The 106,851-nt window shown below is 44.9% G+C and carries 86 protein-coding genes, 2 tRNA genes, 1 pseudogene and 1 riboswitch; of the genes and pseudogenes, 50 read left to right on the forward strand and 39 right to left on the reverse strand.

The genetic code is table 11. The features are described 5' to 3' along the window. Positions 1–447 precede the first annotated feature (447 nt). The 9 genes from QUA57_RS07975 to QUA57_RS08015 all read left to right on the forward strand — a co-directional run bounded on the left by QUA57_RS07975 (position 448) and on the right by QUA57_RS08015 (position 11,803). Positions 448–1,482 (forward strand): DUF2207 domain-containing protein, encoded by a 1,035-nt coding sequence (locus tag QUA57_RS07975; protein ID WP_333060205.1) that lies wholly within the window; start codon positions 448–450, stop codon positions 1,480–1,482. Positions 1,483–1,915: 433 nt separating this feature from the next. Continuing rightward, entirely contained in the window at positions 1,916–3,886 is a 1,971-nt protein-coding gene (locus QUA57_RS07980) for an SPFH domain-containing protein (RefSeq protein ID WP_333060206.1), read from the forward strand. 216 nt (positions 3,887–4,102) lie between these two features. Beyond that, positions 4,103–4,849, forward strand: a complete 747-nt coding sequence (locus QUA57_RS07985) for a leucine-rich repeat domain-containing protein (RefSeq protein WP_333060207.1) — start codon at positions 4,103–4,105, stop codon at positions 4,847–4,849. 35 nt (positions 4,850–4,884) lie between these two features. Continuing rightward, positions 4,885–6,918 carry a leucine-rich repeat domain-containing protein gene (locus QUA57_RS07990; protein WP_333060208.1) on the forward strand — a complete coding sequence of 678 codons (2,034 nt, stop codon included), beginning with the start codon at positions 4,885–4,887 and terminating at the stop codon, positions 6,916–6,918. A 342-nt stretch (positions 6,919–7,260) separates the two neighbouring features. Then, a complete protein-coding gene (locus QUA57_RS07995) occupies positions 7,261–7,713 on the forward strand; it encodes a hypothetical protein (RefSeq protein ID WP_333060209.1) in 453 nt (150 codons plus the stop codon). Further along, the gene (locus QUA57_RS08000; protein ID WP_333060273.1) at positions 7,714–8,703 is read left to right on the forward strand and encodes an ABC transporter substrate-binding protein; all 990 of its coding nucleotides are present in this window, start codon (positions 7,714–7,716) and stop codon (positions 8,701–8,703) included. 409 nt (positions 8,704–9,112) lie between these two features. Next, positions 9,113–9,257, forward strand: a riboswitch (cobalamin riboswitch). Between the two features lie 161 nt (positions 9,258–9,418). Next, a complete protein-coding gene (locus QUA57_RS08005; protein WP_333060210.1) occupies positions 9,419–9,859 on the forward strand; it encodes a hypothetical protein in 441 nt (146 codons plus the stop codon). A 19-nt stretch (positions 9,860–9,878) separates the two neighbouring features. After that, positions 9,879–10,745 carry a methyltransferase domain-containing protein gene (locus QUA57_RS08010; protein ID WP_333041170.1) on the forward strand — a complete coding sequence of 289 codons (867 nt, stop codon included), beginning with the start codon at positions 9,879–9,881 and terminating at the stop codon, positions 10,743–10,745. Between the two features lie 209 nt (positions 10,746–10,954). Next, positions 10,955–11,803, forward strand: coding sequence for an ABC transporter ATP-binding protein (locus QUA57_RS08015; protein ID WP_333060211.1), 849 nt, complete (start codon positions 10,955–10,957; stop codon positions 11,801–11,803). A 156-nt stretch (positions 11,804–11,959) separates the two neighbouring features. On the opposite strand, the gene QUA57_RS08020 is transcribed toward QUA57_RS08015, so the two are convergent. Continuing rightward, positions 11,960–12,661, reverse strand: coding sequence for a diacylglycerol/polyprenol kinase family protein (locus QUA57_RS08020; protein ID WP_445304463.1), 702 nt, complete (start codon positions 12,659–12,661; stop codon positions 11,960–11,962). A 175-nt stretch (positions 12,662–12,836) separates the two neighbouring features. Between QUA57_RS08020 and QUA57_RS08025 the strand changes: the two genes are divergently transcribed. Genes QUA57_RS08025 through QUA57_RS08040 form a run of 4 tightly spaced genes read left to right on the forward strand, consistent with a single transcriptional unit; the run spans position 12,837 to position 14,251 of the window. Further along, positions 12,837–13,028: a hypothetical protein gene (locus tag QUA57_RS08025; RefSeq protein ID WP_333041173.1), complete on the forward strand. Its 192-nt coding sequence runs from the start codon at positions 12,837–12,839 to the stop codon at positions 13,026–13,028. Further along, complete coding sequence (locus QUA57_RS08030; RefSeq protein ID WP_333060212.1) at positions 13,021–13,365, forward strand: type II toxin-antitoxin system PemK/MazF family toxin; 345 nt, start codon at positions 13,021–13,023, stop codon at positions 13,363–13,365. Before QUA57_RS08025 ends, QUA57_RS08030 begins: the two co-directional genes overlap by 8 nt. 35 nt (positions 13,366–13,400) lie before the next feature. Next, positions 13,401–13,691 (forward strand): antibiotic biosynthesis monooxygenase, encoded by a 291-nt coding sequence (locus QUA57_RS08035; protein WP_333060213.1) that lies wholly within the window; start codon positions 13,401–13,403, stop codon positions 13,689–13,691. Between the two features lie 23 nt (positions 13,692–13,714). Next, the gene (locus QUA57_RS08040) at positions 13,715–14,251 is read left to right on the forward strand and encodes a DinB family protein (RefSeq protein WP_333251030.1); all 537 of its coding nucleotides are present in this window, start codon (positions 13,715–13,717) and stop codon (positions 14,249–14,251) included. Positions 14,252–14,481: 230 nt separating this feature from the next. Here the strand turns inward: QUA57_RS08040 and QUA57_RS08045 are convergent, their stop codons facing one another. Both QUA57_RS08045 and QUA57_RS08050 read right to left on the reverse strand, forming a co-directional pair. Then, positions 14,482–15,438, reverse strand: a complete 957-nt coding sequence (locus QUA57_RS08045) for a glycosyltransferase (RefSeq protein WP_333060275.1) — start codon at positions 15,436–15,438, stop codon at positions 14,482–14,484. A 186-nt stretch (positions 15,439–15,624) separates the two neighbouring features. Further along, on the reverse strand, positions 15,625–16,095 hold the full coding sequence (locus tag QUA57_RS08050; RefSeq protein WP_333060215.1) for a tetratricopeptide repeat protein: 471 nt from the start codon (positions 16,093–16,095) through the stop codon (positions 15,625–15,627). A 76-nt stretch (positions 16,096–16,171) separates the two neighbouring features. On the opposite strand from QUA57_RS08050, the gene QUA57_RS08055 reads away from it, so the two are divergent. Together QUA57_RS08055 and QUA57_RS08060 are read left to right on the forward strand one after the other, a co-directional pair. Continuing rightward, complete coding sequence (locus QUA57_RS08055) at positions 16,172–17,515, forward strand: glycosyltransferase family 4 protein (protein ID WP_333060216.1); 1,344 nt, start codon at positions 16,172–16,174, stop codon at positions 17,513–17,515. Positions 17,516–17,549: 34 nt separating this feature from the next. Continuing rightward, positions 17,550–19,472: a hypothetical protein gene (locus QUA57_RS08060; RefSeq protein ID WP_333060217.1), complete on the forward strand. Its 1,923-nt coding sequence runs from the start codon at positions 17,550–17,552 to the stop codon at positions 19,470–19,472. Positions 19,473–19,776: 304 nt separating this feature from the next. Here the strand turns inward: QUA57_RS08060 and QUA57_RS08065 are convergent, their stop codons facing one another. Together QUA57_RS08065 and upp are read right to left on the reverse strand one after the other, a co-directional pair. After that, positions 19,777–19,923 carry a hypothetical protein gene (locus tag QUA57_RS08065; RefSeq protein ID WP_332946242.1) on the reverse strand — a complete coding sequence of 49 codons (147 nt, stop codon included), beginning with the start codon at positions 19,921–19,923 and terminating at the stop codon, positions 19,777–19,779. Between the two features lie 319 nt (positions 19,924–20,242). Further along, complete coding sequence (gene upp, locus QUA57_RS08070; protein ID WP_333060218.1) at positions 20,243–20,878, reverse strand: uracil phosphoribosyltransferase; 636 nt, start codon at positions 20,876–20,878, stop codon at positions 20,243–20,245. A gap of 609 nt (positions 20,879–21,487) precedes the next feature. Here upp and QUA57_RS08075 point away from each other — a divergent pair. Beyond that, the gene (locus tag QUA57_RS08075; RefSeq protein ID WP_333060219.1) at positions 21,488–22,060 is read left to right on the forward strand and encodes a DUF4360 domain-containing protein; all 573 of its coding nucleotides are present in this window, start codon (positions 21,488–21,490) and stop codon (positions 22,058–22,060) included. A gap of 239 nt (positions 22,061–22,299) precedes the next feature. Here QUA57_RS08075 and QUA57_RS08080 read toward each other — a convergent pair whose 3' ends face one another. From QUA57_RS08080 to QUA57_RS08090, 3 genes are all read right to left on the reverse strand, one after another. Next, a complete protein-coding gene (locus QUA57_RS08080) occupies positions 22,300–23,547 on the reverse strand; it encodes a URC4/urg3 family protein (protein WP_333060220.1) in 1,248 nt (415 codons plus the stop codon). Further along, positions 23,544–24,626, reverse strand: coding sequence for an adenylate/guanylate cyclase domain-containing protein (locus QUA57_RS08085; RefSeq protein ID WP_333060221.1), 1,083 nt, complete (start codon positions 24,624–24,626; stop codon positions 23,544–23,546). The genes QUA57_RS08080 and QUA57_RS08085 overlap by 4 nt, the downstream gene beginning before the upstream one ends. Positions 24,627–24,715: 89 nt before the next feature. Then, positions 24,716–25,963, reverse strand: coding sequence for a GTP cyclohydrolase II (locus QUA57_RS08090; protein ID WP_333060222.1), 1,248 nt, complete (start codon positions 25,961–25,963; stop codon positions 24,716–24,718). 412 nt (positions 25,964–26,375) lie between these two features. Here QUA57_RS08090 and QUA57_RS08095 point away from each other — a divergent pair, with 412 nt between their 5' ends. Further along, a complete protein-coding gene (locus QUA57_RS08095) occupies positions 26,376–27,710 on the forward strand; it encodes a cytosine deaminase (protein ID WP_333060223.1) in 1,335 nt (444 codons plus the stop codon). Between the two features lie 366 nt (positions 27,711–28,076). After that, a complete protein-coding gene (gene queC / locus QUA57_RS08100; protein WP_333060224.1) occupies positions 28,077–28,751 on the forward strand; it encodes a 7-cyano-7-deazaguanine synthase QueC in 675 nt (224 codons plus the stop codon). Between the two features lie 140 nt (positions 28,752–28,891). On the opposite strand, the gene QUA57_RS08105 is transcribed toward queC, so the two are convergent. After that, on the reverse strand, positions 28,892–30,322 hold the full coding sequence (locus QUA57_RS08105; protein ID WP_333251034.1) for a hemolysin family protein: 1,431 nt from the start codon (positions 30,320–30,322) through the stop codon (positions 28,892–28,894). Between the two features lie 116 nt (positions 30,323–30,438). Next, complete coding sequence (locus tag QUA57_RS08110) at positions 30,439–31,128, reverse strand: hypothetical protein (RefSeq protein ID WP_333060226.1); 690 nt, start codon at positions 31,126–31,128, stop codon at positions 30,439–30,441. 188 nt (positions 31,129–31,316) lie between these two features. Here QUA57_RS08110 and QUA57_RS08115 point away from each other — a divergent pair. Further along, positions 31,317–31,389 (forward strand) — tRNA-Ile (locus QUA57_RS08115). Between the two features lie 284 nt (positions 31,390–31,673). On the opposite strand, the gene pyrR is transcribed toward QUA57_RS08115, so the two are convergent. The 4 genes from pyrR to QUA57_RS08135 form a co-directional block, all read right to left on the reverse strand. Next, positions 31,674–32,207: a bifunctional pyr operon transcriptional regulator/uracil phosphoribosyltransferase PyrR gene (gene pyrR, locus QUA57_RS08120; RefSeq protein ID WP_333060227.1), complete on the reverse strand. Its 534-nt coding sequence runs from the start codon at positions 32,205–32,207 to the stop codon at positions 31,674–31,676. 259 nt (positions 32,208–32,466) lie between these two features. Then, positions 32,467–33,546: an adenosylcobinamide-phosphate synthase CbiB gene (cbiB, locus tag QUA57_RS08125; RefSeq protein ID WP_333060276.1), complete on the reverse strand. Its 1,080-nt coding sequence runs from the start codon at positions 33,544–33,546 to the stop codon at positions 32,467–32,469. A 108-nt stretch (positions 33,547–33,654) separates the two neighbouring features. Beyond that, entirely contained in the window at positions 33,655–34,056 is a 402-nt protein-coding gene (locus QUA57_RS08130) for a GFA family protein (protein ID WP_333041192.1), read from the reverse strand. A gap of 37 nt (positions 34,057–34,093) precedes the next feature. Beyond that, a complete protein-coding gene (locus tag QUA57_RS08135; protein ID WP_333041193.1) occupies positions 34,094–34,537 on the reverse strand; it encodes an Rrf2 family transcriptional regulator in 444 nt (147 codons plus the stop codon). Positions 34,538–34,802: 265 nt separating this feature from the next. Between QUA57_RS08135 and QUA57_RS08140 the strand changes: the two genes are divergently transcribed. The 3 genes from QUA57_RS08140 to QUA57_RS08150 all read left to right on the forward strand — a co-directional run bounded on the left by QUA57_RS08140 (position 34,803) and on the right by QUA57_RS08150 (position 39,514). Next, positions 34,803–35,192 (forward strand): AbrB family transcriptional regulator, encoded by a 390-nt coding sequence (locus QUA57_RS08140; RefSeq protein WP_333060228.1) that lies wholly within the window; start codon positions 34,803–34,805, stop codon positions 35,190–35,192. A 108-nt stretch (positions 35,193–35,300) separates the two neighbouring features. Then, positions 35,301–35,534: a hypothetical protein gene (locus QUA57_RS08145; protein WP_333060229.1), complete on the forward strand. Its 234-nt coding sequence runs from the start codon at positions 35,301–35,303 to the stop codon at positions 35,532–35,534. A gap of 314 nt (positions 35,535–35,848) precedes the next feature. Further along, entirely contained in the window at positions 35,849–39,514 is a 3,666-nt protein-coding gene (locus QUA57_RS08150) for a PAS domain S-box protein (RefSeq protein WP_333060230.1), read from the forward strand. Positions 39,515–40,116: 602 nt separating this feature from the next. Here the strand turns inward: QUA57_RS08150 and QUA57_RS08155 are convergent. After that, positions 40,117–41,220: a site-2 protease family protein gene (locus QUA57_RS08155; RefSeq protein WP_333041196.1), complete on the reverse strand. Its 1,104-nt coding sequence runs from the start codon at positions 41,218–41,220 to the stop codon at positions 40,117–40,119. Between the two features lie 515 nt (positions 41,221–41,735). Between QUA57_RS08155 and QUA57_RS08160 the strand changes: the two genes are divergently transcribed. Further along, positions 41,736–42,809 (forward strand): DUF3616 domain-containing protein, encoded by a 1,074-nt coding sequence (locus tag QUA57_RS08160; protein ID WP_333060231.1) that lies wholly within the window; start codon positions 41,736–41,738, stop codon positions 42,807–42,809. A gap of 80 nt (positions 42,810–42,889) precedes the next feature. Here the strand turns inward: QUA57_RS08160 and QUA57_RS08165 are convergent, their stop codons facing one another. Continuing rightward, on the reverse strand, positions 42,890–44,527 hold the full coding sequence (locus tag QUA57_RS08165) for an AAA family ATPase (protein WP_333060232.1): 1,638 nt from the start codon (positions 44,525–44,527) through the stop codon (positions 42,890–42,892). A gap of 192 nt (positions 44,528–44,719) precedes the next feature. After that, positions 44,720–45,004 (reverse strand): DUF2470 domain-containing protein, encoded by a 285-nt coding sequence (locus QUA57_RS08170; protein ID WP_333251037.1) that lies wholly within the window; start codon positions 45,002–45,004, stop codon positions 44,720–44,722. 195 nt (positions 45,005–45,199) lie between these two features. Here QUA57_RS08170 and QUA57_RS08175 point away from each other — a divergent pair, with 195 nt between their 5' ends. The 3 genes from QUA57_RS08175 (at position 45,200) to QUA57_RS08185 (ending at position 47,580) form a co-directional block, all read left to right on the forward strand. Further along, positions 45,200–45,616 (forward strand): transcriptional regulator, encoded by a 417-nt coding sequence (locus QUA57_RS08175; RefSeq protein WP_333060234.1) that lies wholly within the window; start codon positions 45,200–45,202, stop codon positions 45,614–45,616. 208 nt (positions 45,617–45,824) lie between these two features. Then, on the forward strand, positions 45,825–47,279 hold the full coding sequence (locus QUA57_RS08180; protein ID WP_333060235.1) for a serine/threonine-protein kinase: 1,455 nt from the start codon (positions 45,825–45,827) through the stop codon (positions 47,277–47,279). A 91-nt stretch (positions 47,280–47,370) separates the two neighbouring features. Next, positions 47,371–47,580 (forward strand): type II toxin-antitoxin system HicB family antitoxin, encoded by a 210-nt coding sequence (locus QUA57_RS08185; RefSeq protein ID WP_333060236.1) that lies wholly within the window; start codon positions 47,371–47,373, stop codon positions 47,578–47,580. Between the two features lie 101 nt (positions 47,581–47,681). On the opposite strand, the gene QUA57_RS08190 is transcribed toward QUA57_RS08185, so the two are convergent. Continuing rightward, positions 47,682–48,017 carry a type II toxin-antitoxin system PemK/MazF family toxin gene (locus QUA57_RS08190; protein ID WP_333060237.1) on the reverse strand — a complete coding sequence of 112 codons (336 nt, stop codon included), beginning with the start codon at positions 48,015–48,017 and terminating at the stop codon, positions 47,682–47,684. Positions 48,018–48,019: 2 nt separating this feature from the next. Next, entirely contained in the window at positions 48,020–48,238 is a 219-nt protein-coding gene (locus tag QUA57_RS08195; protein WP_190734845.1) for a hypothetical protein, read from the reverse strand. Between the two features lie 120 nt (positions 48,239–48,358). On the opposite strand from QUA57_RS08195, the gene QUA57_RS08200 reads away from it, so the two are divergent. After that, complete coding sequence (locus QUA57_RS08200) at positions 48,359–48,646, forward strand: DUF433 domain-containing protein (protein ID WP_333060238.1); 288 nt, start codon at positions 48,359–48,361, stop codon at positions 48,644–48,646. Positions 48,647–48,713: 67 nt separating this feature from the next. Here QUA57_RS08200 and QUA57_RS08205 read toward each other — a convergent pair whose 3' ends face one another. The 6 genes from QUA57_RS08205 to QUA57_RS08230 all read right to left on the reverse strand — a co-directional run bounded on the left by QUA57_RS08205 (position 48,714) and on the right by QUA57_RS08230 (position 59,871). Beyond that, on the reverse strand, positions 48,714–50,876 hold the full coding sequence (locus QUA57_RS08205) for a flotillin family protein (RefSeq protein WP_333060239.1): 2,163 nt from the start codon (positions 50,874–50,876) through the stop codon (positions 48,714–48,716). Positions 50,877–51,018: 142 nt separating this feature from the next. Next, complete coding sequence (locus QUA57_RS08210) at positions 51,019–51,648, reverse strand: response regulator transcription factor (RefSeq protein ID WP_333060277.1); 630 nt, start codon at positions 51,646–51,648, stop codon at positions 51,019–51,021. Positions 51,649–51,731: 83 nt separating this feature from the next. After that, entirely contained in the window at positions 51,732–52,763 is a 1,032-nt protein-coding gene (locus QUA57_RS08215) for a response regulator (RefSeq protein WP_333060240.1), read from the reverse strand. Beyond that, positions 52,760–59,197, reverse strand: a complete 6,438-nt coding sequence (locus tag QUA57_RS08220; protein ID WP_333060241.1) for an AAA family ATPase — start codon at positions 59,195–59,197, stop codon at positions 52,760–52,762. Before QUA57_RS08220 ends, QUA57_RS08215 begins: the two co-directional genes overlap by 4 nt. A gap of 96 nt (positions 59,198–59,293) precedes the next feature. After that, complete coding sequence (locus QUA57_RS08225; protein WP_333060242.1) at positions 59,294–59,470, reverse strand: hypothetical protein; 177 nt, start codon at positions 59,468–59,470, stop codon at positions 59,294–59,296. A gap of 11 nt (positions 59,471–59,481) precedes the next feature. Then, a complete protein-coding gene (locus tag QUA57_RS08230; protein WP_333060243.1) occupies positions 59,482–59,871 on the reverse strand; it encodes a CVNH domain-containing protein in 390 nt (129 codons plus the stop codon). Positions 59,872–60,336: 465 nt separating this feature from the next. Here QUA57_RS08230 and QUA57_RS08235 point away from each other — a divergent pair, with 465 nt between their 5' ends. The 3 genes from QUA57_RS08235 to QUA57_RS08245 all read left to right on the forward strand — a co-directional run bounded on the left by QUA57_RS08235 (position 60,337) and on the right by QUA57_RS08245 (position 61,245). Further along, on the forward strand, positions 60,337–60,564 hold the full coding sequence (locus tag QUA57_RS08235) for a hypothetical protein (protein ID WP_333060244.1): 228 nt from the start codon (positions 60,337–60,339) through the stop codon (positions 60,562–60,564). Between the two features lie 76 nt (positions 60,565–60,640). Beyond that, positions 60,641–60,859, forward strand: a complete 219-nt coding sequence (locus QUA57_RS08240) for a hypothetical protein (protein ID WP_333060245.1) — start codon at positions 60,641–60,643, stop codon at positions 60,857–60,859. A gap of 245 nt (positions 60,860–61,104) precedes the next feature. Then, complete coding sequence (locus QUA57_RS08245) at positions 61,105–61,245, forward strand: hypothetical protein (RefSeq protein WP_333060246.1); 141 nt, start codon at positions 61,105–61,107, stop codon at positions 61,243–61,245. 166 nt (positions 61,246–61,411) lie between these two features. Here the strand turns inward: QUA57_RS08245 and QUA57_RS08250 are convergent, their stop codons facing one another. The 4 genes from QUA57_RS08250 to QUA57_RS08265 all read right to left on the reverse strand — a co-directional run bounded on the left by QUA57_RS08250 (position 61,412) and on the right by QUA57_RS08265 (position 70,045). Then, the gene (locus tag QUA57_RS08250; RefSeq protein ID WP_333060247.1) at positions 61,412–64,369 is read right to left on the reverse strand and encodes an NHLP bacteriocin export ABC transporter permease/ATPase subunit; all 2,958 of its coding nucleotides are present in this window, start codon (positions 64,367–64,369) and stop codon (positions 61,412–61,414) included. Between the two features lie 293 nt (positions 64,370–64,662). Then, positions 64,663–66,873 (reverse strand): NHLP family bacteriocin export ABC transporter peptidase/permease/ATPase subunit, encoded by a 2,211-nt coding sequence (locus QUA57_RS08255; RefSeq protein WP_333060248.1) that lies wholly within the window; start codon positions 66,871–66,873, stop codon positions 64,663–64,665. Positions 66,874–67,096: 223 nt separating this feature from the next. Beyond that, positions 67,097–68,884 (reverse strand): NHLP bacteriocin system secretion protein, encoded by a 1,788-nt coding sequence (locus QUA57_RS08260; protein ID WP_333060249.1) that lies wholly within the window; start codon positions 68,882–68,884, stop codon positions 67,097–67,099. Positions 68,885–69,895: 1,011 nt separating this feature from the next. Next, complete coding sequence (locus QUA57_RS08265) at positions 69,896–70,045, reverse strand: isochorismate synthase (RefSeq protein ID WP_333060250.1); 150 nt, start codon at positions 70,043–70,045, stop codon at positions 69,896–69,898. Between the two features lie 134 nt (positions 70,046–70,179). Between QUA57_RS08265 and QUA57_RS08270 the strand changes: the two genes are divergently transcribed. The 10 genes from QUA57_RS08270 (at position 70,180) to QUA57_RS08315 (ending at position 79,828) form a co-directional block, all read left to right on the forward strand. After that, positions 70,180–70,335 carry a hypothetical protein gene (locus QUA57_RS08270; protein WP_333060251.1) on the forward strand — a complete coding sequence of 52 codons (156 nt, stop codon included), beginning with the start codon at positions 70,180–70,182 and terminating at the stop codon, positions 70,333–70,335. 211 nt (positions 70,336–70,546) lie between these two features. Then, positions 70,547–71,950 (forward strand): nicotinate phosphoribosyltransferase, encoded by a 1,404-nt coding sequence (locus tag QUA57_RS08275; protein WP_333060252.1) that lies wholly within the window; start codon positions 70,547–70,549, stop codon positions 71,948–71,950. Between the two features lie 118 nt (positions 71,951–72,068). Next, positions 72,069–72,668 (forward strand): nicotinate-nucleotide adenylyltransferase, encoded by a 600-nt coding sequence (locus QUA57_RS08280; RefSeq protein ID WP_333060253.1) that lies wholly within the window; start codon positions 72,069–72,071, stop codon positions 72,666–72,668. After that, positions 72,629–73,378, forward strand: a complete 750-nt coding sequence (locus tag QUA57_RS08285; protein WP_333060254.1) for an NrtR DNA-binding winged helix domain-containing protein — start codon at positions 72,629–72,631, stop codon at positions 73,376–73,378. Before QUA57_RS08280 ends, QUA57_RS08285 begins: the two co-directional genes overlap by 40 nt. Positions 73,379–73,448: 70 nt before the next feature. Beyond that, the gene (locus QUA57_RS08290; protein ID WP_333060255.1) at positions 73,449–73,742 is read left to right on the forward strand and encodes an isochorismate lyase; all 294 of its coding nucleotides are present in this window, start codon (positions 73,449–73,451) and stop codon (positions 73,740–73,742) included. A gap of 87 nt (positions 73,743–73,829) precedes the next feature. Beyond that, positions 73,830–75,566, forward strand: a complete 1,737-nt coding sequence (locus tag QUA57_RS08295) for an NAD+ synthase (RefSeq protein ID WP_333060256.1) — start codon at positions 73,830–73,832, stop codon at positions 75,564–75,566. A gap of 19 nt (positions 75,567–75,585) precedes the next feature. Continuing rightward, positions 75,586–76,515 (forward strand): DUF192 domain-containing protein, encoded by a 930-nt coding sequence (locus QUA57_RS08300; protein ID WP_333060257.1) that lies wholly within the window; start codon positions 75,586–75,588, stop codon positions 76,513–76,515. Positions 76,516–76,558: 43 nt separating this feature from the next. Next, positions 76,559–76,891 (forward strand): CRISPR-associated ring nuclease Crn3/Csx3, encoded by a 333-nt coding sequence (gene crn3, locus QUA57_RS08305; protein WP_333040230.1) that lies wholly within the window; start codon positions 76,559–76,561, stop codon positions 76,889–76,891. Between the two features lie 372 nt (positions 76,892–77,263). Beyond that, on the forward strand, positions 77,264–78,943 hold the full coding sequence (locus QUA57_RS08310; protein ID WP_333060258.1) for a calcium-binding protein: 1,680 nt from the start codon (positions 77,264–77,266) through the stop codon (positions 78,941–78,943). Positions 78,944–79,198: 255 nt separating this feature from the next. Continuing rightward, positions 79,199–79,828: a hypothetical protein gene (locus QUA57_RS08315; RefSeq protein ID WP_333060259.1), complete on the forward strand. Its 630-nt coding sequence runs from the start codon at positions 79,199–79,201 to the stop codon at positions 79,826–79,828. A gap of 232 nt (positions 79,829–80,060) precedes the next feature. Here the strand turns inward: QUA57_RS08315 and ureC are convergent, their stop codons facing one another. The 5 genes from ureC to QUA57_RS08340 form a co-directional block, all read right to left on the reverse strand. Further along, complete coding sequence (ureC, locus tag QUA57_RS08320) at positions 80,061–81,797, reverse strand: urease subunit alpha (RefSeq protein ID WP_333060260.1); 1,737 nt, start codon at positions 81,795–81,797, stop codon at positions 80,061–80,063. A 177-nt stretch (positions 81,798–81,974) separates the two neighbouring features. Continuing rightward, positions 81,975–83,102, reverse strand: coding sequence for a glycosyltransferase family 61 protein (locus QUA57_RS08325; protein ID WP_333060261.1), 1,128 nt, complete (start codon positions 83,100–83,102; stop codon positions 81,975–81,977). A gap of 331 nt (positions 83,103–83,433) precedes the next feature. Next, a complete protein-coding gene (locus tag QUA57_RS08330) occupies positions 83,434–83,751 on the reverse strand; it encodes an urease subunit beta (protein WP_333060262.1) in 318 nt (105 codons plus the stop codon). 33 nt (positions 83,752–83,784) lie between these two features. After that, the gene (ureA, locus tag QUA57_RS08335) at positions 83,785–84,087 is read right to left on the reverse strand and encodes an urease subunit gamma (RefSeq protein WP_015179363.1); all 303 of its coding nucleotides are present in this window, start codon (positions 84,085–84,087) and stop codon (positions 83,785–83,787) included. A 162-nt stretch (positions 84,088–84,249) separates the two neighbouring features. Next, a complete protein-coding gene (locus QUA57_RS08340; protein ID WP_333060263.1) occupies positions 84,250–85,125 on the reverse strand; it encodes an urease accessory protein UreD in 876 nt (291 codons plus the stop codon). Positions 85,126–85,415: 290 nt separating this feature from the next. Between QUA57_RS08340 and QUA57_RS08345 the strand changes: the two genes are divergently transcribed. After that, the gene (locus QUA57_RS08345; protein ID WP_333060264.1) at positions 85,416–88,130 is read left to right on the forward strand and encodes a DNA methyltransferase; all 2,715 of its coding nucleotides are present in this window, start codon (positions 85,416–85,418) and stop codon (positions 88,128–88,130) included. A 236-nt stretch (positions 88,131–88,366) separates the two neighbouring features. Next, entirely contained in the window at positions 88,367–90,142 is a 1,776-nt protein-coding gene (locus QUA57_RS08350; RefSeq protein ID WP_333060265.1) for an ATP-binding protein, read from the forward strand. A gap of 244 nt (positions 90,143–90,386) precedes the next feature. On the opposite strand, the gene QUA57_RS08355 is transcribed toward QUA57_RS08350, so the two are convergent. Beyond that, positions 90,387–90,471, reverse strand: a tRNA-Leu gene (locus QUA57_RS08355). A gap of 198 nt (positions 90,472–90,669) precedes the next feature. On the opposite strand from QUA57_RS08355, the gene ndhL reads away from it, so the two are divergent. From ndhL to QUA57_RS08380, 5 genes are all read left to right on the forward strand, one after another. Then, on the forward strand, positions 90,670–90,885 hold the full coding sequence (ndhL, locus tag QUA57_RS08360; RefSeq protein ID WP_193972727.1) for an NAD(P)H-quinone oxidoreductase subunit L: 216 nt from the start codon (positions 90,670–90,672) through the stop codon (positions 90,883–90,885). Next, the gene (locus QUA57_RS08365) at positions 90,886–91,191 is read left to right on the forward strand and encodes a DUF3007 family protein (RefSeq protein ID WP_333060266.1); all 306 of its coding nucleotides are present in this window, start codon (positions 90,886–90,888) and stop codon (positions 91,189–91,191) included. Between the two features lie 302 nt (positions 91,192–91,493). Continuing rightward, on the forward strand, positions 91,494–92,291 hold the full coding sequence (gene trpA, locus QUA57_RS08370) for a tryptophan synthase subunit alpha (RefSeq protein ID WP_333040195.1): 798 nt from the start codon (positions 91,494–91,496) through the stop codon (positions 92,289–92,291). Between the two features lie 498 nt (positions 92,292–92,789). Then, a complete protein-coding gene (locus QUA57_RS08375) occupies positions 92,790–93,437 on the forward strand; it encodes a DUF6658 family protein (protein ID WP_333040193.1) in 648 nt (215 codons plus the stop codon). Between the two features lie 1,296 nt (positions 93,438–94,733). Further along, complete coding sequence (locus tag QUA57_RS08380) at positions 94,734–97,145, forward strand: ATP-binding protein (protein WP_333060278.1); 2,412 nt, start codon at positions 94,734–94,736, stop codon at positions 97,143–97,145. Positions 97,146–97,420: 275 nt separating this feature from the next. Here QUA57_RS08380 and QUA57_RS08385 read toward each other — a convergent pair whose 3' ends face one another. From QUA57_RS08385 to QUA57_RS08395, 3 genes are all read right to left on the reverse strand, one after another. Next, complete coding sequence (locus tag QUA57_RS08385) at positions 97,421–98,752, reverse strand: serine/threonine-protein kinase (protein WP_333060267.1); 1,332 nt, start codon at positions 98,750–98,752, stop codon at positions 97,421–97,423. A gap of 154 nt (positions 98,753–98,906) precedes the next feature. Further along, positions 98,907–99,902: a pentapeptide repeat-containing protein gene (locus QUA57_RS08390; protein ID WP_333060268.1), complete on the reverse strand. Its 996-nt coding sequence runs from the start codon at positions 99,900–99,902 to the stop codon at positions 98,907–98,909. 183 nt (positions 99,903–100,085) lie between these two features. Next, the gene (locus tag QUA57_RS08395) at positions 100,086–101,780 is read right to left on the reverse strand and encodes a hypothetical protein (protein ID WP_333060269.1); all 1,695 of its coding nucleotides are present in this window, start codon (positions 101,778–101,780) and stop codon (positions 100,086–100,088) included. 70 nt (positions 101,781–101,850) lie between these two features. On the opposite strand from QUA57_RS08395, the gene QUA57_RS08400 reads away from it, so the two are divergent. Continuing rightward, positions 101,851–103,350 (forward strand): NAD(P)/FAD-dependent oxidoreductase, encoded by a 1,500-nt coding sequence (locus QUA57_RS08400; RefSeq protein WP_333060270.1) that lies wholly within the window; start codon positions 101,851–101,853, stop codon positions 103,348–103,350. Between the two features lie 370 nt (positions 103,351–103,720). Here the strand turns inward: QUA57_RS08400 and QUA57_RS08405 are convergent, their stop codons facing one another. Beyond that, on the reverse strand, positions 103,721–104,731 hold the full coding sequence (locus tag QUA57_RS08405) for a leucine-rich repeat domain-containing protein (protein WP_333060271.1): 1,011 nt from the start codon (positions 104,729–104,731) through the stop codon (positions 103,721–103,723). Positions 104,732–104,909: 178 nt separating this feature from the next. On the opposite strand from QUA57_RS08405, the gene QUA57_RS08410 reads away from it, so the two are divergent. Both QUA57_RS08410 and QUA57_RS08415 read left to right on the forward strand, forming a co-directional pair. After that, entirely contained in the window at positions 104,910–105,368 is a 459-nt protein-coding gene (locus QUA57_RS08410) for an ABA4-like family protein (RefSeq protein ID WP_333060272.1), read from the forward strand. 361 nt (positions 105,369–105,729) lie between these two features. Further along, positions 105,730–106,851: pseudogene (locus QUA57_RS08415) on the forward strand (IS5 family transposase); the annotation flags it as partial.

Here is a 106,851-nt window from a genome sequence, read left to right on the forward strand (position 1 = left end):
AGAGGTACTGGAATAATAATGAATCCTCCTGTATTTATTGTTTTAAGCACTGCATAGCTCTTAACTGAACCGTATTGTGATATAACCCACAGTTAGCACACGGCACTGCCGTGTCCCTACAATTAATCGGGCGATGGTTACATCTTTCGCGGGGATGAGCGATGATTTTGAGGTAGGGAAACGGCACTGCCGTGTCCTCCGACAATTAATCGGGTGATGGTTAGATGCGAGGGGAGCGATCGATTATTTTGGGGTAGGGAAACGGCACTGCCGCGTCCTCCGTTACTATTTAGGAGTACGGGTTTCAACCCCTGCCGGACTAAAACAATGACTTTTATGAACTAAAACAATGACTTTTATGAACTAAAGTAATGACTTTTATGAATTGACCTTACAAGAAATCTATTGAATGATTGTAATCAAGAGATTTCTAGTAGGAATTATATTATGAACAAAGGTCAGTTCAAAAAAATACTTTGTTTCTTAATGACCTCCTTGACCGTCTTTCTGGTCACAGTCACTCAGGCAGGCGCCCAACAACTACCGTTTTACTGGGATAACATCAACGTCACAATCGACGTTCAGACCAACGGAGATATGTTAGTTACGGAAAAGCAAAAATATGTGTTCACAGCCGACTACAACACTGAACGATATCGCTACATTCCTTTAGGTAAGGTAGATGAAATTAAAGATGTCACCGTTCAAGAAAATAATCAAATAATTCCGAGTAGCACGGGGATTGAAAACAATGAACTTTGGATTCGTTGGCAACATCAATTAAAAGCGCCAGAATCACATACTTTTGTCATCAAATATCGCGTGGTAGGCGGATTGCAGGTAGATGGTGAGAATACTCTAGTTTATTGGAAAGCCATTGCAGCGGGTCGCAAAGCTCCCATTAAGACGGGAAAAGTTACGGTCCAATTACCAGAAGCTTTGTCAGGGAAAGTTCTCTCGTTTACGAATTTTGGTACAGCCGCAGTTCCGCGTCAAGTAGATCCTAAAACATTTGAGTTTGTGGCAACTCAGCCTATTCAACCCCAACAAGAATTAGAAGTGCAAATTGCATTTCCCCAGCAAATTCTGAATATACCTCAACCTGGTTGGCAACAAACTGGAAACCCATCTCAAACTTCTGCGGGAGAAGAAGGCTTTTACATAAACCCCGCAACCCTTTTTTTTCTAATGTTGTTCGGACTTTTTCCAGCTTTAGGAATTATCACATCCATTGCAAATCGACGCTGCCCTGAGTGTACAAAGTTCAATCTCAAACGAACTTATAAAGTTTTGATTCCTGCAACTACTAGCCGTTCAGGAAAGCAGCAAGTTACCCATCACTGCGGAAGTTGCTCTTACCATCGCGAGTACGAAGAAGTAATTCCAGTCATTAGCCATAACAGTGGCGGTGGTGGCGGTGGCGGTGGCGGTGGCGGCGGTGGCGGCGGTGGCGGTGGCGGTGGTGGCGGTGGCGGTGGTTAATATCAACGGGAGTTACGCATCACAACCAAAGAAACCGGGTTTTTACCGAATCTGTGGGCTGTAAAGAAGTATTGTCGCAAAAAACCCGGTTTCTGAGCACCCGTTGATATATTGATCTTACCCAAATTCAGGACACGGCAGTGCCGTTTCCCTACAAATAATCGGGCGGTGGTTACATTTTTTATGAATTGCTCATGATTATTTTAGGGTAGGGAAACGGCATTGCGGAGTCCTCTTTTCAACATTTGGTAAAACTTTTATTGCCTCATTTTGGGGTACAACCGATCGCACTTCATGCACAATCATATTCCAAATATGACTTTTATGAATATAATTAATGACTTTAATGAATTGACTTCAACAGAAATTTATTTAATACTGATTGTAGTTAACAACTTTTCAGTACATTTGAGCTTAAAACAGGTTAAAAACTATGACTAAATCACGTTGGCTTCGCAAACTTTTACCATTAGCAGTATCTTTCGCAACTGCGATCGCAGCAGCAGGCGGTTTTGCCCCGCCAACTTCCGCTCAAAACAATCCGCCGCCGCAAGCCCAGGAAGTTCAACCAGCCCAAGCAGAAGGATTTAGCATTCCGATTTGGATCTATCCCGTAGGAGCCATGTTCCTAGTTTTCATCTTTATACCCAAGATTGGCTGGACTTTGGGATTAATTGCGATCGGCGAACGAGAAGTGGGAATTGTTGTCAAGAAATTCTCCCGCAAAAATTTGCCATCCAGTAGATTGATTGCTCTCGATGGCGAAGGAGGTTTGCAAGCAGATACCCTTCCTCCCGGCTGGCATTTTGGTTATTTTCCCTGGCAATATAGCATTCGCAAAGAACCAGTTGTGGTTGTCCCTCAAGATGAAATTGGTTTAATTATTGCCAACGACGGAGCCACCATTCCTCCCGATCGCATTTTAGGCAAAGTCGTCGATTGCGACAATTTCCAAAATGCCCGCAAATTCCTCACCGACGGTGGAGAAAAAGGACGGCAACTAGCAATTATTACAACTGGTACTTATCGGATCAATACGGCCGTATTTGAAGTCATTACTTCAGCTAATGCCACTGCAAAGGGTATGCAGCCGTCGGAATTTCAACTATACAAACTTGCTCCAGATCGCGTGGGAATTGCGAACGTGCTAGACGGGATTCCGATTGATGAAGGTGAAATTGCCGGACCGATAATTCCCGGTCACGACAATTTCCAAAAAGCTCAATCTTTCATCAAAGGTGGCGGGCGCAGGGGCTTGCAAGAACAGGTGATTTTATCCGGTTCTTGGAACCTCAATCCCTGGTTTGTGCAAGTAGAACAGGTAAAAATGACGGAAGTGCCGATCGGCTATGTAGGGGTAGTAATTTCCTATGTGGGAAAATCGCACCAAGATGTAAGCGGCGCCGCTTTTACCCACGGCAATCTCGTCAACAAAGGCGATAAAGGTGTGTGGGTAGAACCGCTTTACCCAGGCAAACATCCCATCAATACAAAAGTGATGAAAGTAGAACTTGTTCCCACTACCGATGTTGTTTTAAACTTCACATCGCGGTTCAGCGGAGAACACGGCTACGACTCCAAGTTAAGTGCTTTGAAATTGCTTTCTTTTGACGGATTCACCTTTGAGTTAGAAGTTTTTCAGATCATTCATGTCGGTACTTTGGATGCACCGAGAGTCATTTCGCGCCAAGGTTCGATGCAAAATCTAATCGACCAAGTGCTGCGTCCAATTGTGGGCAATTATTTTCGCAATTCTTCTCAAGAATATACAATACTCGATTTTCTAATTGCCCGCAGCGAACGCCAAGCAGAGGCGGCAGAACACGTTCGTCAAGCCCTGCGGGCCTATGATGTGCAGGCTGTTGACACGCTGATCGGTTTGATTTCGCCGCCAGAAGAGTTAATGCAAACATTGACCGATCGCAAAATTGCTCAGGAACAAGAAAAAACTTACGAAGTGCAGCGCATTTCAGAGTCGCAACGTCAAGAATTGGTGCGTGCAACTGCGATCGCAAACATTCAAAATCAGGTGGTGGCGGCAGAACAAGGGGTGAAAATTGCCCAACTGAGTGCAACTGCTGCGATCGAACACGCTAGTGGTGAAGCAGAAGGGATTCGGCTGATGGGACAAGCAAAAGCGGATGCTTATCAAGTTGGTGTCAACGCTTTGGGTACGCAGAGTTACACGCTGTTGCAACTGATGCAAGCTGTCTCAGATGGTAGCGTTCGCGTCGTTCCCGATGTCACAGTAAATGGTAACGGCGGTAGTGGGGGTTTGCTGGACGGTTTGATGGCAATGTTGCTGCGGAATGAAACCAGTAAGAATGGAGAAAATGGAGCACATTCACCTGTAATTAATGTCAAGAAATCTAAGTCTGTAGTTGTGGAAAATGGGGTCAAATAACCAGTAGTAAATGTGCATTCGGTGAAGTCGCCGGAGTCTCCTAATCATTCACCAGTTGCTCAATCTGTGGCTGTTGCGGAGATTGATATCGATTCGGCATTTGGTGAATTGTTAGATATTTGAGTGGATGTGTGCAGTTTGTAGAGAGGACGATCGTCCTCTCTGAAAGCTTTTCGTCTAAAAATTTACTTTTCAGAGAATTAGAGGTGCAAGATTATGAAGTTTCTAGTTGGAGACAAAGAGATGAATTTACCCAAGTCGATCGCAATTACTTGTTTTACTCTCCTAGCATTATCTGGAAATGGGTTATCTGCGCTCGCGGCACAAACGCAACCCGCAAACAAAAAATTTGGTGATTGGTGTCGCACAAAAGCTTCTTTAAGTCCAGAAGCTAGACATACTGTTGAGGTGATGTTGAAGGAAGCAGGGACTACTGAGTGCAATGCAGCTAATCAGAAACTTTCGAGTCTCACGCAACTCACCCTCGACAACAAGAAAATCAGCGATATTACACCGCTAAAATCCTTGACTAACCTGACTATGCTTGGTCTCAATAATAATCAAATCAGCGATCTCAAACCCTTGCAATCCTTGACTAACTTGATTGCGCTCAGTCTCGGAAAGAATAAAATCAGTGACATTAAACCCTTGGGCTCCTTGACTAAGCTGATTTCGCTTGCTCTGACCAATAATAAAATCAGCGACATCACACCGCTAAAATCCTTGACAAACCTGCATCAGCTCTTCCTCAATGGTAATCAAATCAGCAACATTACACCCTTGCAATCCTTGACTAAACTGAGTGTACTCTACATCAGTAGCAATAAAATCAGTAACACAAAACCCTTGCAGTCTTTGACTCAACTGACGAATATCTTTCTGGGCGACAATCCGATCGCTCCGGAAACTTGCCCTGTCAAGCCAGAGTCTATCTGTAATTGGCAAGAAGTATTGGTGTTCTAAAATTTTACATTTCCGAAAATGACGAGTACAAAATTATGACGTTTATAGTTGGAGACAAACACATGAATTTACCAAGGTTGATCGTGGTAGTTGCTTTTAGTGCGATCGGTCTAGGATCATGTGGAAATAGACTTTCGGTTTTAGCAGCAGAAACGCAAAGCGCAAACAAAACATTTGGTGATTGGTGTCGCGAAAAAGCTTCTTTGAGTCCGGAAGCTAAACATACTGTTGAAGTGTTGTTGAAGGAGGCTGAGACTACTGAGTGCGATGCAGCTAGTCAAAAAATTTCGAGTCTCACGGAACTCGAACTCAGGAACAAAGAAATCAGCGATATCAAACCATTGCAATCCTTGACTAAACTGACTTGGCTCGAACTCAGCGGTAATCAAATCAGCGACCTCAAACCGCTAGAATCCTTGACTAACCTGTCTATTCTCGAACTCCAATATAATCAAATCAGCGACATCAAGCCATTACAATTTTTGACTAAATTGAATACTCTCTTACTCAGCGGTAATCAAATCAGTGACATTCAAGCCTTGCAATCTTTGACTCAACTGAATACTCTCTTCCTCAGCAACAATAAAATCAGCGACATCAAACCCTTGCAATCTTTGACGAACCTGGTGGACAATCTCTCCCTCAGCAACAATCAAATCATTGACATTCAACCCTTGCAATCTTTGACTCAACTGATTGATCTCTCCCTCAGCAACAATCAAATCATTGACATTCAACCCTTGCAATCTTTGACTAACCTGTATAATCTCTCCCTTAGCGATAATCAAATCAGCGACATCCAACCCTTGCAATCTTTGACTAAACTGTCTGGAGTCGTCCTTGAAAACAATCAAATCCGCGATATAAAACCCTTGCAATCTTTGACTAGACTGACTTTGCTCAATCTCAACAACAATCAAATCCGCGATATAAAACCCTTGCAATCTTTGACTGAACTGACTAATGTGTACCTCAAAAATAATCAGATTAGCGATATCAAACCGTTGCAATTTTTAACTAACTTGACTCAGATAAAGCTGCACGGAAATGCGGTTGCCGTTATAGAATTATCTAGAAATAGACCTTCTTCATCAGTCACTCAGAAACAATCAGAATACACTGGACAAACATTTGGTGATTGGTGTCGCGAAAAAGCAAATTTGAGCGCTGAAGCTAAACATACTGTTGAAGTTTTGTTGGAAAAAGCTGAAACTACTGAGTGCGATGCAGCTAATCAGAAACTTTCGAGTCTAATGGAACTAGACCTCAACAGTAATGAAATCACTGACATCAAACCCTTGCAATCCTTAACTAACCTGACTAAACTTTTAGTCCACAAAAATCAAATCAGCGATATAAAACCCTTGCAATCATTGACTAATCTGACTCATCTCGGTCTCAGCGATAATCAAATCAGTGATATCAAACCATTGCAATCTTTAACCAAGCTGACTAATCTCGGCCTCTACAACAATAGGGTCGGCGATATCCAACCATTGCAATCTTTGACGAACCTCACTGAACTCGGTCTTGAAAACAATCAAATCAGCGACATCCAACCATTGCAATCCTTAACTAACCTGACTATGCTCGGTCTCATAAACAATGAAATCAGCGATATAAAACCCTTAGAATCCTTGACTAACTTAACTACTCTAAACCTCCACGTCAATGAAATTACTGACATCAAACCATTGCAATCCTTGACTAACCTGACTGTTCTCGGACTCAGCGACAATAAAATAGGCGATCTCAAACCTTTAGAATCTTTGACTAAACTTGAATGGCTCGAACTCCAAAACAATCAAATTAGCGACATCAAACCGCTAGAATCTTTGACCAACCTGACTAATCTAATCCTTAAAAACAATAAAATAAACGACATTAAACCCTTGCAATCCTTGACTAAGCTTGTGTGGCTCGAACTTAATGACAATAAAATCAGCGATATCAAACCCTTACAATCCTTGACTAACCTGATGTTATTTCACATTGGTGGAAATCCGATTTATCCCAAAATTTGCCCGATCAATCCAGAGTCTACCTGCGATTGGGCACACTGGAATTAAATGCTCAAACTTTACACTTCGGAAAACTAGAGACACAAGATGATGACATTTACAGTTGGACACAAATACATAAATTCACCAAAGTCGATCGCAATTACTTGTTCTACGATCCTAGCATTATCTGGAAATGCACTGTCTGCGATCGCACCATAAACGCGATCAAAAAACAGTCAATTCTGCTGAAACCATTGTGGAGCAAGCATCCTACCTGCCTAAAAAAATATGACTTTTATGAACATAATTAGTGAATTTAATGAATTGACTTTAACAGAACTCTCTTGAATACTGATTGTAGTTAACAGCTTTTCTGTAGACTCTGTATAAATTATATAAGGAGAAAACATGATGTCCCAACATAACAATAACAGCAAAAGTCCGAGACCTACATTTTTTATTATTACTTTCGGATTAATTGCGTTTGGTGCGTACAAGTTCCTTCCCAGTTTATTCGCATCCAAAAGTTCACATATATCTACTTCTATTTCTACTTCTACACCTACATCGTGTGCCAGTCCATCAGGTGCGATTCCGTCGGGTGCGATCGCAAATCGCATCAGTTTAGGAAATCAAATATTGGTAGCCTCCCAAACAACAGCAGCAAAACAAGCAGGAGTTCAAGCTTTTGCTGAGGCAAATTACCAAGCTGCCGCCGAATCTTTTGAGAAATCGCTGCAACAAAATCGTAACGACCCGGAAACCATTATTTATTTGAATAATTCCAAAGCAAGCAATGGTTCTTACTTGAAAATTGCTGTCAGCGTCCCCATTGGTAGCAACCCCAATGTCGCCCAATAAATCCTTCGAGGTGTCGCCCAAGCTCAGGATGAAATCAATAGTAGCGGTGGCATCAACGGCGCCAAACTGCAAGTAGAAATTGTCAACGATGACAACAGTCCAGAAGTGGTGAGAGAAGTTGCAAAGACCTTGGCACAAGATCAGAATATACTAGCAGTAATTGGACACAATGCTAGCAACGCATCTCTCGAAGCTGCTCCGATATATCAGCAAGAAAAACTGGTAATGGTGACACCGACGAGCTTTGCCAATAATCTCTCAGGATTTGGCAGCTACATCTTTCGGACAGTACCCAATATTAGCGTAATGGCAGCTCCCTTAGCAGAATATGTAGTTAAAACAGAACGCCAAACTAATATTGCAGTTTGTTATGACTCGCAAGCACCCGATAACATATCATTTAAAGATGAATTTGTTGCCTCTCTTACTGCTGCTGGTGGCAAATTAGTTGCCACTGTTTGCGACTTTTCACTCCCTTCTTTTAATGCGGAAAATGCCCTCGCCGATGCTGTCAGCAAAGGTGCACAAGGATTGATGGTAGCACCTCACGTCGATCGCATTGACCGTGCGATTTCTCTGGCTCGCAGCAATCGAGGCAAATTGCCACTCTACGGCAGCACTACGCTCTACACCTTTCAAACTTTAAAAGATGGGCAAAAAGACGTTGACGGGCTTGTTTTGCCCGTTCCCTGGCATCCTGAAACTAATCCCGGTAGTCGTTTCCCAGAAAATGCCCGCCAGCGTTGGGGAGGCATTGTAAATTGGCGAACAGCAACGAGTTTTGACGCGACTCAAGCTGTGATCGCTGGCTTGCGGCAAAGCAATACGCGGGAAGGGTTTCCACAAGCACTCAGAAATCCGAATTTCTCGGTAGCAGGATCGAGCGAGGATGTGAAGTTTTTGCCCACGGGCGATCGGGCTGGTAAGCCGATTTTAGTGCAAGTTAAACAAGGAGGAAGCACTGGCTATAACTTTGTGCCGCTGCGGTAAGTTTGTTAAGTGCGATCGGGCAGGGTGCCCACTTCACAATCAAATTCACTCTTTTTGGAACAGGCATCTTGCCTGTTTTTTAGCATGAATAAAATCAAACTTTATGTTTAATTAACATGATTTTTAAGAGAAAATGAAATGAGGAAATTAAAGAAGAGCGTTGTATACGATCGCGCCCGTTGAAACCACAAACTACACGGCGGAGAAATATCTATAAGCTGAAGTAAATTCTCAGGATCGGCAGGAATTTCTCAATGGAAAAATTGTTCGGATGAGTGGCGACACACCGAATCACAATATAGACTTGAAAAGGAAGTCTTGGGCCGGCAGGATGCCTAACCCCTACTCCCCACAATAATTGTTGCAGATGTCCGATCGCTTTTTTGTCAAATATCCCCAATAGTGGTAATATCCCCGTATATCGATCGGCTCTGATGGAGAACAGCCATCAGACGCAAGGGGGAAAGTTCGGTGCGAATCCGGCGCTGTCCCGCAACTGTAATGAGATCGTTGGATCTCTGAGTCAGGATGCCCGCCGATTAGTTTACCTGTTGTTTTTCATCTGCGAGGTATGGATGATGGTGAGTTTATTATTTTTTTAATTATTAGATTGGGCTTTTTTAACCGCAGATATCAGCAGAGAAACACAGATGAAAGCTGATGTAATTCGCTCGGGGTTCTGAAGCGTATTTTATTTTAATGGAAATCAAAACAAATGCGAATCGAAGATAGTGTTTGGCAGGGTAGTTTTGGCTACTGGCAAAACTTGTTTATTCACCAGAATATTTTGCCGATCGGACATACTGCTTGGAATGGCTTTTTGAATCTAGGACGGGGCTTGGTTGCTTGCAAAATCAATACTCCCATTAACGGCTATGTGAATTGGAGCGTAGATATTATCAAGTACGATCTGCAATTTATTTCCGACTTGGAGGCAACCGTTTATTTGCAACAACTAGAAATAGAGGAAAACACTGTTTCAAATTTGCTCCAAATCATTGCTGGCTACGAACCAAAGGAAGCAATTATATTTTTGTCGATCGCCAACTGTCAGATTGATATCAATTTATTGCAAAACTTGGCAATTTCTCCTGTTGAGTGCTATGAACAAGTATGCAAGCGCTGGGAAGAATTTCAACTCTGCCCGAAATCCTAAAACTTACTAAATTTTCCTAATGTCGCAGCCAAAATCCATCGAAATTTCCAAAGTAACTCGCTACCAAAATGCAGCGCTTAATTACTATTTGGGCCTGACAGATTCGCCCTACCTTCACTACGGCTATTGGGAAACCCTACCTGTGCCCGCTGACGAACTAACGATCGCGCGATTGCGCCTGGCTCAGCAAGCTTATACTGTAAAACTGTTGGATGCGATCCCCAAAGGCACTCATACGATACTGGATGTGGGCTGCGGGATTGGCGGAAATGCGGCTTATTTGCTCGATCGAGGTTTTGCAGTGGAAGGGCTCGCACCCGATCCGTTTCAACAGCAGCGCTTTCTTAAGTGTACGGGCGATCGGGCAATCTTCCACCTCACGAGGTTTGAAGACTTCAAAGCAACCCATTTCTACGATCTTATTCTCTTTAGCGAAAGTAGCCAGTATATGTCGGCTGTTGATATTGCTAACGGTGCCGCCAAAATCCTCAATCAGGGTGGCTACGTGTTGCTGGCCGATATGCTGCGCTCTGATGCTAATTATAAAGAGGGAATGTTCTCTAATTGTCATGTTGTTACGGAACTTCATGCAGCATTAAAGCAGGCTGGATTCACTTTAGTAAAAAGTGAGGATATTTCCGCCCATATTTTGCCGACTATCGATTTGTATGTCGATACTTTCCGCCGATATGGACTGAATACGATGATCTATGTTGCAGATTTAATTGCGATAACAGTTCCGCCAGTCCACAAATTCCTGCGCTGGATATTTCGCCGCTGGTTCAAGAAGTTGGTGGTTGAAGGATTGGAAGCGGGCAAACTTTTTGAGCAACATCTCTGTTATGAAATGCAACTTTGGCAGTTGTCAAAATCAGATCGAGGCTGACACAAATATAGCAATCCTAAATCATTTGTGAATTTCTTACTCCCTCCCCTTGATAAGGGGAGGGTTGGGGTGGGGTAAAAAGTTTACGACTGCTGCAAGGATTGCTATACAATGGAAATCGGTAATCGGTAATTGGAGGCATAGCCTCCGGGTATTTCTTCCCAGGCAGAGCCGGGGAACAAGGCTATAAAAAATAAAAAATAACGAATATGTCTGAATGGATTCTCGAATTCGCTGGCACTTCCTACTCCTATCCCTGCGGTTCGCGAGTGGCAATTCAGGGTTTAAATCTCAAAGTCCCCGCTGGGAAACGGTGCGGGCTGATCGGTCAAAATGGCTGTGGCAAAACTACCTTTTTTCTGTTAGCAAATGGCTTATATCAACCGCAACAGGGAATTATTAGCTGGCAAGGTGAACCCTTTCGCTACGATCGCAAATCTTTGATGCAACTGCGCCAACAAATCGGACTCGTCTTTCAAAATCCCGAACATCAATTAGTAGCTTCGACGGTAGAAGAAGATATTTCCTATGGATTGTACAATTTAGGCTTAAGAGAATCCGAAATTGCTCAACAGGTGCAGCAAGCGATCGAGCAATTCGATCTAAGCGAACTCGCCCGCGAACCAATTCACAATCTCAGTTTGGGGCAGAAAAAGCGGGTTTCCATCGCCGATATCATGGTTCTCAAGCCCAAACTGCTGCTGTTAGATGAACCTACCGCTTATCTCGATCCGCGTCACACCCGACAACTGATCGGTTTACTTCAACAAATTCACACCGCCGGAACCACCATCCTTTTAGCAAGTCACGACCTCGATTTCATCTACCGCTGGGCTGATTGGGTATTTGTAATGGATCGAGGAAAATTGATTTTAGAAGGAACACCGGAAACCGTTTTTGCTCAGCGGGATGTCTTGGAACAATTGCAGCTTGGCGTACCGCTGGCGATCGAGCTTATGGAGCACATCAGGGCGATGTTTCCAACAGACGATCGCTCAAAAATCCCCGCTTTCGAGCAATGGCAACAACAAATTTTACAAGCACGTCGGCTGCTTTAACGAGACTTAGACAATTGATAATTGGCGTTGCTGATTGACGGGATGAATCACCTGTGATCGGAAGTTACAAAACTCACCCGACTTCGTTTATAGCAATTGGGAAATCTTCAATTCATACCTGTATCCAGCAACGCCCCCCGTGGGATGAAGTTCAGATTACACATTACCAATTATCAAAAATTGATTTAGGAAAAAGGCGATCGCCCCACTGCCGATGGGCACGGTCAGATTGTCAATTCCCAGCTTGGAAACCGACTCCAAAGTAGCAGCAGCCAAAGCTACAACAGCAGACACAGCCCAAGTTTGCCAAATATTGCCTTGAACCGCCAGCAAAATCAAACTGCTAACAGCAAAACTCACCAAATACATAGTTGCAGAACCTTCCCAACTCTTCTGGATTCCCCAAACTCGATAAATATGTTTGCCGTATTTCTGGCCGATGACAGCAGCCAATCCGTCGCCCCAAGCCATGACTAAAATGCCCAAAGCAGCGTACTCCTGATGCTGTAGCGGCCAAAACCAAGCTACGAGAACGCTGATACTAACAGCATAGAAAAAAGTCCCCAAACTCTTGCGGTTGATACTGTTAAGACTGGGCAAAATCGGAACTTGGTAAGAAATTAGGGCGATCGCGCCTGCTAAAACCCCCGCCGAAATCCCCACCCAACCGGGTATTTCCAGCCACCAAGCCAGCAAAATCACGTTCCCAGTACCGATGTGAACCACCTTCCGCGATACCTCAGCATCGACAGAAGTAAAGCGATTTAAGCCCTCAGCTACCAGTAAAATCAAACCCAACCAGACTCCCACGAGGGAAATTTGCAACCACACAGTCGGAATTTCAGAAAATATAGACACGATATTTAGGAAAAACTTATTAACATCAGGCACTCTTTACTACTTTAAACGTAAAGCGCGATCGAGGTTATAACCCCGCAGGCTTAAAGTGCTGCGGGGAGCTGGGTGTTATGTCTTTTTAGATGGGTCTATTTAAAACCTGTGCTATGCTATAAGCAAGTCTAGGGAAAAAGCTATGACTATTTTAGTAGAAGAACTTTTGAATACCTTTGAGCGATTAACAGACTCAGAGCGGTTAGATTTGGTATTGGAAATTTTGAAACGGACTGTTTATTTAGACTTTCCTCCCCTTTCTGATGAGGATTTAGTTCTGAATGCTGAGGGACTTTTTCTAGAGTTAGATGAGGAAGAATCCCTATATGAATAGCCCCGATCGTGGTGATATCTGGTTAGTCGATCTAGGTTATATTGCGAAAGTCAGACCATGTTTGGTCGTGAGCATTCCTGCTCTAAATCAAGACAGGGCATTAGCGACTCGAGTGCCACATACAACAAGTGTACGCGGCTCAAGATTTGAGGTGAAAGTCAAAAATAAGTTCCTCCGAGAAGGAGTATTTGACGTACAAAATATGATTACCATCCCTCATGCAAAGCTTCTACGCAAATTGGGAAGTCTGACATCCGAGAAAATGCTCGAAGTAGAAGAGGTAATACTCTTGTGGTTGGGATTTAAAGAGGAAAATGCTGAGGAAAAAGAGGAGTAAACCGAACCCTTGAAGTTTTGAAATTATCAGAGAATATGACTGCTATGCAATATGTATTAATTATTCATGAAGTAGAAAATTATGAAGCTTGGAAACAGGTATTCGATCGTGCTGAAAGCATCCGAAAAGAAGCTGGCGAGCGCTCCTATCAGCTCTTGAAGTATGACAACGATCCGAACAAAATTGTTCATTTCTCCGCGTGGACATCAATCGCAGATGCTAGGGCGTTTTTTGAGTCGCCTAGACTGGTTAAAATTAGAGAAGAAGCCGGAGTTAAAGCTCCTGAGTTTATTTATCTAGACCAATTAGAGTCAGGAGTATTGTGAAATACCTATTTGTATAATGTAAGTTGTTCAAACTATGTGATTATATTTTGAGTATGTACGACGGTAGCTACTACCAGCTAATGGCTGAGTACAATTGCTGGATGAATCAAAATCTATATTCGGTCTGCTCGGCTATTCCTGATGAACAGCGCAAACAGGATATGGGTGCCTTTTTTAAGTCGATTCATGGCACTTTGAATCACTTACTGTATGGTGACAAAGCATGGATGGGTCGTTTCACTCTTAACCCATTTTCTGGTACCGTTATCGGTCAAGAACTGTATGCTGACTTTGAGGTTTTGAGAGGAGAACGGGAGACAACGGATCGGCAAATTATAGAATGGTCTAGACACCTTAATTCTGAGTGGTTGAGTCAACCGTTTGAGTACACAAGCAATGTAGATGGTAAATGCCGCGTGCTACCGACTTGGGTTTTGGTGACACATATGTTCAATCATCAAACTCACCATAGAGGGCAAATTACCACCCTACTGAAACAACTTGGCTACGACCCAGGCGTTACAGATATTCCGTGGCTACCCGCTATATCAATCGGATAATTTCTGGTTGTAAACCGACACGCCAGAAAACTCTGCGGTTAAAACCTCGTCTACACTTGCCTCTCGTCCGCCTGCGCTGACAGAAGAAAATCAAGAATTCAAACCTGTGTCGGTGGGTTTTGTCTGTATAAACGTCATTTTCACCGCCGACTATTCAACCCTTGCCTTGGCGGTTTTGTGTGTATAGACGCGGTTTTAAGCGCCCGGTAAGCTGTGGAAATCCTCCGCCTTCACAACTCCCGTTTCATCAACTCTCGCACAAACTCAAAGGCTTTTGGACGCAACTCGACGGGCAGCAACGACAATCCCAAACCCGCCCACATTTTCGCCTCAGAAACCGACTTTCCTGCCCGCACCATCAGGCGCCCTTTTGCAGTTTCACCCACCTCAATCAGTCGCAAACCTAGCGCTAATTGAGTTTCGGCAATCCTTTTGAGCCTGACTGTTTCCAACTTCTCCGACTCAAACTCGTAGCCGATCAAATAGCACAATTTATCGCTTAAATACGGAATTGCCCGATCGACTCCTTGCTGTCCTGCATGAACTCGATACTCCATCAACAGCTCCGGCAAGTAATAGCATTTTTTGCCCGCAATCGCAAGTCTTACAAACAAATCGTTATCTTCGCAATTTTGCAAATTCGGCCGCAGAAATCCTACTTCTTCCAGGGCGCGGCGGCGAAACAAAGTTGCCCCTATTTGCAAACTCTGTCTCAGAAAAACTGTGGAGAGCAAATCTTCAATAATTCCAGCCGACAACTCGGTGCGGCCCCACCGCTGGGAATTGAGTTTCGTCTGGTTTTCGTCAATATAATTGTTAATGTCAATCACCCAGTGATCGGTACTGACAAAATCGATGCTGGGGTCTTTATCTAAAATAGCAGATGTCCGCTCTAGAAATTGCGCGCTCAGGCGATCGTCATCGTCAAACTTGATAAAATACTCACCCTTTGCTGCGGCAAAGCCCGATCGCATATTATTACTCTTGCCAATATTCTGCGGGTGGCGAATGTAGCGAATCCCGCGATCGACAAATTCCGACATCAACAGTGGAGTGCTGTCAGTGGAACCGTCATCACAGATAATTAATTCAAAATCTGTATAAGTTTGATCTAGCACGCTGGCGATCGCACAAGCCAGTAGATGCACTCGATTGCAAGTAGGAATGCAAACGCTAATTTTCGGCACTAACTTAGGCAATTTGAGATTTGAGATTTAAGATTGCAAAAAAATCCTGAAACCATTGATTTTCTTCCTTCTTCCTTCTTCCTAAATTTTCTTCCTTCTTCCTTCTTCCTGACATCGGTTACATCCGTTACATCCCGTACATTGCTCGTTGCCGAACTTCCTTCTTCCTTCACTCCACAGTTAATTTTAAGTCAAACGAGCCGTACATTCGAGAATTAACTTTTGATTCACCAAAGCAAAAGGCTGAATTTCCAAAGCGCGACGAAAAGCTTGAATAGCATGTATGTATTCTCCCAAGGCAGCGTAGCACAAACCTAGACCGTGCAGCGCCCCAAAATGCACCGGGTTCAGTTTGAGGACGATTTGGCAGTCGTCGATCGACTTTTTATAATTTCCTTGGGTATAGTGAAGTACGGCGCGCCGGTTCCAAGCTTCAGCAAAATCCGGCGCTTCCGCAATCAGTTTCGTCAGCAAATCCAAAGCGTGGTGAACATCGCCTGCATCCAGCGAAACTTGCGATCGCCTGAGAATTTGCATCCCATAGTCACCCTTCTGGTTAAACCAAGTGCGCCAGAGTTCTGTAGTTGCCCGATCGCGCACGCTTTCGTCGGACTTTTTCAAGTCTTCGAGCAGCGCCTTAACAGATAATTCGTCCATAGGTGCGAAGATTGTTAAAAAGATTTTATCAATCAATTTTATCGCGCAAGCGGCAACTTTATTTATTCCACATCCCATGAAGATTTTGATGCTTTCCTCGACTTTTCCCTATCCGCCAAGCCGCGGAGGAACTCAGGTGAGGACGTTTAATTTATTACAATACTTGAGCCAGCGGCATGAGGTAATTCTCGGCACTGTACGATCGCCCGATGTCACCGATGCACAAATCGACACATTGCGCCAGCAAGTCACAGAATTAGCAGTTTTTCCCAACCCGCAAGCACCCCCCCAACCCCCCCTTGTCAAGGGGGGGCTAAGACTCGATCCAGAAGCCGATCGGGATTTTTTGCCTCCCCCCCTTAATAAGGGGGGGACTGAGGGGGGGTTCTCTAAAATAATAGGAAAATTCCAAAGATTTTGTCGATTTTTGCAGTCGGGTACACCTCCCAACGTACTCTCAAGCTACTCCCAAGCAATGCAGAATTGGGCAGACGAATTGGTAACAGCAGGCAAATGCGATGCTGTCACCTGCGAGCACAGCGTTAATGAGATTTACGTGCGTCCAGAATGGCGGCAAAAACTGCTGACAGTGGCAAACATTCACAGTTCCGTTTGGGGAACTTGCAGGGAAATGTTAGCAACCGGCACGTCGGAAAAACCCCTGCGCGATCGACTGAATTTACCGCTACTCGCCCGCTACGAAAAACGCTACTGTTCCAAATTCTCCCGCATTGTTGCGACAACATCCACAGACAGAGAGCAACTCTTAGAATTACTGTTGCCTCCGGTTCAGGTGCGAGGAAAACAAGATTTTTTGGTACCTTCCATAGATGTAATTCCTAACGGCGTAGATTTAACCCAATTTCCGTACCGGTCGATCGATCCGGGAGGACACACCTTAATTTTTGCAGGCGCAATGAACAATTTGCCCAATATTGACGCGGCGCGGTTTCTCAGTTTGCAAATACTGCCGCCTTTGCAGCAGCGGTATCCCGATGCTACCCTCACCCTAGTCGGGGCTTCGCCAGTCCCGGAAGTGCTCGCCTTGGGGAAACTCCCCGGAATTCAAGTAGTAGGTCGGGTGCAAAGGGTGGCAGAATATTTGCATCAAGCTGCTGTTTGTGTGGTGCCGATGCGGATAGGTTTTGGGATTAAAAATAAAACTTTGGAGGCGATGGCGGCGGGAATCCCCGTGGTTGCTAGCGATCGAGGTTTGGAGGGTTTAGGCGTCGATGGCGGCCCACAACCGAGAAGGGCCTTGCGGGCGAACAAAGTTCACGAGTATGTTGAGGCGATTACCAGTTTGTTTGAAAATCAGCAGCTAAGACAGGATCTTTCTGTCAGCGCGCGATCGCTCGTGGAAAGCCAATACACTTGGGATATCATAGGTCGGCAGTACGATCGGCTATTGCAATTTTAAACTCTAAATTCTAAAATCTAAATTCTAAAATGGCATGATGGAACACAAAATTAACCCCTCAAAAAATCGAGCCTTACCCCCAGAAAATCGAAAAGTTGCTCCTCCTCCGACAAGACGCCGTCGCCAAACCCGACGCCCCAAAAATCTTCAAGAGTCCCAGCTTCCAATACATACTCCCCGAACTCGGGCGAGATATCCCTGGAAAAGACTGGTAGCTAATTTGACAGCCCTCAGCGTCTTGGCTGGCTGTGCAGCTTTGATGGGAGGCGGCGCTTGGCTGAGTTATCAGCTAATTGTCGATCCCAATGGCAACAGGTTGATCTCTCAGTTTGTGCCGGAATGGTCGCGCCTGCCTACAGGTAGCAGAAATTCGATCCAAACTCTCGATCAAATCAAAGCCAGCGTCCGCAAATTGGGCTTCGTAACCGGAGAACCCCTGCCGCTTCCCGTCGATCAATCCCGCGATAATTCTATTTCCGATTTGCTATTGCCGGTGATGGTAGAAAGAACTGTTAAGGCTTCTACGGTTTGTACAAATCCTTGCCGCCAAATTCTCGAACTTCGGGTGTACAAGCGAGTACAGTTGCCCGATCGCAGTTCCGATAAAGAGCAGTATTTTCAGTTAGCAAGTTCTGTGAACGTAGAGGGCCCGGCGGAATCTTTTGTGATTGCTTCTTTAGCTGACTCTACATCTGACAATCAAGCCTCGAATCAGTCCCTACCCCTAACAGAACTGCGCCGCTTTGACGGCAAGCCCCCCGCCTCGGGCATTTGGTTTAATGTCAGCGGTCAACTAAAGCGGGGCGACAGGAAAATTCCCTACGGACAAGTCGTTCGCTACAACCCCAGCCAAAATCATTTAATGCCGCTGTTGGAGTGGGCGAGTGCGGCCGGACAACCGCCGAATTGGCAGCAAATTGTTAAGGGGGAAAACCCCCAGTTGGCGATCGACCAAACAGTTGGTTTAGAGCCGCAATTTACCCTTTATCAAATTGGCCCGCGCAAATTTTTGCCGAACCCCGTTCAGTTAACGGCGATTTCTTTAGAAGAAATTGCTTTCAATGACGAGACTTACCAAAATGGGCTGCGACTGGCGAAAAGCGGGCTGTGGTCTCCAGCATTAAATGTCATGCGTTTGGCGAAGGGGAAAGCGGGCAAAAATTGGCCTGCTGTCGCCCAAGCTCAGCTAGAAACGATCGAATTTCACGCTAAAATTACTCGGGCTCAGGCGATCGCATCTTGGGCCAGTCCCGGTCAACAAGTTCTGGCAGAATTGATCGACGGCCGCTGGGCCGAAGCTTTGCAAGTATTTGAAGCCGATCCGAGCAACAGTAACGAAATAGCCACAACCCTCAAAAATGACAGCGGGCGGATCTGGAACCGCATAGACGCCGCCTTGAGAGTAAATGCCGCTGACGCCGATGTCAAGGCTTGGGGTGCTCTGATTGTAGCTTCTCAAGACGGAACTCGCGAGGCGATGAATTGGCTAGACCAGCAATCAGATACTGACAGCGAAACAAGAAGTCGAATTCGGAATTTGGTCAACAAACTTCAGGAAGCAGTTTCTCAGGCTGAAAGTTTAGAAGCCCACAAAAGTCAAATTATGGGTTCTGCTACTTTAATTAGCAGTGTCAATCCCGCTGAGTGGCTGGAACCCGAACCGAACAACGAGTTAAAATTGGCCGGAGAACAAGTTTGGTATCAGGTGCAAGTAGCGAGTTTTTACGACGGTAGCCGCTGGGTTAATTCGCCTTTTTCAGATGTAGAAGTGCGCTCTTTTCCTGCTACTCAAGTTAAGTGGCTCTGGGGGCGGCTGGGATTACTGGCTGACCCCAAGATTAAGATTGAGGTAGCGATGGCTAACGGTCAACAAAGAGTTGCTGTGGGAACGGTGAAAGCAGTGCAGGTTCAAGACGGAAGTCTGCGCTTGCTGGCGGCGGTTGACAAGCGATCGTAATCTGCCAGAAAGCATTCGGCAGATAGAACAGTCCCGGAGGCACTCTTGACACAAAGAAACCGGGGTTTTTTACCGTTTCTGCCGATTGCAACAGAAGTATTTTCGTAAAAAAACCCGGTTTCCTTGCACCCGTGCGTCCAAAACTAGGAATAAGGAAAATGCTTTCTTCTCCCCCTCCCGCAACTCCGAAAGAGGCGCAATCTCACAACTCCTCCCCTCCCCACTTATCGCTATTGGACAACAATGCAGACAAAAATTTTGTTAATTAAATTAACACAAGTTGCACGCGAAAAACCCAGAGCTCTCAAATCGCGCCCTTTTTAGAGAGTGCTGCAATCATCTGGCGTTTCACTGCTTTAGCCCAAAGCTCAAACTCCAAACTGTTGATATTCTGAATTTTCACTTCCTCAACAGGCTGAGTTGGGGCTTCTTTCTGTGCTGTAGTCTCCATTGTTTTTTCCCTCGTCAAAAAATGTTAGTAGTCGATCGCAAACGGTTAGCATCATACATCTATCTTATGAAGTAATCCCTGCAATTAATTACACTAAAGGCAGAGATTTTACCCATAAGATGCAGTAAATACATCTAGATAATGCAATTTACGAATTTAATGTAAGAAACTCCTACAACCCTTGCTCTATATAGGCTTTTCCTGACATTAAAATCTTACAATTCACATTGTATGGCACTATCAAACCACTACTTATGTTAGTAAACTTATTTTTTAATGAATGTATTGGCATATACAGCCCAAAATCCTTTTATTGAATTCACAGAGTGCCGTAAAGCCGATCGCCCGCATCTCCCAGTCCGGGTACAATATAGCCGTGTTCGTCCAAACACTCGTCAACTGCCGCCGTATAAATCTGCACGTCAGGGTGTTGTTCGTGAAAGTGCTTAAGTCCCTCCGGCGCCGCCAGCAAGCACAAGAACTTAATAGACTTCGGATTAACTTCTTTAAGCCTATCCACTGCCGCCACTGCTGAATTACCAGTAGCCAACATCGGATCGACAATTAAAACATCTCGCTGTTCGATATCCTGGGGAACTTTGAAATAATATTCGATCGCCATCCGAGTTGTCGGATCGCGGTACAAACCAATATGTCCTACCCTCGCAGACGGAATCAGTTCTAAAATACTATCTAACAGTCCCTGACCGGCACGCATAATCGAAATAATAACAATTTTCTTTTCTGCAGCCAGCACCGGTGCATTCATTTTGGCGATCGGCGTTTCTATTAGTTCGTATTTTAGCGGCAAATCTCGCGTCACTTCATAGGCTAGCAGCATTCCAATCTCTTTCAGCAATTGGCGAAATTTCGCCGTGCTCGTTTGAGTTTGTCGCATGAGAGTCAACTTGTGCTGTATCAAAGGATGCTCAATGACAGTAACTTTAGCACTCATTTTTTTAAACCATTAATCTGCTTTAGCTTTATTCTAACTTATCAGTCCGTAACCCACTATTGACGCGAAAAAAAAACCGGTTTCTAGCGCCCATGCGTCCAGAAATACTTATATCAAACCCCTATTGAAAACACGAATACCGCGCGAATAAAATTGCTTCTACACTTGCCTTTCATCCGCCCAGGGCGACACTAAGTATGCGAGGTTGGAAAATACACAAATATGTCATTCTCTCGTTTCCTCTCCTTCCCGCACTCTTCCTAAGAACGCAGATCCGGGCGCAAAAGCCTCCCCACTGGTTTCGGTGTCTCGCGCTCCATCCAAGCCGATTAACACTGATCCGGAGTTTCGCCCCGAAATCTTCCGGAACTTTTACCAACAGATATGAATCTTAAGAAGTATCAACAGAAAACCTATTTTTTCGATTAATTCACTAATCGAAAAAACCTGAATAGGAACTGCCCATGAGGTCATAAGCTTGGCTTGACTGGCTTTTCATCTTTCAACATGAAGGCGGTTATATCCAACTTTAAAACGCATTACCGAAATTCAGTTCCATTTTTTTAGGGTGCTCCTAACACACAACTGAACTTATTAAGGAGAACATCCATGAAGTTTGTAAAACTATTGCTAGCTACCGCATTAATGACTGCTTCTATCAGCCCGGCCTTGGCTACTCCTGCCGTTCAAATTTTAGGTGCAAGCTACGGTGGTAGCGGTTGCCCCGATCGCTCCGCCAGCGTCAGCGTCAGCCCCGATGGTCAAGAACTCACCATCCTATTTGATAAGTTTGCAGCCCTGGGAAATGTCTCAACAGAAAGCCGGAAAAGCTGCAATCTGAGCATTCCCATCAAAGTACCCCAAGGCTACCAAATTTCTATCTACGATGCTGATTACCGCGGCTACGTTGCTCCTAAAACCACAGGCAACCTGCGAGCAGAATACTTTTTCGCTGGAGCGCGCGGCCCAGTTTTTAATCGGAATCTTAGCGGCGAAACTAACTACAATGTTCGAGATAGCTTAGCCACTGTAGCTAATGTTTGGTCTCGCTGCGGTGACAGTGTAAATATGAGAGTAAATGCTGCAATGACAGCCCGCGGTGCCGGCATGGCCACCGTTGACTCCTTCGATTTGGCTCATCGCGGTTTAGTTTATCACGTCAAATATCGCACTTGCCGCTAAGCAGCTTGTTGGGAGTGTAGTGTGAGGTATAGTTTTCAGGTTTGAATTTTGAATTTTGAGTTTTAAGTTGGAAGAGGGAATAATTTTCCCTCTTCCTTCTTGCTTCTTCCCTCTTCCTTCTTCCCTCTTCCCTTTTCCTTCTTCCTGACATCCGTTACATCCGTTATAGAATTCGTTGCCGAACTTCCCTCTTCCTTCTTCCCTCTTCCCTCTTCCTTCTTCCTTCTTCCTTCTTCCTTCTAAAACACAGTGCCGTCACTTTCAATCTGAATTGGCGGCCCTCCACCAGCCCTCAATTCGCCCGCAATTTTCCGCCCCGCCGCCCAAGTTCCTCCTTGCAAAATCTTCACCAGCGGCAAGTCTGTCGCACTCAAATGCAGCTTTTCCCGAATAGCTGCGGCAATTTTATCTAAAAGATTCACAGTCAGCGATCGCCATTCCACTATAACTTCCGAACCAGGCAAGTAACTCTGCTCAAAAATAGCCGAATCTTTTGCCCGCAGCAGCCCGATATCCAAACACAAACCGCCGTTGCGGTACTCCGGCAATCCCGTTAACTCATCCAATCCGGCGACTTCTAAACCAAGTTCTTGCAGCGGTTCCAACAGCGAATAAGTCAACCACTGCGATAGTTTGTGAAACGGCACGAATTCATCTCCCAAATTTTCTCCTGTTAAAGCCGGATGCCGCCAAACATCGCCTAAATTAACGCCACCAATTGCATATCTTCCCGGCCAAATTTCCCCAAAACCTGTCAAAACAGCGCTCAATACTTCAGCAGCCTTCACAGTGTTGACTCCAGAAACCCTACTGTCGAGCAAGTATTTTGCCAAATTGCCGGGACGCGGGTTGGCGCTACCAAATAATAATGGATGTTGGCAAATCACCTTCCCCAAACGCTGCAATAATTCTAATCGGCCTGTTAAACCAACTAGCGGATTGTCTCGACTTACCTGAAATCCCGCAGCTAAGGTTTCGAGTTTTAATTGAGAAAGTCCGCGAGAATCAGCTTGCAAAGGAAAATCGGGATTGCTGGAAAAAACACCTTGACAAAACATCCGCAAGCTGGCTATTGCTAACCCTTCAGAACGGCGGTAAACCTGTCCGGTTTCAGGTTCGCAATACTGCCAATCGGCACCAGCACCGGCATCGATCAAAACGCTGACAATTGCTAAATCAAATTTGATCTTAGCTTTTTCCACCGGTGCAAATTCTGCTAAAGCTGCATCCAATTCGGCGAGTCGCGGCAGGTTGCCAGCTTCAAAATGTCGCCAGCGACTGTGAAAGGGAATGTTAAAATCGGGATACTGTTGGCCGGTTGTGGCAATTACATAATTTGCTGCGTTGTCAAGTTGGGATAAATCGACGCGGAAGTAGCGGAGTTTGTCTAGGCGGGCTAAATCAAAAAGCCGATCGCACTTTTGGCGAATAGCAGCCGGCGTTCTCAGATATTCTACTGTCTCAAGTTCAATATTGTGCAACTTCATACAACCAAACAGCGGTAAACATCGTTTTCTTGAAAAAAGTCAAACTGACTGTAATCTAAAAGATTATCTAAAATCGCATTTTTATCGATTTTGATCAGCTTATATTCCCACTTCGACCCGCTGACTTCGCGTTTTATGTGTTCGGAAACTATCACCGAGTTTTTTTCTTTTCCCGGAGATACTATTTTACTTAAATCTTCCAGCCTGTCGGCTATGTGAATATCTTTTCCGTAAGTACAAGACCTAAATATATATAGATTTCCCTTAGCAACTCCCACCGACAAGCCGCAAGGTATTTGATTGGCGTTAATAAAAAGTTTCCAATTCTCACACAGACTTTCCATTGCCGCTAAGGCTGAGTGAGCTTCCGGGAAAGTCAACAAATGCGAATCCCCAACAATACTCCGAATTGTGCCGCCGTATTCTTCGCAAATTGTTTTTTCAAAAGTATCAAAGTTGGTGAGCAAATATTCAACATCTTTGATAGAATTAGATTCTTGATAAGCAATAAAGCCTCTTAAATCTGCTTTAATTATTGCTTGATTCTTGATGATTCGCGTTTTATAACTTTGGTCAACTTTGTATACTTTTTCCGGTTCGCTCATCCCTTTCAAAGAAAACTCGTTGACAAAAGACGTTTGCACTTCTGCTTTGTTGAGCGCCAACCATGCTGCTTGGGACAAATATATTTCATCCGGCGGAGTTACTGATTCTATGCGCGCTGTTAAATTCACAGTATCGCCAAAGATATCTTTATCTTGATGCAAGACATCTCCTAATGTAATCGACACGCGAATAGCCAATCGTTCGTCGTTCGCCTTGCTAGATTGTTGCGCTCTCAATTCTTGCTGCATTTCTATGGCTGCTACTGCCGCTGCTGTGACGCTGGGGAAAATTATCCAAAATGAATCGCCTTCCCCTTTAATTACGCTGCCTTCATTTCTGGCGCTAATATCTGAAACAAAATTTTTATGCTCGTTTAACAAACTACTCAAGTCCGACTGAGATAATTTTTTGACTCTTGCGGTATATCCGCAAATATCTGTTTTTACGATCACACTAGAACGCAAATTAGCCATAACCTACCCTGACTGATCAAAAACCAGCAATAAATTTTATTTAGCAAAGACGCGATTGTTCGCATCCCATCGGTCGCGTCTTTGCCCTCTTAATCTCCTAAATCGCGTCCGATCGCTTCTGCAAGAATTGTAGCATCTGGCACCGGGTCTGGCGTGTAGTAGCCGGCGGCTTTTTTGGCGACAATTTCGACTTGTGCGTCTGCAGGAATCCAATCTTCTGGAATGGGAATGCGATCGATTACCTGAATGCCAGAATTGATAATCGCATTGTATTTCATATCGCTCATAGAAACTAAACTGTCAATTCGAGAGATCCCCAACCAGTGCAGCACGTCTGGCATTAGTTCTTGAAACCGCATATCTTGAACTCCCGCAACACATTCAGTGCGCGTAAAATAGGCATCAGCGCGATCGCCGCCTTCCTGCCGTTTTCTGGCATTGTACACCAAAAACTTAGTCACTTCCCCCAACGCTCTCCCTTCCTTGCGGAAGTAAACTATTACCCCAGAACCGCCTGATTGTGCCGTTTGGATGCAAATTTCCATCCCGTGTACCAAATAAGGGCGACAAGTGCAGATATCGGAACTGAAGACATCTGAACCGTTGCATTCATCATGTACACGTACCGCCAACTGCTTATCCGGGTCAGAAATATTCGCGACATCGCCAATAATATAAACCGTAGTTCCGCCAATTGGCGGCAAGAAAACCTGTAAGTCTGGCCGCGTCACTAAATCCGAGAACATTCCGCCTGTTTGCTCAAACAGGACACGGCGGAGAACGCTTTCTTGAGCCCCAATCCGCCGAGCAATTCCCGGCAAATACCAAACCGGGTCGATCGCAATTTTAGTTACTGCTAAATTGCCACCTGCTTTAACTATTTTGCCATCAATTTGCACTCGCCCCTTAGCGATAGCATCTTGCAATTCCGGCATATTAATGTGAGCTTTAGTGACAGCAATTGTCGGTCGAATATCGTATCCTTGCTGGAGAAATGAAGTATAAACTTCGCTGACCAAACCCCCAAAGGGATCGAGAGAAACAATCAAATTGCGATCGCCCCAACTCGGGTGCGGCCCGATGTGTGCGGCCGGAGAGGTGTTGGTAAAATCGGGGCGGTGATCTGCTTGCAATGCCCCGGAAGCCACTGCTAGCGCGCGATAAACAGAGTAGGAACCCGAATGAGTGCCGATCGCATTCCGGTGAGACGATTTGGTGAGGCTACCAATCACAGGCCCCCGTTTCAGCGGATCGATTTCTCCCCAGTAAATGGGATGAGGTTTTGTGCCGGATCTGTCGGGATGGGATGTTAAAACTATATGCTTGGGTTTTGACACAGTTGTTTTTGGCTCTTGCTATGGATGGTGCTGTTAGTTGAAAGTGAAATTGCAATTTGAAGCAGTGATTTATGATAGCAAAAGGATTCAGGCTCTGGAATTATCCGGCATAGCCAAACTTGTGACGCTGATTTTCGCGCTGTCCTGAAAATATAAAAATTTTGCCTAAGTGCTTCAGTGATTAGGGCGAGAGTACCAACAGCAAAGCTACCTATTTAATCCAAGTTTCTCTAGCATTTATATTTTCTTTCTGCATGATATTTGTTTAACTAACCGCAGAGGGCGCAGAGGGCGTAGAGAATCTAGAAAAGAGAGAAAGAGGAAAAGAGAGATGTTCACAATTCCTGCAAGGGTTGTTATAGTTACAACTGGTAGCCAGTAATTATCAACAAAATACTAACTCACAAAATTAATGTTGCCAAGTACATCTAATTATTTGCTCAAAAATGGTCGCGTACCCGCGTCTCTTCTAGAGATGAAATCGATCGCGCCCTCAGCTTCTACTGTGGCGACAACGGGGAGTGAGAACAATTTTTGTTTGGTGGATTTGGAAATTGCAGCAGGGGCGATCGCCCAAATTATCCCAGCAGGTACAAAATTTGTATCCTCCTCTGGAGATATCCCAGTTATAGATTTGCAGGGCGGCTTAATCTGGCCTTGTTTTGTGGATATGCACACCCATTTAGACAAAGGTCACATTTGGGAACGATCGCCCAATCCCGATGGAACTTTTGCCAGCGCGATCGAAGCGGTATGCGCTGATGCCCAAAAAAACTGGAATGCAGAGGATGTTTATCGGCGAATGGAGTTTGGCCTCAAGTGCAGCTACGCCCACGGAACCAAGGCCATCCGCACTCACATCGACAGCGCGGGCGAACAGGGAACCGTTAGTTTAGAAGTATTTGAAGCGCTGCAAGCCGAATGGGGCGATCGGCTGATCTTGCAAGCAGTTTCCCTGGTTTCCCTCGACTATTACCTGACACCCGCAGGCGAAAAATTAGCCGATCGCATTGCCCAAATTGGCGGCATTCTCGGTGGCGTCGCCTATATGAATCCCGACTTAGACAAACAACTCGATCGAGTTTTTGCCTTAGCCAAAAAACGAAATTTAAACCTCGACTTCCACACCGACGAAAACGACGATCCAGATTCAGTAACATTGCGGGAAGTCGCAAAAACCGCCATCCGCCATGAATTTGGGGGTCAAATAATCTGCGGACACTGCTGTAGTTTAGCCGTACAACCGTCAGATTTAGTAACAGGAACTCTGGAATTAGTCAAGGAAGCAAATATTGGCATTGTCAGCTTGCCGATGTGCAACCTTTACCTGCAAGACCGAGAATCTCAGCATACACCGCGCTGGCGGGGAGTGACACTGCTGCACGAACTCAAAGCAGCAGGAATTCCCGTTGCAGTTGCTAGCGACAATTGTCGCGATCCGTTTTACGGCTTTGGCGACCATGATGTTTTGGAAGTTTTTAATATGGCAGTCCGCATCGCTCATTTAGATAGGCCTTATGGAGACTGGCCCTGTGCAGTTACAAAGACTCCAGCCGATTTAATGGGATTGCCGAATTTAGGACGAATTGCAGTGGGTTTACCTGCTGATTTGATTTTGTTTAAGGCGCGGAATTTCAGCGAATTGTTATCTAGAGCGCAAGGCTATCGCACAGTTTTGCGGCAGGGCATTAAAATTGATACAACTTTGCCCGATTACCGCGAACTCGATGATTTATTAGCAACTTAAATCTGACATTTTGCATCAATCTCAAGAACAGACAAGATGCCTGTTCCACAAAAGATGAATTTTCTTTCTACTCGTTACTAGGCTCTGCCTGGTAACGTATATCTGGAGGCTCTGCCTCCAATTTTCCTGGGCGTAATGCGAGGTAGAGCCTCTAAATCTCGGTTCCCGGGCAGAGCCTAGGAACCAGTTAAACAGGCACTATAAATTATCAACAAACGTCCCTTCTCTTTTCTTCATTCGCGTACTTCGCATCTTCGCGGTTCGTTCAAAAAAATATCTTTCACCAAGCATTTAGCATTGCTATCTTGTCAACTTGCGACTAATTTGATATAAATATAAAAGCTAATTTTATTGAGGATGTTTTAAGTGAAAGCAGTTATTTTATTGTCGGGAGGGCTGGATTCCTCAACAGTTTTGTATCAAGCCAAAGCCGACGGCTGCGAGTGTTACGCTATTTCCTTTGACTACAAGCAAAGACATCGGCGGGAGTTGGAATCAGCAAGGGCGATCGCACTTGCTGCAGGCGTTAAGGCACATCAGATAGTAAACTTTGACTTAACACTGTGGGGCGGTTCGGCTTTGACGGATAATGAGATGGAATTGCCGATCGATCGCAATCTTGCAGAAATGTCCCAAAACATCCCAATTACCTACGTTCCTGCTAGAAATACGATCTTTCTCAGCTTTGCCCTCGCCTACGCAGAAACTCTAGAAGCCGACCGCATTTACATCGGTGTCAACGCTTTAGATTATTCCGGCTATCCCGACTGCCGCCTCGATTACATCCAAGCCATGCAGGAAGTATTTCGGTTAGGAACAAAGCAGGGCAGAGAAGGAAATGCTATTAATATTATCACACCTCTGATCGAACTTAAAAAGACAGAAATTATTCAATTAGGCAACCAATTAGGAGTACCTTGGGAGCAAACTTGGTCTTGCTACGCAGGCGGGGAAAAAGCCTGCGGCGTTTGCGATTCTTGTCGGTTGCGGCTGGTGGCTTTTGAGGAATTGGGGCTGAAAGATCCGGTGCCTTATGCTTAAACAGTATTCCGACTCGGCGGTTGAAAGCGTTCCTCCATAAACTCTCGTCCCTCTCTAAGAGACTAAAGAATAAACGGGGTTGCTAACTCAGATTTGGTATAAAAAATTGCGCTATTTCGATCGCCCTTTTCATCAAAATCTTAATGAGACAATTTTGCCACACTACTCAACCCGCTATTCTTTCGCCCTTTCCCCACAATTTCCCCATCGGCTGCTGCAATTTCATCTAAAGCTCGATCGCCCGCAGCGTCTTCCAACAAGTGAATTTGAAGTTGATCCAACCGCGGCCCGGACACAGAAACAACCGTAAGTTCCACATTTTCACCGCGCCAAACTTCTCCCACAGCCGGCATTCTTTGCAACTGATAGCTCAAAAAACCTCCGATTGTCTGATATTCGTCCGTTACTGGCAAATCCAAATTCAATATTTGATTCACATCATCTAAATTTAACTGCGCTTGCACTAAATAAGTGCGATCGTCCAATACTTGCAAAGCAATTTCTTTGCTGTCGGGTGACTCGTAGCTGCGACCGATAATTTCGGCTATCAAATCCCTCAGTGTCACTAACCCGGAAATGCCACCAAATTCATCGACTACGATCGCAATTTCTTCCGACGAACTCTGCATCAAAGGCAGCAGTTCCCCCAGGAGCATCATCTCCGGCACAAACCTCACCGAATCCATCCAAGGTAAAATTGGCGTGTCGGGAGATAGCAAACCTTCAGCTAGGGGTTTTGCAAGTTGTTTGAAGCCAATAATCCCAATAATGTCGTCTAAAGAATCTCCCGTCACGGGATAGCGGGAATGGTGAGAAATCGCCATTTCGTCGAGCAAAGTTTGAAAGGTGGCTGTCTTGGGAAGTGCGACAATGCTAGGCCTCGGCACCATTACTTCTTCTACCCAAACTTCGCCAAATTCAAACACGTTGTTGAGCAATTCTCGCTTTTCTGCTTCCAAGCCGCTGGATTCGCTGGAAGTAGCTATAATTAATTGCAGTTCTTCGGGAGTAACCGGGCGATGCCTTAGATCGTATTCGATCCCCGCAAACCGCAAGAGCGATCGAGTGGATTGATTGAGAAACGACACAAAGGGATTGAACAAACGGGCAATCAATAAACTCGGAGGCCCTAAAGTTCTGGCTAGCTGTTCGGAATACAGCAACGCTACAGATTTGGGAAAGAGTTCGCCGAGTACGATTTGCAGGTAAGCTAGCAACAAAAAAGTTACTATTGGTATGCTAAAAGAATGGGCGATCGCCGACTTGATGTAAATTGGCAGCGGCAAATAGCCGAGCGACATTCGGACTAGCACGGCGATCGTACTTTCCCCAATCCAGCCGAGAGCTAAACTAGAAAGAGTGATTCCCAACTGCATTGTCGAGAGCAATCGCTCGATACTTTGCTGCAAAGATTGCACAGTTAAAGCTGCAACGTCGCCAGCTTCCACTAACTGATTGATGCGCGATCGGCGTACCGTCACCATCGAAAACTCAGCCGCCACAAAAAAAGCATTAATCGCAATCAGCAACAGCACTGACAGCAACCGCGACAGCACCTCTGTCGAACTCATCGCGGGTAAATCAGATATCTCCTGCACTCTCGCCCCTAAAAGTGACACAATGCTCCCTAAAAAAACTTTCTCGATCAAACCTGAGAATCTGTCTGCAGGTTTGGTCTTCTTTTATTTTACTTCGCCACTGGAATGCCAGATATTTGCAACTGAAGTTTTTGACCTGGATAATCTGTCAGCGTCAGCGAAACTTCTTTAGCATTTTCCAGCAAAGCTGTGGGAATACTCACCGTACCGTAATACACCTGCCCGTTGGGGGGCAGTTCCGAGGGCAAATCCTCGGCAGTCGCGCTCAGGGCCCGACCGCGATCGTCAGTAACGTTCAAGAAACTGTAGAGAAACCTCACAGCTTGCGAGCCTTCATTTTTCATGCTCACGTCTAGCAGCATGGAATTGTTGCGCTGACTGGCCGCGCTCACTTCCAGGGTTATTCCCCCGTCGCGACTGTTCAGGGGAAACTTGGCGCTGGCATTTTGTGCAGCGGGTTTTTTTGCCGCGGCTGGTTTAGAGCTTGCCTTCTCTGTTTTAGTATTTGCTTGAGCCGTTTTTTCTGGATCGCGACCTTCTACCCGTGCTTTGACGGTTGTGAGAATGTCTTTTTCTTTCAAAATGCTCACTTGGTCTTTGCTAGCCGTCTTTCCAGGCTTGCCGCTGCCAGCATTGTTGCTGGGACGAACATCGGGTTGAGTCGTTCCTTGCAAGGCTTCGCGACCTATAGTAAATCCCCAAACAGAACTCGTCACGCCTGCTCCAAACATCAGAGCCAGCAGAATAAGAGTCAGCACTACCGTCGAATTCACTGCCATTGCCTATAAGAAGTTTATGCCGAGTCCTAGAAACTGCTTTGTCCGGTCGATCGGCTTGCCTAACATTGGCTAACAGGCGATCGGGACTCAGCAGATCTAAAGATTTTGATTTTTGTTCTCTAGTTCTAGCACGGACTGAGAAATTATGTTATAATTCATTTTGAGTTAGATCGAAGAAATCGATTTAACGGCAGTTGGCCGAGCGGTTTAGGCAGCGAACTCATAATTCGCCCCAGGCAGGTTCAACTCCTGCACTGCCGATTTAAAATCAATCACGACGCTCCGCGCTCTTGCTAAAAACCAGGTTTCTTCCCAGATACCAATCCTGGACGGATGGGCGACTAGAAACCGGGTTTCTACAAAAATTTTGCCAGCAGTAACGAAAAAAATACCAAGAAACCTCATTTGTGAGGTCGCAAGTGCGATCGCCAACTAGAAATTTGGTCGATCGACTCGCTCGTGAGATCGATGGCGATCTCAAGATCTCGCACTGCACATCGTACAGCACTCCAAAAATTATTATTCCGATGCAAAGGTCAACGATATCAACCCTTAATTAACTCCACTCCGTCGCGCCCGTCGAGTTCTTGAACGTAAACCTTAACTTGTTCTTCCTTTGCAGTCGGCAACTTTTTACCCGTAAAATCCGGCTGAATCGGTACTTCTCGGTGGCCGCGATCGACTAATACCGCCAACCAAATTTTCTCCGGCCGCCCGTAATCGTTTACCGCATTCAAAGCGGCTCGAGTCGTTCTGCCTTTATATATAACGTCATCTACCAACACCACGGTTTTGCCCGTCAAATCGAAAGGAATTTCTGTTTTAGCCGGTGTCCGCATCGCAACTCGATCCAAGTCATCTCGGTAAAAGGTAATATCTAAAGCGCCCACGGATACTTTGACTTGTTCGAGGACTTCAATTTGATCTGCCAAAATTTGAGCTAAAGGCACTCCTCTACTATGAATGCCCAACAGCACTAACTCCGAGGGGTTCCCTGATTTTTCAACAATCTGGGAAGCGACGCGGGTGAGAGTGCGCCTCACTTCATCAGGGGATAAAATTTCGATAATTTTAGTCATGGGTTGCTGCGAGCTAATTGTTGGCTGTTGGCATATCGAACAATTTGAGATTTTAGATTGTAGATGGACTTGACAGATGAATCTGAGGGTTTGAACAAAGGTCAAAACTTTTTTTGCTGCTGTCGGTGGCTAATCTGTGTCTTCTGCAGGACTTACCCCGAACGGATGAAAAGCAGATGCTGCGATTGCTTAGCCGAAGGCGAACAATGACAGAAATACGTTATTTATGTCTCCTGGAGTGTTCGGGTGAGGTCATCAGTTAACGGCTCAAACCTAATAAGGTATAAAAAAGCAATGATAGTCCCAACCAAATCAGAAAGCAATACCGAGTTAATCGCAATGCTTGGCAAATTAGCGGCGCTGTGATAGGGTGAACCGGCTCACCTAACAGCGGTTTGTGTTTGAGAACTCCGCGATAGGAATTAGTACCTCCTAGTTGCACTCCCAAGATGGCGGCGTAAACGCACTCGCTCCAACCGGAATTGGGACTGGCATCTTTAACAGCATCTCTCTGACAAATCTGCCAAATGTAAATCGGTTTGCCAGATATAACGGCTAAAGTAATCACTGTTAGCCGGCAAGGAATCCACGTCAGCACGTCTTCTAGTTTGGCGCTAAACCATCCTAAATCTGTGTATGGCGCTTCTTTGTAGCCGATCGTAGAATCTAATGTGCTGGCTGCTTTGTAAGCGATCGCCAAGGGGACTATAGCACTCGCCCACATCGAGTTAGGCTCGATCGGGGCAGCGGTAACACTTAATAATAGATGCGGCAGAGCGAACCCAAGTAAGGCATAAAATAGCGGTGCTGTCACGCCATCGACTGCATTCTCTGTTACAGTTTCTAACAATGCTCGCAGAATTTCTGGCTCGGATAAGTTTTCGGTATCCCGGCCCACGTAAAGGCTCAACCTTTCTCGCGCCTTGACTAAATCTCCAACATTTAAAGGTGCTAGCACATCCTCCGCAGCCGCCCTCAAACTGCGGCCTGCAAAACAGCTTGCCAGCAAAATGGTCTGTATGGCAATACCTAAAAGAGGATGCACCCAATTAGCAGCTTGGGCGATCGACCAACTGACAGTATAACTGCCTACAATCAGCCCGATCGCTAGTATTGTACCAGCACATCGTAGCAGCAGTTTGTGCCGGTCGCCAGCGGGACGGTCCTCTGCTTCAGGCATTTTGCCTGCGGGATTATTCCATATATTAAAGACAAGTCGAGTATAGCGGTCGATCGCCCAACCCATCGCCTGCACGGGATGTGGCCAACCCCAAGGATCGCCGATCAAATAATCCAACACCGCAGCTAAAATCAAAACAGGAAATTCATCCGGCATCATTATATATTTTGTCAAACTTGATAGTCCGTCCGACCAGGAGCGATCGTCCGGGTAGCGCAGGTTTTAACTGCTGCTACCTTTGGGGACTTTAATTTTTTAGCAGCAATTTTAACTGCTGAGATTACTTTCGTCGCGCAGCAAGTGTACGTTCTCCTCCCAATTAACACCGTCAAAGGGTAGAATCTCAAAGTGTTTGATGGCATCGTCGTCAAGACAGCGGACGTTGACATCGAATTGATCGGGATGCGATCGGGGGCGATAGAACGAGTGAATGCCGCAAATTCCGCAGAAAGTATGTTGAGCAGTTCCTGTATTAAATGTATAGGTGGTCAAAACATCTTGGCCACTGAGCAAGGTAAAACGTTCCGGCGGCACAATGAGGTGCAAAAATCCCTTCTTTTTGCAGATAGAGCAGTTGCAATCTGATGCTTCGTGTTTGTCAACGGCGACACGGAAGCGGACAGCTCCGCAGTGACAGCCGCCAAAGTAAGTAACAAGTGTTGCGTCCATGTGTGATTGCTGGCGATCGAATGAATGAACTTACCATTTAAATGATAAAGCTAGTTTCTTCCCCAAGAGCCGCTTGCCAACTGCGGACATCATAGTATAAGTCTTCGAGGGAAATACTGTACAGCGCTTCGGCAAGTTTTTTGTGCAATCGGTTCCACAAACTGAATGTTACCCAGTCCTCTGCTTGCGTCGCGTCGGGGAAATGTCGAGGTAAAGGTTCAATAGTTTCACCTACAGCCTCTAAGATTTGTCCTAAAGAGATTTGAGCGGGCATGCGGGCTAATTGATATCCTCCTTGGGAACCCCGAACAGATTGGACTAAACCGGCTCGTCGCATTTCAATCAGCAATTTTTCTAGATACGGAGCAGGTAACTCCTGTCGCTTCGCTATCGATTTCACCGATGTCGGGCCATAGCGAGGTTGCAAACTTAGATCCAGTAATGCTTTGACACTGTAGTGTCCGCGTGTGGTTAACTTCATGGGATTTTAAGAGCGGGGCAAATATTTAGCTAGCTGATAGCTGATAGCTTATGCTACCGAGTTTAGAGATTGCTCGCACCGGCTGCAGCTACTCCTCAAGAAAGACTGCAGGTTATTAAAAATATTTAGATAATAGTGGTTAACAATTGAGCCGATCGGTGTAATATGGTTTTACGACCAGCTATAAAGCTAAAGTTTCTTGGTCAAACCAAAAACCAACCGAGAAAAAATCCGTACACCAGTTGAATATTTCAGGACTCAGTAAATGGCTAAAAAGAAAAATATCGAACCCCTTGAAGGCGAAGATCTGATCAAAAAGGTCAAAGACCTAGAGAACCTTACCAAGGAAGAAAAAGCTAGAGCCTGTGGCTACTACACCGTTACCAAGAACGGCGTAGAACGGGTCAACATGATGAAATTCCTGAATGCGCTGATTGATGCAGAAGGCATTCAGCTAGACGGGAAGCAAAACGGCAATGGACGCGGCGGACGCTCTGCCAGCTATCGGATTAGCGTTCAATCTAACGGCAACTTACTGATTGGAGCTGCCTACACCAAACAGATGGAACTCCAGCCAGGAGATGAATTTGAAATCTCTCTGGGACGCAAGCACATTCACCTGCGCCAAATTGATCGAGAAGAAGAAGTAGCCTAGGCCTTTACGACTTGCTTTGACTTCTTGCTTGAACAGGTTGGTTTGACTTCAAGCGTTGACTGCAAGCAGAGAATTGGCTCTGAAATCTTTCTGTGAGCCTCAAACAGTATGGCTTCTATAGATGGCAATGGCTGGACAAAAGCCACTGCCACTACTTTATATTTTCCGAGAATACCTATTCTCGCCCCTCGCTATATCCGTGTGGACAAGCGGGGGATTTTCCGCGTAGCTGTTAAACAGAAGTTCGGCAGCCGATTGTGTACGGGATTTAACGGATGTAATGGATGTAATGGATGGATGTTCTGCAACCAATTGTGTACGGGATTTAACGGATGTAATTGATGAACCGAAGAGGTTTGAAGGAAGAATTAGGTTTGATTGAGCTAGGAAACCCACCAAAGCAAGAAAATTGCAGAGGTATTCTCAGCAAACAGTGCGTCATACCAGTTGAAAAAAAGAAAGAATGCAACTGTAGCGCAGCTCGAAAGCACGAGCTTGATCATTCATTCCCAATTATTTAACCTAAAATCTAAAATCTAAAATTTTATGTGTCTGTGTGGGAGGTGTTTTGAGGGCAAGGAAACACCTTGATCGCCCCTAAGTGAAAATACAGGCTGGAACAGTTAAAGTGTTAGGGAGCAATTAGTCATCAGCCTATGCCGTTGCCCCGATTCGCGAGTAAAACTTCTCAACACCAACCAAAAATCTCCCTGCGTCGCCTTCTAGTGGCCTCTTTTGTGCTGCAAATCGTCGCAGGAGTGGGGATTGTCGGGTATCTGTCCTTTCGCAACGGAGACAAAGCAGTCGAAGATCTCGCCGAGAAATTGATCGCGGAGACGGGAAAGAGAGTTGAAGAAAAGCTGATTTCTTTTCTCGAACATACCCAGTGGGTAAATCAACTTAACGCTGAAGCGATCGAGCGCGGTGAATTAAACTTACAGTTAGAAAAGCCACAGCCTCGGGGAGAGAAGTTCCTCTGGCAGCAAATGCGATCTTTTAAAAGCATTCAATGGATATCCTTCGGCGCTGAAAAATCAGGAGAATATCTCGGCATTTGGCGCAACCCCACGCATAACAGCTTGCAAATTGTCGCGGCGAACAAGTCTAGCAACTTTCACAGCATTTACTACGCTACAGACGGCAACGGCACTCGCACCGCTAAATTAAAGGCAGAACCCAGAACCTACGATGCCCGTCTCCGCCCCTGGTACAAGGAAGCTGTCGCAGCTAATAAACCGATTTGGACGAGCATTTATCCGGGTTTTACTCCTGGGACGGTTTTTATTGCTGCCAGCCAACCGATTCGCGCTCGAAATGGTAAATTGCTGGGAGTTAGTGCAGTAGACTTTTCGCTCTCGGAGCTTCAGCAATATCTCCATCGCATCAAGCTTAGCAAAACGGGACAAATTTTCGCGATCGAACGATCGGGCTTGCTGGTTGCCAGTTCGAGTCAAGAATCACCCTTTAGAAAGATGTCTGGAAAGCCGCAACTGCAGCGGGTGAATGTTTTAGACAGCCAAAATCCTGTCATTCGCACTGCAGCTAAATATTTGTACGAAAACTTCGGGGGCTTTGGCGACATTCAGCAGCGGCAGCAACTGCAATTTAGCCGAGACGGGGAGGAATATTTTGTGGAAGTGCTGCCCTTTTCTGATGTTTACGGTTTGAACTGGCTGATTGCGATCGCAGTTCCCGAATCAGATTTCATGGGGCAAATCAACAAAAATACGCGCACTACAATTTTACTTTGTTGGGCGGCGCTGCTGCTATCGACAATTGCTGGAGTGCTGACAGCTAGGTGGGTAACGCTGCCGCTGCTGCGGCTCAACGAAGCAGCTAAAGATATTGCCGTCAGAGAGTTCGATCGCCCTGTTGCTGTCAGTAGGCTTGAGGAAGTCGGCGAATTAGCGCACTCTTTCAACGAGATGGCAGCTCAACTGAAACAGTCTTTTCAAGCTTTGGCAGAAAGTGAAGAAAAATTTGCCAAGCTGGTAGAAAATTTGCCTGTTGGAGTCTCGGCGATGACTCCGGGTGGTGCATTTATTTTCATCAATTGGGCGGGAGAGCAGATATTGGGTAGGGGAGAAATGCCCGATGCCACCGCAGCAGAGCTAGCAGAAGCTTATCAAATTTATATAGCAGGCACTAATCAACTATACCCGGTCGAGCAAATGCCGTTTGTGCGGGCGTTGAGTGGCTTGGAGGTGATTGCTGAAGATGTGGATATTCGCCGAGACGGGAAAAATATTCGTTTGGAAGTGCGAGCGCTGCCGGTGTTTGACGGTGCGGGGAATATCCTTTATGTTCTTACTGTTTTTAAAGATATTACGGCTCGCAAACAGGCAGAGCAAATATTGACTGACTACAACCGTACCCTCGAAATTGAAGTAGTCGAGCGCACGATCGAGCTAGCCTCGATCAATGCCCGTTTGCAGCTCGAAATTGAGGAGCGCAAGCAAGCTGACAAAATTATCCGTCAAGAGCGCGACTTTAACTTAAAGATTATCGAAAATTCTCCGATTTTTTTTGTGGCGATCGACTCTGAGGGTAAAATCCTGCTGGCGAATAACTGTATGCTGGAAGCGGTGGGCTATACTGCCACAGAAGTTGCAGGCAAAGATTACTTAGCTACATTTGTACCCCCAAGCGATCGAGCCGGATTACATTCGATTTTTACGGGCGTAACAGCGCGGGAGCAAACGGTTAACGAACATCGCATTCTCACTTCGGACGATCGGACTTTGTTAGTCGAGTGGCACGGCACACCGGTGCTCGACGAAGGTGGCAGTCTGGATTTTTTGTTTGGATTTGGGATTGATATTGGCGATCGCAAACAAGCACAATTAGCCTTGCAAAAAAGCGAAGCTCTGTTTCACAAATTAGCGAACACTGTTCCCGGAGAACTTTACATATTCGTGCAGCATCCCGACGGCTCAGTCAAGATGGAATATATCAGTCCTCTGTGCCGAGAAATTCAAGAATTAGAGCCGGAGGAAATCCAGAACAACTCTGCTTTATTCTACGAACAAATACACCCGGACGATCGATCCAGTCACTTCCAGGCAATTGTCAAAAGTGCCACTGATCTCGAACCATTTTCCCACGAGTGGCGGATTGTGACAGCCTCGGGAAAACTCAAATGGCTGCAAGGTTATTCTCGACCAGAATTGCGCGAAAATGGAGATATTGTCTGGCACGGCATAATCATTGATACGAGCGATCGCAAACAAGCAGAACAAGAACTCCAACAAGCCAAAGAAGCCGCCGAAGCTGCCAACAAAACTAAAAGCCTCTTTCTAGCCAACATGAGCCACGAATTGCGAACTCCCCTCAACGCCATTCTCGGCTTCGCTCAATTAATGGAACCCAGCGCTAATTTAACTTTGTCGGAGAAAGAAAATATCAAAATTATTCGTCGCAGCGGAGAACACCTGCTTCAACTGATCAATCAAGTCTTAGACTTATCTAAAATAGAAGGTGGGCGGATGGCACTCAACGCCAAAATTTTTGACTTGTACCGCTTGCTGGAAGACGTGCAAAATATGTTTTTAATTACGGCAAAAAATAAAGGATTGCAAGTAATTATTGACTGCTATTCCGATGTTCCCCAATACGTGCAAACTGATGATTTTAAGTTGCGACAAGTGTTGATTAATCTATTAGATAATGCGGTTAAATTTACCCAGTATGGTTCAGTTTTAATCACCGTATGCTCCAAGCAAGAAGGAATAATTAAGCCTGCCGAAAACGAATTTGTAAATAGTGGAGAACCTCAACAAACTCTTTTTATTAGTTTTGAAATAGCCGATACAGGAGTTGGTATTTTCCCGGAAAAATTAGAAAGCATATTTGAATTATTGGTGCAAACTTCATCAGAAAAGAAAGTTCAAACAGGTACGGGTTTAGGATTAAACATCAGCCGCGAGTTCATAAGATTAATGGGGGGCGACATTACTGTCGAGAGCGAAGTGGGACACGGCACAGTCTTCAAGTTTGACATTCAAGTTGTTACCGCAGCGGGGGCGGGTGAAGTCATCAATAAATATGTTGAAGTCAATGATTTATCGCAAAGTTCAAGAATGGTACAAGAAAAAATATCTGATAGTGCTGCAATATTTACGCTGGACTCCAAGCCGAAAGTTCCCCCAGAATGGACGAGCAATCTAAAACAGGCAGTCCGTGAGGCTGACTTCGACTTGATTGCCACAAGTATTGAGGAAATCGGCAGCGATAATGAGGTTTTGGCGGAAGTTCTGATGAATCATCTATATAATTTTGATTATCAAAAAATACTAGATTTGATCGCGGAAATTGATCTGTAGGGGACGCAATGTGCATCTTCTCCTATAAATTTGCTGAGTTTTCGGGTGCGACTAAGCTCACGTTATATCGATTTCGGTTGCACTCCTTATCATTGTTGACTGTTGACTGTTGACTGTAGAAGGAGGGTCAAAAAAATGAAAATTGCGCGAATTATTTGTTGGCGGCTTGATTCGACTTTACGCCTGACGATGAAGCGTGGACTTGATATCATTCCGGCGCCCCGGATTTGATATTATCTATAAAGTTGTTGTGGGGAGCATCTCGGCAGAGATGCTCCCCGAACAGTTATTGTAGCTGCTGCCCCAATAGTCATGAGATAGCATAAAATCCTCGCTCAAAGGTCAATACACTCTGATAATTATCATGCTTGATATCAAATCCGTTAGCATCGGAATAGTAAATTCGAGTTGACTGTTGACTGTTGACTGTGAACAGTCAACAGTCAACATCATAAGGAGTGTAACCGGAAATGATATGATTGGCTGCTAATAATTGAGTGTTTGACTTGACTTTTTTGAAGCTAGAGTTAACCCCCCCGATCGCCCTTTTGGTAAGGAGAAATCGAGGGGGTTAACTATTATTTGTCAAGTATCTGAGGATATCAAGCAGGGTTCGCTTCGGCTCGTCTTTGTAGCAGGCGGGCAATTTCAGCTTTTTCTACAAGTCCGACGAGGACACCGTTTTCGCGAATGACGGGGAGTTCTTGTACTTTTAGCTGTTCCAGAAGGGTGACGACTTCGAGGAGGGATAATTCTGGTTTGACGGTGGTGGAAAATTCGATCGGCTTCAGGAGTTCTTTCACTAAAACTTGGGGCCAAGTTCCGGTAGGAATGGTTTTGAGGTCGTCAAGGTCGATCGCACCTACCAATTGTCCGGCATCATCTGTTGCCAGGAACCTGCGCCAGGTTTGAGTGCTACCGATCACGTAGTTGTTGGCAAATTCTCTGAGGGACAAGTCTTGGGAGACGATCGGACTTTCGGGGGTCACAGCATCTGCGGCTGTCAGGCCTGCCAGTTGATTTTGGACTGTGGCATATTGGGCAGATTGACCGGCATTTTGCAGTAAGAACCAACCGATTACTAGATTCCAGATATTGCCGAATACGCCTGTAGCAATGGCAATCCAACCAATTATTTGACCGACGCGGCTAGCAAAAATTACACCTTTGTAAGGGTTGCCGGTAATTTTCCAGACGATCGCTTTGAGGATGTTGCCGCCGTCGAGGGGCAAACCGGGAATTAAGTTAAATAAGGCTAGAACTAAGTTGATGGAAGCTAAAAGTCCGACGATGGCGGCGGCGGGGCCTGTGAGACCAGCACCAATGCCGATCGCTGTTAACAAACCGGATAACAATAAGCTGACCAACGGGCCTGCAATCGCTACCCAAAATGCTTCGGCTGGGGTTTTGGATTCTCTTTCCAAATTAGCCAGTCCGCCAAACAGAAATAGCGAAATTGATTTCACGCCAATTCCCTGTTTAATGGCTACCCAACTGTGTCCTAATTCGTGGGCTAAGACGGAAGCAAATAACAGTAACGCTGTCAAGAATCCCAGCATCCAGGGCGCTACGGGGCCCAATGTGGGAAACAGGGCAGCTAGTGCGCCGCCGTACTGCCAGGTTACTAAACCCAGAACTAAAAACCAAGATGCGTTGACAAAGAAGGGAATCCCAAACAGGTTGCCGACGCGAAATGTACCGTTCATAATGGCTACCTCTGATTTTACGAATGAGAGGTTTTTCTCTCTGTCTCCTTATCGTAACGAAACGTAACGGCGATGTTAATGCTTCAATTAGGGTGTTATCCGTCTGTCGAGGTTCGGTTTGCGGAATAATCAACGCCGACTGCGGTTTTGCCCGCTAGGGGTTAAAAATCTTTATCTCAAAACGGAAGTTTTCGCTATGAGGCTTGAGGAGGATATTTGTTTTAGTTTTATGTTTTAATTTTCAATGGGTTTTAACTCACATCTTGCACCTCTGTCATGAACACGCAAGATGCCTGTTCCACAACAGATGAATTTACTTTCTTGTGGGCCGTTGCTCCTCGCCCGCCCATAAAAGCCTTATTGAGAATGGGGCAATATCTCACTTTTAACCGAATGCAAGCTTTGAGAGGGGGAATTAATCCCCCGGCTGACTATTACAACTGTGGCAAGATATCAGTTTCAAGCAACTTTAGCTATAATGACTTACCCTAAGAATAGTTTTAGTGCTAATAATTATGCCAGAATCTTTTTTGCTCGGTCGGCTGCTGTTGCAATTCAACAGCGAAGCCGCTGATATTATTACAGACTTATCCGCTGTTGCTGTAACTCCCGATGGCAATTTGTGGCTGGGTTCCGATGAAACGGCTTCGATCGAGCGTTTGTCGCCTGTGGCGCCTCATATTTTTGGAGAACATAAAAGATTTGCGATCGCAGATTTTATCGATCTATCTGGACAATCCGAAATCGATATTGAAGGAATTGATTTCAGCAGCGATTATCTTTGGCTGGTCGGTTCTCACAGCACAAAACGCAACAAAGCTAAAGGCAAAAACGCAGACAAAGACATTAAAAGATTAGCAGAAATAGAGACAGATGTCAACCGTTATTTGCTGGCGCGCATTCCTATGAAAGACGGGATTTTGTGCGAGTCAATTTCCCATTCAGACAATCAAAGGGAACAGAAAGTGGGATGCCTTCAGCGGACAGAAACGGGCAATTTGCTGACAGACGCGCTCAAAGATGACAGCCACCTGGGTCTATATTTATCTGTGCCGATTCCGAGTAAAGAAAATGGCTTTGATATTGAAGGGTTGGCGGTGCGCGGAAATCGGATTTTTATTGGTTTGCGGGGACCTGTACTGCGGGGTTGGGCAATTATTTTAGAAATAGAAGTTGAAGAGGCAGAACCGGGAGTTTTAAAACTTAAGGAAATTGGGAAAGGAGGGAAATTGTACAACAAACATTTTGTTGATTTGAACGGTTTGGGCGTGCGAGAATTGTGCTGGAACGGGAAAGATTTAATTGTTTTAGCCGGGCCGACGATGACTTTATCGGGGGCGACGAGGGTTTTTCGGTTAAAGGGAATTTTAGGGCGATCGGGCGACAGTATTACGGGGCAAGATGGGGGAGATTTGGAGGTATTGTTTGACTTGCCTTTTAAAGTGGGTACGGACAATGCTGAAGGGTTGAGCCTGTTTCCGTATTTGGGGGAGCAGAATTCGCTGTTAGTGGTTTACGATTCGCCGGATGGGGAGAGAATGGTTGAGCAAAATAGTATTCTGGCGGATATTTTTAGGTTGAATTTGTAGTGAGGAATTTAGTCCGAGCAAGTTTTGGTGAATCAGGAATAAGGACTGAAGTCCTGACTACAAACAGATGCCAAATTAAGTTAATTGTCGATCGCATCCCTCCGCCGCTGGCTGTAGCGTTTCAATTCATCAATTAAGTGAGTATCGTTAGAAGCTGTTCTCGCGCCAGCTTCCGCCGCCCAGCGCTTCAAATCTTCAATTTGCGATCGCGCGATCGCAGCTAAAGGTACTGTATCCTCGATCGCCCTCAAAATATCCTCGGTCATCAAATCCCGGCGCTGTCCGTTTACAAAAGTTCCAAAGGCCCGATACAATCCATCTATTACCACTTGCTCAATTTCTGCACCGCTAAAATTTTCAGCGCGTTTGGCCAAAACCGCCAAATCAAACTCGCGCAATCTAGTCGGCCGCAATCGCTGCAAATGCACTTTAAAAATATCTTGCCGTTCCGATTCTGAGGGCAAATTCAAAAAGAAAATTTCATCAAACCTGCCCTTTCTCAGCAACTCTGCCGGCAAAATCCTGACGTTATTTGCAGTTGCAACAATAAACACCGGACTGGTTTTTTCCTGCATCCAAGTAATCAAACTGCCGAATACGCGACGTGAAGTTCCCGAGTCGCCGTCGCTACCGCTGATAATGTTGCCAAAGGCTTTATCTATTTCATCAATCCACAAAACGCAAGGTGCGATCGCCTCTGCTAATTGTATCATTTGCCTGACGCGGCTTTCGCTTTCTCCGACCACGCCGCCAAACAATCTCCCAGTATCCAACCGCAACAGCGGCAAACGCCATTCTGAGGCTATTGTTTTCGCAGATAAAGATTTGCCCGTTCCTTGAATTCCTACTAACAAAACTCCTTTCGGATTCGGTATACCGTAGCGACGCGCTTCGTCAGTAAAAGCATCTTGCCGCATTTTTACCCACTGTTTCAAATTCTCCAAGCCGCCCACACTTTTTAGGGATTCTCGGGAGTTGAAAAACTCCAAAATGCCCGTTTGGCGAATTGCTTGCTGTTTTTCCTCCAAAACTCCGTCAATATCTGACTCGTTAATTTGCTGTTTGGCGGCCAAAGCTTTAGCCAAAACCCGCCCGATTCTAGCGCGGCTCAAACCCTGACAAGCTTTAACCAACTGTTCCCTTGCTAAACCGCTAACTTGCAACTGTTGCGGCTTTTCCACAACGTGGGAAATTAAACTGTCGATTTCTTGCACGTTGGGCAAAGGAAAATCAATTACTGTTACTTCTTCTTTCAATTCTTCGGGCAATTCCAGCGTGTGAGAAGTAAGAACTATAGTTTTTTTGCTGCGCTTCAATTCCCGCGTTAAATTCCGCAATTCTCGCACTACCGGGGCGCTTTTTTCGCTGTAGGGATATTTCAAAGTTGGGTGCAAATCCCGCAGTACAAATATGGTATATTCTTCAACAGCAGTTTTGCTGACGCGATCGAGCGCCGCCATTACCGAACCTTTCCCAGAACCGTTATCCTCCCAGCCGCGCACGAGATCCCAGAATAACACCCGGCGCGGGGGAGTTACTTGCAGCGCTACTTGGGCAATTACGGCTTCGACCGGTTCCTCCTCCGCGCCGACAATGTACAGCAGCGAATAGCGGGCGCGAATCATCAAATCTAGTCGCTTTACCAGTGCCTCGAAATGGTTATTTTTACTGCCATCGACGGCATCATTTTTTCTGGCTTTAGGGTAATTTTCTGTCATTTTATTTGATATCTTAGATATATATTCAACTTTATTATTAAATATTTTGTTTGCAGTCAGGACTTTAGTCCTTAAAAAGGATTTAACCGCACTAAAGGTTGGTAGTAAGGACTTTAGTCCTTAACAAGTATTTAGCCGCACTAAAGTCCGTACTGCCAACGTTAAAATTATAACAGAATAGTACGCAATTGGCTATTTAGGCACTTTTCGAGCTTGTTTCACCATTTCAATGAGAGTGTGGTGAGCATCTTCGGCGTCTTTTAAAGTGCGATCGAAATTTACTCTAACAGGCACTGTTTCGTCGTTGACTTTAGCGGTTAAATCCATGCCATTGGCATCAATAGCGAGCATTTGAGCTTCCGTTGCCTCCGGTTGGTCGCCAAATGCTTGAGCGTACAGCACTACAGCACTAGCGTGGTCTTCGTTCATGTGAGTGCAGATGCGATCGCTAATCTCAGTAGAAAACGGTTCTGACATGGGAGATTCCTCAGATGCAATATCGATCGATTGTACTGCGATCGGTACAAAGATTTCAAGAGCCAGGAATTGCCTCAAGATTTATGAGGGATAAATAACTAAATTATATCCGCGTTAATCGGCGTTCATCTGCGGTTAAACAATCAAATCATTCAACTAAAATGATAAAATATTAGCTTAATATTCCCTAATCAAATGAAAAACTATAGCGCTTATATCGAACTACTCAAAACATTTCCGCCGCGACCCATAACTGCTGAGGAGGAGTTAATGGCAACTCAAGAAGCGATCGATTCTTTGTTGGACAAAGGCGAACTGACTCCAGACGAACGCGACTACCTCCATGTACTAGGAACTATGGTTTATGAGTACGAGCAAACTTTAGAACCCATACCTGACATTTACGGAGTAGAATTATTAAAGGCTTTAATCGAAGAATTTGAACTCAGACAAAAAGACCTAGTTCCTATTTTTAAAACCGAGTCTATTGTCTCAGATATCCTCCGTGAAAAGCGCCAACTTACAACCGAGCACATACAAAAACTTGCAGATTTTTTCGGCGTATCGCCGGCTGTTTTCTTTCCGTTGCATCGAGTTAAAACAACTGCTTGAATTGAAAAACATATTTTTGTTTGTAGTAAGGACTTTAGTCCAGAAACCTGGTTTTTACGGTAAGACGTATTGTCACCGAGAGATTCTCTAAAAACCCGGTTGCTTGCATCGGAGTGCGTAAATCCTGAGAATGCTTCCTTTTCATTGCTTTTTAAAGGCGAGACAGTTTATCATAATTAGCAACTAAAGAGTATTTAACCAACCTGCCATGCTGTGGACGCCCGGACAAATCCTCAAAACTCGCCCTCTCCGCATCGACACCATCCTCGCACAAGGGGGATTTGGCCTTACCTACAAAGCAACACATTTGCAACTCAACTATCAAGTTGTCCTCAAAACACCGAATGTGAGTTTGCAAAACGACCCGGAATACGCCCACTTCGTCCGCAGATTTATCCGCGAAGGGCAAATCTTAGCAAAATTTTGCCAAAACGCGCATCCTGGAATTGTCCGCATTAGCGATTTGTTTGAGGAAAAAGGCCTTCACTGTTTGGTAATGAATTTAATTGTCGGCCAAAGTTTATTTGATACAGTACGGCAACGGGGGCGACTCCCGGATACAGAAGCGGTGGCACTTATCCGCCAAATGGGAGAAGCATTAAGTGATGTTCACCAAGCAGGAATTGTCCATCGAGATGCCCATCCGGGGAATATTATGTTGCGTCCCAACGGGCAAGCAGTATTAATTGATTTTGGGCTAGCGAGTGAATTAATGCCAACTATTATTAGTAGCAGACATCCTCATAACCCTGCTTTTGCTCCTTGGGAACAGCATATCGAAGGTAGTGGTAAACCAACGGTTGATATTTATGCTTTAGCTGCATCTTTATATTATGCAGTAACGGGAAAAGTACCAACAGCTTCCCTCAATCGGCATTTTAGAAATGAAGCATTGCCACCTGCGAAAAATTTTGGGGTAAAAGATTGGGTAAGTTTAGCAATAGAAAAAGGGATGGCAGACGCAGCGGAAAAGCGGCCGCAGTCGATGAAAGATTGGTTGAGTTATCTCCGGGAACCGATTCCGTTAACGATTCCCAGTGTTTCGGTACAGCTTAAATCGGCGCGGGGTGTTGATTACACTCGTCTGCGGGATTTATTGGCTGCGGGGAAGTGGAAAGAGGCGAATAAAGAAACATTCGAGCTGATGCTGAAAGCTGCTAGACGAGAGGATCAAGGTTGGTTAAATAGGAAATCCATCGATAATTTTCCTTGCGATGATTTACGAATGATCGACCAATTGTGGGTAAAATACAGTCAAGGTCACTTTGGTTTTAGTGTCCAGAAAAAAATCTGGTTGGAAGTGGGCGGTAAAGTGGATGAAAAGACTGAAAAAAAGCTGGGTGAGAGCGTCGGTTGGCGAAAAAAAGGTGAATGGTTAACAGACGATAACCTAACTTTTAATCTGCTAGCACCTAGTGGCCACCTTCCTTGGTGTGGTACGTGGGAGCCGTTGTGGTTGTTGTTGGTTAGTTTGTTATTTGGTGTGTGTTTTATTGCTTTGGCGATAGTTCCTGTTTCGGGTGTTTCGCCTGGCGTTAATTTGGGTTTTTGCTTGGTGTGTGTGTTGACATCTTTCGTTTGTCATTCGTTGGTTAGGTACTCTCGTAGTTGTTATATTGCCCGTCGCATCAATAGCTGTAATAGCCCCTGGCACATCGAATAATATTCTCAAACCAAGCTCAATTCAAAGAAATTAGAGAGCAACAAAAACCTAACGAAGTCGAAACCAATCATCAAGATGAGGATCTCAACTAATGCGTTATGCCATTGTCATTGAAAAAACACCCAATAACTATTCAGCTTATGCGCCAGATTTACCCGGATGTGCAGCCACAGGCGCTACCCTTGCGGAAGTACAGCAGGAAATTAAAGAAGCGATCGAATTTCACTTAGAAGGGTTGCGAGAGGAGGGTTTACCCATTCCCGAACCCACTACTCTATGTGAGTATGTAGAAGCATGGTAGTAGGGCAAAATATTTCATAGATTAAGTCGGCAAAATTCAATTATAATCTGCTCTAAAGAGGATGTTATCGAACACTTCTTAGTCAAACAGTAACAACTATATCATTCCAAATCCGCAAGAGCTACTTTCAAGCAAGCACGAACCTCCTTCCAGTCACGTTCCGACAGATGACCAATTAGAACTAAGTTGGAAGATGGGGGTAGAGTGACAATAAAACTGCGAAAAACTGAAGCGACTCGTAAACCTGCTGCGGCCCAATCTTGGAGTATATAATCAGTTAAAGTTAAAGCAGTGGTCTGTGTAGTAAGGAGTCCAGCTATTACATCAGAGCGGGTTGTGTTATAGGTAACTGATGATAGAATTACAGCCGGACGACGTTTAATGCCAGTGACACCAGGAAAATCAACTGTCACCACATCACCAGGATTAAAAGACACTATTACATCTCCTCATTTTCAGAAAAAATGGTTGCCGCGTACTGCAAAGAAAATGCCGTCACATCGAGTTTATCTTCCTCAGTCCAAGTCTCGCTTTCATCGACAACCGACAGATTTTGCTGCACCAAATCGTTGAGAATAAGAGTTGCCAAGCGCAGTCTATCCTTTGGTGAAAGGGTAGACAGAACGCGATCGTAAACTTCTCGAACAGTAGTTAACATAGCAAATCCTCTTGCTTCTTATCTTGTGGAACACTTAGGGCAAGTTGATTTGATTATAGCTCAAAAAATTAATAAATTTATGCTATACTCAAATTTTAATTTTTAACCCCAGATTCACCTATGCCAACTTTAACTGATATTGGCATTCTCATCATTTCCACACCAGAAACCTGTGGAAATCGCCCCCGCATCGCAGGCACTAGAATAACAGTTCAACGAATCGCTGTTTGGTACAAAATGGGGATGAAATCAGAAGAAATTATTGCAGAAATTCCCCACTTAAATTTAGCACAAGTTCATGCAGCATTAGCTTACTACTACGCCAATAAAGAGCAAATTGATGCCGATATTGCGATGGAAGAAGCTGAGTGCGATCGCTTAGCCAATGAACACAAAGTGGGGAGTTAATCGTTAGATACCCTGACTTCTTAAAGAAGTCAGGTATATGAGTATTCTATCGTACAAACTGCACAGCTTAACTAAAAGATCGATCGTCAAACGGCAATTCATCAAATCGCGAATCAATATCAGCCTCAGAATTGGCAACAGGGGAATTAGCGCGAGATGCCGGCGGCTTTGCTGAATGCACCTTGGCTACCGGTAACTTTGCCGCAGGTTCCGATTTCTGTAGGTTAACTACCGGTAACTCCCCGCCATTTTCTCCATTTTTGCTCGTTTGATTCCACATCATCATTCCCAGCAAACCATCAACCAAACCGCCACCGCTACCGTTGCCTGTTACCGCAACATCCGGCACAACTCGCACGTTGCGATCGCCTATAATTTGCATTAACTGCAAAGCCGTATAACCGGAAGCACCCAAAGCCACAACACCCGCGCGATAAGCTTCAGCTTGAGCATTTCCCTTCACCCGAATCGACTCAGCTTCACCTTGAGCTTGTTTCACCTGAGAATTCGCTTTCAACTCAGAAATCTTCACGCCTTGTTCGGATTTCACCATCTCTTGTTGAATCTCAGCCAGCGCCGTTTCCCGCACCAATTGTTGCCGCTGAGTTTGTGCTAATTGCTGCACCTCATAAGTCTTGCACTGTTCCTCAGCTATTTTGCGATCTGTTTGAGTTTGCATCAACTCTGCTGGCGGCAAAATATCACCGATTAAAGTATCAATTGCCTGCACGTCGTAGGTACGCAAAGCTGCTTTGATATACTCGGCGGCTTCGGCTTGTCTGCCGCTTCTTGCCGAGAGAAAATCTAATACAGAATAAGCTTGAGCCGAATTGCGGAAATAATTCCCAATTGTCGGCTGCAAAACATGGTCAACTAAGTTCTGCATTGAACCGACGCGAGAGATAACTTTCGGAGCATCCAAAGCTCCAACGTGAATAATCTGAGCTACTTCTAAATCAAAGGCGAAACCATCTTGAGAACGCACGGTTAAAGACGAAAGTTTAGAATCGTAACTGTGCCTTTCTGTTTTGCCAGACCAATTCAATACTATATTAGTAGTCGGCACTAACTCTACTTTCAAAATGCGAGTGTTCAGCGGATGTTTCCCCGGATAAAGGGGAGTTACCCAAACCCCTTTATTGCCGACATTTACTAAATTTCCGTGAGTGAAAGCAGCGCCGCTGACATCTTCTGAGGTTTTGCCGACATAGGAAATAACCGCGCCGACATAGCCGATCGGGATTTCGGTCATCGGCACTTGTTCCACCCCGACAAACCAAGGATTTAAATTCCAAGAACCGGAAAGCAAAACCTGTTCCTGCAAACCGCGCCGCCCGCCGCCGCTGATAAATTTCTGCGCGTTTTGGAAGTTGTCGTGATTCGGAATAATCGGCCCTGCAATTTCGCCATCTTGGATCGGAACGCCGTCATAAGTTGTCACAACTCCCACTTTATCGGGAGCAATTTTGTACAGTTTCAATTGTTCCGCTGTCATCCCGTGTTTGGGAGCATTAGCTGCTGTAATTACCGTAAATAATGCCGTATTTATCCGATAGCTGCCGCCCGTCAGAATGCCGAGTTGGCGACCTTTTTCGCCACCGCTTTTAAGAAATTTGCGAGCATCTTGAAAATTGTCGCATTCTGTGATTTTGCCTAGGATGCGCTGGGGCGGAATCGACTCGCCGGCGGCGGCGATAATTAAAGCAATTTCACCTTGGGGAACTACAGTTAGAGACTCTTTGCGAACGTTGTACTGCAAAGGCCAATAACCCCAGTGCCAACCGGGGGGCAAAGTATCAGCTTGATATCCAGCTTCTCCGTTTAAGGCAATTAAATCTCCGGGCGGTAAAGACTTGCCGCCGAAGGTAAACTTTTTACTGACAATTCCGACTTCCCGATCGCCAATTACTACCAATCCGCCAAAAAATAGCGGCAGCACCAGAATAATTATCATACCGCCGATCGCGATCGGGATAAATCCCCCCGGATCGAGCTGCATTGTCTGCACGGGAACAGTGCTGCGTAACTGCCCTAGCTGCAAGCTAGAATCAGGTTTTGCGGCTAGCTGAGTCGAGGTTTGATTTGCGGGGGGGATATTGCTAGCGGCTAATACCGGCGAGGGTTTCAAACTGGTTATTGCACTGAGGGCTAAAGACGCCGAAACAGCGGCTGCAAACTGTTTTAAAATGCGGACTTTGACTTGAGATTTGGACAAAAATGAATAAAGCATTTTTTTGATGAGGGCTAATTTGTCCTAGGAGTTCCACCTTAGCCTTACTAAAAAGTTTTTACATAAAACTTAAGGTCTTATTTATCATTATTTGCCGTCATAATAGTCATATTTATCAGTAACAAAAATACCCCTTATTAAACTACAGGCTGACAATCCCCCGTTTTAATGCGGAAATCGCGGCCTGCGTGCGATCGCTAACTCCCATTTTGCTCAAAATATTGTTGATGTGAAACTTGACGGTGCTTTCGCTGATGTGCAAAACCTCACTAATCTCGCTGTTGCTTTTACCCGCGACTATGAGGCGGATGACTTCTAATTCGCGATCGCTCAATTCAGGGCCACTCAGGCGATCGGCTAACTTAACACCCACTGCCAGCGGAATGTACTTTTTACCCTCAAAAACCGCCCGAATTGCTGCTAAAAGCTCCTCTGGTTCCGCATCCTTCAGCAGATAGCCCTTAGCACCTGCTTGCAATCCGCGATAGATGTTTTCATCGCCGTCATAAGTCGTCAGCACCACAATCCGGGCGCTGGGAAACTCCGCACAAATCGCAGCAATGGCGGCGACTCCATCCATCACCTGCATCCGCAAATCCATCAGCGTTACATCGGGCTGATGTTGGCGAAACATTGTCACAGCTTCCTGCCCGTTGCTTGCTTGCGCCACAACTTTAACATCTGATTCCTGCTCCAGCAGCGCCACTAAACCTTGCCGCACAATATAATGATCGTCAGCAATTAAAACGCGAATAATATTGGATTGGTTAATCATGTTACCCTGTTAATTTTATTAAAAAAACTGAAAATCTCACTACCAACTTACTATGTATGGCGTAAAATATGCACCTTACTTTACTGGTGATTAACTGAAACTATAACTTCTGTTCCGTTTCCGGGGCTGCTGTTTACAGTTAGCTGCGCGTTAATGCGATCGGCGCGTTCTCTCATTCCCAATAAACCAAAGCCATTCCTAAAACCGATACTTTCCGTATCAAATCCCTGTCCGTTGTCTTGCACCCGCAAAAGAAACTTAGATATTTCGTAAACCAACTCAATTTTTATCGCCGTAGCTTTGGCATATTTGACAGCATTTGTTAATGCTTCCTGCCCGATCCGCAACAGGTTATTTTCTACCTCTAATGGTAGGGAATATGCCGTACCAACCACTTCAAAAATAGTGCGCGTATCTGTATCTGATGACATTTGTTTAGAAATTTGGTTGAGAGCGTTATACAAATCGCCATCTTCTAACAGTTGCGGGCGCAAAGATTCTACGGATCGCCGCGCTTCAGCAAGTCCAGAGCGAGCCAGTTCGCAGACTGTTTTCATGTGTACTTGTGCTTGTTCTGGATTGGCTGATATTACCCGTTCAGCAGCTCCCAAATGTATGATAATGCCTGCAAAAGTTTGCGCTAAAGTGTCGTGAATTTCCCGCGCCATGCGGTTGCGCTCTTCAAGAATATTTTGGTCTATGAGTTGTTTAGACATCCTTCTCAGACGCAATTGATTTTCGACGCGAACTAAAACTTCTTGTTCTTGAAAAGGTTTTGTAATGTAGTCTATTCCACCCACAGAAAATGCTTTTACTTTATCAAACACTTCCTGTAAAGCGCTGATAAAAATTATTGGAATATCTTGAGTTTTTGGAGTAGATTTGAGCTGCTGACAGACTTCATAGCCATCCATGTAAGGCATCATAATATCCAGTAAAATTAAGTCTGGTAAGTTGGCATTGATAAAGTTTAGAGCTAATTTCCCACTGGGAGCTAGGTGAACTTTATATCCAGCCGCCGATAGTATCCCGCTTAAAAGTTTTAAGTTCTCAGGACAATCATCAACAACTAAAATACTTTCTTGACAGGTAAAACTGAGGTTTTTGTTCATGTCTCATCCCTCAATGTGTGTATTAAATTTAGCAACTGTTCGTACTGAAAATTTTTAATGCAAGCTGCGCTTGCCCTAGCTAAGGGCTGATTGATTTCGCGAATTTGACTGATGACTGTTTGCATCTGTTCCACATCGAGGTTGCTAATGGCTTGCTGGAGATTTGCTACTAACTCAGTAGGCAGTTCAGAAAAAGCTGTTTTTGTCAATACATTTACTTCATTTTCTGTGAAACTGGGAGCAGCATTTAGTTCTTCAAAAACGAATTGCACCCCGATATGTTTGTGTAGAGCATCAAATATGTTTGCTTCTCTAAATGGTTTGCGAATAAAATCATCGCACCCGGTAGAAAGGACAAAGGCTTTCTCTTCCTCAAAACTACTTGAGGTTATGGCAACAATTGCTGTTGCTTGACTTTCGATACCCCCGCCGCCGTTAACAAGGGGGGATCTTGATGATGCTTTGGCTTTAATTTGTTTGGTTGCTTCATACCCATCCATCACGGGCATCCGCATATCCATAAAGATTAAGTGCGGTGAATATTGCTCCCACTTTTCTATTACTTCTCTCCCATTTTTAGCTTCGTAGACTTCAAAACCGATCGCGGAAAGCAATTTAAGCAGCAGTTGGCGGTTGTCAAAAGCATCGTCTGCAATGAGAATTCGATAGCGGGGTTGATTCGGTGCGATCGCAATAACTCGTCTGGTTGGCTGTTCCCGTTGGCGATCGGCACTTTCAACTGCATTAACTTTAATGTCAAATTTGAAGATAGTACCGCCTCCAGCACGAGAACTAACTGTCATTTCACCTCCCATTAACTGCACAAAAGAACGTGCGATCGTTAAACCTAATCCTGTTCCTTGTTGCGATTCTTCCCCCGTTTTGGTTTGCACAAAAGCTTCAAAAAGCTTGTCTAATTCACTAACATCTATTCCCGCTCCCGTGTCTTCAACCTCAAAGCAGATTTGCTGAGCAAAATTCTGCTTTTTAATTTTTACATAAATGCCGCCTTCTGATGTGAATTTAATCGCGTTAGAAAGCAGGTTAATCAAAATTTGGCGCAATTTAATTTCATCAGTTCGGACATATTGGGGAACGTCTGACATCCGCTCTACTAATAACTGCAATCCCTTATTTTCGGCCGGTAGTTGGAACATATTTTCGATGTCGTCCAGTAGGCGGTGGAGGTCAAAATTGGTCTCGTTGAGAGTCGTGCGTCCCGCTTCTATTTTCGACAAATCTAATACTTGATTAATCAGTCCGAGCAAATGTTCTCCGCTGCGGGTGATAATACCGAGGTGTTCTTGCTGTTCCTGCAATAGGTTAGAAGAACGATTCAACAGTTGGGAAAAACCGAGAATTGCATTGAGGGGAGTCCGCAATTCGTGGCTCATATTTGCGAGGAATGTACTTTTTGCTCGGTTGGCTTCTTGTGCGGCGTCTTCGGCTCGTTGTCGCTCGATAATTTCCCGCTGGAGTTCGAGAGTGCGATCGCTCACTTGCTGTTCTAAAGTGCGGTTGTAATCAGCTAAAACTTTTTCTGCTTGTTTGCGATCGGTGATATCTTGAAATGTGGCGATCGCATAATTAATTTTGCCCGTTTCATCCACAATTGGAGTGCTGGAAACTTCCAAGGAAACAACTCTATCATGTCGGCGGAACTCGATATCATCTACTTTGACATTTTCACCCGCCAAAGAACGCACGATTGGTATTTGTGCGGTGGGATATAACTCGTTAGTTCCCGCGAGATAAAGTTGACAAGCTTCTGCTAATTTCTCAGTATTTGCTTCGGGTATTGTAGGAATAGCACTTAGTTGATGTGCTGTCTGATTTGCGTAGGTAATTTGTCCGGTGGTGTCATGCACGGCTACCCCGATCGGCATAGCGTCGATAAATTGAGTCAGTCGGTTTTCGCGTTCCTTGACTTCCGCGTAGAGTTTAGCATTGGTAAGTGCGATCGCGGCTTGTCCCGATAGCAATTGCAAAACTTCCAGGCGATCGGGAGTAAAAGCTTGTGTCGTGAGGTTATTTTCGAGATAAACAATAGCAGCCAGTTGACCTTGATTCATCAAAGCCGCACACAAGATAGATTTTGGCTGGCGTATTTTGATGTAATGTTCGTTGGTAAATTGTCCTTCGCGAGTTGCATCGTTTAGCACTAAATTTTCTTGCGTGCGAGCGACATAATTGATAACAGCCGCGCAAAGTTTCGGGCAATTTTCAATCGGAATAGAGGGCAATACTTTGATGAGTTCGTTATTTACGGCACCTTCAGCTTTCACCAGTAACTTACCTTGTTCTTCTAAAATCAAGTATCCTGTTTGCGCGCCCACATTTTCAATTAAAATTTTCATCAGTTTTGACAGCAAATCATCCAGCACAATTTCGCCCGAAATGGCTTCTGAAGCTTTCATTACTGTATCGATATCCAAGGAAGAACTAGAACGGCTGCCAGTAGTTGATATAGTGGTTGAAATGGCTTTATTAGTAGGGCGGTCGAGCGTAAATAATTGCGGATATCGCGTTTCTAAATCTTTGACTTTAGCCGCCGCACCCCAGAGTTGATAGCAGTAACGGGATTCCTGCATATAAGCTTTGGCTGTGATTTCTTTTCCCCTGGATAAATAGAACTTGGCAGCGAGTTCGTAAGCGAGGGCGGCTTCATGAATGTATTCGTGTTCTTTGGCGAGGGAAATGGCGCGATCGTAACAGTCGATCGCCTGTACATCTTTGCCAATAACCCGATATCGTTCTGCCTCCACTAGATTAAATTTGTGCAAGTGATTCATCGGGGCATGATGCGCCCATTTTTTCATTTTTTTCTGATTAGCAGTGACTTTTTTTAAACAGTGCTTTTGCTCGTCGAAAGAAGCATTAGAATAAAACGAAAGCTGAGCCAGCGACTCATAAAAATAACAGTATGATACTTGAAGAGTTCCAGCAGCACTATCTACATACTGCATTGTGGAAGCTGCGTTAGATACCGTTTCAGCATATTCCCCGAATAAATAACAGAGAATCATTTTATAAAAATGCAGGGCAAAAATCGAAGTGCGATCGTTAGCTTCAGTTAACAGTGATAGCGCAGTCCGCTCATCATAGGCTTCCCCAATTAAATAGCAGGGATTTTCCGACTTACCTAATAAATTAAAAACCGACTGCTCTAAAGGTTTAATCTGCCAAATAATCGGGTCATATTTTGATTGTTCTATCGCCTCGCCATAAGTAGCAATATCGCCTTCCAGCCCTGACAATTCAGCGCCGAAGAGGTACGAATAACCGCAGTAAGTTTGAGACGCACAAGCACGTTCTTCCACTTGTCCTGTTTCCAATCCGCTTTTGTAAGCCTCCAACAAAGATGGCAACGTTTCTTTAGCTGGCGCTTTCCAATGACGGATAAAGTCATTAAATGGAAGAAGGACTTTAGTTTTTAATTCTGGCTTACCAAATTGCTCCAACATCCTCAATGCTAGCTGACCAAATTTATAACCACCTTCAATATCTCCCACAACTCCGCACAAAATTAATCCATAAACTGCATAAGCATGGAGAGACTCAGGATAGTTGCCATACTTTACAGATAAAATTACCTGCTTAAACACAATTAAAGGCATCAGTTGAGGGGCCACGCCATAGGCGACAGTAGTCATAAATGACAAGATACGCAGTGCAGCTTGTTTAGCAGGATCGCTTCCTTGAGGTAGATTGGCTAAATCCTCAATGCGTTTCCCAGCTAGGGTTAACTTAACTTCCAGCAATCCGATTATGCTATCTAGATTGTTAGGCTTTGCGGGCAGTTTGACTCCCAACTCCCTCAGAATTTTTAGCCCCAGATTAATTGCCATATCTAGTTGATTTTGGGCAGCATGAGTACCCATTTTTACCTCGATCGTTTTGACGCGATCGAGCACTGTTTTAGCATTGGTTAGTACGAGGTTCCCTAAACTTTCCATCTGCTCAAAATCGCCCACTATGTAAGCTAGCTCTGCGGCTTCTTGATGCAGTTGCAAACTTAGCGGGTATTGCACCTGCCAAGCGTTTTCTGCCAGCAATTTTATCCCCGTTTGCAGATAGTTGAAAGCGGGCTGATAAGCTGCCGATGCCTTGGCTTTTTTGCCAGCAATCAGATTTAACTGAGCCAGTTCATCTTTGTCTTGCTGGCGAGCGATTAATTCACTGCTGAAATTGAGTTGATTAACTATGTCAAATATTTTTTCTTCTCGCTTGTTAATGGGAATATTTTGCAGCAGCATTTGTCCTATTTGTTTGTGGACAATCGGCTTATCCTCTTCGGCAATTAGCGAATAAGCAGCTTGCTGAATTCTGTCATGGACAAATTTGTATTCTACGGATTGGCTACTGGGTAATTTTCCTGCAATTTCTAATTCCACATCTCCCATATTCCCCAGTAACACGACTAAATTTTCTGCTACGGCTGCGTACAAATCATCCGCTGTTTCGGTCACTGATTTTTGTCGAATTGAGGCGAGGGTTTTTAGTTCAAATTGATTGCCAATGCAGGCTGCTATCTTTAATGTTTCCTGCGTTTTCTCTGACAGTTGTTGAATTTTGCTAGCCATCAACTCGACAACATTATCAGTGAATCCCCTCGCTTGAATTTGGTCTAAATCCCATTCCCAACAGAAAGCGAGCGAATCAAAGTGTAACAGGCCTTCTGTATACACCGATTTGAGAAATTCATTAATAAAGAAAGGATTGCCGCCTGTTTTGAAAAGCACTAATTCGGCAAGGGAGTTGACTCTTGCTTCCGGGCAATTTAGGGCATCGGAAATCAGTTGAGTAACAGAGGCCAAATCCAAAGGTGACAGAAAAATGCGATCGACCTTTGCGCCAGTTTCGACAATCTCTGCAATCGTTAGCATTAACGGATGAGCCGCAGAAACTTCGTTATCTCGATACGCCCCAATTAAAAACAGTCCCGTTGACGAAGCGCTCATCAGCAGTTGCATCAGTTTGAGAGATGCCCCGTCAGCCCACTGCAAATCATCGATAAATATCGTGAGAGGATGTTCTGGTTTGGTAAAGACTTTAATGAAGTTTTGAAACACAAAATTAAAGCGATTTTCCGCTTCAGCCGCACCTAATTCTGGCGGGGCTGGTTGCTTGCCGATAATTAATTCAATTTCAGGAATTACGTCAATCAAGACTTGACCGTTGATTCCCAATGCGTCTAATAGTTTTTCCCGCCATTCTTTAAGTTGCGCTTCGCTTTCTGTCAACAATTGTTTGGCTAAATCCTGAAAAGCGCTGACAATTGCGCTGTAGGGAATATTGCGCTGATATTGGTCAAATTTGCCGGAGATAAAATAACCGCGCTGTTGAGTAATCGGTTTGTATAATTCTTGCACCAAAGCTGATTTGCCGATACCAGAATATCCCGAAATCAGCATCATTGAACTTTTGGCAGTGGCATCTTGCCCTTGTCCGCTGACTCGTGCAAAAGCTGTCATCAAGCTATCAATTTCTCGCTCTCTGCCGTAAAGTTTTTGTGGAATTTGAAAACGGTTAGAAATATCTTGACAACCGATCGCAAAAACAGATATATTTTTAGTGGTGTGAAGTTGATTTAAACATTCTTCTAAATCGGCTTTTATTCCGATCGCACTTTGATACCGCTCCTCAGCATTTTTCCCCATCAACTTCATCACAATATCGGAAACCATTTGCGGAATTTCAGGATTCACCTGAGATGGAGACAAGGGCTGTTTAGCGAGATGACTGTGTACCAATTCCAGCACATCGTTAGTGTCAAAAGGCAGTTGGTATGTCAGCAGTTCGTAAAAGGTAGCGCCCAGGGAATAAAAATCTGTGCGGTAATCTAAACTTCGATTCATTCTGCCAGTTTGTTCCGGCGACATATAAGCAAGAGTTCCCTCTAAAATGTTGGGATTTTTTAGGGTGTAATTCTCCCGCGTCAACTGCGTGGAAATGCCAAAATCGATGATTTTGAGTTCGCCGCTAGCTGGATTGAAGACAATATTTGAAGGGTTAATGTCTTTGTGAATGATGTGGGCGCTGTGAATTTGTTGTAAACTTTCTGTGGTGGCGATCGCAATTCGCAAGAATTCTGCAATACTAAATTTTTGCTGCTGCATCCAAATTTTCAAGGATTCGCCGCCAAAATCCTCGACAAACATCACCAGCGTGTTTTGATAGGGCTGCAAATCATAGGCTTTTATACAGCCACTCAGATTCAGAGATTGTGTAATTTTATACTCTGTGCGATAGCGGGCGAGTTCTTGGGGTGTCGGATAATTTTGTTTAAGGACTTTGAGGATGACAGGAAGACTGTCGAGTTGTCGGAATGCTCGGTAAACCAGGGAGTTTGCGCTTTCGTAGATGAGCTCTGTGATTTCAACGCCCGGAAGAGTCAGCATATTCATACCGCTGTCAACTGTGGCGTAGAACATAGCATAAATTTGCTCCTCACACCAGAGGTGCGTGAGCCATCAGTCGCTTTTAGATTTTAGATTTTAGATTTTAGATTTGACTCCACATCTGAGATTTTAGATTTTAGAAGCCAAGACAGGCTTCCCAGTCAATACAGCTTGTTCGATAATATCAGCGGCGCGCTTGACTCCGCCCGATCGCCCGATCGCCCCTTGCATCTCGATCGCCCTTTGTTTATACGACTCTTGGGTTCGGACTTTCACAATTGCCGATCGGACTTTAGGAATGCTCAATCCTCCTATAATTAATACATTAGCTTGCCATCGTTATTATTAATTCCCAGTAATGTGACAGAAGAATGCCGATAATCACCGCTAGATGTGCGGCAATTGGCAGAAATTTGAACTCCATTAATACCGAAGTCTGTGCAAGTTCGGTTGAACGTACTTGCTTCCCCAATATTGCCTTGTACCAGTTGTCCATTTTTATTATGAACCCCTTGAATGGTAATGAAAGTGCGCTGATTCGTACCATTTTTTTTGTGACAAGTTGCAGATAATTGAGCGCCATTGATTGAAAAATCCGTGCAACTGGTAGCAAAGGTACTTGCTCTTTGAGCATTTGTCGGCTGCTGGAAGATGGAGAGCGATAGTACGATTGAAACAGATAATCCCGACAATTTAATTAAGTTCATGGTCTTTTTTATTATTTACTATTTTCAGCGTAAGATAATAACCCTAAAATGCTTCTAGCTTTTAGTTTAGTATGAAATTAGCCAAATAGTCAGCTTGCGACTCAGCCTCTGTGAGGGAAAATCCTAAACTTTTGGCTAGGTGTCGCCCTAAAATATAGGCTGTTATTGCTTAGACAAGACTTACGGAGGGATGGAACGCAGGCTTTACTCATTGCACAGAAACGGAGTATTACCAGTCTATAGTTCCGTGGGATATTCGATACCTAGCCCAAAGTTCAGGTAATCTCCTCAACTAAAGGTGAGTTAAATATCTGTTGTTTTTATAGGTTCAAAACTCTACTTTGAGGTAGCTACTTTAGCCAGGGAATTTTCTAAACTAAATTTACGCATAGGCCAGCACTAGTTTAGCTGGAAAAAAACAAATAAGGAGTTACTTCCTTCACCGAAATAAAAAGGAGCAATCAGATGGACAGCACTAATCAGTTTTCCCGAGAACTTGAGCAAGATTCTGCCGTGCAACAGCAACAGTGGCCAGTCAATTCTGTTGCTGAAGAATTGAACGATACGGAATTAGATGCGATCGCAGGTGGTCTTACGTTTTTCGATTGGAGTAAGCTCCAGTGGTACGGTCCGACCGAGAGAATTCCGACCGAGCATTTTGTTAGCCACATAGCGGGTAAAAAGGCTGGATAGGAGGCAACTTTACTAGGAGTTGGTTCGATCGCTTTTGGAAGCAAAATTCACTAATTATCGAAGGAGAAAACATCTGATGGAAAGCAACAATCGATTTTTGCAACAAGTACCATCCGAGTCGTCCACCATCACAGCATCCGCACCGGACAACTCAACTAATCAAGAATTGAGCGACTTGGAACTTGATGCGATCGCGGGCGGTATGCGTACTATCACAGTCAGCGGGGAAAAGCCATATTTTCGGGGCCCGTCTATGAGCTTAATTGAAGCAATGCAGTCCTATTTCGGGAAATGAGCTGGTTGTAACGAGAAGCGATCGCGCTTCTGCTGAGTTTCAACACCCAAGGGGAAAACATCAATGGAAACCCAGTTTCTTAAATAAACTGGGTTTTTATTTACCTCATATCATGTACCTGTGAATCGAGCGTAATTCCTATAGGGGCGGTTTTTATCAACCCTAAGCGACTAAAACTAATAATTTTGTAAACCAGTTTCTGCCTGCCTAGCACGTCTAAATCATTATATAAATATACCAAAAATATGGATGCAATACAGCCAGTATACCTCATGCAGCAAGCCCCGGATATAGGTAACACTACAATATTTAGTGTTGGCTTAGTTATCCTCTGCTTGCTATTGCTAATTTTCTTGTGGCTGCCAGATTTGCTAACAAAAGAATAGCCATTTCGCCAACGAGCAATGTACGAGATGTAACGGATGTAACTGAGATATTACACCATTTTTAATAAGGCTTTTATGAACGGGCAAGATGCCCGTTCCACAATAAATTCACTCTTTGTGGAACGGGCATCTTGCCGGTTCTTGAAAATGGTTTTACCTTGAATCCCTACTCCAACTGCCGCGCCACCAATCGAGCAAACAATCCTCCCTGTTTTACCAATTCCTCAAAGGAACCGACTTCTACTAAACGGCCTGCTTCAATTACATAAATGCGATCGGCATTGCGAATCGTACTCAGGCGGTGGGCGATGACAACTCGCGTCACATTCAACTTATCCAAACTCTCAGTAACGATCGCCTGCGTGCGGTTGTCCAAAGCACTCGTAGCTTCATCCATCAGGATAACCTTTGGTTTGACAACCATCGCGCGCGCAATTAACAATCTCTGCCGCTGCCCTCCCGAAAGATTCGTGCCGCCCTCGCTGACAACCGTGTGCATTCCCATCGGCATTTGTTCGATATCAGCCACTAAACCGGCCATTTGGGCGGCTTCCCAAGCTTCCTCCTGCGTTACCATCGCCCCGCAGGTAATATTGTCAAACATCGAACCAGCATTAATTCTGCCGTTTTGCAGCACTACTCCTAACTGCCGCCGCACAGCTTGAACGTCGAGGCCTGCTAAATCTTGATTGTCGTAATAAACAGTGCCGCTTTGTGCTATTTCAAATCCCAATAACAGCCGAAATAATGTTGATTTGCCGCTACCCGACGGCCCGACGATCGCGATAAATTCCCCCGGTTGAATATTGATGCTGACATCATCTAAAATTGGGGGGCCGTCCTCCCGGTAGCGGAAAGTTGCCCTATCGACAGTAATTTGACCTTGCAAGCGGCCGGGATCGGCTTTTGTCGGGTCAGATTCCGGGATTCCCTGAACGATCGGTTTTGCTCGCTCCCACAGCGGTACAATTCCTAAAATATCAGTTAGAGTATTGCTCAAATCTGTGACGCCAGAAAGAAAGGTTCCGAAGGCAGAATTAAAAGCGAGAAACGTCCCCATATTCAGTCCGCCGCCTTCTGTTTGAGAGGTTTGCATAAACACAATTGCAAACCAAAACATCAGAATAGAACTGACTAACGGCAGCGCTTCGTTAAATACAGAAACGCTGTCGTCAATTCGTTTAATTCCTGTTCTTAGTTTAATTTGCTGGCTGTATTTTTTCGCCCAAGCTGCAAAGGCTCGCCCTTCGGCGGCCGCTACCCGCAACTTTGATACTCCGTTAATCAGTTCTACTGTCAGCCCGTTAATGTCGCCTTCTCCTGTTTCCATCTGCAGCTCTTTTGGGATTAAGAGCAAGCTGGATGTGACTGTTACTATAACCGCCAGAAAAGTTAAACCAATTCCGACTAAAGTCAGCGGCAGGCTGTAAACAAACATCAGCCCCAAATTCAACAGGGAAAATATCGCGCTCAAAAGTGTCCGCTGCGTCGCGCCGCTGAGTTGGGCGCGAATTTGATTAACTGCTAATAAGCGAGTCAGCAAGTCGCCAGAAGAATAGCTGCGGAAAAACGCCGGTTTTAATCTCAGCAATCGATCCCAAACTGCCGGCTGGAGAGTGCCGCTGGCAGCATTTTCGATCCGGAGGGTCAGAATTGTTTGGGCCATGCTAAATACAGCCCGTCCGATCGCCGCAACTAACAATACCAGCCCTAACTGCCACATTAACAAATGATCGCTGTCAGGAATAGCATCATTGACCAAAATCGAGGTAGCTTGCGGCGTCACCATCCCCAGCAGCGTTCCCAATATCCCCAGCCCGAAAGCAACGATGATGTCTTTTTCGTAGCCCTTCGTCCCGAAGCGAAACAGTTCCGCAGCGTTGCGAACTAATAGCGGCAGGGGTCGGTAAAACATGAGAGTTTCTGGCGACAACTGTTGGGCTAGTGCTTTAGTTACCCGTTGGCGGCTGCGGTCGATCGGATCGAACAAAGTATAACGCTCACCCTTACCGGGCAACAAAGCTACAGGTCGATTGTCGAACTTTGTATAAGCCAGTAGCGGGCCGCTGTTCTGTCGCCACCAATCTCCAACCAGCAGCACGCGGCGGGTGCGAAATTGGGACGATCGCGCGATCGCCTCCATCGGATCTTTGACTCGGCTGAAATCTTCGGAACCCGCCGGGGGATTGACTGTTATCCCTTGTGCCTTACCTACAGCCCCAGCAGCGATTAACAGCGGCGTTCCTTCCTCAGACAACGCAGTTTTCCGGGGATGCAAAACCTCGGTTAACTCTCCCAAAGCTGTCTGAGTTACTTGGCGGTTTAGCTGTTCGCGTTCCTGAAACCGGCGGAATTCCTCTGCTTTTTGCTGGGAAACCAGCAAGTTCAAGCAGCAGCAGAAATACTCGTGCAGGAAAGCTAAACTCGCGGGCAGCCAGTCGGCATTTTCCACCTCTGCTGTTGAGAAAATTTGCACCTCAACTTCCCCGGATGCCACCAGCAGCATATTCCCAGCCAGGGGAAACGCTGGGGAAGCGGAATTTAACTTCAATTCCCCGACACTCGCATCGCCCGACGAGACGCGCACCCAGACAACTGTTCCCGGCGGCGATCGCAGCATTTGACCTTTTTGCAGCGATATCTGCTGCGAGGCTCCTACAACCGCAGTTTCTGGCGCAACTTTTTCATGGGGGGCGTGAAGCGCATCTATCCCGTAGGGAATCGCCCGTTCTCCCAAATGCTGTATCCACCGTTCCACAAGCGATCTCGTTTTGCCGTCACCAGCAGCAACTAAAGCGGCACAATCTGCGATTGCGATCGGTTCCAGTTCCGTTTCGGCGATCGCGATCGCCAGAAGTCCCCAGCCAGGTTGTGAATTTTCTCCCCCCCCTTCTCCTTCTCCCCCCCGAAGCTTGGGGGGGGTAGCTGGACCGAACAAAGCCTCGCCTGCACCGACGCCGAACAGATAATAGCGGTTTCCGACAGGCTTCTCACTTTGTATCTTGGCTGCAAAAACTGCGATCGCGCCCGACTTAACAATCCATACCTGATGCGGGTCATTCAGCAGCAGCGGTTCATTTCCTTTAATTCGGTGCAGTTTCTTAACAGGATTTAGATCGAGCATAGCTAGTAATTGGCGATTAGTAATATCAAGTCGGGCAGGGGTTTAAGGCCCTGCCTCAAAGAAGACAGTTCGATCGAATCGATCGGGCTAATCCACAGATCCGCCGGGGATTCAAATCCCCGTCTCATAGCTAAATTCGGTTAAAACCGACTCAATAGCTAAGACTCCATAGGCAACACTGAATAGCCAAATCAAACCATCATTCATTTCAGTCCTCTTCAGAGGACTTTAGCTATTAGACAGGGAATTCATTCCCTGGCGGACTGTCGGGCTGGCTACTTTATTTCTGCTGTTTATTGTTCGTTCCCAACCAAAAGAGCATAAGCTCCTCCCAGCTTTTGCAACTCCTCATGAGTGCCTCTCTGAACAACTTTCCCCCCTGCAAGCATAATAATTTCATCGCAATCTCGAATCGTGCTCAAACGGTGAGCAACCACAATACAAGAAGTACCGCGACGCCTCAAATTGCGATCGATAATTAACTCGGTTTCAGCATCCAAAGCACTCGTTGCTTCATCCAACACCAACACCGCCGGATTTCTTACTAACGCCCTGGCAATTTCCAAGCGCTGCCGCTGTCCGCCGCTCATATTTGTCCCCCCTTCATTGAGTTGAGCATCGTATCCTCCCGGCATATTCAAAATAAGTTCGTGAATTGCCGCATCAATGCACGCTTGCACTAAATCTGATTCCGGTACTGTCGGGTCCCAAAGGGTCAGATTTTCGCGAACTGTTCCGGCAAATAGAAATATCTCTTGTTCGACCATTGCCAGCGAACTTGCTAGGATAGAACGGGGAATCAAATTGCGAGGAACCCCGTCAAATAAAATTTCGCCATTCATTGGTTCGTAAAGCCCGGTCACAAGTTTGGCAATAGTAGATTTGCCCGAACCACTTCCCCCGACTAACGCTACGCGCTGACCCGGTTTTACGGTTAAGTTCAAGTTTTCAATTAGCGGCGCTTCCAAGCGGCTGTAGCCAAAACTGACACCGCGCAATTCAATGCTTCCTTGCAGGTGAAAAGCATCTGGTGCTATGGCGCTGCGGCTGTTTCCACTATTAAAAGAATCGCGGTCTGCTTCTGGATCTACAGGGTTTTGCAGAACGTCATCAAGTCGGCTTAAATCTGCTTCTAATTCTTGCAGAGTGCTGCCAAAATTGACTAGATTGTTGACTGGTCGCAGGAATTGTTGAGTGAGACTTTGATAGGCAATTAACATCCCGATACTCAAACCGCCGTTCATCACCCGCAAGCCCCCGACAACTAAAATAGCAGTTGCAGCTAATGCCGTTAAAAATGCTGGTAATATTGACAATATTTGAGTGGGCAAAGCCAATTCTTGCTGGGCGTTGCTCATTTTGGCATAGTACCCGGCAAACTTAGAAAATAAATCGAATTCTAAACCGCTAGCTTTGACAGTTTCAATAGATTGAATGCCTGCGATCGCAGCACCGCCAACCTTACCTGTTTCCTGAGCTAATCTGGTGTTAGCATCGACGCGGCTGCGGGATAAAGATTGCAGTGCCAAAAAGTTTAAGGCTGCAAAAACAGCAGCAACACTCGTCAGCACCCAGTCGTACATAACCATAATTATTGCATAGAAAACCATCATCACCGCATCGATCGCAGTTGCAGCAAGTTTCCCCGATAAAATTTCAGCAACCTTGTCATTAACTTGGCAGCGACTGCTAATTTCACCTGCAAACCGCTGGGCGTAAAATCCCACAGGCAAGCGCAAAGTATGCCAGACAAACTGTCCCGACATCGAAATCGCAAGCTTGTTTGCCAGCCGCCGCAAATAGAAAAGCCGCATCCGCCCTAGCAGCCCTTGAACGGCCGCAGCCAACAGCATTCCCAGTATTAAAGGCCGCAGCCACTCGTGACGGTTTTCTACTAGAATTTCATCCACAAAAATTTGGGTAAATGCCGCGCCAGCCAAACGGGGAACAGTCAGTAATAAACCAGCAATTAAACAAAATGCGATCGCCCAGCGGGAACTTTGCAATCGGGAATCTAAAGCACTGGCAATACTCGGTTTTTTCCCGCCCTTTTTAAACTCCGGCCCAGGCTCAAAAGTCAAAACAACGCCAGTATAAGCAGACTTAAATTCTTCTAAAGAAACAGTCCTCGGCCCCGATGCGGGGTCGTTGAGGTAAACGCGCTTTTTCTTCATCCCCTCAACCACCAAAAAGTGATTGAAATTCCAAAACACAATAAAAGGCGGCGGTACAGCTTTCAACTCTTCAACAGTTTTTGTAAACCCTTTAGCATCTAAGCCGTAAATTCGGGCTGCTTTCAGGATATTAGAAGCTTTACTGCCATCGCGAGAAACGCCGCACTCGCTCCGCAATTGAGCTAAAGGTACTGGGTGTTCCCAGTAACTCAAAATAATTCCTAAAGCAGCAGCACCGCATTCTACTGCTTCCATTTGCAGCAGGGTTGGAGTACGAACTCGCCTTAATTTTCGCGGGGTAAAAAACTTGTGAATCCAGAGTATTTTCATGGGTTAGTAAGGCTAAAATCCATCATAAATATGGCTTGTATTCCAGTCTATATCCCCCTAATTTCCCCTTAAAAAAAGGGACTTTGACTGCTCTTGTCCCCCCCTTCTTAAGGGGGGTTAGGGGGGATATAGACTTCGATATAAACAAGACAAACGGTCGGTGTAACGTATTTGTTGTCAACAATTATCTCTCCCTGGGGACGAAAAAAACTGACAATAAGGGTTAGTAAACCCCAGTCAAAGACCGAAAAATAGGAATCACGTAAGAAATCGGCGCTAACTGCCCGATTTGAACCCGAACTAGCGCCGTAGTACCGGGGGAAATCTTGAGAGGAGGCCCGTTCGATGAAGACCATTTGTAACCGCTGATAGTGTTCGGATCTTGTTGCAATTCCACAAAGATTTGCACGGGAGCACCGCCGCTAGCGATGCTTTTTGCGATGCTGTCAGCCAAATTTTCATTGCCGATAATTGCCGACATATCTTGATTAGTAACCGGAAAAGGAGAAACTTGGGTTACTTTGCCGACAATGCCGCCGTAGCGTTCTCGCTTGACGACGCTAGGGGTAACTTGTACGGTCATTCCCGGTTTAATTTGCTTGCCGTCTCTGTCAGCAAAATAGACAAGACTGACCATTTTTTCGCTAGAATTCTCAGATTCAACTGTCCCGATTCTTGTACCGATGTTCAGCATTTGACCTGCAACGGCGCTAACTTCTAAAACGCGCCCGTCATATTGGCTGGTAATTTTGCTGTCGGCGGTCAACTGATTCTGTAAGTGGGCAATCTTGCGTTTAACTTCCTGAATTTGATTTGTTTGGGCGATCGACTTCTCTAAATCTTGTTGAGCTAGTTTGACCGCTTGGGTTTCTATGTCTTTAATCTTAGTTTTGATTTCGTCAATTTTGTTGAGGTTTTGCAGGTAATCTCGTTCGGCGTTACTTTTCTGAACTTTAAGTTCTTGGAGGTTGTTTTGAATTTCGTTAAGGCGGTTGAGATTTTGCAGGTACTCTCGTTCGGTATTGGTAGCTTCAACCTTGAGTTGCTGCCGAGTGTTTTTGAGGTCGTCAATTTTATTGAGATTTTGCAGGAATTCGCGATCGCTATTCGTTTTCTGAACGTCGAGTTCCTTTAACTGCGTTTCAATATCCGCCAGTTGCATCTGAGAGTCCGCAAATTCCTGTCTCGCTTGCAGCATTACATCCTCGCCGATCGCCCTCTCTTGTTCGTAAAGAACGCGGCGAGTTTCAAACCGCTGCTGTAATGTTTCTACCAAAGAAGTGATGTGCTGTTTTCGCTGCAAAAGACTGTCGCGTTTTTTGGCGATCGCGGCCAGAGTTTGCTGCCGCAATATCGGCGCAACTTGTTCTCGCCGCAAACTTTCTTCCAAACTTTGGCGTTTTTCTGCTAATGCTGTCAGAGTTTGCTGCCGCAGTATCGGGGCAATTTGTTCTCGGCGCAAACTTTCTTCCAAACTTTGGCGTTTTTGCTCTAATGCCGCCATACTTTGCTGGTGCAATATCGGCGCAACTGACTCCCTATTCAAGCTTTCTTGAAGGTCTTTTTGCTGCTGTTCGAGGGTTTTTAATTCCAGCGCCATCTGCTGTTTTTGCAGCTTATTAGTATCTTGCTTTTGACCTTGCAGTTGGGATAATTTGGCTTTTTCTTGTTCTAGCTGCTGCTTGAGGTCGAGTTTATTAATTCTGCCGATTTCTTGACCCCGTTTAACAACATCTCCCGGCTTGATATTTAGCTTTACCAATTGACCGGAACTAGCAGCTTGAAATTGCACGACGCGGCGGGGCTGAAGCAACACGCCTTGACCGGAAACAGTCAGCGGAATTCGCCCGATCGCACTCCAAACGCCCGCAGCCGCAACTAAACAGCCAATTGCAGTTAGTGGCAGCCACGATCGAGGACTAACCACCTGCATCATTTCGTCGAGACGTTCCGGTGAAGATAAGCGATCGATCGCTTCGGTAGTGAAAAGTTTGTTTTGTTTTACCTGCATCAGCTATTCCTTTCGAGAGTGCGATCGCGCTGTCAGCAGGGGTGTATTTGAAGGGGAAATTCCTTGCAAGTCAATTGAGGCACAAACAATTTCCCAACAAACGTTCAAAGCTTTTGTGCAATTACTTGAATCTTCTCACTCCTGTTTGCAGCTTGCCTGTAAAATCACTTTACGACAATTAACCCTCGTAATACCTAACTAACAGTAGAGTTTTCAGCTAACAAAAAGACCAGCTTGCAGCCGATCTTCCGACGGGGGAATGACCCGAACTTTTGGCTAGGTATCGCCCGCAGCCAGTGTCTACACATTGGCCACCAGTTAAGTTAAAAACACTTTTGTCAATGAGTAGAATTACTCTAAGGTATCGAAGTAGCAACTTAAAATGTGGTGCGATTTGTTCAAGGAGGTTAGAAGAAAAGCTGTTCAGGACTTCGCCCAGTAGCAGAAAAAGGGGAAACAATTAGCCGATTTTTAGGTTTTTGCGATCGCTGGACTATTCCTAAATCCAGATTGTGGGGTTCAGCAAAATACTCAACTGAGTCTAAAGCTAATTCTTTTTGTTCAGCTACATAGCAATTTTAAATCATTTGTGAATTTCTTACTCCCTCCCCGCGAGTTCGAGGAGGTTTGGGGTGGCGTAAAACATTTACGGTTCCTGCAAGGATTGCTATATAGTTTGATTTTTGATAAGATTACTGAACCCACCCTAGTGCAACAAAAGGTTGTATTTTTGCTTGGTGTTTCTCTAATTTATACGCAGTAAACTGGGGGCAAAAATCTTTATTTCAAAAGCTTACTACACTGAATATGCTTGTTGTCAGTTGGGGAAGTTCAGTGTAATTGGTGGTTGGTAATTGTAGGTGGGGTAGAAGGAAGAGAAACCCCACCTACAATTACTATTAACAGTCAAATTCACAAGTCAAAAGCTAACAGTCAACCGTTAATTGTTAACTGTTGACTGTTAAACTGAATGCCTGTGCCGAGCTCGCTAGAAAATGCCTGAATGGCTGCTCATTGTCTGGATTTAGAATTTTTGGAGAGCTTACCTTCAAAAGGTTGAACTCCACTATTTGGATAGTTGTCATCGCTGGGGCTAAAAATCCGCACCGCTGCTTCCGAAACGTAACGCATTGCGTTTGCCAAAGATTTAGAAAGATTCATAGAATCTGCCTCTCTTAATCTGGGTTCTGATACTTATTAGATTACTCGGATTTTTGGGCTATGGATGACTTTAGCAATATTTATTTGAATTACTTATTGGTCTGCAACATTGAAGCAAGCTGAAGCTTTTAGGAATGACGCATTGTTGGACGATCGACCTTTTGCTGGTAGATTTTTCCTTGCTCAACTCAAGCACTCGCGATCGCCCTCGCGACGCTCAGAAACCGCGTTGTCTAACTCTATTCAAAGGCTGCCAGGAAATATTTTCGCAAAAAACCCGCAACGCTTGAGTGTTTGTGGTTAATTCCTGAGTTTGTTAAATTCAGTATTTATATTGATTTTACCATAAAATTAATGTACAACTCAACCGAAATCCGCTATTAAAGGGCATTATCAGCGAATTTTTCCGACAAATATCTGCAATCTTCATCAAATATTTACAAAAAGATATGGTGTTTGTCACTATAATTAAAAAAAAGAAGTTTGTCCGGGGTTTTTCTTATGAAAACTACCACAGAAAGCCTGCAGCTCACAGGTTTTGAAGAAATCTTAGAAGACCAGGAACTAACGGTTTCTTCAGCAGATTACAGCCTTTTGACCGATCTCTACCAGCTAACCATGGCCGCTTGTTATGTCGGGGAAGGGCTCGACGGGCGGGCCGCGAGTTTTGAATTATTCGCGCGCAGGCTGCCAGAGGGTTTTGGCTACGCGATCGCGATGGGTTTGGCCCAAGTTCTCGATTATTTGGAAAAATTTCGGTTTTCGTCGGCGCAAATTCAGGCTTTGCAGTCCACTGGGATTTTTGCCGGCGCCCCGGAGCGATTTTGGACTTTACTCGCCACAGCCCGCTTTACTGGCGATGTTTGGGCGGTGCCGGAGGGGACGGCGGTGTTTGCCAACGAGCCTCTGCTGCGAATTGAGGCTCCTCTGTGGCAAGCTCAGTTAGTGGAAACTTATTTATTGAATGCCATAAATTATCAAACTTTGATTGCGACGCGGGCAGCGCGGCTGCGGGATGTGGCGGGCCCGGAGGCTAAGTTGCTGGAATTCGGGACGCGCAGGGCTTTTGGGCCTCAAGCTGCTGTGTGGGCGGCTAGGGCGGCTCTGGCTGCGGGGTTCGATGGAACTTCTAATGTTTTGGCTGCTTTGAAGTTGGGCCGCAAGCCTGTCGGTACTATGGCTCATGCTTTGGTAATGGCTGTGGCGGCCGTCGAAGGTAGCGAAAATCAGGCGTTTGCAGCTTTTCACCGCTGTTTTCCGGGGGCACCGCTGCTGATCGATACTTACGATACTGTGGCGGCGGCGCGGATGTTGACCGATCGAGTAAACAGCGGTGAAATGCAGTTGGAAGGCGTGCGGCTGGATTCGGGCGATTTGGCGGTGCTGTCTCGGGAAGTTCGATCGATCCTTCCGGGCGTTCCAATTTTTGCTAGTGGCGATTTGGACGATCGAGAAATTGCGAAATTAAAAAGTAGCGGCGCTTGCATTGACGGTTACGGTTTGGGAACGAAGTTGGTCAGCGGTTCCCCTGTCAACGGTGTTTATAAGTTGGTGGAAATTGACGGAATTCCGGTGATGAAAGAGGCAAGCGGCAAGGTAACATATCCAGGAAGAAAGCAAATTTTTAGACATATTGAAAATGGGCAAATTCTCGGAGATTATTTGGGATTGTCGGGAGAAACTATTCACAATTGCGATTCTTACTTACCATTAATGGAGTTGGTTGTCAAGGATGGCAAACGAGTGCAGAACCAGGAAAGTTTGGAGGAGATCGCCAAACGCACTGCTGCTTCTGTCGCCAGTCTTCGACCCGAAACTCGCCAACTTGACAACCCGATTTCGCCGCCGGTGGAAATTTCTACTGATTTGCAGAGTCTCACCCAAAAAACGAAAAAGAGTCAGTAGTCATTAGTCAGTAGTCAGTAGTCAGTAGTCAGTAGTTAGTAGTCAGTAGTCAACAGTCAACAGTCAACAGTCAACAGTCAACAGTCAACAGTCAACAATTCCCCATTACCGATTCCCTATGCAGAAGATTGCTCTTTTTGGAACCAGTGCCGATCCACCCACAGCAGGACACAAAACAATTCTGAGTTGGCTTTCCCAACATTTTGATTGGGTAGCAGTTTGGGCGTCGGACAATCCTTTTAAGTCGCACCAAACTTCTCTAGAACACCGATCGGCAATGCTGCTGTTAATGATTCAAGAAATTAATTCGCCCAGACACAATCTTTGCTTGCATCCAGAACTCAGCAGTCCGAGGACGCTAGAAACTGTGGAACAAGCAAGATTGCTGTGGCCGGATGCAGATTTGACGCTGGTAATAGGTTCGGACTTGGTGGGGCAACTGTCTCGCTGGTACAAATTTGAACAATTGTTAAAACAAGTGGAGTTGCTGATAGTACCGCGACCGGGTTATCCGTCAGAACAATTAGATTTGTGGCAGTTGAGGCGCATGGGTGCAGACGTGGCGATCGCATCTTTGAATGCTCCCAATGTTTCTTCTACCTTCTATCGGGAAACAGGAGACACTCAAGCCCTGACTCCGACCATCGAAGATTACATCAATAGGGAGCATTTGTACGCATGGCACGAGGCACGAAAAAGGGCGAAGGTTGCTCATTAGCTGACTTTAAAGTAGGAGTAGATAATGTGATTTTCTCCGTCGATGCCGTGCAGAACCGCTTGTTGGTGCTGTTGGTAATGCGGCAAGACGAACCGTTTATCGATTCTTGGAGTCTTCCTGGTACTTTGGTGCGGGACGGAGAGTCTCTTGAAAATGCGGCTTACCGGATTTTGTCTGAGAAAATTCGGGTAAAAAATTTGTATCTGGAGCAATTGTATACTTTCGGAGAACCGGGGCGCGATCCTCGGGAAATTACCAGGGGCGATCGTTATCTTTCGGTGAGTTATTTTGCTTTGGTTCGCTTTGAGGAAGCTGAGTTAATTGCTGGGAGTGTAGTGGCGGGTGTGGGCCACCGCGTCGGCGGCATTGCTTGGTATCCCGTGCAACAAGTTCCTAAGCTGGCCTTCGATCACAATCAAATTCTCGAATACGGATACCGGCGACTGCGTAACAAACTTGAATACAGTCCGGTAGCTTTTGAAGTTTTGCCGGAACTTTTTACTTTGAGCGATTTGTATCAGCTTTATACAACTATTTTGGGGGAAAGTTTTTCGGATTATTCTAATTTTAGATCTCGATTGTTAAAATTGGGTTTTTTGTGCGATACCGGTGTTAAGGTTTCGCGGGGGGCTGGCCGCCCTGCTAGTTTGTACCGCTTTGATGCGGCCGCTTTTGCTCCTTTCAAAAATAAGCCACTCGTGTTTATCTAGCTGTTCCTTGGATGACATTCGCGGAGCAATTTAGTAACATTAGAATAGAAGCTATTAAGGAGTGCAGACTATGAAAGACCCTGATGAATGCGCTAATATTCACGAAGTTCGGGAGGAAATTGATATCATCGATCGAGAAGTGATCGAGGCTTTGAGCAAGAGATTTCAATACGTCATCGCGGCTGCAAGGTTCAAAACGAGTGAAGCTAGCGTTCGATCGTCGGATCGCTTTCAGGCTATGTTACAGCAGCGGCGCGAGTGGGCTAAAGAATCGGGTTTGAATCCTGATGTGGTGGAAAATATTTACCGGGATTTGGTCAATTATTATATTGAGGAAGAGTTAAAACATTACAAATCTGAGTAAGTTTTCGCTACATTCAAATCTAGGACTATAGGAAAGTGAGTCCGCGCGGGCGGATTGTTAGCAATATTTATTAAGTGATTTGGTGATATGAAAATTGCGATCGCACAACTCAATCCTACTATTGGTGATATCTTGGGCAACTCCAACCTAATTCTGGAGGCTGCGAAAAAAGCTGAGGTTGAGGGCGCAAACTTATTGCTAACACCGGAACTTTCCCTAATCGGTTATCCGCCGCGCGATTTGTTAATTAATCCGAGTTTCATTGCAGATGCAGGTGCACAGTTGCAGCAACTGGCGCAAGCTTTGCCACGAAAGTTGGCAGTTATAGTAGGCACAGCCTTACCTAATGCTAAGGCTGTTAAACTCGGCGGAAAATCATTGTTTAATAGCGCTGTTTTGTTGCAAAATGGCGCCGTTAAACAAGTTTTTCATAAACGCTTGTTGCCTACTTATGATGTATTTGATGAAGATAGATATTTTGAACCTGGAGAAAACAGCAATTACTTTTCTATTGGCGAAGTCAAAATTGGCGTGACAATTTGTGAAGATTTGTGGAACAATGAGGAGTTTTGGGGTAAACGCAGTTACGCGGGCGATCCTGTTTCCGATTTGGCAAAATTGGGTGTAGATTTAGTGCTGAATTTGTCGGCATCGCCTTATTCTGCAGGGAAGCGGGGAGTGCGATCGGCGATGTTGCAGCACAGCGTCATCCGCTGCGCGATACCGATTATTTACGCTAATCAGGTAGGGGGAAATGACGATATTATTTTTGACGGCAGCAGTTTTGCTGTGAATCGAAAGGGTGATTTGATTCAGGTATTAGCTTCTTTTGAAAAAGATTTTGCGGTGCTGGAATATGACGCCGCTAAACACGATTTAGTTGGCAGCAATCAGCAAAGCGCAGCAGGAAGTGAGGCTGCGCCGTTGAGTTTTCATCCGGCAGAAGGAGATGCAGAAATTTGGGCGGCTTTGGTTTTGGGAGTACGAGATTATGTCCGCAAGTGCGGTTTTTCTAAGGTTGTACTCGGTTTGAGTGGGGGGATAGATTCGGCTTTGGTGGCGGCGATCGCCAGTTGCGCGATCGGGCCGGAAAATGTTCTAGGGGTGCTGATGCCTTCTCCTTACAGTTCGGATCATTCGGTTAATGATGCTTTGGAATTAGCCCGCAATCTGGGCATCGCGATCGAACTATTGCCGATCGGCGATTTGATGAAAACTTACGATCGCACTCTCGCCAATTTGTTTGTCAATACAACTTTCGGGATTGCTGAGGAAAATATTCAATCGCGGATTCGAGGCAATCTGTTGATGGCAATTTCCAATAAGTTCGGACATTTGCTGCTTTCGACGGGCAATAAGTCGGAAATGGCGGTGGGTTACTGCACTCTCTACGGCGATATGAATGGGGGATTGGCGGTGATTTCCGATGTGCCGAAAACTCGCGTGTATTCGCTTTGTAGGTGGCTGAATTCTGGCGGATATGTAGGGGCGGTGCCCCCAGGCCAGCCCCTGCTAAAGGAAATTATTCCGGTTAATATTATTACTAAAGCGCCGAGTGCTGAACTGAAACCGGGACAAATTGACCAAGATTCTTTGCCGGATTACGATATTTTGGATGACATCTTGCAGCGGTTAATAGAAAATCACGAATCTGCCCAACAAATTGTCGCTGCAGGACACGATGAAGCGGTGGTTAAACGTGTAGTAAAATTAGTGAGGCAAGCGGAGTTTAAACGGCGGCAAGCAGCCCCGGGGTTGAAAATTAGCGATCGAGCTTTTGGTACCGGTTGGCGGATGCCGATCGCCAAATCTTCATTCTATTAAAGGCATCATTAAACGCAAAATGGTTAACATCGACGGTAGTTTCGGCTTCGATTTCCTCCTGGGATCTCTCAGCAACGATACGATTAGAGGATTTGCGGGTAATGATACTGTTCAAGGTTTGGGGGGAAACGACCGAATTTTTGGCGATCGGGAAAATGATTTGCTAGCAGGAAATGAAGGCGCTGATACGCTGTCTGGCGGTCAGGGAAGCGATACAATCTATGGAGGACAAGACTCCGATTGGATATTTGGCGATCGGGCTAACGATTTGCTAATAGGCGGCGAAGGCGGGGATATCTTGACAGGAGGCGCGGGGGAGGATTTATTTGTAATGGAAAAAGCCGCCGCCCCATCTACTATTACTGAAGCCGATATAATTACTGATTTTGGCAACGGCAATGATAAAATTGTCTTGACAGAAGGCATGAAGTTTAGCGATTTAGAGCTTTCTGTTTCCGACAACCAAACTATTATGAAAGATAAAAATTCTGGGAAATATTTAGGAGTTGTTTCGGGAAATTCTAATCTGACTGAATCCAACTTTATTTCGCTGTTTGGCCAACTAGATAGGGGTCAGCTTTTGCCAATTTCGGTTAACACGATTATAGCCGATCGCGCGATCGGACTGGAAGTGGCGCAAACTCCCCAAGAGCAAGCCACAGGTTTAATGTTTCGGACAGAATTACCGGATGACAGGGGAATGTTTTTCCCGATAGAACCCGCGCGAAACGTGCGTTTTTGGATGAAAAACGTGTTGATTGAGCTGGATATGGTTTTTCTGCGGGAAGGCGTAGTGCAGGCGATAATTCCTAACGTACCGCCGTGTTTGACCGAAATCTGCCCTAACTACGGCCCGGATGTTCCCGTTGACGGAGTTATTGAACTCAGAGGGGGAAGAGCGGCACAATTGGGATTGAAAGTGGGCGATCGGATTCCCAATTTACCCTAAAAGGTATATGATTTTATCGCAGCCTTAAACATTTGTGCATCCAATGAATCCTATTGAATTAAAAATAATTCCCCATCAAACTCAAGACGGTTTAGCTTATCAACATTTGCGCTTGCGAATTACAACTCAAGACGGTATCATCACACCAAATGATTTACAAGGTTTGAAACTTCCTCAAGACGTTCAATTGAGCCAAGGAATTGTCATTGAAGGTAGAGGAGCAATTTGGCTTTACGGGTATTTAGTACACGAATGTCATCCTGCGGCTTGGGTTGGATGTTACGATCCGCGATTAGAAGGTGCCGTGGTAGTAGCGACGCACAAGCACGAGGTATCAGTTGGACAGGTATTAAAATTGAGTTTACCGAGCGATTAAAACTCTCCTGAGTTTGAGGTGATAATAAATAAAAATAAAACTTGCTTTGGTGGGGGCATTTTACCTGGGTTAGCGACACGCTAACTACTGTTTCCACCACAAATCCAGGAGAGTCGCGATTAAATTAGAGCGTGTTGAGTGAAGGGTCCGAACTATTGTGCACCAGAATATCCAGCTATGAATGCCACTCTAGAAATGCAAGTCTTGAACAGGCAGGATGCCTGTGCCACAATAATATAATTTTTGGAGAAGTGTATTCAGAAACATTAGTCGATCGCCCTACAAGCGCGCGAATCTGTTTTGTCAGAAGCTTCGGGCGATCGACAAAACACTCGTAAATTTAGCAAATTTGCAATTTTAGTGTGAGGACTTATGACCATTACTCGCGTCTCTGTTGACTCAGCAGGCAATCAGGCGAACGGCTTCTCCAACGCTTACTCCATCTCAGCCAACGGGCGGTTTGTGGCGTTTCAATCTCAGGCATCCAACCTCGTGCCGGGAGACACCAACAATAAAAACGACATCTTCGTGCGGGACTTGTCAACCAATACTACCACCCGCATCTCTGTAGATTCAGCAGGCATTCAGGGAAACAACGACTCCTTCAATCCCTCAATCTCAGCCGACGGGCGGTTTGTGGCGTTTGCATCTTTTTCCAACCTAGTGCCGGAGGATACTAACAATACCAGCGACATCTTCGTGCGGGACTTGTTAACCAATACCACCACCCGCGTCTCTGTAGACTCAGCAGGCATTCAGGGGAACAGCGACTCCAACAATTCCGCCATCTCAGCCGACGGGCGGTTTGTGGCGTTTCAATCTTATGCCTCCAACCTAGTGCCGGGAGACACGAACAATCGTTTCGACATCTTCGTGCGGGACTTGTCAACCAATACCACCACCCGCGCCTCTGTAGACTCAGCAGGCAATCAGGGTAACAGCGACTCCCTCACCCCCTCCATCTCAGCCGACGGGCGGTTTGTGGCGTTTACTTCTTTTGCCTCCAACCGATTGGGAGAGACGAACAATCGCAACGACATCTTCGTGCGGGACTTGTTAACCAATACCACCACCCGCGTCTCTGTAGACTCAGCAGGCAATCCGGGGAACAGCGACTCCTCCAGTCCCTCCATCTCAGCCGACGGGCGGTTTGTGGCGTTTGAATCTCAGGCATCCAACCTCGTGCCGGGAGACACTAACAATTTTTTTAACCAAGCTAAAATCTTCGTGCGGGACTTGTCAACTAATACTACCACCCGCGTCTCTGTAAACTCAGCAGGCATTCAGGGGGACGAAAACTCCTTCAACCCCTCCATCTCCGCCGACGGGCGGTTTGTGGCGTTTACTTCTCGTTCCTCCAACCTCGTGCCGGGAGACACTAACAATAAACAGGACATCTTCGTGCGGGACTTGTCAACCAATACTATCACCCGCGTCTCTGTAGATTCAGCAGGCGATCGGGGGCAGCATGACGACGCGTTATTTGGGCCCTTAATATCAGCCGACGGGCGGTTTGTGGCGTTTGCATCTGGTGCATCCAACCTCGTGCCGGGGGATACCAACAATACCACCGACATCTTTGTTTATGACACCGGCAACAATAACTCTGCAAACCTCATCAACGGCACTCCAGGCAACGACGTGCTCACTGGCACTCCCGGCAACGACACCATCAACGGTTTGGCAGGCGATGACGTTCTGACTGGTTTGCGGGGCAACGATATCATCAATGGTGGCGACGGCAGCGATAACCTGTCTGGGGGCAAAGGTTTTGACACCCTCAACGGCGGTTTGGGCAACGATATTCTAGTCGGTGGCGTGGGCAACGATGTATTTGTTTTAGGTGGGGGATTGGGAGTTGATACCATCTCTGATTTCGCAAACTCTCAAGATACCATTCAATTAATCAATGGCTTGACTTTCGGACAGCTATCAATTTCCCCTGGAACGGACGGCACATTAATTAGAGTAGCCAGCAGCGGTGAAGTTTTAGCTTCTTTGATAGGCGTTGCTCCGAACCTCATCGGCCCTGAAGATTTCCTCTCTGTTTAGATATCTGCAGATTCTCAATTGCCTAGTGTAGAAACACAGCACGGTGCTTTGTCCTTTTACCGAATATTTCACCTTTACTCAAAGAACGCGATCGCGACTTACGCACTCCGACAGAGAAACCGGGTTTTTTACCGAATCTGCGGGTCACAACGCAGTATTTTCGTAAAAAACCCGGTTTCTGAACCCCCGTGCACAAGCCCTAGCAAAAAATGGTTTGACGCGCAATATACTGTTGTTGGCTTTTAGTTATTAATTATGGCAAATTACAGAACTGTATTGTTGTTCAATAGTTTAACTTTAGTGCTAGTGGGGCTAGTGACGGCGTGTCTGAGTTTGTTCGGTTCTTCAGTAAAAGGGTTATTTTTGCCGCCTTGCTCTGCCACGTATCCGGGTGCAGGTTTCTTTTTTTTGGCGTTTCAAATGTTATTTTATTTATCGGTAATGGTGTGCGCTTTTACCTTTGGATTGCTGAGAATTATTCAACCAGAACGCCCAGAAAATCGATTTATTTTATATTCGGCACTGTTTGCAGGTTGCTTTCTGTTCAATGAAGTTTTTCGCACCCATGTTCATCTTGGACGTGCGGGTTTCCCGAAAGTGACAATTGTCATATTTTACGCCGTGCTGGCAATTGCCTACGGATTAGCTTTTCGGAGACAAATTCGCTCTACTCCCTATGCTTTACTGCTGAGTGGCGTTGGTTTGTTATTTGTTGCCTTTTTTGCAGAAGCGCTGCCTTTAAAAAACGAGATTGTTTCGAGCTTGCTGGAGGGAATACCGAAGCTGTTGAGCGGAATTAATATTGCACTTTATTTTTGGTTTTTGTGTCAGGGTTTGATAGTGCGATCGCTCAATTTTTCTAACAAGACATCACATCCCGAATGAAGTAAGATGAAGATTTGCCGTTGGGTGGGGGCGGGTTTTTGAGATGGTCCGTTTTTGGTCAATATTGTTGGTAAAACCCGCGACTACATGATTGTATAATCGGTAAAAACTGAGATATTGCACCATTTTCAATTAGCCTTTTATGAACAGGCAAGATGCCTGTTCCACAATAAAATTTATATTTTGTGGAACAGGCATCTTGCCTGTTGCTGAAAATGGTGCAAAATATCAGTTAAAACAAAAAGTATCGCTGCGCCATTGGCAAAACTGTTGCGGGTTCGCAAGTTAACAATTCCCCATCCGCCCTGACTTCATAAGTTTCTGGATCGACTTCCATTTGTGGCAAATAATCGTTGAGTTTCATGTCTCTTTTGCTAATTTGTCGGGTCCCGGAAACTGCTACAGCGGGCTTTTGCAAACCGAGCTGTGCGGCAATATCTCGATCGCGCGCAGCTTGGGAAACGAACGTCAGACAAGTCGCCCCAATCGCCCCGCCAAAACTGCCAAACATCGGCCGCATATGCACCGGTTGCGGCGTCGGAATGCTGGCGTTAGCATCTCCCATCTGCCCGTAGGCGATCGCCCCTCCTTTAATTACCAGTTCCGGTTTCACGCCAAAAAAAGCCGACCGCCACAAACACAAATCCGCCAATTTACCCTCTTCCACCGAACCGACATACTGACTAATTCCGTGAGTAATTGCCGGATTAATTGTATATTTCGCAATGTACCGCTTCACCCTTAAATTATCGTTAATTTCCTCTGTTTCCCCCCCTTGGTTAGGGGGGGTTAGGGGGGGTAAAATCCCCCTTTGAACCTTCATTTTATGTGCCGTTTGCCAAGTCCGAATAATCACCTCTCCCACTCTTCCCATCGCCTGAGAATCAGAAGAAATCATACTAAACGCACCTAAATCGTGGAGAATATCCTCAGCAGCAATAGTTTCCCTTCTAATTCTCGATTCAGCAAAAGCCACATCTTCCGGAATGCCTCGATCCAAATGGTGGCAAACCATCAACATATCTAAATGTTCTTCTAAAGTATTGACAGTGTAAGGGCGAGTCGGGTTAGTTGACGAAGGCAAAACATTAGCTTGGCCGCACACTTTAATAATATCCGGTGCGTGTCCGCCGCCCGCACCTTCGGTATGGTAGGTGTGAATAGCTCGATTTTTAAAAGCCGCAATTGTAGCTTCCACAAATCCCGCTTCATTCAGAGTATCCGTGTGAATTGCAACTTGCACGTCGTACTCCTCAGCGACACTCAAACAAGTGTCAATAGTTGCTGGTGTAGTTCCCCAATCTTCGTGGAGTTTCAAACCCATTGCACCGGCAAAGATTTGTTCAATTAATCCTTGGGGTTGACTGCTATTTCCTTTACCTAAAAACCCTAGATTTACGGGGAAAGCGTCAGCAGCTTGCAGCATTCGGTACATATGCCAAGGCCCGGGAGTGCAAGTAGTGGCGTTTGTACCCGTTGCAGGGCCTGTGCCACCGCCGATCATTGTCGTGATCCCAGAGGCGATCGCCACTTCTATCTGTTGCGGACAAATAAAGTGAATGTGAGTGTCAATTCCCCCAGCAGTGAGAATCATTCCTTCGCCCGCAATTACTTCAGTACCAGGCCCGATAATAATATCTACCCTATCTTGAATATAAGGATTTCCGGCTTTACCAATTTTGTCAATTTTGCCGTCTTTAATGCCGACATCTGCTTTAACAATTCCCCACCAGTCTAATATTAAAGCATTAGTAATCACCGTGTCAACAGCGCCGTCTGCATTAGAAATAGGCGACTGTCCCATGCCGTCGCGAATGACTTTACCACCGCCAAATTTAACTTCATCCCCGTAGGTTGTGAAGTCTTTTTCAACTTCTATGAATAATTTTGTATCGGCTAACCGGACGCGATCGCCCACAGTCGGCCCGAAGGTTTCCGCGTAGGCGCGGCGATCCATTCTGTAACTCATGCTTGCTCCTAATATTAATAAATTTTTAGTTAGCAGTTGAGACCCACTTGAATTATAGTATGTGCCGACTTCCTCAATCTGCAACAGTAAAAAAAATACCAGATTAGGCAAGGTTTAAAACCCCGATCGTCCTCAATTCTGCCCCTCGAAAATCGCCAATGCTATGAAGGGGCAACTTTACTCCAGCATTTTCTGGATTTCCCTTTTCACAATCTCCACATCTACCGTCATATCCATGCCAATGAAACTCCAATCTTCCGCTACATTGTTATCATCAACCATACGCGAGTATTCTATTCCCAATAGTTGACAAATGTAATAGAAATATGGCGGAGTGTACCCTCCATAAAAGAATTCCAATACTTTCGTTCCCGGCTGACACCACAGCAAATTTGTAAAACCAGCCCCGTGAGGGCCGACAACCACCGCCGCTTCTGCAAACAGACGAATTTGTTCATCAACAGTGCGCGAGATATCTTCCAAAATTTCAAAATCAAATTCTTTCAAAACCTCTCGCACTTGTACTTCATTTTTAACCTTGCGCCGGCCGCTTCTCGACAGATAAAGTTTTCTATAAGGCTTTACTTTTTCTTTAAGACAGAATTTTTTCCGCAAAAGCTCTATATCGTAAGGACTCGGAAAATACCAGTCTTGATTGTTTCCCACCACCAGACTTTCTGCATGATATCCCGTATCTCTAGCCCTAGTGTCGATTAGTGAACTTTCAGGAATACCGAGTTTGGTCATAAAGCCCAACTCAAAATCTGTATGTCGTAAAGGATAACAAATTTTGGCTTCTTGCCAAATTTCCTTACCTAAAGCCTCCTCAATTCGACAAAGTTTAGCCAGCACAAAAATCACATAATCATAATAACTGCACCACAAATGCGACCAAGGAGCAACTACCAGCGGATAGGTAATTTGGTTAGGTTTGTAAGGCCATTCCAGAATGCCCGCACCGCTAATCCGAAAATCCAAGTCTAAAAGCAACTTGTTATTCAAAAGCGTGTTGCCAGACGTACAAATAGTTAGAGAATTTATTTTTTCATTCAGGGAAATCTTCCAAACATAATCTGGGTCAAAAGACACGGTTTTTTCCGTGGCAAAAAACCGAGAAGGCACTTTATTTACCGAGGTTAATGCGGGTATATTGATGGGTTCATGCTGCTTTTTATAAACGATGCTGTCATCTAACAATTTGATGCTGGTGCGCCGATCTAACGGGGTTCTCCAGACACGCCTTGATGTTGCAAGCAAGCTCTGCTTCAAAGCCTGTTTTATCTGGTCAACTAATTTTGGGTTCATCACGCACTTTTGCTGTATATCTTTGCAATTTTAACAACTACGGTATAACCCAAACGGCAGATTTTAACTCGCTCAAAAGTATGAAATTTAACTAACAAAAGAAAGGCAGAAGGGACTTATACAGAAGGCAGAGAAACTGTTTTGAAATTACTTGAGAACTCTCCAGGCGTAGGGCTGGAATTGATACCATTTTCGATGGGGGATTGGGGATGACCGATCACTATCATAGTGTGGAAATTCCCTACAGTTGCATTTTTTTTTTAACTGCTGGGACTTTTAAGTTAAAAAGTGTCAAATTCAAAACTAAACAATTGTGAACTACCTTCTGGCTTCATACTTCAGCATCCAGATGACCGTTCACTTTTCCATTAAAGCCGTAGACTTGACGACTACCAACAAACGGCACTAATTGAACTTCCCTTTCATCTCCCGGTTCAAACCTGACTGCTGTACCTGCGGGGATATCCAACCGCATTCCTTTTGCTTGTTCTCGATTAAATTCTAAGGCTTCGTTGGCCTCATAAAAGTGATAGTGTGAACCAATTTGAATTGGCCGATCGCCTTTATTTCCTACAAGCAACCGCACCGTTGGGCGCTCGGCATTTAATTCTATTTCGCCTGCTGAAACAATCATTTCTCCTGGTATCATTCTTTCCTCCTATGAGTCTCTGTGGTTAATTTTTTAACGGATCGGATCGTGTACTGTAACGAGTTTAGTTCCATCGGGAAAAGTCGCCTCAACCTGAACTTCATGCACCATTTCTGGTATCCCTTCCATCACATCTTCCCGCGTCAGGAGAGTTGTTCCATAACTCATTAAATCGGCGACGGTGAGGCCATCTCTTGCTCCTTCTAAAATGGCGGCGGAAATGTAAGCTAGTGCTTCTGGGTAGTTTAATTTTAAACCTCTTTGTTTCCGGCGCTCTGCTACCAGGGCAGCGGTGAAAATCAGCAGCTTGTCTTTTTCTTGGGGGGTGAGTTGCATTTTTATTCTTGTAAGTGCGAGCGCATTATTTGATTATGATATCGTTTACGGTTGTTTCTGAATGATTAAACCGCAAAGGGCGCCGAGGGCGCAGAGGAAGAGAAGAGAGAGATGAATAATCTAGTTAGGAGGGCAACTATACATTGAAACTCAAAGATCATCCTATTTTATCCAAACTCTGGGCAAACAGCAAGGGCGTTGCGAAAAAGACAAGCGCAGCAACTGCCAAATGTTGACAAACCAGTCTCTAGCTGCGGTTGTGGATGAACCACGATATCGGCACAGCAAACCGTTAGGAATACGAGTCACGCCGACGGTGGAATTACCAGGATAAATTGTTGCCTCAGATGGCAAATCTCGCAGTTTTTCCACGAGTTCTGTGGTTACGGGTTCGCCTACCCAAGCGAGGGTGGCGACTACGGGTTTTCCTGCGAGGCCGTGAGGACTTTCGAGCATTTTTTCTCCACCTTTGAGCAATTGTCTGTCAATCCATATAGGGCTGTTTTGTTGCCAGACTTCGGTGTGCGAGATCCATTCTCCAGACAAGAACTTTTCGCCCCTAGCACTGCGTCCAAATCTGGTAATTTCCCACAGTAAAATCCTTGCTGTTGGTGCTAATTCTACCCGCAAATTTTGCCGATATTTTGCGCCGTCAAAAACTATTGTTTCCTGTGGCAGCCATTCTAAATTAGCACCAGTATCTAGCTGAATGTCAATATTTTGTTGTGATTCTAGTCCGCTGCTGCGATAGATTTTACCAGCGGCGGCCGTGGTAATCAAGGCTTGGGCGTTGGGTTGGAGGTTAAAATGGCTGGAAAGTCGATCGCCCCCGACAACTCCGCCAGCCGTGTGCAAGATGACGCTGTGACAAATCTCTTTCCCTTCAGGATAAAACGGGCGCTGCACCTTGAGGGGCGCTTGCATTTGACTGTGAATGATTTGAGTTGCACCGCTGCAGTTAGCGTAGACTAAATCCAGGTGGCCGTGCCATCCAGTTTGAATGTTATTTGTAGGTATTTCAGTCGAGTTTTGAATCACAGATTTTTAGGATTTAATAATAAAGATTATTAACAATATAGTATTACTACCCGCTACCCAACATTCCGCCAGGGAATTAATTCCCTGGCTCACAGCTCAAGTCCTCTCAAAGAGGACTAAATAAATAGTATCAAATTTTGTTGAAAAAAATAACATATTCTTTTCAGTCCTCTTCAGAGGACTTTAGCTATTAGACAGGGAATTCATTCCCTGGCGGCCTATGACCAAAGATAACAATAATACAAGATAGCAGATTATACTAATTAATATGCGTTTTAAATAATCCTCCCATGCCAGCAACCCCTGAAAGCCTCCAAAAATTTGTTACCTACTGCCAACAACACATTACAGGCGATGAAAAAGGACAAGCACAGGTATTTTTAGACCGCTTCTTTCGGGCTTTCGGCCACGAGGGGGCATTAGAAGCAGGCGCAACCTATGAGGAACGCATAGAAAAAAGCAGCAAAAAAGGTCAACTTGGATTTGCTGATTTGGTGTGGAAAAAGCACGTTTTGATTGAAATGAAAAAGCGCGGTGAAGATTTGACTAAAAGAGAACACCGCACCCAAACAGAACGCTATTATATTCGCCTAAAAAAAGACGATCGCCCGCGCTACGTGATGATGTGCAACTTTGACGAGTTTCACATTTACGATTTCGACCTTCAGCCGGATCAGCCTGTAGACATTATATCCCTAAAGCAATTGCCCGCGCGATCGCCCGCTTTTGCCTTCATGGAATCTACCAGCCGCCGCCCCATATTCAAAAACAACCAAGTCGAGATTACCGAAAAAGCTGCTAGCAGAATGGGGATGCTGCTAGAAATGTTAATTGAACGTGGCCAAGAGCGCAAATTTGCTAAATTTAATCAGTTTCAAGCACAGCGATTTGTGTTGCAGTGCGTCTTAGCAATGTTTGCCGAAGATAGGAGATTATTGCCGCCTGCACTCTTTACTCGCTGCGTCAAAGATTGTCTGGAAGGAGCAAGTTCTTACGATGTCTTGGGTGGCTTATTTCAAGCAATGAATCAGCAGGGAGTCACGCCCGGAGGACGTTATGAAGGAGTCGAGTATTTCAACGGCGGATTATTTTCGGAAATACACCCCATTGAACTGCAACAGGGTGAGTTGAAAATATTAGAAGTTTGTGCCGAACAAAATTGGAGTCAGGTACGCCCTTCTATTTTTGGCAATATCTTTGAATCGGCTTTGAAAACAGATAAAAAACAGCGCCGCGCCTACGGGATTCACTTTACTACAGAGGGAGACATTCGCCGCATTGTTTTGCCCACAATTAGCTATTACTGGGAAGAGCGAATTAACGCTGCAAATACGGTAGCAAAACTGCAAAATTTGCATCAAGAATTAGGTCGCTATCGCGTCCTAGATCCGGCTTGCGGTTCGGGTAATTTTCTGTATGTAGCTTATCAGGAACTTAAGCAAGTTGAAAAGTTACTTTTAGATAAGCTAAACGAGTGCGACGGTACAAGAGGTTATATGAATTTAGTCACGCCGCAGCAATTTTACGGCATGGATATTAATTCGTTTGCGGTGGAGTTGGCGCGGGTGACGCTGATGATTGGTCGCAAGGTGGCGATCGATAATTTGGGATTGAAAGAACCTTCTCTGCCTTTAGATACTTTGGATAAAAATATTGTCTGTGCTGATGCTTTATTTACTGATTGGGTGAAGGCTGACGCGATTATCGGCAATCCTCCGTTTTTAGGTGGCAAGCACATGAGGATTGCCCTGGGAGATGAATATGTTGACCGCGTGTTTAAACGCTTTCCTGATGTGAAAGATTCGGTTGATTTTTGTGCTTATTGGTTTCGCATAGCTCACAACAATTTAGAACTAAATGGCAGGGCTGGTTTAGTTGCTACTAATTCAATTAGTCAAGGTAAAAGTCGTGCTGCTGCTTTAGATTATGTCGCGCAAAATGGCGGTCACATTTATGCAGCCGTTTCTACTCAGCCTTGGTCTGGGCAAGCTAAGGTTCATGTCAGCTTGATTAACTGGAGCAAGGAAAAGCCGAAAGTTTACTATTTAGATAATCTCGCGGTTTCTAGTATCAACTCTTCGCTGCAAGCTACGATTGATGTTTCTCAAGCTGCTAGGTTGTCAGCGAATTTAAACACATGCTTTCAAGGTGTAATTCCAGTGGGAATGGGATTTATTGTTAGTCAACAGCAGGTTAATGATTGGATTAAAGAAGATGCTAAAAATCAAGAGGTTCTTAAACTTTTTTCAATGGGTGCAAATCTAGCAAAGAATCCTAACGGTATGCCGGAACGCTGGATTATTGACTTCAATGATATGAACATTGAAGAAGCGAGTGAATATGTGCTGCCTTTTGAGTATGTGAAAGCTCATGTCAAGCCTGAACGGGATAATAATCGAGATGCACGATCCCGAATTTATTGGTGGAATTTTTTGCGATTGCGTTCAGAAATGAGAAAGGCGATCGCACCTTTATCTCACTACTTTACCGTACCGAGAGTCTCAAAGTGGGCTGTCTTCATTCCCGCTCCCGTTAGTTGGCTGCCGGGAGACAAATCAGTAGTTGTTGCCTCAGAAGACTTTTATATTCTGGGCATTCTTTTATCTAAGATTCACAGAATTTGGATGAACTCTCAAAAATCTACACTTGAGGACAGAACAGCTTACACCCACAATACCTGCTTTGAAACTTTCCCATTTCCCCAGACAGCAGCGAAGCAATTAGTAGAGCAAATTCGGGTAACGGCGGTCGAATTGCATCAATACCGCACTCAACAAATGTCCGCAAAGCAGTGGGGAATTACTCAACTTTACAATAAATTTTTTAATGAGCCAACAAGTCAACTTTATAAACTTCATGCTAAGCTCGATCGCGAAGTAATGCAAGCTTACGGATTTACTGACAGCGACGATATTTTAGCAAAAGTGCTGGAATTAAACCTAGAACTGGCCGAAAAAGAAAAACGGGGAGAACCGGTAGTTGGGCCTTGTGTCTCAACTGACTAAAAATGCTAATCGTTGTAATCATAAGTTTTGTAAATTTGCGTATAATCACATAGAGTGTTGATAGAGATCACACACACTCTAGTATAAAAACAGAGATAATAGGGGAAGAGTTAAGTTTTGAGTTAAAGATTTCCAAATTTAAAATTAAACAGTCAAAACAGCTTTCCGCCTTCAGCATAAGTGCATTCTGCTTTTCTTCGCTCAATTACTCCTGATTTGTTTGGGAGGAACTTCCCATGTTATTATTTACCCACAGCCAGTCCAAAAATAGCAAGGTAGAGCAAAAGCACTATGCTCAAAAACATTTGTTACCGACTTCAACTATTAATCAAACTGGGCTAAAGGCAGAATGCAACCATTTGCGGATCGGCCAAAAAATTAGCTATGGCTATGCTTTAGCTATCGGCATAGCGATTTTGGGAACTGGTGCGGGACTGAGATTGGGAGACTACTTTCGCAAGCAAGCTTTAGTTCAGGTGAATGTTGCCCAGCAGCAGCAGCAACTGCTGCAAAATTTGCAAAATACCGTATTTGAAGCCCGATCGCACGCGGCGAGATTGCCAGTCGTTTTGGGAAACACTCTGGCGCTACAATACGAACAAGATCGGTTTTTCAGGCAAATCCATCAGGCGAAAATCCTGATTTCAGAAATTGAATCTTTCGCACGAGAAAATCCGGATAGACTAGCAACAGAAGAGGCAGCATTGCACGCTATATTGAAGAAATCTGCCCTCGTCATTGATTACTACGGTAAGCTAATTAAATTGCAGTTAAAAGAAGCGGATGTTTGGAACTTGCCACCCAACAGCATTGAGTCCGCACAACTACAAATGTTGAGGACTAGCAGCGGCCAAGAGGCGATCGTACTAGATAACCTTGCTCAAAGTTTAACTGACCTAATTTCTACAGTAGAAATTCACAAACAGCAAGGAACCCAAGCATTAGAAGAAGCTGGAAGTTTGCGAAACCGAATTATTATCGGGAGTATGCTAATTTCAGCACTCATCGCCGCCACCCTAGCGGACAAAACCAGCCGCGCGATCGCCCAACCCCTCGAAACCGTCACTAATGTGGCTCAGCAAGTTGCTCGCGAATCAAATTTTAACCTGCAAGTACCAGTCACAACCGACGACGAAATCGGAGTTTTAGCTGTCTCTTTCAATCAATTGATTCAGCGAGTTAGCGAGTATACACAAGAACTAAAACAAACTCAATCCCAATTAATTCAGACCGAAAAAATGTCATCTCTCGGTCAAATGGTTGCAGGGATAGCCCACGAAATCAACAATCCTGTCAACTTCATCGGCGGCAACATTGACTATGCCAACCAATACATCGAAGATTTAGCAGGTTTGGTAACTCTCTATCAAGAATATTATCCCAACCCACCAGATGCCATTCTAGAGCGCATCGAAGACATTGAACTCGAATTTCTCAGAGAAGATTTACCAAAAACTCTCTCTTCGATGAAAATGGGAGCCGATCGCATTCGCGAAATTGTCGTATCGATGCGGAATTTTTCGCGATTGGACGACGGAAAAATGAAATCAGCCGACATTCACGAAGGAATTGATAGCACCCTCGTAATTCTCAATCATCGGCTCAAACAAGGTATTCAAGTTATTAAACAATACGGCAAGTTGCCTGCGCTTGAGTGCTATCCGGCCCAACTCAATCAAGTATTTATGAACGTGATCGGCAATGCAATAGATGCGCTGGAGGAGGTGAAAAAGGAGGACAAAGGCTATTCGCCAACTATTTGGGTTAGCACGGAAATTACAGCCGACAATACTGTCACCGTCAAGATTCGGGATAACGGGCCGGGAATTGCGTCCGCCAGTACCCAACAGATATTTGACCCATTTTTTACTACAAAGTCGATCGGCAAAGGTACTGGATTAGGATTGGCTATTTCCTATCAAATCCTTGCCAAGCATCAAGGCAAAATTGAGGTAAATTCTCAAATAGGACAGGGCACGGAATTTGTGATTACTTTGCCAGTTGCTGCGTAATATCACGCGGGGCGATCGGGATGAACAGAAAAAATCGCTTCCGACTGTCGCAGAATTTCCCAAACCAGCCGATTTGCTCAACCAGTTGAAGACCCGACGTAAAAAGTCGGGGGCGAACTTGGCAGATATAGAGAGAGGCGCTTTTGGACATAGTAGAAAACCATTAGCGCGAAAATTTAACGGATAACAGAACTCTTGGTGACAAGAAATCAGAAACCGTTGAATCACAAATCATTGAAATGGATGGGGGCGGAGGGACTTGAACCCACACGACCGTTTCGGGTCAACGGATTTTAAGTCCGTAGCGTCTACCATTCCGCCACGCCCCCCTTTGGTCAAGCTGCTGTGGTTTTGAGCCACTAACAGCAACAGCCTTTTATTCTACAGCCAAAACCCGAATTTACGCAACCCCTAATCAAAAAATTCCCAAAAGTCGCGCTGGATCTCCGCAAGCGGTACAATAGTTAACCAGCCAACGGAGCGTGTCAACTGACTTACCCGTGTTATTATTCCCCTAAAGCAAATCTATGTATATTACCTTACTGCTTTACGCCGTCTTGGCAGGAGCCTACCTCCTGGTAGTACCCGCGGCCACCTACGCTTACCTGAACAGCCGCTGGTACGTCGCTACCTCTTTTGAGCGCGGCTTCATGTACTTCTTGATGTTCTTCTTCTTCCCAGGTATGTTTCTCCTAGCTCCATTTTTGAATTTTCGGCCCAAACGGCGGCAGATAGAAGCCTAAATGCGACGTATTGACGTAATTGGAATCAGTGTCGGCTTTTTTGTAGCAGGTGGGTTTGTCTACTTGCTACTGCAACTTGCCGGACTCGACAGCATGAATGCAGGGATTTGGAGTCAGTTGTTTTTGGTCGCCGGCTTGATTGGCTGGCTGGTGACTTATTTATTTCGAGCACTGACTCAAAATATGACCTACAGCCAGCAATTGCAAGACTACAAAGAAGCTGTCTTGCAGAAGCAGCTAGATGCACTCACTCCTGAAGAATTAGCCCAACTTCAAGCCGAAATTGAGCAGGAAAAAGATAATTAGTCAATAGTCCTTAGTCCTCAGTCATTAGTTATTAGTGAGTTATTAATGATTAGTCATTAGCAATAAACTCTGAACTAATGACTGGGGAATAACAACTCATCAATAGTAATATTGACTGCTAATTTAATGACTGATGATTGATATCACGTTCCCTAAAATAAGCGCGATAGGTTTGTAGTGAGGACTTCAGTCCGAGGGAGTTTTATGAGAAATGAAGTCCTCACTACAAACAAATTTAATTGCGCTCGATCGAGGGGACATCTTATGATGACCAATGACCAATGACTGATGACTAATAACTAATGACTATTTCTAATTGTTTTGAAACGTTGCGAAAAAGCAACCAATGTGCATTGATTCCTTTTATTACTGCTGGCGACCCAGACTTGGAGACAACGGCTAAAGCACTGCAAATTTTGGATGATAACGGTGCAGATGCGATCGAGCTTGGCGTTCCCTATTCTGACCCGCTAGCTGACGGGCCGGTGATTCAAGCCGCTGCTACAAGGGCTCTACAGCGGGGAACGACGTTAGATGCGGTGCTGGAAATGGTAGCGAAAGTTAGTCCGAATTTGCGATCGCCTATCATTCTCTTCACATACTACAACCCGATTTTGTACCGAGGTATAGAAACCTTCTTGCAGCAAATCAAAAGTGCCGGAGTTCAGGGATTGGTTGTACCCGACTTGCCCTTAGAAGAAGCCGACAGTCTCATCCAACCTGCCAAGAAATTAGGGATTGAACTAACATTATTAGTTGCTCCGACAAGTCCCAAAAGTCGCATAGAAGCGATCGCCCGTCAGTCTCAAGGATTTATTTACTTAGTCAGTGTGACGGGGGTTACGGGAGTACGCGAAGGCTTAGAAACGAGAGCAAAAGAATTGCTGCAAGAACTCCGCACCGTCACCGACAAACCCATCGGCGTCGGGTTTGGTATATCGCAACCTGAACACGCTCGCCAAGTGAAAGAATGGGGTGCAGATGCTGCGATTGTTGGCAGTGCTTTTGTCAAACGCTTGGCTGAAGGAACTCCAGAACAGGGTTTAGAGGCGATTGGGGAATTCTGCAAGAGTTTAAAAACAGCGATTCAAAATGCTTAGTAAGTGTGCAAATACTTTCAGCCATTAGACAGATGTGTGCGATCGGGATGTGCCGCCACAATTGCGATTAAAGACCTTGTTGTACTTGAGATCATACACCACCTTCCTTCTAGTTCCTGACTAGAAGGTTTTTTTTGGAGCCGAACACGCACAATATTTCAACATAGTGCGCGCATGGAGAACCAAACAGCTATGTATGGAAACGACTTTGCCTTCTCCAATGCGGGGTGCTGCGACTTTTAATAATTGGTAGAAGATTGAAGATTGTCCATTCCTTCTTCCTGATTGCTGATTTCTATCCGCTCGAAAAGCCGAAGAGCCTTCTTCCTTCTTCCTTCTTCCTTCTACTATAACTTGAGGAATGTAACTTGGGATAGATGAAAAGCTACGGTTTCTATTCGTATACTTAAAAAGTGTTTAAGTGCCTAATTTGGTACGGCTAGACATCTACAAAGCCACAAGGCATTTGAGGATCTCACAATAGAAAGGAGCATTTTTATGAACAGACTAACTGCATTTGTGAAAAAAATTCGAGCTGTACAAATCTTAACAGTGTTTCTGGCTGGCATTTTAGTATTAGTGAGTACAGCCTGTAGCCGCCCTGATGTGACGGCAGGAAAAACTGATGTGATGGCAGGACAGGCTGATGCGAGGGTAGGAAAAACTGCCGACAAAATTAGAGAAGAAGTGCCTTCAGGGGCTGTAACGTCCGAATTCAAAGGCGGGATGAACGACTACAGCGAGGTCGATCCCAGAAACAAAAAGATGACCACCACAGAAGCAAAAGCTGAGCTTCTCAAAGAGCAAGCGCAGCACCGCATTGACACGAAATCTAGCAACAATGTAGGCGAAAATGTGCGGCGGGTAGCGGATGACGCACCTGAGAAACTAGGCCAAATTGGGGAAAAGGTGAAGGAAGATGCTCGCACCGCCCAGCGCAAAGCTGATAACTTTGGCGACAAAACCAAACAAGGCTTTTCTAATCTTAAAGAAAACACTCGCGAAGGCTTGAAGGGAGCAAAAGATGTTGTTAAAGAAGCCACGCAGGGAGCAAAAGAAAGAGCAGCAGAGGGTACTGAGTCTCTGAGATATAATACCAGCGGCGGCCAAGAAAATATCAATGATGCAGCACGAGATGCAAGATAGAATGCTCAAGATGCCTCAGACAATATTTCCTAGAAAGTGAATCGAGATATTGACTGAACTCAACGAGCGGCTGAAAGAGCGACAGACGACTAATCTCAAATAACGCTGTTTCCTTTTCGGGAAGCTAGATTCCGACAGGGGTTAAAACCCCTGTCGGAATCTAGGTAAAATCAATCGATTTTAGATTTTAGATTAAAGAATTGAAGCATTGACCCCACGGATAAATTCGGGGGGCAACTTTCATCGGATACACGTTTTTTATTTCTGGGTTCTGAGTCTGCGAAGGAATGAATCCGGGGGCTTGTATCCTGGATGCTTTCGGTCATGTGAAGACTACTGCCTATTAATATTTGATTGGGTTTTAACCCCTGGGAGGGCTATTAGGCCGGAAGGAGAGTGGAGGGGGGTTTCAGCACAATCCAACGTCCCTGTCGTTTTCTAGGGGGGACTGGAATGCCACTTTTTTCACGACGGATTCTTTATAATTTCTATAGATTGTATTTGGATTTTTTAAGATAAAAACTTTTTGACCGACGTAGCGGAAATTTGGGCGTTCGAGCTATATTAAATTCAATTAATTACCCATTGTATTTTTCAATATATGATAAGGCAGTGTTTCTACGGTATTTCGCGTTCATTGAATCGCATTTGAGATTAACAGCAGAAACTTATACGTAAGTAAAAAGCTTTAATCGCGATCGCCAAAGTATAAAATGTTGTTCATTCACAGATAATTGGAATTTTCGATCGGGTGATCAAAAATTATGCGGTTTATGCCCTAAGATAGATACACTAAGTTTTGTCAAGCTAATTTCGGAGTTGAGGTCAGCCGATATGGACGCAAGAATAAATGCAGTAGATTTGACTACGGTAATGCCTGGAGATCGCCCGATCGCGCAATTGTAAACACATTCTCGATCAGCGATCGATCGGTTCGTGCGCGAGAAAGACCGACAACCCGCCGCTAAAATTCTCAAACCTACCTCGTTGTGGGGGAGGATTTCCGGGACGCGGTGCTGCTACAATCCAAAAAAGTTGTATTAGCGACCGTTCATGGGATCGGTAGAAATAGTCCTCAACCGAACAGATATTCTCGACGAACTCCAACGCAGATCGGTTATTTACAAATACATTAAACCTTCCAATCTTTCAATTAATCTTGACTGTTACCTGCCAAATGGAGGTGTATAAATTTTAACCAAAAAAGGCTAAGGATTCGCGATCTATTCGAGCCGTAATCCGCCGCCAATCGACAGGGGAAATGGAGGCAAACCTTATCTTGGGAATTGTGTTTTGATGCTAGTAACGATGATTCACGACTTTTATGATGCGCTGGCAGATTTGGCAATCTATGCAGATGCCACACCGGCGGAGCGCCAACAAATCCTTAATCGCGTTGGGGCTAGTCAGAAAAAACTCAAAGAATTCGCGCACCATACGCCGATTAATTACCAACACAAGTTCGAGCTGGTTGAGGCAGAATTGCTGGGGGTTTTGGGACAGACAGCAGAAGCAATGGAACTGTATGATCGAGCTATTACCGGAGCTAAAGCTAACGAATATGTCAATGAAGAAGCTCTTGCCTGCGAACTCGCTGCTAAGTTTTACCTGTCATTAGGAAGAGAAAAAATTGCCCGAATTTACATGATAGATGCCTATGATTGCTATGTGCGCTGGGGAGATAGAGCAAAAATTGATGACTTAGAAAAACGTTATCCTCAATTATTAAAACCGATTTTAGAAGCCGCAAAACTCCCTGCAAATCCCTTAGCAAATTTTTCAACACCGGCTGGGCAAAATCAATCGCTTCATCCATCCATTCATCCATCCATTTATCCGTCTGTTTCGGCGAGCGTCTCAGATTTCGGGAATTTTTCCACACTGCTAAAAGCTTGTCAAGCGCTCTCTAGTGAAAGAGAACTCGATCGACTGATTGCCAAACTGATGCAACTGGCGATGAAAAATACAGGAGCTGACAAAGGAGCGCTGATTTTGCCAAACGGCAATCAATGGGAAATCGCGGCTACCAGCACGCTCGACAATTCAGGACTCGAATGGGCGATCGACTTATCATCCGCAAAACTCGATGACAACAGCGATATCTTGCCCCTCAAAATTGTTGACTGCGTTAAAAATTTATTGAAACCTGTGATTGTTCGGGATCTCGCTCAACAACGTGATTGGGATTCCGACTCCTACATCCTCAAATACCAACCGCAGAGCCTGTTGTGTTGGCCGATTCTCGATCGAGGCAACTTAGTCGGCATTTTGTATCTGGAAAATCGCTTAACCGCAAGAGTTTTTACCCGCGATCGCCTGCAACTTCTCAATCTCCTGTGTTCCCAGGCAGCCATCTGTTTGCAAAATGCTCTGCTATATAAAAAATATCAGGATTACAACCAACAATTAGAGCGATCGCTAGTAAAAATTAGCCGAACCGAAGCTCAGCTTGCCGATCAGAAAAAAATGCTCCAAGCGATTCTTGATGTCGCTCCGATTTGGATTTGGATGGTGAATCCCAGTGGTAAAGTTCAGTTTGTGAACAAGACATTTTCTCAAGAGGTGGGCGTGCCTCTGAGCGATTTCCTAGCTGTCGATCATTATAAAGATATACTGGGGGAGAATGCAGCGGGCTGTCTGGTTTCCGATGCCGCCTGCCTTGCTCAAGATTTGCCGCATTACTCCAGCGAAGTTCTCAGATTGGTTGACGGCAAACTACACAATTTAGAAATCACGAAAGTGCAGTTAAAAAATTCCTATGGCGAGACAATAGGGATTATTGGTTTGGGTGTTGACGCCACTGAGCGCAAGCGAGCAGCCGAACTTTTGCAAGAGCAAAATCAACAGCTAGAACGAACTTTAAAAAATTTACAACAAGCACAACTGCAAATCGTGCAAAATGAGAAAATGTCGGCATTGGGTAATTTAGTCGCCGGAGTCGCACACGAAATTAACAATCCGATTGGGTTTATTTCTGGGAATTTAAGCGAAGGTAAAAGAAGTTTGGAAGATGTTATTGAACACTTAGAATTGTATCGCTCCGCTGCATCGCAATCGGAAATAGCAGACCACGCCGAAGAGATAGACCTTGATTATCTTTTGGAAGATTTACCGAAGATGATTGATTCAATGCAACTCGGGTGCGAGCGCATTTGCAGCATCAGCAACAGTTTGCGTACCTTCTCCCGAGGCGACAAAGACTACAAAGTTCCTTTTAATATTCACGAAGGCATTGATAGCGCGATTTTGATTTTGAAACACCGTCTCAAAGCAAACGAACACCGCCCGCAGATCGAAGTGATAACTAAATACGGCAATCTCCCTAAAATCGAATGTTTTCCCGGTCAATTGAATCAAGTTTTCATGAATATCCTTGCCAATGCGATCGATGCCTTAGAAGAGTCAAATCTAGGACGCACTTTTAGCGAAATTACCGCCCACCCCAACCGCATCACGATTGGCACGGATATAGTCGGCGAAGGGTACATTAAAATTAAAATTGCTGATAACGGCACCGGGATAAAAGAGGAAGTTAAACAGCAGATATTCGACCATTTGTTCACGACGAAAGGTGTCGGCAAAGGAACTGGATTGGGGTTGGCAATTGTCCACCAGATTGCAGTAGAAAAACATGGCGGAAGCATAGAGGTGAATGGCGAGCCAGGAATTGGCACTGAGTTTGCGATCGTTTTGCCTGTGAAAGGATAAATTTGAATTAAAATTCAATGTTTTTGGGGCGATCGCGTAATAAGATATACTGACTTTGATTCGGGTCTTTTTTTGAAAGCCTTGGCATAACTCTTTTAAAGTAGCATCATTTTTTTGATCAAGCAGTCTGGTTTACAAGCTGTTGCTACTGTACTTAATGAACCTGGAATCTGCTGTATTTTAGACACCCTATAAGTGAGCGCGTCACCCATTTTTAGTTGCGAGGTGTCTATTATACAAAAAAATTAATCACCAAGGCTTCGTCCTACAAAAATTTATCTTAAATTTAACCAATCTTGAATTTCTTGCGCTAACCAAGCCGCCTCAACCTCTTTCAAATTTGTTGCTAAAGTATAAAAGTAAGTTCCCCTCTCGTTACCTGAACGAATCCTGATTTGATTTCCCTGATAAGTATTGTATAGAAAAGCACCCAAAATCTCAGAAACTTCCCCCCTTTGTCCTAAATAACTCCAACCAAATATCTGATGTTCCAGTTTAAAGTAGTTCCGGTTAAAGGTAATTTTAGTACCATTGCCCAAAATCTTAAGTAACATACTTGCTACAAGCGGAAAAAATCCTAATCCCATACTGACATTTACTTGCAAATATGCTAAGACTATCGGCCAAGATAGCAGTATAGTTAATATTCCTATAAAAGCACCTAAAAAAGGCTTTCTGGCTAAAGTAGACGGAATTTTAATGTTTAACTCCGTTGCTGATTTGCTAAGTTGAATGCGACAGCGAGGTGGTTTAGCAATTTTCCAAACAGTCGGAATTTGAAGATTAGCCCCTTGTATTTTTCCCGATTTCAAAGCTGCTAAAGCCTCTCTAGCCTTGCTGAAACGCTTTTCTAAGGCGATTTCCGTCATCTTCTCAATCCAGCTTACCAAAGTGGGATTCACACTCACGCGATCGCTAAACTGAATCCGAGAATCTTTCTGTGGCAAATCCGCAGGAGTCATCCCCGTTAACAAATGAATTAAAGTAGCTCCCAAAGCATACAAATCCGAAGCCGCCACCGCCCGCCCCCAAAACTGTTCTAAGGGTGCATAGCCACTCGTTCCTACCACTGTAAACGTTACCCCTGTCACTGCCGCTTGAGCTTGTACCGCACCAAAATCTACTAGATAAACCTGCTGATCTTCCCCCCAAATTAAATTACTAGGCTTAATATCTCGGTGCAAAACAGGGGGGCTTAATTCATGCAAATAAATTAAAATTTCTAGCACTTCAGTGGCAATTTTTCGTACTTGTTTTTCTGAAAATTTCTTGCCTTTTTCTAACAATTCCTGAAGTGAAAATCCCGGAATATAATCTTGCACTAACCCAAACCAAGGCAATCCTGCTCCGGCTTCCCGCTCCAGGGAAAAATAATCTCGATAGCAAGGAATTCGGGTATGATTTAGCGCCTGCAAAACTTGTGCTTCTCTTTCAAAAAGCTTGAGTTCTTCCCAGTGCATTTCCGGGCTAAAAGCTAACATTTTCAGCGTCACCTGTTCTTGAGACTCTAAATCTACTGCTAGCCAAGTTTGATGGCCGGCCGCTGTGCGTCCTAAACGCTGTTGCAATTGATAACGTTCTTGTAAAATTTTTCCTGTATCTAACACAGCATTGCCCTCCAGTTGTGAATGCTAAAAAATAGCCTTAACTATTAAATTAATGACGGCTCTCCTACCCAGCTCATTTTTACTCATATTTGTTAAATCACAGGGTCGAAGATTAAATCTTTTGGTGACCGCCTTAAATTGCTACTATAAGTAATTACCCGTGCATTTCTCCATTCGGCATAATTGTACCGCGCCACTGAGCACCTGATAAATTAGCCGTGCTCAAATCTGCCCTAATCAAAGTTGTGCGGTGCAAAATTGCTTCCCGCAAATCTGTTCTAGCCAGGTAAGCATCAGTCATATCAGCTTCACTCAAATTTGCCTGATTAAAATTAGCTCGACTCAAATCAGCCCGCACCAAATTAGCTCGACTCAAGTCAGCCATGATTAAATTAGCATTGCTCAACTTTACATCAGTCATAAATGCACCGCGCAAATTAGCGCCAGCCAATTCAGCATCAAGTAACACAGCTCTTTCCAACTTAGCATTAGCCATTACAGCCCAGGAAAAATTTGTTTCTACCAAAGTTGCTTCACTCAAAAATACGCCATCTAAAATAGCTTCGCTCAAATTTGCCTGAGTCAGATTTGCTTCTCCCAGAAATGCTTCAGTCAAATTAGCGTGACTGAGATTAGCTTTAGTCAAATCAGCACCTTGCAAATTGACGCCCCGCAAATCTGCACCTTGCAAATTTGCACCCCGCAAATTTGCACCCTCAAAAAGCCGCAGCTCCTTCCGCAAATTTGCACCCCGCAAGCACGCACCGCGCAAATCAGCACCTTGCAAATTCACACCTCGCATATCTGCATCGCTCAAATTTGCATCAATAAAAACTGCCAAAGAGATGTTAGCTTTGCGAAAGTCTGCACCTTGCAAAGTCGCTCCGTGGAAGTCTGCATCGGACAAATTTGCTCCGCTCAAGTTTGCTTGATTTAAGTTAGCACCGCACAGCTTTGCATTAGTTAAATTTGCGCGCTGAAGGTTAATTCGGCTCAGGTACGACATCGCTAAGTTTGCACCCCAGAGGTCAGCGCTGCTTAAATTGACGCCAATTAAATCGGCACCGCTCAGGTATACGCCTCGGAGATTCATACCTTGAAAATCTAGTTCTCCTGACGTATATCGCCTTAAAATTTCGCTGGCATTCATATCTGTTTTTGTTGTTAATTAGGTACAATCTGCTATTTCTAGACTGCTTAAATTTCTGTTCGCGCAGGCGGACTTAGTTTTTGTAGCCCCAGACTTGAGTCTGAGAAATTTGATGAAATTTCTTGAATTTCAGTTGACGCAGGCCGACTTAGTTGGTGTAGCCTCAGACTTGAGTTGGGGCATTTAATGAGTTTGATTGACAAATTCTTGAGTCCAAAAGACTGTTTTGTTACCTAACTGTCGCCCGTGAATTTTCACATGAGTAAGATATTTTGATTTTAAAGTACACAGTTTTTTGTGAATGTATGTAGCTGTAGCCTGTTGGTTTGGTACTTCAGCAGACTCCAGAATAACATGGAGCCAACCGTCTTTAAATCCCGCTGTAGCAGCAATTCCTTTAGGCTGTAGCAATTGATTAATCAATTGGGCGATCGCCTTTGGTTTGCCTTGCTTTGCCATTTCCAAAAGCTGATACTGATTTGCTTTATGGCTAGAGTTTTCCTGCGGTATGTCTGAAATATTGTCATCCAGGTTTTCTGTGATTTCATAAGGATATTTACCGCTTTCTTTTGACTCCAATTCGATCAAAATTTCCAGCATTTTATCGGTAAACTTCTGAACTTTTCCTACATATTCTCTGAGATTTTTATATTTCCAGTACAAACGCTCCTCTGGACTTCCCGTAGAAAATTTTCCGTTCAAAGCAGCTTCTAACTTGGTAAATATATTTTCTATTTGCGCCGTTGCGGAGTTAGCACTTTGACTGACTAATTCTGTCATTTCTTCTTCCAATTCCAACTTGCGTTTGATGGAATCGCTAATATTTATAATAACAGGAGCCGTCGGTTCTAAAGTTTCGATAATAGTCGGCATTTCTGCAACTGGGAATGTTTCTACCATTTCCTGTCTGAAATCGGTAGCATAATTATTATTGCTGGTTTCGGCTTCTTTAAACTGTACAGTTTCTGCCGTGTCCGGCACTAAGTAACTCTTTTGCGGGTCATAATGATAGTGAGCTGGAGCAGCTTGAAGGATGTGAGTAATCTCGCCTGGATCAAAATAATCGGTGCGCCTGTCTACCAGCTCGCTCTCTTCATAAACACTGTTGTTTAAATGCGTCTGATCGTAATCTTCGCTAGCCGAAGATTCGGCTTCATCCGGTTCTTCCTGTTGCATTTTTGCGTAACAAGGATTCATCGCTTTAATGATTACGCTTGCAGCTTGGTCGTTTTCATCTCTGTTGTCGAGATTGCTAGCAGTTGTGTACAATCGAGATTCGAGTTCGGCTAGGCTGCCACAGACATTAAACAGTTGTCGCAGTAGATTGTCAAGTTCTTGAGTTTTCAGCAGTAGCCAATCGCGATCGCTAAAAGTAAACTGGTGATAAAGAGTAGAAAAAATTAGGATTTTCGCCCTCAGCGGATTTGTTTGCTGCAAAATTTTTTGTCTGACATCAAATAATTTGCCGGGGTTTCTTGCACTTTCTTCGCTGCTGGGTATTTCAGAACTAAAGTGTTCTTCAAATGCGGGAGCTTCCTGACCGCCAAAACTAGATATGTTTATTTCTAATTTGGTGAAATCTTCAAATTCATACAGCCTGCTAAGTTGACAGACTATGAGGTCTGCTACTAAAGCATACTCGGTTTTTTTATTAACCTTAGAGACTATATTATTTAAAACTGCTTCAATATCTTCTAACCTGCTGTATTTGGCGCACAGCTCTTCAATTAAAAGCCTTACATCTGCGCTGGCGAGTTGCGCCGGATCGTTTTCCCAGGACTCTTTACAAGCAAAAAATATTATTTTTTTTATGCGCGAGAGATTCACGTCTTGTTCTAATTCGCGAACAACTTCATCTAAAATAGATAAAGCTTTCATAGTTTTCCTCCCATAAAAATACCCTGTCAACACTCAGCAAGAAATAATACAATTATACCACATTTGATAAATGCAAGACTTTGATGCGATCGTAATTGGCAGCGGTATTGGGGGCTTAGTCGCCGGCTCGATGCTAGCTCGCTACGGCAAGCGGGTGCTCGTCTGCGAGAGCCACATCATAGCGGGCGGGGCAGCTCACAGCTTTTCGCGCCGAGGATTTCACTTTGATTCGGGGCCTTCTTTTTATTGCGGTTTGACTGACCCCCAGTCGTTCAATCCTTTGCGGCAAGTTTTTGATGTTTTGGAGGAATCGATCGCAGCAATTTCCTACGATCCACTGGGGCATTACCATTTTCCAGAGGGAAGTTTACCAATTTATGCTAATGCGAGAAGTTACTTAGATGCTGTAGCTAAGTTCGCACCCCAAGGTGCTGTAGAATTACAGCAATTTCAAAAAAACTTATTAGTTTTGTATGAAGCTTTGCGTGGAATTCCGGCTTTAGCGCTGAGATCTGACTGGCAGTTGATACCTGTTTTGCTGTCTCGGTACTCGCCTGCTTTGCTGAAGCTGTTGCCGCTAGTAGGTGCGATCGCGGGTTCAGCAGGTTCCTTGATGGATCGGGATGTGCGAGATCCTTGGGTGCGGCGTTTGATCGATTTGGAGTGCTTTTTGCTGTCGGGTTTGAAAGCGCACGGAACTGTCGCGCCGGAAATAGCTTTTATGATTGGCGAACGATCGCGCTGTGCGATCGAATATCCTGTAGGTGGCAGCGGTGCGATCGTCGATGCTTTAGTCAGAGGTTTGCAGCGCTGGGGAGGAAAATTGCGCCTGGGATCTGCCGTCGAGCAAATATTAGTTGAATCCGGCAAAACCACCGGCGTTCGCTTGAAAAATGGCGAAATTATCCGCGCCCCAATCGTTATTTCAAATGCCACAATCTGGGATACTTATACAAAATTACTGCGCCCTGAAGATTTGCCGGAAAGCTACCGAAAAAACGCTTTGTCTATGCCAGCAGTAGACAGTTTCATGCACCTGCATTTAGGAATTAAATCCGAAGGACTCGAAGGTTTGACCGGCCACCACGTCGTCGTTCACGACAGCAAGATTGACATTACAGTACCCGGAAATACTTGCATGATTTCGATTCCTACAGTGTGGGATGCAACTCTCGCGCCGCCCGGACATCACGCCGTTCATGCTTATACATTGGAACCTTACGAAGGTTGGGAATATGGCGAATTGTATCAGCAGAAAAAGCAAGAGCGATCGCAATCTCTGTTTCAAGCTTTAGAAAGAATTATACCGGATTTGCGATCGCGGATAGTCTTAGAGTCGATCGGCACACCGCTAACCCACGCCCGATTTTTACGCCGATATCAAGGAACTTACGGGCCTGCAATTGCCGCCGGAAAAGGCACATTTCCCGGGCCGCAAACACCAGTCAAAGGCTTGTATCGCGTGGGAGACAGCACCATGCCGGGAATTGGCGTCCCCGCCGTCGCAGCATCGGGTATTTTGTGCGCGAATACTTTAGTAAATTCGGATGTTACAGCACAATTTTTGTAAGTTATCCCAGAAGGAAGAAGGAAGAAGGAAGAAGGAAGAAGGGAAATTAACTGGTTCCCTGCCTCTGGCTGGGAACCGAGCTCCAGAGGCTCTGCCTCGCTTGCAAAAAAACAGGAGGCAGAGCAATAGTGAAATGCGTTCCCAGCCAGAGGCAGGGTACGAGGAAAAAACTACTTTTTACAAAATCTGCCTGCTCCCAAAACTGATTATCCACCAGCGGCAAAAGCGCCCATAATTGCGATCGACAAAGCCAAACCTGGCAACAGCAGCAATCCTAACATTAAAGCATCGTGTCCGCTCATCACTTTCTCCTGATATTGACGTTAAACATTATACTATATAAACCGCCATCTTGCCTCGGCCTTAATAATTAAAACCGGCATATAGATTCAGGATTGACAGGGCAAATTTTATTAACAATGGGATTCCCGCGCAAGTCCAGGGTAGTTAACTTTTGCAAAGATTGCAGGGAACTGATATCAGAGATTTGATTGTTGTACAAGTCGAGTAAAAATAAATTATTTAAAGCTTGTAGCGCGCTGGTATCCGAAATCGGGTTGTTGAACAGATAAAGTTCAGTCAAATTAGTTAACGATTTCAGCGGACTGATGTCGGATATTTGATTGTTACCGAGGTTGAGTTCAATTAAATTAGTGAGCGATGTCAAAGGAGTAATATCTGATATTTGATTTTGGAATAAAACCAATTTATTTAAGTTAGTTAGAGCTTTCAAAGGAGTAATGTCTGATATTTCATTTCCGAAGAGAAACAGCGTAGTCAGATTTTTTAAGGAAGCCAGCGGGGTGATATCCGATATTTTATTATTGTAAAGGTAGAGTGTCTGGAGTTCAGTTAAATTTTCCAGAGGAGCGATATCTGAAATTTGATTGTTGTAGAGAATCAGCGCGTTTAAGTTAGTTAAGTTTTTCACCGCAGTGATGTCGGAAATTTTGTTGTCAAACAAGACAAGTGCGGTAAGATTAGTTAGCCCTGCTAGGGGACTGATATCTGAGATTTGATTGGTATCGAGAACGAGTTGAGTCAGATTTATTAGAGATGAAAGCGGGCTGATATCTGATATTTGATTGACATCCATAATCAAAGTTTTCAGATTGGTTAAAGATTGCAGGGGAGCGAGGTCAGATATTCGATTGCTGCCGAGGATAAGATTAGTAAGTTTAGTGAAAGATGAGAGGGGACTGATATTGGTAATTTGAAGATTTTTGAGGTTAAGTTCTGTTGTATTAGAAAGCAGTGCGTTGGCTAGATCGCACTCGGAAGTGTCTGATATTTGCAACAGTATTTCTACCGTATGTTTGGCGTCGGGCGAGAGATTCTCTTTTTGCTGGCACCAATCGGGAAAGTTATTATAATTTGTCATGGGCTGTGCTGCCTTAATCGATTTTAGATGGGAGATTTAAAATTTTAGATAAGTATAGCAATTCTATTTCATTTGTGAATGAGATTTTTGTCTGGTTTTGAGAAATTTAAGCAAAAATTGTGTAAAGTAATCTTAACATCCTTAATTTAATTGCATTCGCAGGAGCCAAGAGCCAACTATGACACCAGAACTCATTTTTAATGCCGGTAATCTGTTCGTTGTGCCTTTCTGGGCAATTATGATTTTATTGCCCAACTGGGGAATTACCCGAAAAGTGATGAATTCCTTTATTCCGTTTGCAGTGCTAGCCGTTTTGTACATATATTTGTTTGGTAGCAGTCTGACTGCGGAAAATGCGGCTGCTTTGTCCAATCCCAAGCTAGCAGATATTGCTAAGTTTCTGGGGGAGGAAACGGCGGCGGCTACGGGATGGATACATTTTTTAGTGATGGACTTGTTTGTCGGGCGCTGGATTTATTGGGAAGGACAGCGGACAGGAGTTTGGACGGTTCATTCTTTGGCTTTGTGTTTTTTTGCTGGGCCGATGGGATTGCTTTCTCATATTGTAACTGCTTGGATTACTCAAAGGTTTTTCCCGAGTTCTGAGGCGGCGGAAACTGTTACTTCATCGGTTTAGGCAGAGGGTTTTTAATACCTTGGATGTTAGCTCGCATCCGGTTGCATCGAAATGATTAAACCGCGAAGGCGCAAAGGACACGAAGGAAGAGAAAGAAGAATTTGCAGTTCTTCCTTCGCGCTCTTGGCGTCTTCGCGGTTCATTTAATCTTACGACCTAACAGAACTCGAGCTAATACAAGTCCGAATCAAACAAAGTTGATATCAATCATCCACTCTTGGAGGCAGAACCTAATTATGTAGGGCTTGCTGAATAATCGAGTGCATATTGCGTCGCGAAAGGTTTCGAGCGCGTGATCGAGAATAAAGTGCAAGATAAACAGGTAAAATAGGTCAAAACCCGTGCATCACCACCTGAGCTCATGTACAAAAAGGTTGAGCTTGCTCCCATCCCACCCTTGGACTTTGAACTAGCCAACGGCTCTAAATTGTCACCAGATAACCGTTGGGTAAAGATGGCCCAAGTAATACCGTGGTCAGAATTTGAATCAGAATATGCTCAAAACTTCCCCACAGAAATGGGTGCACCAGCCAAATCATGGAGGATGGCGTTGGGGGCATTAATTATTAAGGAAAAATTAGGGGTTAGTGATCGGGAAACAGTAGAACAAATCCGTGAAAACCCGTATCTGCAATACTTTATCGGTCACTCAAGCTACAGTAACGAGCTGCCATTTGACCCATCACTATTGGTTCACTTTCGCCAAAGAATTAGTCCGAACTTAATTAATAAAGTGAATGAACGAATGGTCGAAAAAATGCGCTCCATCACCCCAGTAAAAAAAAAAGGATTCGGACGCCAAAAATGAGTCACCCAATCGAGGAAAATTAATCATAGATGCGACCTCGGCCCCAGCAGACATTACCTATCCGACCGACTTAGGACTATTAAACAAAGCCAGAGTTCATACCGAAAAAATTATAGACATCCTGTATAAACAGATCAAATATCAAACCAGTAAAAAACCAAGAACCTACCGTAATATCGCCCGAAAAGATTACTTATTAATAGCAAAACAAAGAAGACCATCCCGCCACAAAAAAAGACAGGCAATTAAAAAACAACTTCAATATATCAAAAGAAACCTCGCTCATATTGAACAGCTAATCGAGTCAGGTGCGACTCTCGAACGCCTGAGCAAAAAGCAATATAAAACCTTGCTAGTCCTCACAGAGGTCTATCGCCAACAGCAATGGTTATTTGATAACAATAAACAGAGCATTGAGGATAGAATAGTAAGTTTAAGCCAACCCCATATCCGTCCCATAGTCAGAGGAAAAGCCGGAAAAAGCGTAGAGTTTGGAGCCAAACTATCAGCCAGTTGCTTTGAAGGATATATATTTTTAGACAGGATGAGCTGGGATAATTTTAACGAATCAAGAGACTTAAAAGCACAAATAGAAGCATATCATAGCTTCACAGGGTATTATCCAGAGTCAGTTCATGCAGATCGCATTTACCGAAATCGGGAAAACCGAGCATG

Source organism: Microcoleus sp. Pol7_B2 (genome assembly GCF_036701035.1).
In the GTDB taxonomy this organism is placed as follows: Bacteria; Cyanobacteriota; Cyanobacteriia; order Cyanobacteriales; family Microcoleaceae; genus Microcoleus.

Coding starts and splice junctions, on each gene's coding strand:
- QUA57_RS07975 (WP_333060205.1), top strand. CDS start 448: ATGAACAAAGGTCAGTTCAAAAAAATACTTTGTTTCTTAATGACCTCC.
- QUA57_RS07980 (WP_333060206.1), top strand. CDS start 1,916: ATGACTAAATCACGTTGGCTTCGCAAACTTTTACCATTAGCAGTATCT.
- QUA57_RS07985 (WP_333060207.1), top strand. CDS start 4,103: ATGAAGTTTCTAGTTGGAGACAAAGAGATGAATTTACCCAAGTCGATC.
- QUA57_RS07990 (WP_333060208.1), top strand. CDS start 4,885: ATGACGTTTATAGTTGGAGACAAACACATGAATTTACCAAGGTTGATC.
- QUA57_RS07995 (WP_333060209.1), top strand. CDS start 7,261: ATGATGTCCCAACATAACAATAACAGCAAAAGTCCGAGACCTACATTT.
- QUA57_RS08005 (WP_333060210.1), top strand. CDS start 9,419: ATGCGAATCGAAGATAGTGTTTGGCAGGGTAGTTTTGGCTACTGGCAA.
- QUA57_RS08010 (WP_333041170.1), top strand. CDS start 9,879: ATGTCGCAGCCAAAATCCATCGAAATTTCCAAAGTAACTCGCTACCAA.
- QUA57_RS08015 (WP_333060211.1), top strand. CDS start 10,955: ATGTCTGAATGGATTCTCGAATTCGCTGGCACTTCCTACTCCTATCCC.
- QUA57_RS08025 (WP_333041173.1), top strand. CDS start 12,837: ATGACTATTTTAGTAGAAGAACTTTTGAATACCTTTGAGCGATTAACA.
- QUA57_RS08030 (WP_333060212.1), top strand. CDS start 13,021: ATGAATAGCCCCGATCGTGGTGATATCTGGTTAGTCGATCTAGGTTAT.
- QUA57_RS08035 (WP_333060213.1), top strand. CDS start 13,401: ATGACTGCTATGCAATATGTATTAATTATTCATGAAGTAGAAAATTAT.
- QUA57_RS08050 (WP_333060215.1), bottom strand. CDS start 16,095: ATGGACGAATTATCTGTTAAGGCGCTGCTCGAAGACTTGAAAAAGTCC.
- QUA57_RS08055 (WP_333060216.1), top strand. CDS start 16,172: ATGAAGATTTTGATGCTTTCCTCGACTTTTCCCTATCCGCCAAGCCGC.
- QUA57_RS08060 (WP_333060217.1), top strand. CDS start 17,550: ATGATGGAACACAAAATTAACCCCTCAAAAAATCGAGCCTTACCCCCA.
- QUA57_RS08065 (WP_332946242.1), bottom strand. CDS start 19,923: ATGGAGACTACAGCACAGAAAGAAGCCCCAACTCAGCCTGTTGAGGAA.
- upp (WP_333060218.1), bottom strand. CDS start 20,878: ATGAGTGCTAAAGTTACTGTCATTGAGCATCCTTTGATACAGCACAAG.
- QUA57_RS08075 (WP_333060219.1), top strand. CDS start 21,488: ATGAAGTTTGTAAAACTATTGCTAGCTACCGCATTAATGACTGCTTCT.
- QUA57_RS08080 (WP_333060220.1), bottom strand. CDS start 23,547: ATGAAGTTGCACAATATTGAACTTGAGACAGTAGAATATCTGAGAACG.
- QUA57_RS08085 (WP_333060221.1), bottom strand. CDS start 24,626: ATGGCTAATTTGCGTTCTAGTGTGATCGTAAAAACAGATATTTGCGGA.
- QUA57_RS08095 (WP_333060223.1), top strand. CDS start 26,376: ATGTTGCCAAGTACATCTAATTATTTGCTCAAAAATGGTCGCGTACCC.
- QUA57_RS08105 (WP_333251034.1), bottom strand. CDS start 30,322: ATGAGTTCGACAGAGGTGCTGTCGCGGTTGCTGTCAGTGCTGTTGCTG.
- QUA57_RS08110 (WP_333060226.1), bottom strand. CDS start 31,128: ATGGCAGTGAATTCGACGGTAGTGCTGACTCTTATTCTGCTGGCTCTG.
- pyrR (WP_333060227.1), bottom strand. CDS start 32,207: ATGACTAAAATTATCGAAATTTTATCCCCTGATGAAGTGAGGCGCACT.
- cbiB (WP_333060276.1), bottom strand. CDS start 33,546: ATGATGCCGGATGAATTTCCTGTTTTGATTTTAGCTGCGGTGTTGGAT.
- QUA57_RS08130 (WP_333041192.1), bottom strand. CDS start 34,056: ATGGACGCAACACTTGTTACTTACTTTGGCGGCTGTCACTGCGGAGCT.
- QUA57_RS08135 (WP_333041193.1), bottom strand. CDS start 34,537: ATGAAGTTAACCACACGCGGACACTACAGTGTCAAAGCATTACTGGAT.
- QUA57_RS08140 (WP_333060228.1), top strand. CDS start 34,803: ATGGCTAAAAAGAAAAATATCGAACCCCTTGAAGGCGAAGATCTGATC.
- QUA57_RS08145 (WP_333060229.1), top strand. CDS start 35,301: ATGGCTTCTATAGATGGCAATGGCTGGACAAAAGCCACTGCCACTACT.
- QUA57_RS08150 (WP_333060230.1), top strand. CDS start 35,849: ATGCCGTTGCCCCGATTCGCGAGTAAAACTTCTCAACACCAACCAAAA.
- QUA57_RS08155 (WP_333041196.1), bottom strand. CDS start 41,220: ATGAACGGTACATTTCGCGTCGGCAACCTGTTTGGGATTCCCTTCTTT.
- QUA57_RS08160 (WP_333060231.1), top strand. CDS start 41,736: ATGCCAGAATCTTTTTTGCTCGGTCGGCTGCTGTTGCAATTCAACAGC.
- QUA57_RS08165 (WP_333060232.1), bottom strand. CDS start 44,527: ATGACAGAAAATTACCCTAAAGCCAGAAAAAATGATGCCGTCGATGGC.
- QUA57_RS08170 (WP_333251037.1), bottom strand. CDS start 45,004: ATGTCAGAACCGTTTTCTACTGAGATTAGCGATCGCATCTGCACTCAC.
- QUA57_RS08175 (WP_333060234.1), top strand. CDS start 45,200: ATGAAAAACTATAGCGCTTATATCGAACTACTCAAAACATTTCCGCCG.
- QUA57_RS08180 (WP_333060235.1), top strand. CDS start 45,825: ATGCTGTGGACGCCCGGACAAATCCTCAAAACTCGCCCTCTCCGCATC.
- QUA57_RS08185 (WP_333060236.1), top strand. CDS start 47,371: ATGCGTTATGCCATTGTCATTGAAAAAACACCCAATAACTATTCAGCT.
- QUA57_RS08195 (WP_190734845.1), bottom strand. CDS start 48,238: ATGTTAACTACTGTTCGAGAAGTTTACGATCGCGTTCTGTCTACCCTT.
- QUA57_RS08200 (WP_333060238.1), top strand. CDS start 48,359: ATGCCAACTTTAACTGATATTGGCATTCTCATCATTTCCACACCAGAA.
- QUA57_RS08205 (WP_333060239.1), bottom strand. CDS start 50,876: ATGCTTTATTCATTTTTGTCCAAATCTCAAGTCAAAGTCCGCATTTTA.
- QUA57_RS08215 (WP_333060240.1), bottom strand. CDS start 52,763: ATGAACAAAAACCTCAGTTTTACCTGTCAAGAAAGTATTTTAGTTGTT.
- QUA57_RS08220 (WP_333060241.1), bottom strand. CDS start 59,197: ATGTTCTACGCCACAGTTGACAGCGGTATGAATATGCTGACTCTTCCG.
- QUA57_RS08230 (WP_333060243.1), bottom strand. CDS start 59,871: ATGAACTTAATTAAATTGTCGGGATTATCTGTTTCAATCGTACTATCG.
- QUA57_RS08235 (WP_333060244.1), top strand. CDS start 60,337: ATGGACAGCACTAATCAGTTTTCCCGAGAACTTGAGCAAGATTCTGCC.
- QUA57_RS08240 (WP_333060245.1), top strand. CDS start 60,641: ATGGAAAGCAACAATCGATTTTTGCAACAAGTACCATCCGAGTCGTCC.
- QUA57_RS08245 (WP_333060246.1), top strand. CDS start 61,105: ATGGATGCAATACAGCCAGTATACCTCATGCAGCAAGCCCCGGATATA.
- QUA57_RS08250 (WP_333060247.1), bottom strand. CDS start 64,369: ATGCTCGATCTAAATCCTGTTAAGAAACTGCACCGAATTAAAGGAAAT.
- QUA57_RS08255 (WP_333060248.1), bottom strand. CDS start 66,873: ATGAAAATACTCTGGATTCACAAGTTTTTTACCCCGCGAAAATTAAGG.
- QUA57_RS08260 (WP_333060249.1), bottom strand. CDS start 68,884: ATGCAGGTAAAACAAAACAAACTTTTCACTACCGAAGCGATCGATCGC.
- QUA57_RS08265 (WP_333060250.1), bottom strand. CDS start 70,045: ATGAATCTTTCTAAATCTTTGGCAAACGCAATGCGTTACGTTTCGGAA.
- QUA57_RS08270 (WP_333060251.1), top strand. CDS start 70,180: ATGACGCATTGTTGGACGATCGACCTTTTGCTGGTAGATTTTTCCTTG.
- QUA57_RS08275 (WP_333060252.1), top strand. CDS start 70,547: ATGAAAACTACCACAGAAAGCCTGCAGCTCACAGGTTTTGAAGAAATC.
- QUA57_RS08280 (WP_333060253.1), top strand. CDS start 72,069: ATGCAGAAGATTGCTCTTTTTGGAACCAGTGCCGATCCACCCACAGCA.
- QUA57_RS08285 (WP_333060254.1), top strand. CDS start 72,629: ATGGCACGAGGCACGAAAAAGGGCGAAGGTTGCTCATTAGCTGACTTT.
- QUA57_RS08290 (WP_333060255.1), top strand. CDS start 73,449: ATGAAAGACCCTGATGAATGCGCTAATATTCACGAAGTTCGGGAGGAA.
- QUA57_RS08295 (WP_333060256.1), top strand. CDS start 73,830: ATGAAAATTGCGATCGCACAACTCAATCCTACTATTGGTGATATCTTG.
- QUA57_RS08300 (WP_333060257.1), top strand. CDS start 75,586: ATGGTTAACATCGACGGTAGTTTCGGCTTCGATTTCCTCCTGGGATCT.
- crn3 (WP_333040230.1), top strand. CDS start 76,559: ATGAATCCTATTGAATTAAAAATAATTCCCCATCAAACTCAAGACGGT.
- QUA57_RS08310 (WP_333060258.1), top strand. CDS start 77,264: ATGACCATTACTCGCGTCTCTGTTGACTCAGCAGGCAATCAGGCGAAC.
- QUA57_RS08315 (WP_333060259.1), top strand. CDS start 79,199: ATGGCAAATTACAGAACTGTATTGTTGTTCAATAGTTTAACTTTAGTG.
- ureC (WP_333060260.1), bottom strand. CDS start 81,797: ATGAGTTACAGAATGGATCGCCGCGCCTACGCGGAAACCTTCGGGCCG.
- QUA57_RS08325 (WP_333060261.1), bottom strand. CDS start 83,102: ATGAACCCAAAATTAGTTGACCAGATAAAACAGGCTTTGAAGCAGAGC.
- QUA57_RS08330 (WP_333060262.1), bottom strand. CDS start 83,751: ATGATACCAGGAGAAATGATTGTTTCAGCAGGCGAAATAGAATTAAAT.
- ureA (WP_015179363.1), bottom strand. CDS start 84,087: ATGCAACTCACCCCCCAAGAAAAAGACAAGCTGCTGATTTTCACCGCT.
- QUA57_RS08345 (WP_333060264.1), top strand. CDS start 85,416: ATGCCAGCAACCCCTGAAAGCCTCCAAAAATTTGTTACCTACTGCCAA.
- QUA57_RS08350 (WP_333060265.1), top strand. CDS start 88,367: ATGTTATTATTTACCCACAGCCAGTCCAAAAATAGCAAGGTAGAGCAA.
- ndhL (WP_193972727.1), top strand. CDS start 90,670: ATGTATATTACCTTACTGCTTTACGCCGTCTTGGCAGGAGCCTACCTC.
- QUA57_RS08365 (WP_333060266.1), top strand. CDS start 90,886: ATGCGACGTATTGACGTAATTGGAATCAGTGTCGGCTTTTTTGTAGCA.
- trpA (WP_333040195.1), top strand. CDS start 91,494: ATGACTATTTCTAATTGTTTTGAAACGTTGCGAAAAAGCAACCAATGT.
- QUA57_RS08375 (WP_333040193.1), top strand. CDS start 92,790: ATGAACAGACTAACTGCATTTGTGAAAAAAATTCGAGCTGTACAAATC.
- QUA57_RS08380 (WP_333060278.1), top strand. CDS start 94,734: ATGCTAGTAACGATGATTCACGACTTTTATGATGCGCTGGCAGATTTG.
- QUA57_RS08390 (WP_333060268.1), bottom strand. CDS start 99,902: ATGAATGCCAGCGAAATTTTAAGGCGATATACGTCAGGAGAACTAGAT.
- QUA57_RS08395 (WP_333060269.1), bottom strand. CDS start 101,780: ATGAAAGCTTTATCTATTTTAGATGAAGTTGTTCGCGAATTAGAACAA.
- QUA57_RS08400 (WP_333060270.1), top strand. CDS start 101,851: ATGCAAGACTTTGATGCGATCGTAATTGGCAGCGGTATTGGGGGCTTA.
- QUA57_RS08405 (WP_333060271.1), bottom strand. CDS start 104,731: ATGACAAATTATAATAACTTTCCCGATTGGTGCCAGCAAAAAGAGAAT.
- QUA57_RS08410 (WP_333060272.1), top strand. CDS start 104,910: ATGACACCAGAACTCATTTTTAATGCCGGTAATCTGTTCGTTGTGCCT.